The following is a 115,343-nucleotide window of genomic DNA, read 5'->3' as shown; positions in this document are numbered from 1 at the left end:
CACGCAGATACCGTCGACCGGGATCGGGCTCTTGAAGCGACCGAGAATCTTGTTGGTCTCGGCCTGGGCCTTCCACTCTTCGCGGCTCTGACCGTTTGGCAGTTCCTTGTCGATCCACGGGATCAGACTGCCGGCCAGCGGAACGCCGAAGTTTTCGGTCGGGTACGCTTCGCTGCGCATCGCGTCAGCCACGCGACGGTCGATATCGAGGATCGCGCTGGCCGGGTCGGCCAGTTGATCGGCGACAGCGGCGTGGGTCGCGCCCATCTGCTTGATCAGTTCACGCATGTTCTGCGCGCCGGCCCCGGAGGCCGCCTGATAAGTCATGGCGCTCATCCACTCGACCAGACCGGCCTCGAACAGACCGCCCAGGCCCATCAGCATCAGGCTGACCGTGCAGTTGCCACCGATGTAGTTCTTGGTGCCGGCATCGAGCTGCTGATCGATGACCTTGCGGTTGACCGGATCGAGAATGATCACCGCGTCATCGTTCATCCGCAGGCTTGAGGCCGCGTCGATCCAGTAACCCTGCCAGCCGGCTTCGCGCAGCTTGGGGAATACTTCGCTGGTGTAGTCGCCGCCCTGGCAGGTCAGGATCACGTCGAGGGTCTTCAGCTCGTCAATGCTGTAAGCATCCTTGAGCGGAGCAATGTCCTTGCCCACGGACGGGCCTTGGCCACCGACATTGGACGTGGTGAAAAACACCGGCTCGATTAGATCGAAATCCTGCTCTTCCAGCATCCGCTGCATGAGCACGGAACCGACCATCCCGCGCCAACCGATCAGACCTACACGTTTCATCGCAACTACACCTTCTTGAAAAGTGGGCCGCTGCTTTGTATTGAATTTCGCAGCGGGCCCGAGAGATTACAGATTCCGCAGCGCGGCGACTACTGCGTCGCCCATTTGCTGCGTACCGACTTTGGTACAACCGGCCGAATGGATGTCGCCGGTGCGCAAGCCCTGATCGAGCACGACGCTGACGGCTTTCTCGATGGCATCAGCGGCATCGTGCAGATTGAAGCTGTAACGCAGCATCATCGATACCGACAGGATGGTCGCCAGCGGGTTGGCAATGCCCTGGCCGGCGATGTCCGGTGCGGAACCGTGGCAAGGCTCGTACATGCCCTTGTTGTTGGAGTCCAGCGAGGCCGACGGCAGCATGCCGATGGAGCCGGTGAGCATCGACGCTTCGTCAGAGAGAATGTCGCCGAACATGTTGTCGGTGACGATCACGTCGAACTGCTTCGGCGCGCGCACCAGTTGCATGGCGGCGTTGTCGACGTACATGTGGCTCAGCTCGACTTCTGGATAGTCTTTGGCCACTTGCTCGACCACTTCACGCCACAGTTGGCTGGACGCCAGCACGTTGGCCTTGTCCACCGAGCAAAGCTTCTTGCCACGGACCATGGCCATGTCGAAACCGACACGGGCAATGCGGCGGATTTCGCTTTCGCTGTATGGCAGGGTGTCGTAGGACTGACGCTCGCCGTTGTCCAGCGTACGGGTGCCGCGCGGCGCGCCGAAGTAGATGCCACCGGTCAGTTCGCGAACGATCAGGATGTCCAGACCGGCGACGATTTCCGGCTTCAGGCTCGAAGCATCAGCCAGTTGCGGGTACAGAATCGCCGGGCGCAGGTTGCCGAACAGGCCCAGTTGCGCACGGATTTTCAGCAGACCACGCTCAGGGCGGATGTCACGCTCGATGGTGTCCCATTTCGGGCCACCGACGGCGCCCAGCAGTACGGCATCGGCAGCGCGGGCGCGGTCGAGAGTTTCGTCGGCCAATGGCACGCCGTGCTTGTCGATGGCCGCGCCACCGATCACGTCGTGACTCAGTTCGAAACCCAGGCTGTACTTGTCGTTGGCCAATTCCAGCACCTTGACCGCTTCGGCCATGATTTCCGGACCAATACCGTCACCTGGGAGAATCAGAATCTGCTTGCTCATGCTTTCCTCGTGTCTTCAATCGGTGCGCCTTCACCGGCGCGCCCGGAAAAATGCTTATCGCTCGGCCATCAACACAATCACATCGGTACTGAAGGAGCCGTCGGCCTCAATCTCGAAATATTCGCGCACTTCGTTGCCCATCGATTGCTGCAACTGAACAATCGCGGCGCGCATCACCGCGGGGGTGCGCATGCGCTCAACCCAGCTGTTGTACTCCAGCCGCAGGCGCTGACGCGTGGTGCTGCGCACATGCAGCCCGGCCTCGCTGACCTGGCGCAGCCACTCGGCGCCAGAGTAATCGCGCACGTGGCCGGTGTCGCGCAGCACTTCGACACTTTGCAGGTAAGTGTCGAACAGCGGACTGCCCGGTGACAACACGTCCACGAACGCCGCAACACCACCGGGCTTCAACACCCGACGCACCTCGCGCAAGGCCACGCCGAGGTCGCTCCAGTGATGCGCCGAATAACGGCTGAACACAAAATCGAACTCGCCATCGGCGAACGGCAAACGCTCGGCGGCGCCGTTAACCGTGGAAATATTGCCCATCCCGCGTTCGGCCGCAGCGGCGGCGACCACGTCGAGCATCTGCTGCGAAAGATCGTACGCCACCACTTCGCTGACCAGCGGCGCGACATGAAAACTCACATGACCGGCGCCGCAACCCAGGTCCAGCACCCGCGCCGCGCCCTGCCCTGCCAGCTCGGCTTGCAGCAGGGCAAATTCACTGCCCTGCGCGTGAACGGCGCTGCTCAGGTAAGCAGCGGCCTGTTCACCGAATTGCTTCTGAACGACCTGGGTGTGTTGGGCGGTGCTGTTCATGGTCACATCCTGTATCTGTGTTGTTTGAGCTACCGTCTTCGCGAGCAGGTCGAATCGTCGCACCGTCGCTCCCACATTTGAAATGCATTCCCCTGTGGGAGCGAGCCTGCTCGCGAAGGGGCCCACCCTGACTACATCAATCTCGAATCCTGCTTAGGCGTCGCGAAACAACCACGGCTGACTCACCCGATGCTTCGCTTCGAACGTGGCAATCGCTTCGCCGTCCTGCAAGGTCAGGCCGATATCATCAAGCCCGTTCAGCAGGCAGTGCTTGCGAAACGCATCGATCTCAAAACGGTACACCTTGCCATCAGGGCGGGTCACGGTTTGAGCTTGCAGGTCGACCTGCAATTGATAACCCGGCTCGGCCTCAACCTGCTTAAACAATTCATCGACTTCGGCATCGCTGAGGATGATCGGCAGCAAGCCATTCTTGAAGCTGTTGTTGAAGAAGATGTCGGCGTAGCTCGGCGCGATGATGCTGCGGAAACCGTATTCTTCCAGCGCCCACGGCGCGTGCTCGCGGCTGGAGCCGCAACCGAAATTCTCACGCGCGAGCAATACGCTGGCGCCCTGATAACGCTCGGCGTTGAGCACGAAATCCTGATTCAGCGGGCGCTTGGAGTTGTCCTGGTACGGCTGGCCAACGTCCAGATAACGCCACTCGTCGAACAGGTTCGGACCGAAGCCGGTGCGCTTGATCGACTTGAGGAACTGCTTGGGAATGATCTGATCGGTGTCGACGTTGGCACGATCCAGAGGCGCGACAAGACCAGTGTGCTGGGTGAAAGCTTTCATGCTGCGCTCCTTTTAGATCAATTCACGAACGTCGACGAAACGACCGTTCACCGCTGCCGCCGCGGCCATGGCCGGGCTGACCAGGTGGGTACGGCCACCGGCACCCTGACGGCCTTCAAAGTTGCGGTTGGAAGTCGAGGCGCAATGCTCGCCGGACTCCAAACGGTCCGGGTTCATCGCCAGGCACATCGAGCAACCCGGCTCACGCCATTCGAAACCGGCTTCGAGGAAAATCTTGTCCAGACCTTCGGCTTCGGCCTGCGCCTTGACCAGACCCGAGCCCGGCACGACGATCGCTTGCTTGATGGTCGACGCCACCTTGCGGCCCTTGGCGATCACCGCCGCGGCGCGCAAGTCTTCGATCCGCGAGTTGGTGCAGGAACCGATGAACACGCGGTCGAGCTGAATGTCGGTAATCGCCTGATTGGCGGTCAGACCCATGTATTTCAGGGCGCGGACGATCGAGTCGCGCTTGACCAGATCCATCTCTTTGGCCGGGTCGGGCACGTTCTGATCAACGGCCAGAACCATTTCCGGCGAAGTGCCCCAGCTGACTTGCGGCTTGATCTGCGTGGCGTCGAGCTCAACCACGGTGTCGAACTGCGCATCGGCGTCGGAAACCAGATCTTTCCACGCTTCGACGGCCATGTCCCACTGCGCGCCTTTCGGTGCGAATGGACGACCCTTCACGTAGTCGATGGTTTTCTGATCCGCCGCCACCAGCCCCACGCGGGCGCCGGCTTCGATGGACATGTTGCAAATGGTCATGCGGCCTTCGACGGACAGATCGCGAATCGCGCTGCCGGCAAATTCGATCGCATGGCCATTACCGCCGGCAGTGCCGATCTTGCCGATCACCGCGAGGACGATGTCCTTGGCGGTGACGCCAAACGGCAATTGCCCTTCGACGCGCACCAGCATGTTTTTCATTTTCTTGGCGACCAGGCACTGAGTGGCGAGCACATGCTCGACCTCGGAAGTGCCGATGCCGTGAGCCAAGGCGCCGAATGCGCCGTGGGTCGAGGTGTGCGAGTCGCCGCAGACCACGGTCATGCCCGGCAAGGTCGCGCCCTGCTCCGGACTGATGACGTGGACGATGCCCTGGCGCACGTCGTTCATCTTGAACTCGACGATGCCGTATTCATCACAGTTGTCATCGAGGGTCTGCACCTGCAAACGCGAGACCTGGTCGGCAATGGCTTCGATACCACCCTTGCGCTCTGGCGTGGTCGGTACGTTGTGGTCCGGGGTCGCGATGTTGGCATCGATGCGCCACGGCTTGCGCCCGGCCAGACGCAGGCCTTCAAAGGCTTGCGGCGAGGTCACTTCGTGAATGATGTGACGATCGATGTAGATCAGCGCAGAGCCATCGTCGCGCTGCTTGACCAAATGCGAATCCCAGAGCTTGTCGTACAGCGTTTTGCCGGCCATCAGACGGTTCCTCATCAGCTTGTTTCTATGCCCTGGGCTTATCAATAACCCTTTGGCTTGTGAGGCCGATCCTATGGGGTTAGATTAAATAACTCAAATTCATATTTTTTATGCTTTGGATAACCGACTGGAATAGTGAATGGATCTGGCCAACCTGAATGCTTTTATTGCCATCGCCGAGACCGGCAGCTTCTCCGGCGCTGGCGAGCGTCTGCACTTGACCCAACCGGCCATCAGCAAGCGCATCGCCGGGCTGGAGCAGCAATTGAAGGTGCGCCTGTTCGACCGTTTGGGCCGTGAAGTCGGCCTGACCGAGGCCGGCCGCGCCCTGCTGCCCCGGGCTTATCAGATTCTTAACGTGCTCGACGACACCCGCCGCGCCCTGACCAATCTGACCGGCGAAGTCAGCGGCCGCCTGACGCTGGCCACCAGTCACCACATCGGCCTGCACCGTTTGCCGCCCTTATTAAGGGAGTTTACTCGCCGCTACCCACAGGTCGCGCTGGATATTCAGTTCCTCGATTCGGAAGTGGCCTACGAAGAGATTCTCCACGGTCGCGCTGAACTGGCCGTCATCACCCTCGCGCCGGAGCCGCATGCACTGGTAAAGGCGACGCCAGTCTGGGACGACCCGCTGGATTTCGTGGTCGCCCCGGAGCACTCGCTGATCAATAACGGCGCCGTCAGTCTGATCGACATTGCCGGCCATCCGGCGGTTTTCCCCGGCGGCAATACTTTTACCCACCACATCGTCCAGCGGCTATTCGAGGCCCAGGGCCTGACGCCAAATATCGCCATGAGCACCAACTATCTGGAAACCATCAAAATGATGGTCTCGATCGGCCTGGCCTGGAGCGTGTTGCCGCGCACCATGCTGGATGAGCAAGTGGCAAGCATCGCATTGCCGGGCATACAGCTCAGTCGCCAGCTAGGCTATATCCTGCACACCGAACGGACGCTCTCGAACGCGGCAAGAGCCTTCATGGCCTTGCTGGATGCACAAATCGATCTGCCAGGGACTTGAGGCCGACTTGTGCTACTCCTGTAGAGCCGCGATTGCTGTGCCTAACGCCACCATCCGCTCAAGGCCTGTCCACAATGCCGAAATCTGTTGACCGAACTCCGCCGATGCCGCGTATCCAGGCGATTGACCCGCGCCACTCCGAGCAGAGCTGGGAAAGCGCGCCGCAATTGCTGGCGGCGCTCAACGGCGCCCGGCTCGGCGCCTGGTACTGGGACATCGAGCGCGGGCAGATCAGCTGGTCGCGCGGCACCCAGGCCTTGTTCGGCTTCGATCCGCGGCAACCGTTGCCCGAAGACCTGGAATATCTCGACCTACTGCCACCGGAGGACCGGGCAAAAACCGTTCGGGCCTTCCACGCGGTGATTGCCGGCGCGCCGCTGGAGCAGGCGATGCACCACCGCATCCGCTGGCCTGACGGCAGCCTGCACTGGCTGGAGATCAATGGCAGCCTGCTGCCGGACAAAAACGGCCGCCCCCGAATGATCGGGGTGATTCGCGAAATCACCCACCAGCGCCAACGTGAACAGGCGCTGAGCAGCTCGGAGAAACGTTTCGCCACACTTTTCCACCTGTGCCCCAACATGGTGCTGCTGACCCGCCAGGAAGACGGTTTGATCAGCGAAGCCAACCAGTATTTTGAAAGCCTGTTCGGCTGGCCGGTACAGAACGCTATTGGCCGCACCACCCTCGAACTTGGCCTGTGGGTGCATCCCGAACAGCGTGCCGAACTGGTGAAAAAGACCAAGGCCAAAGGCGAACTGATCAGTATGGAAGTGCAGTTTCGCGCCAGCAATGGCCAGGTGCATGACGGCATTCTCAGTGCACAGAAAGTCGAACTCGAAGGCCAGCCGTACCTGCTCAGCACTTTCCTCGATACCACCGAACGTAAAGCCGCCGAGCTGGCTCTGAAAGACAGCCAGGAACGCCTCGATCTGGCGCTCGATTCGGCGCAGCTCGGCACTTGGGACTGGCACATCCCCAGCGGCATGCTCTACGGCTCGGCACGGGCCGCGCAATTGCACGGGCTCGACCCGATTCCATTTCATGAGTCATTCGAGGCGTTTTTCGAAGGTGTGCCCGGCGAAGAGCGCGACAGCATGCGCGACGCCTACCGCAGCCTGCGCGAAGGCCCGGCGGGAAATTATCAACTGACGTATCGAGTACAACTGCCAGACGGCAGCTCGCGCTATCTGGAAAGCCGCGCGCGCCTGTATCGGGATGACAACGGCGCGCCGCTGCGCATGGCCGGGACGCTGCTGGATATCACCGACCAGGTCGAACGCGAGCAGCGCCTGGTGGCCTCGGAAGAAAAATTTGCCACGCTGTTTCAGGTCAGCCCGGACCCGATCTGCGTCACCCGCCAGGAAACCGGCCAGTTCATCGAGATCAACTCCAGTTTCACCCAGACGTTCGGCTGGAGCGCCGCCGACGTGATCGGTCACACCGCCGAAGAAATCGGCCTGTGGGACGCCTCGGCGAAAAGCCTGCAACGTATTGAACGGGTGATCCGCGAGCAGGGCTTGAGCAACGTCGCGATCATCGTCCAGCACAAGGACGGCCAGTCGCTGACCTGTGTGATTTCCAGTCGGCAGATCAGTGTTGGCAATCAGCCGTGCATCGTCACTACGTTGCGCGATATCACTCAGCAACAGCGCTCCGAAGCGGCGCTGAAGGCCAGCGAAGAGAAATTTGCCAAGGCGTTTCATTCCAGCCCGGACGCCATCACCATCACCGAACGCGACACCGGGCGTTATCTGGAGGTTAACGACGGTTTTTGCCGCCTGACCGGTTATCGCGCCGACGAAGTGGTGGGTAAAACCGTGTATCAGGTCGGCATATGGGCCGAGGAAAAGCAGCGTTCGGCGCTATTGGCTGAATTGCAGATCAAAGGCCGCGTGCACCATCAGGAAATGCTTGGGCGCAACAAGCGCGGGGAGATACTGACTGTCGAGGTCTCGGTCGAGCCCATCACTCTCAACGAAACCGCGTGCCTGCTGCTGACCGCGCGGGACGTCAGCTTGCTGAAAAACGCCGAAGCGCAGATCCGCCATCTGGCCTATCACGACCCTCTGACCAACCTGCCTAATCGCGCTTTACTGATGGATCGCCTGAGCCAGCAGATCGCCCTGCTCAAGCGTCACAACCTGCGCGGCGCCCTGCTGTTTCTCGATCTTGACCACTTCAAGCACATCAACGATTCGCTGGGGCATCCGGTGGGCGACACCGTGCTGAAAATCATCACCGCGCGGCTCGAAGCCAGCGTGCGCATGGAGGACACCGTGGCGCGCCTGGGTGGCGACGAGTTTGTCGTGCTGCTCAGCGGCCTCGAAGGCTCACGCAGTGACGTCAGCGAACAGGTGCGCGCGCTGGCTGACACCATTCGCGAATTGCTCTCGGAGCCGATGTTTCTTGATGGCCAACGCTTGCAAGTGACGCCGAGTATCGGTGTAGCGCTGATTCCCGATCACGGCTCGACGCCGACCGACCTGCTCAAACGCGCCGACATTGCCCTGTACCGCGCCAAGGACTCCGGGCGCAACACCACGCAGATGTACCACAACACCATGCAGAAAGCCGCGAGCGAGCGGCTGCGCATGGAGACCGACTTGCGCCTGGCGCTGTCACGCGGCGAATTCAATGTGCATTTTCAGCCGCAGGTCGATGCTCGCGACAACCGCATCATTGGCGCCGAAGCGCTGGTGCGCTGGAACCACCCGCAGTTGGGCGCGCAATCGCCCACCGAGTTCATCAAGGTGTTGGAGGACAGCGGGCTGATCCTCGAAGTCGGCACCTGGATCCTCGACGAAGCCTGCAATGCCTTCAAACAACTGATCGCGCTGCGGCTGGTCGATCCCCTCGATTTCAGCCTGTGCGTGAACATCAGTCCACGACAGTTCCGCCAGAACGATTTTGTCGAACGCATCGAACACAGCATGACCAGCCACGGCCTGCCCTGCTCGCTGCTGAAACTGGAAATCACCGAAGGCATCGTCATTCAGAACCTGGAAGACACCATCGGCAAGATGCGCCGCTTGAAAAAGCTCGGCGTCAGTTTTGCCATGGACGATTTCGGCACCGGTTATTCATCGCTCACTTACCTGAAACGCTTGCCGGTGGACACGCTGAAAATCGATCAGTCATTCATCCGCGACGCGACCACCGATCCGAACGATGCCGAGATCATTCGGGCGATCGTCGCCATGGCACGCAGTCTGGAGCTGGAGGTGATTGCCGAAGGTGTGGAAACGCCGGAGCAGCTGGCGTTTTTGCAGGGGCTGGGCTGTCATTTGTATCAGGGGTATCTGCACAGTCGGCCGGTGGCGTTAGAGGATCTGAAAAAACTGCTGCCCTGAATCGGCGGCCGCACAGCCTGGCAACAGAGCAATAATTGCCACGGTTTGCGTCAGCCTGTAGGGTCGCGTTTTTTGCGCCGCTTCGAGATCAACCATGCAGGATGCATCCCTTCCCCGCCCGGCCCTGCTGGGCATCGACCTTGGCACCACCAACAGCCTGATCGCCGTCTGGCGTGAAGGCCGCGCCGAACTGATCCCCAACGCCCTCGGCGATGTGCTGACACCGTCGGTGGTCAGCCTTGATGAAGACGAGACGATTCTGGTTGGCAAAGCCGCCCGCGCCCGCCTGACCACGCACCCGGAACGCACTGCCGCCGCGTTCAAGCGCTTCATGGGCAGCGACAGGCAAATCCAGCTCGGCTCTCGCCTCTTCAGCCCCGAAGAGTTGTCGGCGCTGGTGCTCGGCTCGCTCAAGCAAGACGCTGAAGCTTTCCTCGGCCACGCGGTCTCGGAAGCGGTCATTTCGGTCCCGGCGTATTTCAGCGACGAGCAGCGCAAGCGCACCTTGTTTGCCGCCGAACTGGCCGGACTGTCTGTGGCCCGCCTGATCAATGAACCGACCGCTGCCGCCATGGCGTACGGGCTGCACGAGCAGAAGTTCGAACGCACGCTGATTTTCGATCTGGGTGGCGGCACCTTCGACGTCACGGTACTGGAATATGCGTTGCCGCTGATCGAAGTGCACGCCTCCACCGGCGACAATTTTCTCGGCGGCGAAGACTTCACTGCCGCCCTGTTGCAGGCCTGCCTCAAGCACTGGCAACTGGACGCGACGCAGATCGATGCGCAAGCCATGGCCAGCCTCGGTGATACGCTGGAACAGCTCAAGCGCAAGCTCGGCGAAGGCACCCAACAGTTGAGCTGGCGCCAGGCCGAGCAGACGTTCGAATGGGCGCTGGACGAAGCCACCGCCGTAAAGATCTGGGAACCACTGCTCGCCCGCTTGCGCGCACCGATCGAACAGGCCCTGCGCGATGCCCGGTTAAAACCGCGCGACCTCGACAGCCTGGTCCTGGTCGGCGGTGCAACGCGCATGCCGGCGGTGCAGCAAATGGTCGCCACGCTGTTCGGGCGCCTGCCTTACCGGCATCTCGATCCGGACACCATCGTCGCACTGGGCGCGGCGACGCAGGCAGCGTGCAAGGCGCGCGACGGTGCGGTCGAGGAGCTGATTCTGACGGATGTCTGTCCTTATACGCTGGGGATCTCGACCATGCGGGGCGAAGATATCAAAGGCGCCTTCTCGCCGATCATCGAGCGCAACACGGTCATTCCCACCTCACGTGTCGAGCGTTTTCACACAACCTCTGCGCAGCAGGAATTCATTCGTATCGCGGTTTATCAGGGCGAACGCCCCTGGGTACGCGACAATATTTTCATCGATGCCTTCGATGTCACGCTGACGCCCAGCGATCATATTCAGGCGCTGGACGTTCGGTTCAGTTATGACATCAATGGTTTGCTCGAAGTCGACGTCACCCTGCTTGAAACAGGGGAACGTCATAGCCACATTATCGATCGCAGCCCAACGGGGCTCGATGCGATATCGCGTCAAGCCAGCCATGAGCGCTTGAACTCATTGAAAATTCATCCTCGCGACACCTTGGCCAATCGAACCCTGCTGGCTCGACTGGAGCGGGCTTGGGCGCAAAGTCTCGGCGATGATCGCCAACGCATCGCAGACTGGATGGACAGTTTCACAACAACGTTGAGTGGTCAGCGACTGGAAGAAATCGCCGGCCAGCGCTCACAACTCAACAAGGCTCTGGACGAATTACGCTTTTAGCCGTTAAGTCGCCGCAAGGTAGTCTGCAGTCCACCGGACAGTATGTCTTCATCGCCACTGTCCGGTGGCACACCGTAGCGATTGGGCAGTCTCTCTCCCGGAAAACCAAACAGTATCAACGGTAAAAATGGCAGGACAGGCGACAGCACCACGAGCGTCAGTAACATCGGAATGCCTCGGCCGATATCATGCAAGCGCCGTAATACTGCACTCAGCAAAAATGCCGCGCCGAGAAGCGTCACGACAATTCCGGACAGCGGCGTGCCGCTGAGCAACGCTGCCACTGGCGTCACCAACAGCGCGCCGATGACCTGCCAGATAAAAGCCCCTCGCCCAAGCCGGGAACCCAGGCGCCAGAACGCGGTTGCAGGGGTTGGAAGAGTTTTTGCCTTGGCCAGCAATAATCGCTCTGCCCACGACAGCAACGCACTGAACGCGAACCGCAGACCGAGGCCATTTTGCGTAGCATCCTTGGCCCGCTGCATGCGTAACAGGATTTTCTGCCGGGGCACGCCGAGACTTTCAAAACGCACCAGATCCTTGAGCACATCCAACGCGAGATAAAAGTCCTCGCTCACGCCCTCATCGGCAAGAGCCTCACGCGGCGGGTGGACAGGTTCGCCCTTGATCAGGCTGTGACGGAAACCGTCGAACCAGTCTTGTGGGTTGACGACCTCAGTTATGCTTTCAAGCAAATATTTGCGCTGTTGTCCCGTGAGTGAAGGATCGTGATACAGGACGCCTGCCAAAAGCATTCGCCCGAGCAAATCATCATTGAAACGGCCAATGTCGCTGCGCATGCACTCAAACAATCGGTCATTGCTCAACAGCCGGGTGCTGTCTAGCGCTTCCTGAACACTGAACAGCTTGCGCGCGAGCATCGCATGCACCGGATCGGTCGCTTGCAGCCAACCCAGCAGGCCGCTGGCAGTACCCTGCTCGCGATTCAAGCGACAGAGCAGCGGCTGCAAACGTGCCAGTGGGTGTTCACGCGCAATATCCATCGAATCCACACAATGCGCCGACTGCGCACCTAACCAGCGTGTCGGTTCGTTGAGCGTGGCCAGCAGGTACAGCGCTTGACGGTGCCACTCCCAGACATCGCAAAAGCTATCGATGGCCGGGAGCAACATGCCTTGCCTGGCCAACTGAACCTGCAGTTTCAGCCCGTCCAGCACCGCGTCTCGCTTGTTCAGACTGAACGCCTCGTCAAGCCGTGCCAGCCCCCCGGCGTCGTAAGCCCGCAGACGCCGCATCCATAGCAGACAGAGCTCCAGCGGTTCACCCTTCTGCAGTTCCTGCGGCAACGCGGTGGCCGGGTCGGCCGCCAGAAACGCCTCAATTGCCAGCGGAATTGGCGCCTGGGTCAACCAGCAGAGTTGTTGCTCAGCCTGATATTTGAAGCCTTCCAGTACCAGTTGATCGAGAATATCCGACGGTTCTGCCGCCCCCGTGACACATCGCAACAAGGCCACATCGCCGCGATGCAAAGCCCACGCGTGCTGATAAAGTGTTTGCAGCGTCGGTTCATCGCTGTCGATGATCAGCCATGCCAGCAGCGGCAACTCATCGCCGCTGATACGCCATTCGACGAACGCATCGGCAATGCCTTGCAAACCCAGCTGTCGAGCGTGAAACCAACGGCCAAGGGTTTCCGGCCGTTGGGACGGACTGCCGTATGCCTGAGTGTTATCGCTCAGATCATCAGTCCAGTCGCGGAAATTCTCGAGACGGTCAAAAGCCTGGATCAGCAACGGCAACCGCTGGGGCTGGTGGCGCGCGCACAAATCCAGTAGCCAGGAGGCTGCTTTCGGGTGTTGATGCTCGCGCCAGAGCTGCCCCCATGCCTGCAGCGCCAACTCCTCCATTCCCAGCGCACTGCGCTGACAAGCCAACAAATACAGCCAGTCAATGTTTCGGGGCTCAAGCCGATGCAGCTCACTGACGATGCCGAGAAACTCTTTGCTGGCGATGCCGGCCTGACTGAACTGCACGGCCAGACGCTGCAACAAATCGCCATCGTCAGGCAGGGGCAAACAGGTGTGCAGCCCGGCGAAATGGCGGTAGTCGTCCAGCGAGCCATTGCGGTGCAAGTGGCTCAGTGTGCGTAGGTACCAGAGCGTTTCGAGCTGCGCGACAGCGGGCCAATGGCTCATCAATGCCGTGTCGAACGGGTCCGGCGCGTCGATACGCTGTAAAAACTCATCGACATGTCGGGCATTGTCGAAATCCAGGTCCAGCATGCGGCTGGCCCAACCGATGCGCTGCGCCAGCAAGCGTACGCAAACGTGAGAAATCGGCCCGGCGTCGATAAGCTCGCGCAACAAAGGCCAGCAAATTTCGTCCAGTACGTCCAGCGGGAGCTTGTCCAGCTCAAGGTTGAACGCTTGCCAATCTGCTGGGTGAAACCGCCGCGCAGGATCAAGCAACAGGTTTTCAAATTCCGCCATCATCTGCTCAGCGGGACTTACCTTGTTGACAGTCGGCTCATGCGGTTCGGTGGCTTTTTCGCGAGCGAACTGCAACGCCAGCTCATAGGCTTCGCGCAGCATCTGGAACCCCTCCGGATCGGTTTCCGGATGGTGCTGCGGCAGGCGCGCGCGATAAGCGCCACGAATAGCATCATTGTCTTTGGTGGGCTCGATACCCAAGCGAATCCAGCAGCTCATGACCAGTCGAACTCCCCTAGCGAATCAGGTCGCTCAGGTAGGTGCAAAGGCATGTCCCAAGGCAATTGCGCAAACAGCTCGCGGGCATCGCGGTCCAGGTTATGGATGACCACAGTGGTGCCTATGTAGTCACCTTGACGATCATATTCATGAGCAAGGTCCTCATCTTTATTACCCAAGCAATGCCAGAAAGCTTTACCGAAGACAAAGCCATTGAGGTAACTCGTCCAGCTGTCGTAGTAGTAACGCGCACGCGCCGCCATGCGACCGTGCAGCCAGAGACTTTCGGTGAGGTCGATCCAGCCGTGCAACACTGCCGAGCGCAGCAGGAACCCCATGCGGCCAATGTCCCAGGCACGGATGCCACCGGAACCACACTCTGCGAAAGTGCTACTTGCCAGTTCGTAAAACGCGCGCTGACGCGTATCCAGACTATCGAGCAACGTTTGCCATTCCGACGGCAGGCAACGCTCCCATTGGCGATAGGCTTCATTCAGACTCGTTGCGTGGCCGGTGTCGGCCGTCCTGAGCATCTTCAATAGCTGTGGGCGTGTGGTGATACCCCAACCACCCTCGACATCGACATGCTTGAGATCGAAGCAATAGGTCGGAGCGGTGTAATCGGCATCGGGATTGAGGGCGACCAAAGGCGCAGAAAGCGCATACAGCCAGCGCTGTTGCAATTCGTCCATGAACAAAGGCTCCAGGGCCAGCGGAAATGAGGGAGTGCCGGCTTAGTGGGCGCAGATTGTAAAGAGCCCCGACAACAGCAGCAAACGCCGCGTCAGTTTTCCTTCGCTCACAAAAAAGGCCCCGACGTATCGGGGCCTTTCGTTCAGCGGCTTATCGCCGTTTCGGACGATTGTGTGTCAGCACATGAATCAATGCTGCAGCGCCGGCTGCTGCGCACCATTGATTGGAATGCGCTTGGCTTTCGCCTCTTCAGGGACCACACGCAGCAGGTCGATGCTCAGCAGGCCGTTGCTCAGGTCCGCGGCCTTGATCTCGATGTGATCGGCCAGACGGAACGACAGCTTGAACGCACGCTGGGCGATGCCTTGATGCAGGAAGGTCACACCTTCGTTGGCGTCACGCTTGCCACCACTGATGGTCAGCACACCTTTCTCGACCTGGAGCTCCAGGTCTTCTTCCCGGAAACCGGCAGCGGCAACGACGATACGGTATTGGTCATCACCGTGTTTTTCGACGTTGTAAGGTGGGTAGCTGCTGCCAGGCTCATTGCGCAGGGCGGTTTCGAACAGGTCGTTGAAACGGTCGAAACCTACCGAGGAACGGAACAGTGGCGCGAGAGAAAATGCAGTACTCATGATTCAAATCTCCTGAAAACAATCAGCAAGTTTTTGTGTCTCCGCGACCCGAATTCGGCATCGCGTACCCCTTAGATAGGGACCGCTGTTTGCTTTTCAAGAGATTATTTTCAGATTTTTCAGGCGGCCTCGACGAACGGCAGACCGAGCAGACGCGAGACCTGATCAGGCTCGGTTTCGCGGCGCAAAACCGTGAACAGCTCGGTCGCCTGCGGATAATTTCGCGTGAGCATTGCCAGCCATTGCTTCAGGCGACCCGGCGATTGACGCGCGGTCATCTGCGCTTTGGCTTGCAGCCAGAAATCCTGAATCAGCGGCATCAGCTCGGCCCAGGACATCTCGACGACCTCTTCGCCGGCTCGGGCTGCAGCGATCTGCCGGGCCAGATCCGGACGCGACACCAGTCCACGACCGAGCATGATGTCTTCGACGCCGCTGATCTCGCGGCAACGCCGCCAGTCTTCGACGCTCCAGATATCGCCATTGGCGAACACCGGCACTTTGACCACGTCCTGCACTCGCGGGATCCACTCCCAGTGCGCCGGCGGTTTATAGCCGTCCATTTTGGTCCGCGCGTGAACCACGATGTGCTCGGCGCCGCCCTCGGCCAGCGCCGTGGCGCAGACCAGCGAGCCGTCGGGGCTGTCGAAACCGAGGCGCATTTTTGCGGTCACGGGAATGTGTGCAGGCACCGCGCGGCGGACATGCTCGACGATCTGGTTGAGCAGTTCCGGCTCCTTGAGCAGCACCGCACCGCCACGGGACTTGTTGACGGTCTTGGCCGGGCAACCAAAGTTGAGGTCGATCACCTCGGAGCCAAGTTCGCAGGCCAGCGCTGCGTTTTCCGCCAGGCACACCGGATCGGAACCGAGCAGTTGCACGCGCAACGGCACACCGGCTGCGGTGCGCGCGCCATTGAGCAGCTCAGGGCCGAACTTGTGGAAATAGGCCGGCGTGAGCAACTGATCGTTGACTCGAATGAATTCGGTCACGCACCAGTCGATGCCGCCAACGCGGGTCAGCACGTCACGCAGGATGTCGTCGACCAACCCCTCCATGGGCGCCAGAGCAATTTGCATGGGAAAACACTACTCGAAGAAAAACGTGCGGCAGTTTACTGGATTACGCCCTGTGGGAGCGAGCCTGCTCGCGAAGGCGTCGGGTCAGTTATGCCTATATCAACTGACCGACCGCTTTCGCGAGCAGGCTCGCTCCCACAGGTTCAGATTTGAGTGGTTGCCGGCAGCTGGATCGCCGAGCCATAGCCTTCGATGAATTCCGCCGGCATGCGCTTGGGCTTGCCCGTCGACAATTCGATGCAGACAAACGTGGTCTGCGCACGCAACAGCGTGGCGTTGTCGCTTGGGCGCTTGAGCTGGAAATGCCGGGTCATTCTCAGGCGCTGGTCCCAATCGACGATCCAGGTCGCCAATTGCAGTTCGTCGCCCTCATAGGCAGCGGCGAGATAATCGATTTCGTGGCGCACCACGGCCATTGCTCTGTCCAGTCGGCGATACTCGACCAGATCCAGGCCCAGACGCTGCGAGTGGCGCCAGGCGCAGCGTTCGAGCCAGGTCACGTATACCGCGTTGTTCGCGTGGCCCAACCCGTCAATGTCCTCGGCGCCTACTTGCAGATCAATGGTAAACGGCGTTGCCCGATCCCAGCCCATGCCCCACTCCCGGTCGATGTATTGAACCGGGGCAGTGTAACGGATGCTTATGCCGATTGGCGCGCCTGAAGGCTGCGCCCGGCGAGCAGTGATAACACGCCATCAATGACCCGAGTGTCGGCCAGCACGCGCTGATGCCCGCCGCTTTCGAGGCGCAGCAAACGGCTGTCGAACCAGGCTTCGTGAATCAACTGCGATTCTTTCACCGAAACAAAATTGTCGTCCTCGGCATGCACGATCAGGCCGGGCATATCCAGTTGATAGCGCGCCACATCAAGGCTCGCGGCGCGCATGCCGACGTCCCGTTCGACCTGACGAATGAACGCCGAGCGCGCTCGCGGCGGCATGCCGACCATGCGCGCAAAACCGCGCAGCACACCGAGAATGCGTGCCGGCGCGGCGATGCTGACGAGGGTTTCGGTGCGCAAGCCCATCTGTACTGCGAGCATTGCACTGGCGCCGCCCATGGAGTGCCCGATAACAGCTTGCAGCGGCGGCAACTCAGCCGCTGCTTCGAGCATGGCCCGGGCAAACAACACGACATTCGCCTCGCGCCCCGGTGAACGACCATGGGCCGGGCCGTCCAGAGCAACGACCGTGTAACCGGCATCGACCAGCGCCGTGATCAACGCGGCGAACTGGGTTGGCCGCCCTTCCCAACCATGCATCAGCAGCACCGCCGGGCCCTGGCCCCAACGCAACGCTGACAGGCCGAAGCGCAAGGTGATGCGCTCGGCACTGGCCAGCATCGGCAGTTCCCAATCACGCAATGGAAGCGCGCGTGGCGTCATGAACACCAGACGCATTTTGCTCGCCACCCGTTTCGGTGCAATCCAGCCCAAGGTGCCGTTAACGCCACGAACCCACTTCAACGCGTTCATCGCTCTCTCCTCAGGCAGGATGCCTTCAGGTCAACGCACCGCCGACTTGGCGGCGCGCAGCAATCGATCGGATAAATCTCCAGGGCCGAGCGCGCGTGCCAGCGCCAGGCCGCCCACCATCAACGCCACGTCAGCCAAGGCCTTGTCGGTGTCTTCGGGGCTGGCCGCCAGTTGCGCGACCATCAACTCCAGATGCTCGTTCAGCGCGAGGCGGAACGACTCCGGCAAACGACCCAGTTCACCGATCGAAGCGGGAATCGGGCACGCCGCCTCGCTGGAGTCGCGGTGTTTGCGCGACAGATAAAATGCGGCAACCAAAGCGCGACGCTCTTCACCGGTCAGTTCGGCATCCATGTCGGCAATCAGGTCGCGACGCCGACCCAGCAATTGCTTGAACGCTTCGAGCATCATCGCGTCCTTGCTTTCGAAGTGCGCGTAGAAGCCGCCGACGGTCAGGCCGGCCGCGCCCATCACTTCGCCAACGCTAGGGTCTGCCGGGCCACGCTGGATGAGCGCGGCGCTGGCAGCCTTGAGGATGCGTTCGCGGGTTTGAGCTTTTTTATCGTTCATCGTTGCCTCCGAATATTACGACTAGAATATTATTCGCATAATAATATTCCGCAAGTCAAGGATATGACCGCTGGTCTGAAGCACAGTGTAAGGAAAAAGGAGAGTTGGCCAAACGCCAGACAAACAAAAGGGCCATTCAATAATTGAATGACCCTTATAAAATCCCGCAGAGCGGGTAATCGTGGCGTCCCCTAGGGGACTCGAACCCCTGTTACCGCCGTGAAAGGGCGGTGTCCTAGGCCACTAGACGAAGGGGACACAAACCCTTCTATACAATTGATCAGTGCTGAGTGCTGATCGATTCAAGGCCGGTGTGGCCAGACCTTGAACTGTAAAATTGGTGGAGCTAAGCGGGATCGAACCGCTGACCTCCTGCATGCCATGCAGGCGCTCTCCCAGCTGAGCTATAGCCCCGGATTTTTCGCCTCGCGGCGGAGCGACATTTTGCAACATCACTTCTGTAAAACTGGCGTCCCCTAGGGGACTCGAACCCCTGTTACCGCCGTGAAAGGGCGGTGTCCTAGGCCACTAGACGAAGGGGACGCAAACCCTTCTGCACAACTGATCAACGCTGAGTGTTGATCGCTTCAAGGCCGGTGTGGCCAGGCCTTGAAGTGTAAATTGGTGGAGCTAGACGGGATCGAACCGTCGACCTCTTGCATGCCATGCAAGCGCTCTCCCAGCTGAGCTATAGCCCCTCATCGTTGATGTCATCGCTGAGGACGGGGCGAATCTTAAGGGCGTATCGAAACCCTGTCAAACTTATTTTTGAAAAATTTCAAAATTTTTCGTCGGGATAACAATCACTTACCGCCCTCCCCCCGTAAATCAGGGAGAAGCGCCGAAGCCCGGATCAAAAGATCGCGGCCTTCGGCTGCCGTCATACTGGCTCAGACCTGCTTAAGCGATGGCGCCCAGCAGCTTTTCCCACTCCTTGTTTTCTTTCTTCGACACGCCGCCCAGCAGGTCGATCGCCTGGCGCAGGCGGAAACGGGTCAGGTCCGGTCCGAGGATCTCCATCGCATCAAGCACCGACACCGAACTGGCCTGGCCGGTGATCGCGGCGAACATCAGCGGCATCGCATCGCGCAGTTTCAACTCCAGCGACTCGACCACCGCCTGAATTGTCGCGGTGATGCTGTCCTTTTCCCACTGGCGCAGGCTTTCCAGCTTCCACAGAATCAACTGCATCAACTGGCGCACCTGATCACCAGAGAGCTTTTTCGACTCGAACAATTTGGCGTCCGGATTGACCCCACCGGCAAAGAAGAACCCGGCCAATGGCGCCACTTGGCTGAAGGTCTCGACGCGACCCTGGACGTGCGGCGCGATCTTCATCATGTACTCGGAATTGAACGCCCACTTCTGCACGCGTGCGGCAAACTCTTCCACCGGCAGATCGCGCAGCCACTGGCCGTTGAGCCACGACAGCTTCTCAATGTCGAAAATCGGCCCGCCGAGTGACACGCGCTTGAGGTCGAAGTTGTCGACCATTTCCTGCAGCGAGAACTTTTCGCGCTCGTCCGGCATCGACCAGCCCATGCGACCGAGGTAGTTGAGCATCGCCTCAGGCATGAAGCCCATGCGTTCGTAGAAAGTCACCGAAGTCGGGTTCTTGCGCTTGGACAGCTTGCTCTTGTCCGGGTTACGCAGCAGCGGCATGTAGCACAGCTCTGGCTGTTCCCAGCCGAAGTACTCGTAAAGCAGGATCAGTTTCGGCGCCGACGGCAGCCATTCTTCACCACGCAGCACGTGGGTGATGCCCATCAGGTGATCGTCGACCACGTTGGCGAGGAAGTACGTCGGCAGGCCGTCGGTCTTCATCAGCACTTGCATGTCCATGCGGTCCCACGGGATCTCGACGTCGCCACGCAGCATGTCCGGCACCACGCAGACGCCTTCGCTCGGCACTTTCATGCGGATCACGTGAGGTTCGCCAGCGGCCAGACGCGCCGCGACTTCTTCCTTCGACAGCAGCAGTGCGCGGCCGTCATAGCGTGGGGTTTCACCGCGAGCCATTTGTTCGGCGCGCATCTGGTCGAGTTCTTCAGCGGTGCAGAAGCACGGGAAGGCATGACCCATGTCGACCAGTTGCTGGCAATATTTCTGATAGATATCGCCGCGCTCGCTCTGCCGGTACGGGCCGTGCGGGCCGCCGACGTCCGGGCCTTCGCTCCAGTCGATCCCCAACCAGCGCAGGGCGTCGAAGATCTGCTGTTCGGACTCGCGGGTCGAACGCAACTGGTCGGTGTCTTCGATGCGCAGGATGAACTCACCGCCATGCTGCTTGGCAAAGCAGTAGTTGAACAATGCGATGTAAGCGGTACCTACGTGGGGGTCCCCGGTAGGCGATGGCGCGATGCGAGTGCGGACGGTGGTCATGGCATGTCTCGAAAAGAATGAAAAGCAGAACAATCAAGCGGCGAATGGTAACAGGCGACACCCGCCCGGCTCCAGCGGGCAGGGTATTAAAGCCAGACATGGGGGGGGGCTCACTGAAACCGAGTTGCCCCAATCGCTAGCAGGGCTAGCCCACAGGGTTTTGTGGCGGGCACATTGATCGTTCCCACGCTCTGCGTGGGAACGATCCCCTTACACCGTAAGCAATCGCTCACGCAATTTGGCAATCTCATCGCGCATCTGCGCCGCCGCTTCAAATTCCAGATCGCGCGCCAGCTGATACATCTTCTCTTCCAGCGCGCGGATGCGTTTGGTGATTTCGCTTGGCGAGCGCAGTTCGGCCTCGTACTTGGCGTTTTCCTCGGCAGCCTTGGCCATGCCTTTGCGCTTCTTGCTGCGCGAGCCCGGCACGGTGGCGCCTTCCATGATGTCGGCGACATCCTTGATCACGCCCTTCGGCGTGATGCCGTGCTCAAGGTTGAAAGCGATCTGTTTCTCACGGCGGCGTTCGGTTTCGCCAATCGCCCGCTCCATCGAACCGGTCATGCGATCGGCATACAGGATGGCTCGGCCATTGAGGTTACGTGCCGCACGGCCGATGGTCTGAATCAGCGAACGCTCGGAACGCAGGAACCCCTCCTTGTCAGCGTCGAGAATCGCCACCAGCGATACTTCCGGCATGTCCAGGCCTTCGCGCAACAGGTTGATGCCAACCAGCACGTCAAACACGCCAAGGCGCAAGTCGCGGATGATCTCGACGCGTTCGACGGTGTCGATGTCCGAGTGCAGATAACGCACGCGCACGCCGTGGTCGGCGAGGTAATCGGTGAGGTCTTCGGCCATGCGTTTGGTCAGCGTGGTAACCAGCACCCGCTCTTCCACCGCTACGCGCTTGGTGATTTCCGAGAGCAGGTCATCGACCTGGGTCAGCGCCGGGCGCACTTCGACCTGCGGGTCGACCAGACCCGTCGGGCGCACCACTTGTTCGACCACGCGCCCGGCATGTTCGGCTTCGTAATTACCCGGCGTCGCCGAAACGAAAATGGTCTGCGGGCTGACCCCTTCCCATTCGTCGAAACGCATCGGTCGATTATCCAGCGCCGAAGGCAGACGGAAGCCGTATTCAACCAGCGTCTCTTTACGCGAGCGGTCGCCTTTATACATTGCACCGACTTGCGGCACGCTGACGTGGGATTCGTCGATGACCAGCAAGGCATCCGCCGGCAGGTAATCGTAAAGCGTCGGCGGCGCGGCACCGGCCGGGCGCCCGGACAGGTAGCGCGAGTAGTTTTCGATGCCGTTGCAGTAACCCAGCTCGAGAATCATCTCCAGGTCGAAGCGGGTGCGCTGCTCCAGACGCTGGGCTTCGACCAGTTTGTTGCTGCTGCGCAGGTATTCGAGGCGCTCCTGCAATTCGACCTTGATCCCTTCGATGGCGTCGAGCAGGGTTTCGCGCGGCGTCACGTAGTGGCTCTTGGGGTAAAAAGTGAACCGCGGCATCTTGCGAATGACTTCACCGGTCAGCGGGTCGAACGCGGAAATGCTTTCGACCTCGTCATCGAACAGCTCGATGCGGATCGCCTCCAGATCGGATTCCGCCGGGAAAATATCGATCACATCGCCGCGCACGCGGAACGTCGCACGGGCAAAGTCCATGTCGTTGCGGGTGTATTGCAGGTCCGCCAGACGGCGCAGCAGCGCACGTTGATCGAGCTTGTCGCCGCGATCGACATGCAACACCATCTTCAGATAGGTTTCCGGGCTACCCAGACCGTAGATGCACGACACCGTAGTGACGATGATTGCATCCTTGCGCTCCAGCAGCGCTTTGGTTGCGGACAGACGCATCTGCTCGATGTGGTCGTTGATCGATGCGTCCTTCTCGATGAAGGTGTCGGACGACGGCACATAGGCTTCCGGCTGGTAATAATCGTAGTAAGAGACGAAATACTCCACGGCATTGTTCGGGAAGAACGCCTTGAATTCGCCGTACAGCTGCGCGGCCAGGGTCTTGTTCGGCGCCAGCACCAGCGTCGGGCGCTGAACCTGGGCGATGACGTTGGCGATACTGAAAGTCTTGCCCGAGCCGGTCACACCGAGCAGCGTCTGGTGCGCCAGCCCGGCCTCGATGCCTTCAACCATCTGGCGAATCGCTTCCGGCTGATCGCCGGCGGGCTCGAAGCGGGTGACTAGCTGGAATTCCGACATACACACCTCTGGAATCGCGGTGTCCCGAGTCAGACGGAGCACCACGGTGACGACCGCAAACGACCGATGTCGCGCAAGAAAAAACCTGGATTGTGCTGAATGTGGTGGCGATTACCTGCTCTTTCAAGGCAAACGTCCTACATCTGTTAAAGACTCTGACACGGGCAGGCGACTAACGGTCAAGAAATAATCGGAAAAACTTCGCGCAAATGCCGATTCGCCTGTCGCCATTGCGCGCTGATGGCCTCTATACTAGCTCCCCGTTTGTGCACCGCTCTAGTGCATCCGGCTGGAGCGCGACACGTCCCTCCACATCCCATTCAGAGCCGCCGCAATAATGAGCCTGTTCTCCGCTGTCGAAATGGCACCCCGCGATCCAATCCTGGGCCTCAACGAAGCATTCAACGCCGATACCCGGACCACCAAGGTCAACCTGGGCGTGGGTGTGTACTGCAACGAAGAGGGGCGAATTCCACTGCTGCGCGCGGTGATCGAAGCCGAGTCGATTCGCGTCGCGCAACACGCTTCGCGCGGTTACCTGCCGATCGACGGTATCGCCGCTTACGACCAGGCTGTGCAAAAGCTGCTGTTCGGTAACGACTCGCCGCTGATCAACGCTGGCCGCGTCCTCACCACCCAGGCCGTCGGCGGTACCGGCGCACTGAAAATCGGCGCTGACTTCCTCAAGCAACTGCTGCCGAACGCCGTCGTGGCAATCAGCGATCCGAGCTGGGAAAACCACCGCGCGCTGTTCGAAACCGCCGGTTTCCCGGTGCAGAACTACCGTTACTACGACGCCGCCACTCACGACGTGAACCGTGCCGGCATGCTCGAAGACCTCAACGCCTTGCCGAACGGCTCGATCGTTGTCCTCCACGCTTGCTGCCATAACCCGACCGGCGTCGACCTGAGCCCGGCGGACTGGAACAACGTGCTGCAAGCGGTCAAGGCCAAGGGCCACGTGCCGTTCCTTGACATGGCCTACCAGGGTTTTGGCGACGGCATCGACGAAGACGCCGCTGCGGTGCGTCTATTCGCCGAGTCCGGCCTGACCTTCTTCGTTTCCAGTTCGTTCTCCAAATCGTTCTCGCTGTACGGCGAGCGCGTTGGCGCCCTGTCGATCATCAGCGAATCGAAAGAAGAAAGCGCGCGCGTGCTGTCGCAAGTCAAACGCGTGATCCGCACCAACTACTCCAACCCGCCGACTCATGGCGCGAGCATCGTCGCCGCCGTGCTGAACAGTCCTGAGCTGCGCGCGCAGTGGGAAGCCGAACTGGCCGAGATGCGCCTGCGTATTCGTGGCATGCGTACGCAGATGGTCGATCTGCTGGCAGAAAAAGCGCCGGGCCGCGATTTCAGCTTCGTCGGCCGGCAGCGCGGCATGTTCTCCTACTCGGGTCTGACCACTGAACAGGTTCATCGCCTGCGCAACGAGTTCGGCATCTACGCCCTGGACACCGGCCGTATCTGCGTAGCGGCGTTGAATCAGAGCAACATCAAGGCTGTGACGGATGCGATTGTTCAGGTCATCTGATCACGCAGCTTGATGAAAAACGGGAAGCCCTGGGGCTTCCCGTTTTTTATTTGCCCGAGGAAATGTCGCATTCCTCTAAACTGCACAGCAGATCGAACCTGTGGGAGCGAGCCTGCTCGCGAAAGCATCCTGTCAGTCGACCATTGCGTGACTGACAGACCGTATTCGCGAGCAGGCTCGCTCCCACAGGTGATGAATACATTCCAGAGTCTTGTGAGATCAGCTATGAAAAACGACAACCTGCGCGCCGACCGTGACGATCTGGATGATTTCATCCCGCGCGCCTCGGCCAAACGCGAAAAAAGTCTGGTGCTGCAAGTCGCCACCGGGGTCTTCCTCGGCGGTCTGGCACTCTGGCTGGTGCAACTGGCAATCACAGCGGCCTATGCCAAGCTGATGCTCGGCACGATTACTTTCGGCAGTTAAGCCAGTTCAGCCGAGCGCTGAGTGGCGGCATCGTCGTAAATCACATACAGCGATTCGGCCACTTGGCTCTTGATGGTCTTGCTGCTTTCAAGCCCGAGGACGAACCCTTCGGCCTTGCCGCCGGCGCGGTTCAATTCTTCGGCAGTACTGGCCCCGGCGATTGCATCGAAGAGTTTTTCCGCATGCGGGCCGATCCCTTTGGGCAAGCTGATCTGTGCAGTGCTCATGCGAGCACCTCGGTGTTGCGAATGATTTGATGCATGGCGCGTACCTCTGCGGCGAATGGCCGGTAGCGCGTGTGACCACTTCCGGGCGGCCATGGTAGACCTTGGGGGCTTTTCTGGTAACCGCCAATCGCTGACAAATCACCGTCCGTCCCGAAGATTCCTCCAATTTTGCATCAGGCGCTTGACTAGTCTTTTTAAATCAGTAACATACGCACCAATTCCGCAATAGCTCAGTTGGTAGAGCAAATGACTGTTAATCATTGGGTCCCTGGTTCGAGTCCAGGTTGTGGAGCCAAATAGCAAAGCCCCTGAATCGAAAAATTCAGGGGCTTTTTTGTGGGCGCTCGAAAAGCGCCAATGAAAAGGGCCGATCTGCGCATGACAGATCGGCCCTTTTCTATTCAGTCGCAGCCGTCAAACGTGTTCGCTGCTCTTGAGATGGACTTTCGCTGCACCGTGCCCATGGTCGTGTTCATCAGGCTCGATCACCGGCACTTCCTTGCCATCGCAGTCGTGCAGCTTGCCGTCGCTGAAGTAGTCGCCTTCACGCAGCGCGGCCAGATCGCGATAGCGCAGGGTGCGCTCTTCGGCTGCGGCGAACACTGATTGCTGATCCGAGTTACCCGCGGTGAAATGGTTGAACGCCAGGTTGAGCAGGATCGCCATGATCGCTGACGAACTGATCCCCGAATGGAAAATCGTCGCGAACCAGCTCGGGAACTGGTCATAGAAACTCGGGGCGGCAATCGGAATCATGCCGAAACCAATGGAGGTTGCGACGATGATCAGGTTGACGTTGTTGCGGTAATCCACCTTGGACAAGGTGCGAATGCCACTTGCGGCCACCGTACCGAACAGCACGATACCGGCACCGCCAAGCACCGAAGTCGGCACCGCGGCAATGACCCTTCCCATGAACGGCAGCAGGCCGAGGATTACCAGAAACAGACCGCCCGTGGCCACCACGTAACGACTCTTGATCCCGGTCACTGCTACGAGACCGACGTTCTGCGCGAAGGCACTCTGGGTGAACGAACCGAAGATCGGCGCAAACATGCTCGACAGCATGTCCGCGCGTAAGCCATTGCCTAGGCGCTTGGAATCCACCTTGGTGCCGATGATCTCACCCACCGCCAGAATGTCCGCCGAGGTTTCCACCAACGTCACCATGACCACGATGCACATCGACAGAATGGCGGCGAAGTGGAAGGTCGGCATGCCGAAGTGAAACGGCGTCGGGAAGCCGAACATCGGCCCGGTGGTGACGCTGGAGAAATCGGCCATGCCGAGGAACACCGCCAGCACCGTGCCGATCACCATGGCGAGCAGAATCGACAGGCGCGAAATGGTCGCGCTGCCGACCTTGCTCAGCAGCAATACGAGTACCAGCGTGACGGCCGCCAGACCGATGTTCTGCATGCTGCCGAAGTCCGGCGCATGGCTGTTGCCGCCCATGGCCCAGCGTGCGGCCACCGGCATCAGCGTCAGGCCGATGGTGGTGATCACGATGCCGGTGACCAGCGGCGGAAAGAACTTGGTGATGCGCGAGAACACCGGGGTGATCAACAGCCCTATCAGTGAGGCCGCAATCACCGCGCCCAGCACCGACTGGAAGCCGCCCTCCCCGCCACTGCTGACGATCGCAACCATGGTCGCCACGCCGGAAAACGACACGCCCTGCACCAGCGGCAACTGACAACCAAAAAACGGCAGACCCAGGGTTTGCAGCAGCGTCGCCAGCCCCCCCGCAAACAATGAAGCAGCAATCAACAAACCGATGTCCGCCGGCGACAGGCCGGCCGCCTGGCCGATGATCAGTGGCACCGCAACGATACCGCCGTACATGGTCAGCACATGTTGCAGGCCGTAAGCCATATTCGCGCCGACCCCGAGATTTTCGTCCTCGGGCCGTGGGTGTGAAACATGGGGCGTTTTCATGGTGGGGGGTTCCCTGGTTTTTGTTATGCGCACACTGTATTCAATACCCGTGACAAATGTCCATAGAGTTGTATACAACTTGTTGGTCACATAATGGTTAGCTAGCCACCCAACCTTCTAGCCTGCGGCTTCCGCCCTCACAAATCCGGCAACAAAACCTCCACCGCGTCCATGCCCATGCCCACTAGGGTGAAGTGTTCATGGCGACCAGCGGTGCGGTCGCGCTCTTTTTTATACATATAAAGTATGCATAATGAAGTCATTCAAAATTCAGTACGACAAAAGCAAGAACGCAGCCAACAAACTCAAGCACAAAGGCATCAGCCTCGCCGAGGCCGAACCGGTCTTTCACGACGAACGCGCACTGACGCTTGAAGACAACAATCATGACGAACAACGCTGGATCAGCCTTGGGCTCGACGCAAAGGGGCGCGTGCTGGTCGTTGCATACGGCTACCGAGAAGCAAATGTCGTTCGAATCATTTCCGCACGCCTCGCCACACCGAGCGAACGACGTGTCTATTTTCAGGAGGCTTGAGCCATGCAAGACGAATATGACTTTTCCACTGGCAAACGCGGTGCCGTGGCGCCCAATAAAGGCAAGACGCGCATCACCATCATGCTGGATGACGCAGTGATCGAAGCGGCGCGTGCGGCCGCGGAGAATGAGGGGTTCGGCTATCAGACGGTCATCAACAATACGCTGCGCCACGCCCTGCTCGAAACCACCCGCCTGCAGCCTGATGATTCGGGCCTGAGCGGGCAATTCAAAAAAGGCATCACGGCCACCGACCTTAAAAGCCTGGAAAGGAAGCTCTCGGCGGCTATCGGCGAAATCCGCCGCGTGCTCGAGCCGGACGCCAAGCCCTAGGCAGAGACAGGCGCTATCACCCGTGCCAGCGCCTGGCGGATACCCGGCAACTCAGAGACGTGTAGACCAAATTCACATCGCAGCACGTCGAGCAACTCATCGATCTCGGTCACCTCGCGCCGCTCACTCTCCGCGCCCATGTGATGAATAGCGAAGGAGCCATTGTTCAGCGTCTTGCGCCAGCCATCGCCAGTACGGGCGACCATCAGCCGCTGAGTGAACGGTGATTCCGGATGCGTCGAGACGTACCAGTTGCCGACGGTGTAATCGACGTCCTCCTGACGTTGCAGGTCGAACAGGTACATTGGCCGCCACTCGCCGGCCACGTTGGCACGCAGCATGTAGCCATCGGCCTGTTGTTCGAGACGATAGTGTTCGTGCGGGGTCGCTTGTTCGGCTTCGGTATCGAGCAACAACGGTGCGGTGGGCACCATGCCGCCGAACCCCACATCGGTGATGAAGCGCACCTTATCCATCGTGATCAGGCTCAAGCGATGAGTGCGCGCCGTCCAGCTGCCCTCCGGCTGATTCATCACCACACGCCCGCTGATTGCCCGTGCGTCGAAGCCCAATTGCAACAGCAGCGCGAAGAACAAGTGATTGAGTTCGTAGCAATAACCACCGCGACCACCGAGCAGGATTTTCTCTTCAATGGACGGCAGATCGATCAACACCGGCGCGCCGGTGATGGTCGCCAGATTCTCGAAAGGAAAAACCCCGGTATGGCGTAGCTGCAACTGACGCAGCGTATCCAGCGTCGCGGGTGGCGGCGCAGCGAAACCCAGGCGTCGCAGGTAAAGCTTCAGATTGTTCAGGCGTGGCGCGCTCATTGCTCGATCCTTAGGCAGGGAGGCCGCAGTTCACTGCGTTGCTGCTCGCCATGTATACGGATCGAACGCACTTTTCGACAATTGATTTCGCCAATCGCCATCAGCGTTTCTTGCGCGAGCCAATACGAATCCACGTGGGCGCATGGTCGCTGGCGTGCGGCTCGTTACGCACCCAGGCGTCTACCCCGGCGTCATGCAGATACGGACTCAGCGCCGGGTTGAGCAGCAGATGATCGATGCGCAGGCCCGAGTTGGTTTGCCAATGCTGGCGAAAGTAATCCCAGAACGTATAAATGCGTTCCTCGGGATACTGATGACGCAGCGAATCGGTCCAGCCTTGATCAAGCAGGCGTTGATAACACGCGCGGCTCTCGGGTTGCAGCAAGGCATCCTTGAGCCATGAGCGGGTGTTGTAGATGTCCATGTCGGTGGGCACGACGTTGTAATCGCCGGCCAGCACCACCGGGTGATCGCTGCTTTGCAGATCCTTCGCGTAAGTGATCAGCCGTTCGAACCATGCCAGCTTGTAATCGAATTTCGGCCCCGGTTGCGGGTTGCCGTTGGGCAGATACAGGCAGCCGACCAGCACGCCATGCACCGCCGCCTCAATGTAGCGGCTGTGGGTATCATCGGGGTCGCCCGGCAGCCCGCGCCGACTCTCCAGCGGTTGCGCATCGCGCGCCAGAATCGCCACACCGTTCCACGACGCCTGACCCTGCCAGATCGCGCCGTAACCGGCCGCTTCCAGCTCGGCGGCAGGAAATGCGCTGTCCACCGATTTCAGCTCTTGCAGGCAGACGATGTCCGGTTGCTCGCGCTTGAGCCATTCCAGCAGATTCGGCAGCCGCGCGCGCATGCCGTTGACGTTGAAGGTGGCGATCCGCAGGTTTTTCATCGTCTGCAACTCCGGCCAATGGGTATGCCAATAGTGACCCCTTGAGCGGCGCGCAGGTTGCATTCGATAAGGCGAGTGACCTCAGGCGCGATTGCGCAGCCATTGCAAAAAACCGCGTTTGGGCGCGACCACCGGCGTCTCCTCGGTCAGCGCTTGCGCCTTGTGCAGGCGGTAATCGAGCAAGGCCTGCATCGCGTCATGAATATCGTGGCGCGCGTCCAGACACGGTTTCAGATAAGACTTTTCGATGCGGTACAAGGCGCAGAACGTCTTCGCCGAGAAGTCTGCCGGCAGCGCAGTGTCAGACAGGATCCCCGCTTCGCCGATCACCTCGCCCGGGCCCATGCGCCCCGACTCGAACGTGCTGCCGTTGCGCTTCAAGGTCACCGAGACCACGCCGGACTCGATAATGAACAAATGATCGCTGACCTCCCCGCCCGCCAGAATGATCTCGCCGGCGCGGAAGGTCTGCAGGCTCATGTTCTGGCTGAAGGTGTCCTTTTCTTCCTCGCGCAGGGTCGAGAAGATCGGCGAACTGTCGAGCAACGCCCGCTGCCGCGACAAGTGCGGCGCGATGCTGGTTTCATTACTCGACAGCAGATTGACCCCAGACGCCTGCAAATGCCGGTATGCCAGGTCGAACAGTTGATTGCGCACGACACGCTTCTCGCCCATCGACGCGACGAAACCGCTGATCTCGTACTCCGCGCCGGCGCTGGCAGAACTTTTCAGTGCGACGCTCGGCGCTGGCGTGTCGAGCAATTGCCGACAGCCCTGCATCGCCCGCTCCAGCGCCTCGATCACCGCACTGGGCCGCGCATGCGGGCTGACCTGCACGCTGACCGCGACGCCAAACATATTGCTCGGCCGGCTGAAGTTGATGATCTTGGCCTTGGCCGCCAGCGAGTTGGGAATCACCGCCATGCTGCCCTGACTGGTTTGCAGACGCGTGGCGCGCCAATCGATATCGGTCACCCGGCCCTCGGTGCCGTCGATGGAAATCCAGTCATCCAGTTGATAAGGCTTGGTGGTGTTGAGAACGATCCCGGAGAACACGTCGCTGAGCGTGCTTTGCAACGCCAGGCCGACAATGATCGCCAACGCACCAGAGGTCGCCAGCACGCCTTTGACGGGCAGATCGAGCACATAGGCCAGCGCCGCAATGATCGCGACCAGAAAAATCACCGCCCCGAGCAGATCCTGCAACAGCCGCCCGGTATGCCCGACCCGCTGCATCATCAACGCACCGATCAACACCGTCAGCGTCCGCGCGCCAAACAGCCACCAACCGATCTGCAACCCGGTCGCCGCCAGATGCAACGGCACATTCTCGGCCCACGGCGCCGGCTCCATTGGATTGAGCCCCTCGTTGAACAGCAACACGCTGAACAAGGCAAAAATCAGCACCCGCACCAATAGCTTCCATTCACTGCCACGGGAACTGATCAAACGCCACAGACCGAGATCGAGCAGGATCAGGATAAACGCGCTAAACAGCGGATGTTCGGTCAGCAGAGACAGCATCAAACAACTCCGACGAAGGCCAATCGCGAGAAGATCGCACAGATTGGCACAGTGTAGGAGCAAATGATTTCGACGCTGTTTTGATCCTGGTCCAGCGGCGACGTCGGGAGGCTGAGTGAGGCTTGAAGTCGCCTGAAAATCAAAAGCCCCTCACCCTAGCCCTATCCCGGAGGGAGAGGGGACTGACCGTGGTGTTTGGGCGAGGTGCGCCGGCCTGAAATACCGAGTTGTACGCAAGTTTCGAAACCAACCAAAATCGGCTCCCTCTCTAAGGGGAGAGGGCTGGGGTGAGGGGCGAATCCACCACAAATCCAAAGCCAACCACCCGCTTCTAACCACTCAACAATGAGCGTTAGCTCGAGTGCCCTTGATCTTGATCTTGCGTCACCGGCGACATCGGAAGGCTGAGCGCAGGGATTGATCCGGGCGTGGGAGCGCAGCGACCGTCTGGCGCAGCCAGACACAGCGGACGTAGGTGCAGCGAAGCAAACCGTAGCCGCTGCGCCCGGATCGATCCCGGAGCGAAGGAACCCGAGCCTGCGAGGGCCGTACGTAGGAGCAAGCCTTTTCGGTTACCTTTTTGGCGTTTGAAAAAGGTGACCCGCCGTAAGGGCGGAACCCTAAGCCGCCGTTACCGCAGCAACGGATATACACCCACAACAAAAAACCAGCGCCTGAAAGAAAGCCTTCGCGAGCAGGCTCGCTCCCACAGAGCTTCAGCGCCGCCTCAACCCTGCATCCGCCCAAACCGCCCCGACTGAAAATCAGCAAACGCCTGATGAATCTCCGCCTCGGAATTCATCACAAACGGCCCATGCCCGACAATCGGCTCATCAATCGGCTCGCCACTGAGCAACAACACCACCGCATCCTCACCCGCTTCAAGCGACACCGCCCGCCCCGCCCGCTCGAACAACACCAACTGCCCGACAGTCGCCGACTCTCCAGCGTTGACCCGCACCGAGCCTTTCAACACCACCAACGCGGTATTGCGACCCTCATGCAGGTCAAGCGTCAGCAACCGGCCTGCGTTCAAGCGCAAATCCCACACATCAATCGGCGTAAAAGTACGCGACGGCCCTTTGTGGCCCTCAAACTCGCCGGCAATCAAACGCAGGCTGCCAGCATTGTCCTTGAGCGCGATGCGTGGAATATCACTGTCGAGAATCGTCTGATACCCCGGCGCGGCCATCTTGTCCTTGGCCGGCAGATTGACCCAGAGCTGGACCATCTCCAGTTTGCCGCCGGTTCTGGCGAAGTTTTCCGAGTGAAACTCCTCATGCAAAATCCCCGACGCAGCGGTCATCCACTGCACATCGCCGGGGCCGATCACCCCGCCACTGCCGGTCGAATCGCGGTGCTGCACTTCGCCGTCGTAAACGATCGTCACGGTCTCGAAACCACGATGCGGATGCTGCCCCACGCCGCGCTGTTCAGTGGTCGGCGTGAACTCAGCCGGGCCGGCATGATCAAGCAGCAAAAACGGGCTGATGTGTTGGCCCAGGTTGTCGTAGGAAAACAGCGTACGCACCGGAAACCCGTCGCCGACCCAATGGCCGCGCGGGCTGGTGTAGATACCGATAAGGTTTTTCATGGGGTCTCCGATCTGGATAAAAGCATTGGATTGATCCTAAACGCATAACCAATATCGGACTAGATGGCAAAAACCGGCTTCAGCGTTCTACCTGAGGAACAATCATCGCCAGCTGCAACCCGCAGTGCTGTTACCGCCAGTCGGCTGGTGCTCACGAAATCGCAGCGCCGCTATCAGGCTGTAATCGTTGCGCAAGTCCGTCCATGGCCTCGCGCAACGCGTCGGCCACCCTCGACAGCGGCGTTTGTTCGTCGGCACAGGCACGCTCCAGATCGACACAGGCCGCCACTACCCGCGCCGCGCCGACCATTTGCGCACCGCCCTTGATGTGATGCGCCAGCTCGCGCAACCCGGCGCGGTCCCGATCATGCTGCAACACCACCAGACGTTGTCGATCCACGCACAAGCTGTTCAACACTTCCTCGCGCAGGCGCTTGATCAAATCGCGGTCATTGCCGGCCATTTGCTCAAGCGTACTCAAGTCGATCTCTACCAGCGCCGTCGTTGCGAGGTAATTCGCCGGCATCTCGCAGTGGCTGGCCGCAGCCAAGGCCTGTGCCAGATCGTCCAGGCGAATCGGTTTGAACAGGCATTCGTCCATACCGGCGGCCAGACAGCGCGCGCGTTCCTCGGCCTGTGCGTTGGCGGTAAAGCCCAGCAGCAGACACGGTGTACGCTCGGCCGACATTTCTTCCTCACGAATCGCCCGCGCCAGTTGATAGCCGTTGCGCCGCGGCATATTACAATCGGTAATCACCACGTCGAATGCCTGTGTGCGCCAGCGCTGCAGTGCGTCGTCACCGTTATCGGTGTCGACCGTGCGATGGCCCAGCTCACTCAGCTGCCAGCACAGCAGCAAACGGTTCACCGGATGATCATCGACTACCAGCACATCCAGCGAATGTGCAACCGCGATATGCGCTACGGGGGCTGACGAAACTTGAGCCAGCGTCGCCAACAAGGGCAAGTCGAGGCTGACCTCAACCTGAGTGCCTTCACCGGGCACGCTGTCGAGCTGCAACGTGCCACCCATCATCTCGCACAGGCTGCGGCTGATCACCAGGCCCAGCCCGGAACCACTGCGCGCCGCTTGCGAATGATTGCTCGCCTGTACGAACGGGCTGAACAACCGTCGACGATCCTCCGTGCTGATCCCGACGCCGCTGTCCTCGATCAGCACCTTTACCGATAACGTGTCGGCCGTCGCGGCGCTGATCACCAGACGCAGGCTGACTTCGCCTTCTGCGGTGAACTTGATGGCGTTGTTCAGCAGATTCGACAACACCTGTTTGAAGCGCGTCGGGTCGATCAGCACGTCGACATCGCTGCCGGTATCGAGTTGCAGCTGCCAAAGCAAGTGTTTCTGGCGTGCCAGCCCTTCGAAGACTCGAGACACCGAGACCACCAGTTCACGCAGGTTGGCGCGTTCGGGCGCAAGCGACAGATGCCCGGTCTCGATCCGCGCAATATCGAGAATGTCGCCGATCAGCGCCAGCAATTGTTGCCCGGCGTTGGACGCCACCTGAATCGCCAGACGGTCAGTCACGCCCTCCTCCGCGCGTTTCAGGGCCAGTTCGAGCATGCCGATCAAGGCGTTCATCGGCGTGCGGATTTCATGGCTCATGGTCGCCAGAAACGTGGTTTTGGCGCGATTGGCATCATCGGCGGCGTCCTTGGCGTCCTGCAGCTGCTGCAGCCATTGCTGGCGGCGGCGCAACTGGCGGCGCTGCCAGACGATCCAGCCCAGCGCCAGCGCCAGCAGGAGTGCCGCCACGGCAAAGCCGAGGAGAATCTCGTGACGATGGCGCAACCAGTAACTGTCATCGACGACCACATCGTGGCTCCAGCGCTCGACCAGTTCGTCCATCTGTTGCGGAGCGATGCTCAACAGCGCCTTGTTCATGATCGAATGCAACGCCGTCATCTGCGGCGCAGTCGCCATTGCAATACGCGCTGGCTGATCCCCTACCGTACCGCTGATGCGCAGACGGTCACGGTAGTGCCGTGCAATCAGGAATCGCGCCACCACCAACGAGCTCACCGTGATGTCGACCTGCCCCTTGGCGATCATCGCCATGCCTTCGGCCGGGCTCGCGGTTTCGACCAGCCGTAGCTGCGGGGCGCGGGCCGACAGATAACTGCGTAACGGGTGACCGCGATAAATCGCCAGGCGTTTGCCCGCCAGGTCATCCAGATTCAGCGGCACCTGTGTGCTGCTCGCAGCGACCAGCACGAAGGGATTGTTCAAATAGGCCCGGGTAAATTGCAGCTCGGCTTCGCGCTCGCTGCTCGGCGTCACTACCGGCAACAGGTCCAGCTCGCCGGCCTTGAGCTGTTCGATCTGACGGTCCAGCGACGTTCCGCGCACGATCTGAAAGTTGAGCCCGGTGCGCTGACTGATCAGGCTCAGCAACTGCGCCGACAACCCGCTGAGACGGCCTGCGGCATCGAAAAACGTCAGCGGCGCGAAATCCTCGATGGCACCGACTCGCACGACCGGGTGCTGGTCCAGCCAAGCCTGCTCGCTGGCACTGAGTTGCACCCGCGACTGCTCCGCCATTTCAGCCAGGCCGGCACTCCAACGCTGTTCGATGCGTTGCCGGCGCTCCATGGGAATGGCCGCCAGCGCCTGGTCGACGATGCGTTTGAGACGCGCATCGCTGCGCAGCATGGCGAAACCGAAAGTATTGGCGTCCAGCCCCGACGGCCCGGCCAGTTGCAGGTCATTGCGATAATTGGTGTTGATCAGGTAGTTGGCGCTGATGAAATCGCCCAGATACACATCATCCGCGCCGAATGCTACCGCACCGAGCGCATCCATCGCCGACGGGTAACGCTGCACACGGGCCTGCGGATAAAAGCTTTGTACGGTCGCCAGTGGCAGATAGTCTTCGACCATCGCCAGGCGTTTACCGGCCAGATCCGTCGGCATTTGCTCATCGAGCCGGGTGATCAGCATCGGCTGATCTTCGGCGTAGGGCCGAGACAAGACGAAGGCTGGATCGGCGACCTCAAAGCTGTTGGAGGTACCAAGCAGATCGAGCTCGCCGCGCTTGAGCGCGGCCATCACCGCGTCGCGGTCGGCGAACCGGCGAACCTCGATACGCACGCCCAGTAATTGAGCCAGCAGGTCCGCGTAATCAGCCGTCAGCCCTTCAAGTTCGTGCTGGTTGCGGGTGAGTTCGAACGGTGGGTAATCCGGCCCGGAAATGCCCATGCGCAACAGCGGATGCTGACGCAGCCATTGCCGGTCCTGCGCATCGAGGCGCAGCTGGACATTTTCCACGCCGGTACGGGTCAGCACTTCCAGCACCTGGGGCGTTTCACTCGCCGCGCACAGCGTTGTCAGGCTCAGCCACAGCCCGACGATCCAGCCTCCCTGGCGCATGGTCGCGTGCTCAGATGACGTGATTGCGCTTGGCGAATTCGCGCAAGTGCACCGCTGATTTGACTCCGAGTTTCTTCATCAGACGGGTTTTATAGGTGCTGATGGTCTTGTGGCTCAGGTGCATGTCCTCGGCAATCGACTTGTTGGACTTGCCCTGCCCCAATTGCTCGAGAATGCTGAGCTCACGGTTGGAGAGCTTGTCGATCATTTCCTTTTCGGTGGTTTGCACCGCGTTCAGCACACTGGCGCAATCCGGGAGCGCGGCAAAATAGGTATACCCCGACATCAGTGCCTGAATGGCTTTGTGCAGCTGCTGCAACTGGTTGGTTTTGGTCACATACGCCATTGCCCCGGCGCGCAGACAGCGCTCCTGATAGAACATCGGATCATGGGTACTGAAAACCAGCACGCGGCAAGGCAGGTCATTGGCCCTGATCCGGGCCAGCACCTCCAGCCCGCCAAGTCCTGGCAAGTTTATGTCGAGGACCACCAGTTGCGGTCGATGTTGACGAATGAGGCTCAGTACCTCGTTGCCCTGAGAGGCCTCGAAAATCACTTTGAATCCCTCAGCTTGCAACACGATCGCGATGGCGGCGCGTACCACCGGATGATCGTCGACGATCAGCGCTGACCTTTCGGGCTTCATCGCCACTCCCAATGCAAAGTCTGACGAACAGGCCAACGGTTTGGGCGGATCCTGACTCAATGGCTGCGCAGCGACTGTTGCATGAAACGACGACCGAATCACCTGTCAGGTCTGACAGTTGTGCATATCGTGTTTTTATGCATGGGCTGCCCTGTACACTGCCGCGAACGGCTGCCGGACCAACGCCTCGCGCCGGTTGACGGGCGGATCGATCAGCGCCATCAACTGCCTGATCGACTGCAGGCCTGGCAGGGCCTGCGGACTTATCTGCACATTGTCCTGAGCGAAACCGGCAACCGATTGCAAGGGCGCCGTGCGCTCGTTGTAGATCAGCGCCTGACGCACCTGCGGGTTATCGAGGAAAAACCCCAGCAGGTCGAACGAACCCGCCGCGAGATCGGCATTGATGACCACCGCATCGAACGGCTCGCAGCCGTAATCGACCAGCGTCAACAGCTCGGCGAGACTTTGCGCCGGGGCCACACGGTAATAATCGAGGCTGTTGAACAGGCGCTCGATTTTCATCCGGTGAAAATGTTGTGCATCGGCGATCAGGATTCGCAGGGCTTTGTTGATCATGGTCATTCTCCCGCTGTCAGGGTTTCTGGGTGGGGCAAGACTACGCAAAAGCCCATGGAACACTCTGTAGGACTTTTCCTAAAAAACCGGTCATTCATCCGGGGCTGGCCGGGTCTGGCGTTGTCGCAGCCACGTCAGCAAATCCGCGCCGGCCATGGGTCGCGCGTACCAGTAGCCCTGACCCTGTGTGCAGCCCAGTGCCAGCAGCTCGCGGCGTTGTGCGTCGGTTTCGATGCCTTCGATGACCACACTCATGCCCAGGGTTTCGCCCAGTGCCAGGGTGCTGCTGATGGCGGCCCGGCAACGCGGTTCATGGGCCAGGTTGCGGACGAAATCGGCATCGAGCTTGATTTCGTTGAAGGGCAACTGACACAAGCGCTGCAAGGAAGAAAACCCGGCACCGAAGTCGTCAATCGATAATCGACAGCCCATCATGCGCAGGCGCACCAGGCTCTCGAGACTGGTGGCCGGGGCCTCGAGCAGGCCGCTTTCGGTCAGTTCGAAGGTCAGGCCCGCGCCGCAGGCACCCTGCCCGGCCAGCAGGGTTTTCAGGCTGGACGTCAACTCGGCATTGGCCAGTTGCACCGCCTGCAGATTGAACGCCATGTTCAACACGAAGCCTTGCTCCCGGGCCCTGCGCTGCACCGCCAAGGCCTGTTCAACCTGAGCGAACAGCAACTCGTCGAGCAAGCCGCAGCGCTCAAGCACCGGCATGAACAGCGCCGGCGACAGGATTCCGCGGGACGGGTGCGACCAGCGACACAACACTTCAACGCCACAGATCTCACCACTGCGCAGGTTGAACTTGGGTTGATACCAGGCCTGCAACTGCTGATTGGCCAGAGCCTGGCGCACTGCGGATTCGCTCGCCAGCGTCGGCTCAGCCGCAACGGGCGCAGGCGCGACAGGCCGGTCGAGCAATGTGTGCAAGAGGTCCGCGAGCACCTGCTGATGCAGCGGTTTACCGACATCGCCGAGCAGATCCAGGCCGAGCAGCGCCACCATCTGCTGCACGGCCCGGCGCAGGTCCACCGACAACGAACTGCTGATGATCACCGATCTGACCTGACCGGAAGCGCCGACCCGTTGCAGAAACTCCAGACCGTCCATGCCCTCCATCTGCAAATCGCACACGGCGACATCGACGGTGCCGACCGTGTCGAGCACCGTCAGCGCCTGGGCGCCGTCACTCGCCTCGAAAACCTCGCGGCAGCCTAGCCCGCGCAGCATGTTGACCGCGACGGAACGCTGGAACGGATGATCTTCGAGCACCAGAACCCGCAGTGGCAATTCGGGCACGGCCGCCATCGGCTTGTCAGTGAACATCTCGGACACCTCGGGAAATCGCTTGACCATTGAGCTGCTCCAGCAGAGGTACGAGGGTTTGGCGATCCGGTGTATGGATCAGGCTCAACTGGCGTCGCTGATTGGCGTAAATCGATTCGGCGCAAGGCTGACCGCGTCGCGCGTCGTAGATCACGCCGTGGCGGATCTGCGAATTGCTGACAAAAAAACGCACCGGATCGATACCCGCGGCCGCCAGCAGTTCGCCATTGATCAGCAGCAGATCGAAATGCTCGAAGGGCTCGTACGAGTAATGGGTCATGCCGAGCAGTTCGCGGAACGAGCGCACCGGCGTCGGCGCACGGTAGCCCAGCTCTTTGAGACATTGGCCGACTCTGAACTGCAGCGCGGGCTGCTCTTCAGCAATCAGGATTCGCCAGCGTTTGTAGGTCATTGAGATCAGCTGTCAGAGGAAAATTACCGCGCTAGCGCGAGAACTCCACACTAGGCAAAAGTGTCGCCGGAACATGTAGGACGAATCTGAAAAGACACCGGGAATACTCCGAGGGCCTTTCAGCCATCCGCTACATCGGCAGCGACCGATGTGGTTGCCGTGCCGCTACCAGAGGTAGCGATAACCCACACTCACGCCGAACGGCTGTTCGATGCCATCACCCTTGGCGTACTCGGCATCCAGCGAGAGCTTGCTGCGCTCACTGAGCTGCAACACGGCGCCGAAACCCAGCTCCACACGGTTACCGGGCAGTTCCGCATCGAAACGGTTGCCATTGACGCTGACCTTGCTGCGGCCTTTGTGCTCGGTGATGTACGACGCTTTTGCGTACGGCTGGGCCTGCATGCCGTTGCCCAGCGTGAGGCTGCGGCCGAACATCGCGCCGACGCGGCTCTGCAGCGAGTCGAGGTCGTCGGTCTTGACGCGCAACCCGTTGCTGGCGGTGTAGCTCGCGCCCTCGGTGCGGGTCGCCGTCAGTTGCGCTTGCGGCTCGACGAACCAGCCATCGGGCAATTTGATGCGCTTGCCGACTTCAACATTCACGCCGATGCCGTTGCTGTTGTAAGAACCTTTCACCGCCTGACCGAGATTGCTCGGCGTCTTGATCTCGTTGTCGAAACGGCTGTACTTCAACACGCTGTCGACATACACACCGTTGTCGTTGAGCCAAGTGGCATAGACGCCGAGCATGCGGCTCTCGATGTTGCCGCTGGCGCCTTCGCCAAAGTCCAGGTCGGCGCGGGCAGTGCCGAACATGCCACCGACATACAGCTTGCCGCCGTCCACCGCGAACGCCTTGTCAGCGCCGATTTCCACGCCGCTGATGTCCTGGGCGTAGGCACGGCTGGAGTGTTCGCTGACTTCCAGGCGTTTGCCGATGGCCCGGCTCCAGATTCCGCCGTCATCCTCGCCCATGCGCAATTCGCCGAGGCGTTTGACCAGTGCGTTCATTTGCGCGCCCCACAAGCTGGCGCCGGCGGTGTGCGCGGCGATGGCCGCGTTGGCGCCCTTGGACAAGTGCGCCGGTGCCGGATCGAGCGGCCTTGATGGGGTGACCGGGTCCAGCGGTTTCAGCGGTTCGGCGGGAGTCACCGGATTTACCGGCGTGACCGGCACTACCGGAGTGCCCGAATCAACAGGTGCTTGCGGATCTGGCGGTGTAACAGGCGCTACTGGCACTACCGGCGTCACCGACTCTGGCGGGACCGCCCCGGCGCTGGCCAGCACCCAGTCATCTCCTTGCTGCTGCAAGGTGTAACGGAACGCACCGGCATCGACATGCCCACCGTACAGGCCGAACTTCGCGCTGCCGCCCTGAGTGTCGACCAGCAGCAAACGCCCGTCCGCATTGGCCGGTTCATGCCCGGAGTCAGCGACGATCAAGGTGTGATCACCGTTGGCCTGACCGGCGCCCTGCACCACCAGCAGATCGTGCTGCTGACTGGCGATGTCGGTGTTCATCAACACGCTGCCGCTGCCGGACAGCGCATTGACCGTAAACGTCTTGAAGCTGCCATCCAGGCTCGGCGCGAAGGCCAGACGACCGCCGTCAAGGCGCAATGAATCCACGGTTTTCACGCCGTTCTCCATGACGTTGACGGTGCCGCCCGCCTCGGCTACCAGGCCATTGGCCTGTGCCCCCGTGTACAAATCGACACGGCCGCCCTGGCTGACGGTACTGTTGTTGGCCGTGCCAAGGTCGTAGACGCTTTGCACACCGCCCTCGATAAGGGTATCGGAGGCAACTGCAGCGCCGAACCGGGTCGCCGTCAAACGCTGTTCACCACCGCTGAGCACCCGGGTATTTTCGGCGATACCCAGATCGGTCAACACTTGCACGCCACCGTCATTGATCAATGTGTCCACAGCGCGGCCGGACAATTGCACGGTCTGCACCGCATCGCGATTGATCACCGTGCGGTTGGCGACGCTCTTGGTGGTCTGCACCGTTTGCGTACCACCGTTCAACACCGTGTCGTTGGCCGTGCCATTGATCGACACCAGTTGCGAGCCACCGGCATTGACGATCGAGCGATTCGACGTGCCGCTTTGCAACGCTTGGCGGCCCATGACCCTCGCATCGTTCGACACGCCGCCCAAAAATACTGCCTGAGTACCGCTGATTTCGATCAAGGTGTGGTTGGCGGTGCCTTGTGCGCCAATGCTCTGCACGCCGCCAGAAACGCTTTCGCTATCGACCACCGCGCCCCTTTCGACCACAGGGGTGAAGGCCTGCGCCTGTACTGACAGACACATGACGATCGCCAGTGCCAGGGGCGACAGGGTCAGTGCTGGATGGCGTTTGGCAGAGACAGTTTTCATGGGGCGTACCTCAGTAATGAGGTAGCGAATTTAGAGATCGGGGAGGAAAAAAAGAGCAGGAAATTTCCTTATCTTTGTAGGAAATTTCCTGCTCAAAACACACTCACTGCATTACACGCGTGCTGTCTCAGCGACGCAGGCCCACCGCCTCGGCACCGTTCGAGACGATCACCTCGACCCGGCGATTGTGCCGGCGCCCGGCCGCGCTGCCGTTGTCGGCAACGGCATATTCTTCGCCATAACCCTGGGTCAGGATGCGCTGGCGATCGACGCCCAGTTGCGTCAAAGCCGTCGCCACCGCCGCCGCGCGACGCTCGGACAGCAGCTGATTGGCCTGTTCGCTGCCCACGTCATCGGTGAAGCCTTCGACCCGCACCTTACGCTCGAGGTTGTTGTTGAGGAAGTCGGCCAGTTGCTGGAACTGCCGCTGGCTGCCGTACTTCAAGTCGGCTTTACCGGTGTCGAACAGCACGTCGCCAAACGTCACGACCTGGCCGCGTTCGGTCGGTTTGGCTTTCATTGCTTGCAGCGCTTTCAACTGCTGGGTGCGTACATCGAGTTGCACCTGGGTGCGCTCGGCATCGATTTTCTTCAGCCCGGCTTCCGCCTGGCGACCAGCGATGGTCTGTTCGGCGAGGGCAATCTTCTGGCTGGCCAGGTACGCCAGTTGATCGATCTGCGGCGCTTTGCGGTCTTGCTGCGAGGCCTGATCGGCGGCGTTCAGCGCGGTGAACGCCGACTGGGTTTCAATCGCCGCCAGGGTGTTGGATTCCGGCTTGTTCTGCAGCGCGGAAAATTGCGCGCGCGCCTGCAACAACTGCGGATTTTCTGGCGGGGTGGCGCAACCGGCGAGCATCAGGGCGAACAGGCCGGCGACGGGCAACAGTTTGTAATTCGACATGGACATGTCCTTATTGAGCGGTGGCGGGCGGATTGAAACCGGTGACCGGGTCTTGCAGCATTTCCTGCTTGAGCACCTGGATGCCGCTGCGGGCGTCGGTCAATTGTTTCTGCCATTTCACCGCGCGGGATTTGCGCTCGGCGAGGTTGGCATCGGCCTCGATCTGCTCGGCCAGCAGCCTGGCCTGCGGGTACTGTTTCTCGCCGAGGGCGCGTTCCATCTGGAACATCTTGTCCTGAGCCGATTTCATTTCCAGCGGCGCGTATTGCGTCGCCTCGGCCGAGACTGCGCGGTTGACCGCATCCTTGGCCAGTGTGATCTGCTGCTCCGGGATCGGCGCGCTGGCACAGGCGCTCAACGCCGCCGCGACGGCCAGTCCACTGACGGCCAGGCGTACACGGGAAGACATACGGGGAAGGGTCATCAACAACTCCAAACGTTAACTGAACAAGTGAGCCCGGCGTGACGCCGGGACACCTGCACGTTAGCGATAGAGCGTAAGTGGCGAATGTAGGAAAATTCGCAAGATCGAAGGCAAACGGGCAAAAAATTCGTTTACGCCAGACGCTCGTCCAACTGCTCGGACAAATGCTCCATCGCCTGCTGCAAGGTATCGACAGCCTCGGTCAGCACTTGCGTGTCCAAACCTTCACTGGCGCGCTCCAGCGCCTCACACGCCTGAATCAACGATTGCGCCTTGATGATCCGCGCGCCGCCCTTGACCCGATGCGCGAGGTCGGAGAGCCCAGCCACGTCATGCTCGCTGAACAGCCGCAGCAGTTTGGCCATGTCCTGCGCGTTGCTGGTGGCCAGATCGCTCAACAGGCTCTTGATCGATTCCTCGTCACCGCGCGTCAACTGCTCGAGGCTGCCCAGATCAAGGTCATCCGGGGCCGGCTCGCTGTCCGCCGTCACAGTCGCTGGCGGCTGCTGTGCAACGATACCGACCAGACGCAGATTGAGGTCCTTGAGACTGATCGGTTTGAACAGACAATCGTCCATCCCGGCTTCGGCACAACGTTGCTTTTCCTCGGGCAGCGCGTTGGCGGTAAAGCCCAGCACCAGACTGCGTGGCAGGCCGCGCGCCGTTTCTTCATCACGGATCGCGCGCGCCAGTTGGTAGCCGTTCATGATCGGCATGTTGCAATCGGTGATGACCACGTCAAACAGCTGGTTGCGCCAGGCGCGCAAGCCGTGCGCACCGTCCTCCGCGTCGACGACCCGATGGCCCAGATAATTCAGTTGCTGCGTAAGCAACAAGCGGTTGGCCGGGTAATCGTCGATCACCAGAATGTTCAGACTGTGCTGGCTGTTCACTGGTTCGAGTTCTTCGACCGGCGCAGCCACCAACGGCTCAAGGGTCGGTAGATTCAGGCGTACTTCGATCTGTGTGCCCTGCCCCAGTTCGCTGGACAAGGCCAGGCTGCCGCCCATCATTTCGCACAAGGTACGGCTGATCACCAGGCCCAGCCCGGAACCGCTGCGCGCCGACTGGCCATGGTTGCCGGCCTGGGCGAACGGGCTGAACAACAGCGCCTGGTCCTCAGCGGAAATGCCGCGACCGCTGTCCTTGACCCGCAGGCACAGGCTCAGGCGTTCGTCGCTGTCGATATCGACCTGCAGGCTCAACTGCACCTGGCCGGCGTCGGTGAACTTGATCGCATTGCTCAGCAGGTTCGACAGCACTTGCTTGAAACGCAGCGGATCGATCAGTACGTCGACATTGCTCAAAGCGTCCACATCCAGTTGCAGACGCAGCTGTTTCTGCCGCGCCAGCCCTTCGAAAATCCGCACCACCGATTCGACCAGCTCGCGCAGGTTGGCCCGTTGCGGCGCCAGCGACAGGCGCCCGGATTCGATGCGGGCGATGTCGAGAATGTCGCCGATCAAGTCCAGCAAGCCGCGCGCGGCGCCCGAGGCCACTTCGATGGCAAAACGATCGGTCACGCCTTGATCGGCCTTTTTCATGGCCAGCTCAAGCATGCCGATGATGGCGTTCATCGGCGTGCGGATTTCGTGGCTCATTGAAGCGAGGAACGTGGTCTTGGCGCGGTTGGCGTCGTCGGCGCTGTCCTTGGCGATCTGCAGTTCCTGCAATAAATGCTGGCGTTCGCTGACGTCGATCCAGCCGGCAATCATGCCGTTGACCACACCATCGCTGCCGCGGTACGGCAGCATCCAGTGATAGATCGTCAGCTGTCTGCCGTCGGCCAGGGTCAGGCTGCGGTCCTGGATGCTCGGCTGCCCGTCGGCCATCACGCGCAGGTAATCGTCGTGATAGGCCTGAGCCTGCGGTGCATCGCTCAGTACGCCCTGGATCACGGTTTTGCCGATCACCGCGTCACGCTCGGTGCCAAACACTTGCAGGTAACCGCTGTTGCAAATCACCAGGCGGCCTTCACGGTCGCGCACATAAATCGGGTGCGGCGTGCCGTCGATCAGCACACGCATGAATTCCATCTGGTCGTTCAAGGCCATTTCCGCCTGACGACGTTTGCGCATCAGCAGGCGCAGATAGGCGATCCAGCCAAACGCCACCAGCAGCAACACACCGGCAATCACGAAGCCTTGAATGATCATGCCGCGGTTGCGCAGCCAATAACTGTCGTCGACCACCACTTCGCTGCGCCAGCGGTTGGTCAGTTCGTCCATTTCCTCGGGGCTGATGCTCAGCAGTGCCTTGTCGAGAATCGAGTACAACTCGAGCGCGCCGCGATTGGTCGCCAGGGCGATACGTGCCGGTTGGGTGCCGACCGTACTGGATATCTGCAAGGTCTCGCGGTACTGGCGCGAAATCATGTAACGCGCGCTGATCAGCGAGTTGATCGCACCGTCGACCTTGCCTTGGGCGACCATTTCCATGGCATCCGCGGCATTGTTGGCCGGCACCAATTGAATATTCGGAAACTGCTCGACCAGGTATTCACGCAAAACGTTGCCGGTGATCAGCGCCAGACGCTCGCCGGCCATCTGATCGAGCGTTTGCGGTTCGCCATCGCGGCGGCTGACCAGCACGAACGGGTTGATCAGGTACGGGCGGGTAAAACGCAGCTCGCCTTCGCGCTCGCTGCTCGGCGTGAACGCCGCGAGCATGTCGGCCTTGCCGCTGCTGACTTGCCTGATCAGATCGGCCACCGAATCGACGCGCTGCATGTCGAATTGCAGACCGGTGCGCAGGCTGATCTTGGCCAGTACATCGGCACTGATGCCGCGAAACTTGCCGGCCTCGTCGACGAAGGTCAGCGGCAGGAAATTCTCGTTGATCGCCACTTTGATCCGCGGATGGCGGTCCAGCCACTGCTGCTCCTTGATACTGAAATGCAGCACATGCTGCCCCGGAATCGCCACGCCGCCAACGCTCCAGCGCCGGCGAATGCTCATGCGCTCCTCGACGGGAATGACCGTCAGCGCGGCATCGACCACGCGCAACAACTGTTCGTTGTCACGCTTGACCGCAAAGCTGAACGGCTGAGTCTCCATGCGCGAAAAATCGCTGAGCTGGACGTTGTTGAGGTAATTCTTCTTGATCAGGTAATTGGAACTGAGCAAATCGCCGAGATAGACGTCCGCCTGACCGAACGCCACCGCACCGATAGCGGCCAGTGTCGACGGATACAGCTGCACATCGGCCTTGGGATAAAACGCCTTGACCGTCGCCGGTGGCAGATAGTGATAGAGCATCGCCACGCGTTTGCCGGCGAGGTCTTGCGGCAGGTTGTGGCTTTCGTCGATGCGCGTGACCAGACTCGGATTGTCGTCGGCGTACGGCAAGGAGATTGCCAGCTCCGGATCGGCGGCCTCGAAACCGTTGGCGGTGCCGATCAGATCGATTTCGCCGTTCTTCAAGGCTGCCAACAGATCGCCACGCGACGCATAGCGCCGCACCTCGACGTTGACCCGCAGCAGTTGCCCGATCAACTGTGCATAATCGGCGCTCATGCCCTCATATTCGTTGCCGTTACCGGTAATCGCGAACGGCGAATAGTCCGGGCTGCTGTCGCCGAGCAACAGCGTGCCCTTGCGGCGCAGCCAGCGCCAGTCCGGTTCGTCCAGCGACACCGCGTATTCGCCGACGTCGGAGCGGCCGAGCACTTTCAGCGTGTCCGGGGCCACCGCCGGGGCCGCGTGTGCCACCCCCACCACGCTGAACAGCAGCACAGCGGCCACCCAGCTTCTGAAGAAAGTCATCATCTAGAGCAGGTTGTTGCGCTTGGCAAAATCAGCGAGGTACACCACCGACTTGACGTTGAGTTTCTCGATCAGCCGCGTCTTGTAGGTGCTGACGGTCTTGTTGCTCAACAGCATCGCTTCACCGATTTCCTTGTTGCTCAGGCCTTTGGCCAACTGCTGGAGGATGGTCAGTTCACGGTCGGACAGGCTCTGGATCAGTTCCAGATCGGTGGCCTGGGCATCGCTGCGACGCACCGAACTGCTGGCCAGGTTGGGAAAAAAGGTATAGCCGTCGATGACCACCTTGATCGCCTTGACCAGTTCGTCCAGGTCGTTGGTCTTGGAGATGTACCCCGCCGCCCCTGCTTTCATGCAGCGCATCGAATAGAACTGCGCCGACTGCGAGGTCAGCACGAGGATCTTGCAATGCAGGTTCAGTGCGCTGATTCGCGAGATCACTTCGAGGCCATCGAGCTTGGGCATGGCGATGTCGAGAATGATCAGGTCTGGATTGTGCTCGCGGGCCTGCTGGACCGCGTCGGCACCGTTATCCGCCTCGGCGACGACTTCGAAGTTTTCCTGCTTCAACAGCATTTTGACGGCAGAGCGGATGAACGGATGGTCGTCCACGATGATCGCTTTAAGCATAAAAACTCCTGTAAGACACGTCGATGTGCAGCATCGGCAACACCAGGCACAGCGATTGAACAGCAACCCAGACGATCCGCGTGTCGAAAATACACGAGCGCCACTGGAGTGTAGGAAATTTCTTGGACAACACTTAAAAAATGTACAAGATCAGCACAACGCCTAGGGCGCTTCGAGCCATTTGAGCAGGTCATGCCCGTTCATCGGCCGCGCCAGGTAATACCCCTGACCCATCTCGCATTCCAGCTCCAGCAAACGCTCGAGTACCTTCGGCCCGCTGACGCCTTCGATCACCAGGTCCATGCCCAGCGAACGGGCCATGACCCGCGTACTGGCGACCATTGCGCGGTTACGCTGACGGTCGAGGTTCTGCACAAAACGTCCGTCGAGTTTGATCTGGGTAAACGGCAACTGGCACAGCAGTTTCAGTGAAGAAAAACCCACGCCGAAATCGTCAACTGCCAAGCCGCAGCCCAGCAGGCGCAAGCGCAACAGGTTTTCCTGAAGCCCGCAGGGGCAATCGAGCAGACCGTTTTCCGCGACTTCGAACATCAGCACCGAGCCCTTGAAACCATGCTGCTCAAGCGACTGCTTGATGTGCTCGACCAAGGCGTTGTCGTTGAGTTGCGAAGCGTGCAGGTTGAATGACAGTTCCAGCACAATGCCGCGACGGCGCAGAATGCCGAGCAGACTCAAGCCCTGCTCGAGCAGGTGCTTGAACATCTGGTCGATCAGGTCGTAAGCCAGCACCGCCGCGAGGAAATCGCAGGGCAACAAGGTGCCACGGGCCGGATGCTCCCAACGGACCAAGGCTTCAACGCCGCTGACCACACCACTGTGCAGTTGAAACTGCGGCTGAAACCAGGCGCGAAATTCACCCAGCGCGAGACCGCGACGAACCTCATCTTCGCTGGGCAACGACGCGTTCAACGGCTCCAGCGTCGGCACTGAACGGGCGCGACTGTAACGCTGCAACAGACGGTACAAGGCACGCAATTGGATCGGTCGGTTGAGCACGCCGAGCAATTGCAAACCTGCGAGCGATGCCATCTGCCCCAGGGTGCGACTCAATTCCGGCGGCAATTCGCTGCACAGCACCACGGCGCGCACCATGCCACTGTCGCTGGCCAGACGCAGGAACTCCAGGCAATCGAGGCCGCGGTCGGTCAGATCACACAGTACGATATCGACCCCGCCCTGCAGGTGCATCTGCACCATCGCCTGTTCGGCGTCTGGCGCATACAGCACATCGGGCACACTCAGGCGGTGCAGCATCCTGACCAGCACGTTGCGGGTAAACTCATGATTTTCCAGCACCAGAATTCGTGGAGAGGCCATTGTCCTGTCATCACTCAATCGACCCGGGGAACGGGATAGTGGCCTGCAACGGCCGAGATGAACGAAGGACTTATCCTGCGTCCGTGTAGGAAATTTCCCAGCTAGAGCCGCCGTCAGTAGTACACGATCTGCACCACCATGATCGCCTCGAACCGACCGACCTCGGGATCGCCGAGCGATACCAGCGAAGCGCTGAACGGTACGTCGATATGGCTGACGTCTGCGGGAAAATTCGCCAGCGCAAACGGCTCGTTGACCTGCACCAGGTTATTGCGCGCATCGCGTACCTGAATGCCGAACTGGCTGTCCGCTGCGGGCAGAATGTTGTACAGCCCCTGCTGATTGGCGGTGACCAGCGTCGCGCCAATATTGATGGCGCTGCTGCACTTTTTCTCCAGTGCAAGGCTGAAGGGTTTGCTCGGGTTGGGCGGGGAAAACCCGGTGGGGGTTTTCTGCACCACGCCGAAATCGACGATGCCCGGCTCAGGCGTGACCGTGACGTCGACCGTACAGGCGGTGCCGACGATGTTCTGCAAGCCGCTCAAGCGAAAGCGAAAGTTGCCGTCCGGGTTGCTCGGCCCGCCGTTGAGGCCGTAGAGGCCGTCGAACTGGAACACGTCGTAAGTGTCTTGGGACGGGCGCTGCAGCGGCAGCAAACCGCGTTTGCGGATCACCACCTGGAAGGCAATCGTCGGGGTGACTTTCGAACAGGCGAGCATGTCGGCTTCGCTATTTGCATCCGGGCAACCGGGCGACGTAAAACCGCTGTTCACGCCCTGCGTCGGGTTGGAACTCCAGTCGCCGTCCCACGCCGTCACACCGCGATAGACCAGGCCGAATTCGATGCCCCACGGCGTCGCATTGAGCCCGGCCGGGTTGCCGTAGAAGTAGATCGGATCGTCCTCGGCACTGTGCAGGTCGAGCTTCTTCCAGCACTCGGCCGGGACCACATGGGTTTTCGAGCGCCAGATGATCGTGCCGTCCGGCACCGTATCGGGCACCGACACCGGGCCGATGTACTCGCTCAGACTATCGCTGCCGTCCATGGCTTTGCAGACCATCGCCGAAGCGAACTGCGACACTGTCAGCAGGCTCGCCGCGAGGACGAGGCGGCTCAGAGCGTGCCACGGCCTCATGGTTTGACGCCTTGGCACAGGTTCGCCGCGCAAGTGAACAAGGTATCGGTCTGGCCACCAAAATCATTCATGTTCGACACCCGCAACGTGGTGAATGCGGTGTTGCTCAAGGCGATCCGGGCGCTGTTACGCGGTGCGATCATCACCGTGTCGATCGGCATTTTGGTTTTTTCCGGGCCGGTGAGCAGACCGACCACGGTGATGTGAAATGGCGTCGGGTTATCGACGATCAGCTGTTTTGTTGCCGGGTCGATTTTCAACTTCAAACCCAGGGCAAAGTCCTCGCCGCGTTCGCGTTTCACCGCGGCCGGGCGGTAGAACAATTTGATTTTCGACTGCAAGGCAATCTGCATCGAGTTGACCGCCTGGGTTTTCGGCGGGATCTCGCGAATATTCAGGTAGAACACCGATTCGCGATCGGTCGGAAGCGCCAGCTCGGGCAATTTGACGATGCGCAGCACGCTGCTTTCATTCGGTTCGATGCGCTGCAACGGCGGCAAGACCATGAATGGCGAGGTGACTTTCACGCCGCTCTCGTTTTCGATCCACGACTGCACAATGAACGGCAACTGCGGGTTCTTGTTGCTGACCGTGACGCTGACCGAGGGTGCGCTCTCTTCGAACACCACGCGGGTGCGATCCGGCACCACGGCGGCGCTGGCCAGGAGGGGCAGGCACAGGCTGCCTGCGAGTAACAGACGTTGAGCAACAGACAAAGTTGAAGGGGACATGCTGACTCCGGATTCGAGGAATGAGGCGATTACAGACACTGAGCGGGCGTGGCGACGTTGGTCAGCACGTCCTGCTCAGGGAGTTTGGCCAGACTGCATTGGCCGGCGTCATCCCAACGCGCTACCAGTTCAGCCCCTGCCTTGATGCCCAACAGATAAGTGACGCCCGCCTCGCCGACGATGCCCACCTCCTTGTTGGTGTTCTTGTCTTGCACCGAGGCGCCGAACGGCACCGGTTTACCGTCGCGGCGGCTCAACACGACGAACGCGTTGTGGCCCTGCCCCGTGGAAAAATTCACATAACCGATCGCGCCCTCGGTCAGCGCCAGGCGCTGGATAGGGTTGGAGACTTCGGTGTTGAGCGGCAGCTTTTCGACATTGACCCGCGCTTCGTACGCCTGAAACGACGGCAAGCCATCCATCACTGCGTAACCGTCGCGGTTGGTGCGGGTCTGGCCGCTGAAGGCCACGTCCGGCACGCCGTCGGTAGACACCAGCAGGCGCGTGTCACCGTTGCTGCCATTGCCGTGGGCCGAGACGCCATAGCGGGTGGCGACCAGCGAGCTGTCGAGTTCACCGGTCAGCGAGCGGTAAGTGCTGCCATCGGTGGACGCCGAGGCGTTGGCGCGGTAGCTCGAGGCGCGTTTACCGACATAGGCGTTGACGTAGCGGTTGTCACCGACGCCGCCATACACCTGATAATTCATGCCTTCGCCATCGTCATGGCTGTAACCGACACTGCCCGACGAGCCGCCCGAGCCCGAGCGCTGCATGTTGCTTGAGAGCATCGAGTTGCCGCCCAGCGGCACGGTGACGCCGAGGTAGATCTGCGAGTCGTTCTGCCGGCTGTTCTGGGTCTGGTAGGCAGATACATTGACGTTGATGCTCTTGACGTTGCCCAGCGAAAAGCTGCGCGCCACGGTCAGGCCGAAACGATCGGCCGCCGGCGCGTCCCAATAGGTTGAATGGTCATAGGAGAAACTCGTCGACAACCAGGAGAAATGCTTGGCCACCGTCACCGAATAGCGTTGCTTGCCCGAGTTCAGCGCGTAGGAATCGGCGTCACCGGCAAACTGCGAAAAGTTCGTGAAGGTCTTGTCGGAAAAGCGATAGCCCAAAAAGCGCAGGTCGGTGCCAATCGCATCGAAGCGCTTGGAATAGTTGATCCGGTAGGAATTGCCGACCACGGTTTTATCGCTCCAGCGCAATTTGGCGCGGGAGGTGGTGACGTCGCCCGAGAGCGCGCCGAACACGCCGAGGTCCTTGCCGATACCGAACGCATTCGACTGGTAACCCGAGGCGGCGAGCAGACCACCGTACAGCGTCCAGTCACGGGCCAGACCGTAAGCGGCTTCCGAAGCGATGAACTGCGGCTGGGTGCCGCCATTGCCGGTCAGGCGCGGCTGACCGGCGGAGACTTTGTAGCGCAGCTCGCCCTCACGCGACAGGAACGGCACGGCGGCGGTGGCGACGGTGAAGGTTTGCTCGGTGCCGTCCTCTTCGCGCACGGTCACGTCCAGCGTGCCCTGCACGCTGCTGTTGAGATCCTGCAGGCTGAACGCGCCCGGCGTCACCGTGGTCGAGTACAACACACGGCCCTGCTGCGACACGGTGACCGTGGCGTTGGTGCGCGCCACACCGCTGATCAGCGGCGCGTAACCGCGCAGGTTCGGCGGCAACATGCGGTCATCGCTGCTCAGGGTCGCGCCGCGCAAAGCGAACGTATCGAACACGTCGGAGTTCAGGTAATCCTCGCCAACCGACAGCTTCGAGCGGATCGAAGGCAATGCGCGGTAGGCATACAAGCGGTTCAACTGGAACGCCTCGCCGTGCAGATTCTGGCTCTGGCTGCCCGACTCCTGACGCGCCTGATAATCGGCGCGGATGCGCCAGGCATCGAGGTTGACGCCGGCCGTGCCGTAACTTTGCAGCGAGCGCGAATCACCGGAGGGGCCGTTGGTTTCGCGGCTGTTGGCGATCATCCGATAATCGAGCAACGCACCATTGAGCCCGTCGCTCCAGGCGGCAGACGGAATATAGTTGGGGTCGTCGTATTCGAACGTCGCCTGCGGCAGGCTGATCGACAAGCGCCCGAGGTTTTTCAGGTATTTGATCGCGGCGTTGTCGATGCCACGCAGATCCACGCATTTCCCGTCCGCCAGGCGCGGCAGGCTTTTCATCAATGGCGGTTTGAGACCGAAGGTGGCCACCAGCTCTTCGGGCAGGCAGGCAAAACTCTCGTCAACCTTGTCGCCGGCCATGAACTCAATCGTGCGCGAACCGAAATAACGCTGATTCACGCTGATATCGAGCAAGTAACGGCCCGGCACGGTGTATTGCGCATGGGCAAACTGTCCGAGGCTGATATCGTCGTTTTTATCGATATTCAGAAACTCCGAATTGAACTCCACAGCGCTTGAATAGCGCGCACAGGAGATCAACACGCAGGACACGAAAAGTGTTCGGCCGTACACGGGAATGAGCCTTTATCAGAACTTTGACGGAAAAGAAAAAAGGGGCTTTCACCCCTTTTCCTTACAACCCGCGAGGGCGGCGGATCAGTTGTAGGCCACGGTGAAGTTGGCCACGCTGTCGGCTTCGCCCGTGGTGACGGTGGCCGCGGTAGCTTCGTACATGGCGGCGAAGGTCACGGTGTTGTTGCCGTCCTGCAGCACAACCGGGGCGACTTGCTCCTTGCCGTTGTCGAGCATTTCACCGGCGCTGGCCTGCAGACGGATGCCAACGTTCTGCGCCAGACCGGTGGTGGCGAACAACGCTGGAACGGCTGGATCCTGCACGCCGCTGAAGGTGAAACGGGCGTTCTTCTGGGTAGTGGTGTCACAGTCGGTCAGGACGATGTCGAACTTGACTGGAGTCGAACGGCTGCCGATGGCGGTGAACTGGTTCGACGGCACCTGACCCAGGGAAACGGTCTGGTCCAGCGAGTTGGCGTCGATACCGCAGGCGCCGGAAACGATTTCACCGATGAAACGCACGGTGCCCGGGTTGCCGGTAGCCGGCGTCGCCGCGTTGGCGAAAGAAGCAAGACCCATGACAACGGTAGCGGCGGTAACAGCGACGAGCTTTTTCATGTTTTACATCTCTTGGGATAGTTATGTGTTCGGCCCAGCGGCCGGGCTTTCCCGAGCATTGATGCGCTTGACGGTGCAACGGCTGGCTTCCCCGTTTTCAGGCGGTTCCTTGCCGGACTGGCCAGTTGCCGGTTGCTTCGTCGTGTTCGCGCATCGAATGATCGGGACGCCGGGCATCTCTGCTCCGGAACGCATAGTGGTCGAGCCCCAAGGGGGAAAATGTAAGTTCTTTCTTGTCGCTGTGTAGGACAATTCTCAGCGCCATATCCCCTTTCTTTGTGCGAGCGGGTCTGCTCGCGAAAGCTTTCTATCAGGTGCTGATTCTTTGGTTTTTGTGTACATATCCGTTGCTGCGGTAACGGCTACTTAGGGTTCCGCCCTTACGGCGGGTCACCTTTTTCAAACGCCAAAAAGGTAACCCAAAAGGCTTGCTCCTGCGTCCGGCCCTCGCAAGCTCGGGTCCCTTCGCTGCGGGATCGCTCCGGGCGCAGCGGCTACGGTTTGCTGCGCTGCACCTCCTTGCGCTGTGTACGACTTCGTCGTACGGTCGCTGCGCTCCCACGCCCGGATCAATCCCTCCACTCAGCCTCCCGACGTCGCCGGTGAGGCAAGATCAAAAGCAGGCGAGCTGATACTCGGCCTGGTGATTGCACCGCTCTTGTGTGGATCTGCTCGCGATGGCTTTGTTTCAGGCGATGTTTTTTAGTACATGTTCGACACTGCAGTAACTGCCGCTTGGGGTTGCGCCTTCACGGAGGACTGAAAATCAAAAGCAACATCAAAAGCCCCTCACCCTAGCCCTCTCCCGGAGGGAGAGGGAACTGTCTGCGGTGGATGCGAGAGATACGCCAACCTGCGATACCGAGTCGAACGACAGGTTTGAACGGCCCACAAATCGGCTCCCTCTCCTCTGGGAAAGGGCTGGGGTGAGGGGCAGCCACACCACAAATCCCAAACCAACCAGCCGCTCCTGACCACTTTCGCAAGATGAACGCGGTACTAATGTAGGAGCCAGCCTGCTGGCGATGGCTTTGTTTCAGGCGTTGTTTTTTATTACATGTTCGGCGTTGCAATAACTGCCGCTTGGGGTTGCGCCGTGGCGGAGGACTGAAAATCAAAAGCAACGTCAAAAGCCCTTCACCCTAGCCCTCTCCCGGAGGGAGAGGGGACTGACCGGGGTGGTTTGGTAGAGATATGCCGACCGAGATACCGAGTCGAACACATATTCTGAAAAGCCCAAAAATCGGCTCCCTCTCCCTCGGGAGAGGGCTGGGGTGAGGGGCGAATCCACCGCAAATCCAAAGCCAACCACCGCTTCTAACCACTCAACAATGAGCGTTAGCTCGAGTGCCCTTGATCTTGATCTTGCCTAACCAGCGACATCGGAAGGCTGAGTGGAGGGATTGATCCGGGCGTGGGAGCGCAGCGACCGTCTGGCGTAGCCAGACACAGCGGACGTAGGTGCAGCGCAGCAAACCGTAGCCGCTGCGCCCGGATCGATCCCGGAGCGAAGGGACCCGAGCCTGCGAGGGCCGGACGCAGGAGCAAGCCTTTTGGTTCCTTTTTGGCGTCTGAAAAAGGGACTCGCCGTAAGGGCGAAACCGCCAGCAGCAACACCCGAAGCAACGGATATGTACCCAAAAAATCAACACAGCAAAGAACAATCACTGCCAGCCAAACCGCCGAACATAAAACCCCTTCACCGCCTGAGTCAGCCCCATATACGCCAACAGAATCACCGGCAAAAACACAAAATACAGCGACGGCAATGCCTGCAACTTGAAGTAATGCGCCAACGGCCCCATCGGCAAGAAAATTCCGACCGCCATGATCATCCCGGTCATCACCAGCAGCGGCATCGCAGCCCGGCTTTGCAGAAACGGAATTTTAGGCGTGCGAATCATGTGCACGATCAACGTCTGGGTCAGCAGCCCGACCACAAACCAGCCAGACTGAAACAGGGTCTGGTGATCCGGCGTATTGGCATCGAACACGTACCACATCAAGGCGAACGTGGTGATGTCGAAAATCGAACTGATCGGACCAAAAAACAGCATGAAACGCCCAACGTCGCCCGGCTGCCAGCGCTGCGGTTGTTTGAGCATCTCCTCATCGACGTTATCGAACGGAATGGCAATCTGCGAAATGTCGTAAAGCAGGTTCTGCACCAGCAGGTGCATCGGCAGCATCGGCAGAAACGGAATGAACGCACTGGCCACCAGCACCGAGAACACGTTGCCGAAATTGGAGCTGGCGGTCATCTTGATGTACTTGAGCATGTTGGCGAAGGTGCGCCGCCCTTCGAGCACGCCCTCCTCCAGCACCATCAGGCTTTTTTCCAGAAGAATGATGTCGGCTGCTTCCTTGGCGATGTCCACCGCGCTGTCGACGGAAATCCCGATATCGGCCGTGCGCAGCGCCGGCGCATCGTTGATGCCGTCGCCCATGAAGCCGACCACATGGCCGTTGCCTTTGAGGCTGCGCACGATGCGTTCCTTGTGCGACGGCGTCAGTCTGGCGAAGACGTTGGTCTGCTCCACCGCCACGGCCAGTTCGGCATCGCTCATGCACTCGATAGCGTTGCCCATCAGCAAGCCTTGCTGAGCGAGACCGACTTCGCGGCAGATCTTTGCCGTCACCAGTTCGTTGTCGCCGGTCAGCACTTTCACCGCCACGCCATGTGCGGCCAGCGCCTTGAGCGCTGGCGCGGTGCTTTCCTTGGGTGGATCGAGGAAGGCCACGTAACCGATCAACGTCAGCTCCTGTTCATCGGCAAGGCTGTAGACATCGCGTCCATGCGGCATCGAGCGAGCCGCCACCGCCACCACGCGCAAGCCTTCAGCGTTGAACGCTGCAGTGACCTGACGAATCCGGCTCAGCAGCTCATCGCTCAAGGCTTCGTCGACTTCGCCATGGCGAACCCGGCTGCACACCGCTAACACTTCCTCCACCGCACCTTTGCAGATCAGTTGATGCGCCTGGCCACGGCCTTCGACCACCACCGACATGCGCCGGCGATTGAAGTCGAACGGGATTTCATCGACCTTGCGAAACGCCGTGCCGACTTTCAGTTCGCGGTGGATTTCCACGTGTTCCAGCACCGCAACGTCGAGCAGGTTTTTCAGGCCGGTCTGGTAGTAGCTGTTGAGGTAGGCCATTTCCAGTACGTCGTCGGAATCTTCGCCCCACACGTCGACATTGCGCGCGAGGAAGATCTTGTCCTGGGTCAGGGTGCCGGTCTTGTCGGTGCACAGCACGTCCATGGCGCCGAAGTTCTGGATCGCGTCGAGGCGCTTGACGATGACTTTCTTGCGCGACAGAAACACCGCGCCTTTGGCCAGGGTCGAGGTGACGATCATCGGCAGCATTTCCGGGGTCAGGCCGACCGCGATCGACAGCGCGAACAGCAGCGCTTCGGTCCAGTCGCCCTTGGTGAAACCGTTGATGAACAGCACCAGCGGCGCCATGACGAACATGAAACGGATCAACAGCCAGCTGACCTTGTTGACCCCTTGCTGGAACGAGGTCACCGCCCGATCAGTCGCCCCGACCCGCTGCGCCAGCGCGCCGAAACAGGTGTGATTGCCGGTGGTGAGGATCACCGCCACGGCAGTGCCGGACACGACGTTGGTGCCCATGAACAGAATGTTGTCCAGCTCCAGCGGATTGTGCGTATCGCGATCGGCCTGGCGGGGGAATTTCTCCACCGGCATCGATTCACCGGTCATCGCCGCCTGGCTGACGAACAGATCCTTGGCACTGAGCACCCGGCAATCGGCGGGAATCATGTCGCCGGCCGAGAGCACGATCAGGTCACCCGGCACCAGTTGCTTGATCGGCAATTCGCAGCGCGGCGCGTCACGGCGCAGCACCGTGGCGGTGTTGCTGACCATGGCCTTGAGTGCATCGGCGGCCTGGTTGGATTTGCTTTCCTGCCAGAAGCGCAGCAGCGTCGACAGCACCACCATGGAGAAAATCACCACGGCGGCCTTCAAGTCTTCGGTCAGCCACGAAATCAGCGCCAACAAGGTCAGCAGCAGGTTGAACGGTTTTTTGTAGCAGTGCCACAAGTGCGTCCACCCTGGCAACGGTTGCTCGTGCTCGACCTCGTTGAAGCCGTGTTGCGCGCGCAGCGCCTCGGCTTCGATATCGCGCAGACCTTCGCAATGGCTGCCAAGGGATGCCAGCAATTCGCTGCTGTCGCTATGCGCGGCATCCACCAGCGTGTTGGCCAGGGTTAGCGGGACTTCACGGCTGACCGTAGTGTCATTGAGCGATTCCAGCAGCGCCAGACGACGGAAGTGCCGGGCGATGTGGCGGTTGCGCAGGAAGCCTGCGAATAATTCCTTGAGCGTAAGTTTCATGGCTGTTGCCCCTGTGGTCAGCCGGGAAACCGTCAAGCAGGTACGACCGCACCGCTGCCGCCGGAAAAACCGGCACGGCAAGGCGTGGCGCGCCGGTCAACAAGACAGGCGTGTCGATAGGGCTGCGATCACGACGGTACGGTCGTATTCGCGCTCTGTTCAGCGTCGATGAGAAGGACGTCGAGGCATGCCCGGAACGGGCCATGCACGGGATGCCGCTGCTCGCTGTTACGGCGAGACAACGGCAGAGAAAAGACTGCGCGTTATCTTGCCGAGCATCTGCCGGTTACCGAGACCGGCCGACAACTGTCACTCGAACAAGTACCCACTGTGGGTCTCCGCTATTGATGAAAACGCGTGGAGCTTACGCCCCGAATGTCGGGCGAGTAAACGGCAAAAGAACGGCATGTGCGGGATGTTCAGGAAGGGTTCAGGAAGCCCCGCAGATCGTTCCCACGCTCTGCGTGGGAATGCCTCAACGGACGCTCCGCGTTCGGCTTTGAATGGGACGCAGAGCGTCCCGGGCTGCATTCCCACGCAGAGCGTGGGAACGATCAAATTCCCACGCAGAGCGTGGGAACGATCTGCTTCAGGCGCAGCAGAACTCAGCTGGCCGTTGCCAGCAGCAGATCCGCCACCGTGCGCTGCCCACGATGCCTGCCATGCTCATACAGCGAACCGGCAATCTCGTCCGCGCGGATCGGCAGCACCGACAGCAAGGTGTCGCTCAGGCCATGGCTGGCCTGGCAGAAGCCCTGCATGTAGATGCCCGCCTTGCAGCGCTCATCGGTGATCAGCTTGTAATGGCGATCAACCTCGAACTCGCCCAGATACTCTTCCAGCGGCGCCAGCAGTTTGCGGTGCATCTGCCGTTCATAACCGGTCGCCAGCACCACCGCATCGTAATGGCGTACGGTGACTTCTCCGGTGGCGTTGTTGCGTACCGCCAGTTCGACACCGTTGTCAGTCGCGGTGGCGCTCTCGACGGTGGTCAGGGTGCGGAAGGCATGCCGGGCGATCCCGGAAACCTTCTGGCGATAGAAGATGCCGTAGATGCGCTCGATCAGGTCGATATCGACCACCGAGTAATTGGTGTTGTGATACTCGTTGACCAGACGCTCGCGCTCGGCGCTGTTCTGCTGGAACACCAGATCGGTGAATTCCGGCGAAAACACTTCGTTGACGAACGGGCTGTCGTCCGCCGGCTTCAGCGCCGAACCACGCAGGATCATGTCGACCTGCACCGACGGGAAAGAATCGTTGAGATCGATGAACGCTTCTGCCGCGCTCTGCCCGCCCCCAATGATCGCGATGCTCATTGGCTGATTGTTCACGCACGGCTGTTTGGCCATCTGCGACAGGTATTGCGAGTGGTGGAAAACCCGGCGATCGCCCTTCAGCGCCTTGAACGCTTCGGGAATACGCGGTGTACCGCCGGCACTGACCACCACCGAACGCGTGGTGCGCACGAATTGCTGGCCGTCGCTGCCACGGGAAATCACCCGCAATGCCTCGACCTGCTGGTTGTGCAGGACCGGTTCGATGGTCAGCACCTCTTCGCCGTAACGGCTCTGCGCAGTGAACTGCCCGGCGACCCAGCGCAGGTAGTCGTTGTACTCCATGCGGCACGGGTAGAAGGTGCCCAGGTTGATGAAGTCGACCAGACGACCGTGATATTTCAGGTAGTTGACGAACGAGTAGGGGCTGGTCGGATTGCGCAGGGTCACCAGATCCTTGAGGAAGGAAATCTGCAATTCGCTCTGGGTCGACAGAGTGTTGCCGTGCCAGCTGTAATCGGCCTGCTTGTCGAGGAACAGCACATCCAGCTCGCCGTGGGTCGGACCGCGCTCTTGCAGAGCGATGGCCAGCGCCAGGTTCGAAGGGCCGAAACCGACGCCGATCAGGTCGTGAACGATGGGCGATGCAATTGCCTGAGTCATTTCCAGTGTCCTCTGGATGAACCCCTCAACAAGGGGCAAGGAGAGCCTAAGTGACCCGACTGGCCTTGAGCAGGACAGCAGATCGTCTGTTGAGTAGGAACGAGGACAGTGAAATAAAATTTAACGAAGACGCCTCATTGGGCATCCCATTGCTTGATCCGCTGGCGGCAATGTTTCATCGCGTTGACGATGTGTTTTTCCACCAGCGCCTTGGAAATGCCCAGTTGCTCGGCAATTTCCGGGTGCGACAGTCCTTCGATCTTGCGCAGCAGAAAACTGTCGCGGCACAGCGGCGACAGCTCGGCCAGCGCGCGCTGCAGCATGCCCAGGCGCTGGCCGTGATCGAGCGTGCTGTGCGGGGACGGGGTGAAATAGCGCTCTTCGTTGTCGAGCACTTCCAGCGACTCGACCTGGCGCAGGGCGTTGCGCCGATGGTCGTCAATGACCAGGTTCAGCGCGGTGCGGTAGAGAAACGCGCGGGGTTGTTCGATGGGGGTTTCGCTGGAGCGTTCGAGCACCCGCAGATAGGCGTCATGCACCACATCTTCGGCGACCTGACGGTTGCCGAGCTTGGCGTTCAGGAAACACACCAGCTCTCGATAGTAGTTTTCCAACATGACTCCCGGCCGCAAACCTGCGGTTTCTGTCCTTGAGCGCACTGATCGGCGACGCCGCAAACGGCAGTAGCAAGATAGTGGCAACTTGAGGAGCGTAATTTATAGTAATTCTCATATAGATTTAAAGTAGTGTTTGGCCTTGACCGACAAATAGTGCGGTTCTATAGCTGTAACTTTGTATGTCCGCAGTTAAATTCCCCTGCCTCCGCCACGTTTACAGGACAGCTTCCCGTGTCTGTCGCGCCCCGTGACAGCGTTCGATGCGGCCCCAACCTGTGTGCCAGCCGAACGACGGGCCGAATTCAACTGGTCGGAACCCTGCATGAAACGTCCCCGCCCTGCCCGACGCGCCCTGCTCGTAGTCCTTTGTCTGATACCTGTTGTCGGTTATGCCGCGTGGCAAATGCTGCCACCGGGCCGAGATGAATTTGCCACCGTGCAAGTGTCGCGCGGCGATATAGAGAGCAGCGTCACCGCCCTCGGCACGCTGCAACCGCGCCGCTATGTCGACGTCGGTGCGCAGGCATCCGGGCAGATTCAGAAGATCCATGTCGAAGTCGGTGACGTGGTCAAGGAAGGCCAGTTGCTGGTGGAGATCGACCCTTCAACGCAAAAGGCCAAGCTCGACGCCGGACGCTTCTCGATCGAAAACCTCAAGGCGCAATGGCAGGAGCAGCGCGCGCAGCACGAACTGGCGCAGCAGAAATACCAGCGTCAGCAGAACCTCGCTGCTGGCGGTGCGACCCGCGAAGAAGACGTACAGACCGCCCGCGCCGAACTGAAAGCCACGCAAGCGCGCATCGACATGTTCCAGGCACAGATCCGTCAGGCCGAGGCCAGTCTGCGCAGCGATCAGGCCGAACTCGGCTACACGCAGATTTACGCGCCGATGGCTGGCACCGTGGTTGCCCTTGATGCGCGTGAAGGCCAGACCCTCAACGCCCAGCAACAGACGCCACTGATTTTGCGCATCGCCAAGCTGTCGCCGATGACCGTGTGGGCCGAGGTGTCGGAAGCGGACATCGGTCACGTCAAACCGGGCATGAGCGCGTACTTCACCACGCTCAGCGGCGGTAACCGGCGCTGGAGCAGTACGGTCCGACAAATCCTGCCGGTACCGCCCAAGCCGCTGGACCAGGCCAGTCAGGGCGGCGGCAGCCCGGCGAGCAGCAGCAAAAGCGGCAGCGCTCGGGTGGTGCTCTACACCGTGCTGCTGGATGTCGATAACCCTGACAATGCCCTGATGGCCGAGATGACCACACAGGTTTTCTTCGTCGCCGATCAGGCCAAAGACGTCCTCACCGCGCCGGTGGCCGCCCTGCAAGGCAGCACCAAAGCTGATCGGCAGACTGCGCAAGTGGTCGCCGCCAACGGCAAGATCGAATCCCGTGAAGTACGCACCGGCATCAGTGACAGGCTCAAAGTACAGATCATCGATGGCCTCAACGAAGGCGATCATCTGTTGATCGGCCCGGCTGTCGGCGGCGGTGGTTGAATGCAAACGCCCCTGATCGACCTGCACGACATCCGCAAATCCTACGGCGGCGGCGACGCGCCTGAAGTTCACGTACTGCGCGGCATTGATCTGTCGATCCATGCCGGCGAATTCGTGGCGATTGTCGGCGCGTCCGGCTCCGGCAAATCGACGCTGATGAACATCCTCGGCTGCCTCGACCGGCCGACTTCAGGCCAATACCGCTTCGCCGGGGAGAACGTCGCTGGCCTGGACAGCGACGAGCTGGCCTGGCTGCGTCGGGAAGCCTTCGGTTTCGTGTTTCAGGGCTACCACCTGATTCCGTCCGGCTCGGCCCAGGAGAACGTCGAGATGCCGGCGATCTATGCCGGCACCCCGGCCGCCGCACGCCATGCCCGTGCTGCCGCGCTGCTCGACCGATTGGGTCTGGCCTCGCGCACCGGCAACCGTCCGCATCAGCTTTCCGGTGGACAGCAGCAACGGGTGTCGATTGCGCGCGCCTTGATGAACGGCGGCCACATCATTCTCGCCGACGAACCGACCGGCGCCCTCGACAGCCACAGCGGCAAAGAAGTCATGGCGTTGCTCGACGAGCTGGCGAGCCAGGGTCATGTGGTGATCCTCATCACCCACGACCGCGAAGTGGCGGCGCGGGCCAAACGCATCATCGAGATCAGTGACGGCCTGATCATCAGCGACAGCGCAAAGGACAACCCCCAAGCCCAGACCAGCACCAACCCCGGCGCCTTGCAAGCGGTCGACCTGCGCAAGCGCCTGAGCGAAGGCGCCGAAGCCACCGGCGCGTGGAAAGGCGAACTGGTCGACGCCTTGCAGGCTGCGTGGCGGGTGATGTGGATCAACCGTTTCCGCACCGCACTGACCCTGCTCGGGATCATCATTGGCGTGGCCTCGGTGGTGGTGATGCTCGCCGTCGGCGAAGGCAGCAAGCGCCAGGTCATGGCGCAGATGGGTGCGTTCGGCTCGAACATCATTTACCTCAGCGGCTCGGCGCCCAATCCGCGCACGCCGCCGGGAATCGTCACCCTCGATGATGTGCATGCGCTGGCGAGCCTGCCGCAAGTGCAACGGATCATGCCGGTCAACGGCGCCGAGGCTGGCGTGCGCTTCGGCAATGCCGACCATTTGAGCTACGTCGGCGGCAACGACACCCACTTCCCGGCGATTTTCAACTGGCCGGTGGTGCAAGGCAGCTACTTCACCGAGGCCGACGAAGCCAACGCAGCCGCCGTCGCGGTGATCGGCCATAAGGTACGAACCAAACTGCTCAAGGACATCGCCAACCCGATCGGCCAGTACATCCTGATCGAGAACGTACCGTTTCAGGTGGTCGGCGTGCTCGCGGAAAAAGGCGCGAGTTCCGGTGACTCCGACAGCGACAACCGCATTGCCATCCCCTACTCCGCCGCGAGCGTGCGGCTGTTCGGCACGCGTGACCCGGAATATGTCGCCATCGCCGCCACCGACGCAGGCAAGGTCAAGGACGCCGAACAGGCCATTGAGCAATTGATGCTGCGCCTGCACAACGGCAAGAAGGATTTCGAACTCACGAACAACGCCGCGATGATCCAGGCCGAGGCGCGCACGCAAAATACCCTGTCGCTGATGCTCGGTTCGATTGCGGCGATTTCCCTGCTGGTCGGCGGCATCGGAGTAATGAACATCATGCTGATGACTGTTCGCGAACGCACCCGCGAGATCGGTATTCGCATGGCCACTGGCGCGCGTCAACGCGACATTCTGCGCCAGTTCCTCACCGAGGCGGTGATGCTTTCGGTGGTCGGCGGCATCGCCGGAATCGCCTTGGCGCTGATCGTTGGCGGTGTGCTGATGCTCAGTGAAGTCGCCGTCGCCTTTTCGTTGCTGGCGGTGCTCGGCGCGTTTGCCTGCGCCGTGGTGACCGGCGTCGTCTTCGGCTTCATGCCGGCCCGCAAAGCTGCCCGGCTCGACCCGGTCACGGCCCTTACCAGTGAATGATCGATCTATGAAACCGCGTCTCAGTGTGTTGACCGTGTGCCTGATTCTCAGCGCGTGCGGCAGTCCCGTTCAGCGCCCGGACAGTGGCGTGCAGGCACCCGCGGCCTGGCAAGCACCGCACGCCGCCAGTGTCGCCCGTGGCGATCGGCAATGGTGGACACAGTTTCACAGCGCCGAACTGGATCGGCTGATAGAACAGGCCCGCCTCGGCAGTTTCGATCTCGCCGCTGCGGTTGCCCGCGTGCGGCAGGCCCAGGCCGGCACGGTGATCGCCGGAGGCTCGCAGTTGCCCGAGGTCAAGGCCGGGCTCAACGGCAAACGGCAAAAACTGCTGCGCGGCAATGGCTACAGCCAGCTCGATGCGGACAGCAGCAACAAGGCCGTGGACTATTTCGATGCCAGTCTGAGCGCTACCTATGAAGTCGATTTCTGGGGCGGTAAGCGTGCTTCACGCGACAGCGCGCAATTCACCTTGCAGGCCAGCGAGTTCGATCGCGCGACGGTCGAACTGACCCTGCTCAGCAGCGTCGCCACGACGTATGCGCAGACCCTGGCACTGCGCGAGCAAAGCCGCATCGCCGAACTGAACCTGGCCAACGCGCAACGGGTGTTGAAACTGGTGCAGACACGCTTCGATTCAGGCTCGGCCACAGCGCTGGAACTGGCGCAACAGAAGAGTCTGGTCGCCGCCCAGCAATGGCAATTACCGCGCGTGCAACAGGAGGCTCAGGCCGCGTTGATCAGCCTCGCGGCCCTGCTCGGTCAACCGGTGCAACAACTGGCGCCAACCGGTTCGTTCCAAGACCTGCAATGGCCCGAGATTGCGGCCGGTATTCCCAGCGAACTACTCAGCCGGCGCCCGGACATCGCCCGCGCCGAAGCACAACTGGCCGCCGCCGAGGCCGACGTCAAGGTCGCCCGTGCGGCGATGCTGCCGACGCTGACGTTGACGGCGCAACTGGGCTCTGGTGCCGATAAGTTCGATGATGTGTTGCGTAGCCCTTTTTACAATCTCACCGCCGGCCTGGTTGCGCCGATCTTCAACAACGGTCGCCTCGGCGCCGAACGTGACAAGGCCACGGCGCGGCAACAGGAATTGCTGGAAACCTACCGCGGCGCGATCGTCAATGGCTTCGCCGATGTGGAAAAGGCCCTGAACAGTATTCGTCGTCTGGATGAGCAGCGGCAGTGGCAATCCGAGGAGTTGAGTCAGGCGCAGAGCGCTTTCAACATTGCCCAGAGCCGCTATGAAGCGGGAGCCGAGGATTTGCTCACGGTGCTGGAGACTCAACGTACGCTGTATGCCGCGCAGGATCAGCAGGTGCAGCTGCGACTGGCGCGGGTGCAGGCGAGTATTGCGTTGTACAAGGCGTTGGGGGGTGGGTGGCGGGCGCTATGATTGGGGATTTTTTGGGTACATATCCGTTGCTGCGGTAACGGCTTCTTATGGTTTCGCCCTTACGGCGAGTCCCTTTTTCAAACGCCAAAAAGGAACCAAAAGGCTTTGCTCCTACGTACGGCCTTCGCAGGCTCGGGTCCCTTCGCTGCGGGATCGATCCCTCCACTCAGCCTTCCGATGTCGCTGGTCAGGCAAGATCAAGATCAAGGGCACTCGAGCTAACGCTCATTGTTGAGTAGTGAGAAGCGCCACATGGCTTGAGATTTTCGGTGGATTCGCCCCTCACCCCAGCCCTCTCCCCCTGGAGAGGGAGCAGATTTGTGAGCCGTTCACAACTTGAGTTCGACTCGAAATCTCAGTCGGCGTATCTCTATCAAACCACTCGGTCAGTCCCCTCTCCCTCTGGGAGAGGGCTAGGGTGAGGGGCTTTTGATTTTGCTTATGCTCTGGCTCTCGATTCTGACGCCATTGCGCTCGCTTCATTTCTGAGAGCGAGCCTGCTCGCGAATGAACGATAACCCAGCCCTCAAGCCGGGCTGGTTTTAGCCTTCAGGTTGCGTGCATACCAAGGTCGTTGCGGCACGCGGCGGAACAAACCTTCAAGTTTTTCTTCGTCGGTGAGGAAGGTGATGCGCAGTGCCAGCTTCATGGTTTCGGGGTCCATTTCGACTGTTTTGCCTGTCTGCAGGCCGGGCGTGGTGCTGCAGCCGTGGGTGATCGGGCCCAGCCATGGGTCGTCGATTTCGACCCAGCGCCCGGGGGCGAACCATGGCACGCCATTGACTTGCAGGCGCTTGACTTCGCCCGGATGAAAACGCTCGTGGGCGCGAAACCAGTCTTCGATGCGGTCATCGATCCAGCCGTGGAAATACCAGAACGCCGGATTGACGTGCGAGGAAAACGGATCGCCGAGGAAGTCGTTTTCCGGGCGGTACCAGCGCGCGGCGAAGTCGGCCGGATCGCGTGCGAACGGCACCGGCTGGCCATTCGCCGGATCGCGCGGCACCGAGGCCCAGCGCATGTGCAGCCAGTCGTGCAGGCCCAGCTCGACCTCGGAGCCGAACTGGCCGAGGGTCAGTCTGGCCAGGTACGCCGGATCCCGGTACTGCGACTCCCATACCTGGAAGTTGCTCTCATAGGTTTCGGCGGTTTTGATGTCGCTGACCCACTGGCTGAATTCATCGTCGCCGGCGGCGGTCCAGGTCGGCGGTAACGCGGTGCCGTCGTGGTTATCGAAATAGCGGGCAAAACCGAGCCGGTCGCGGATCAGTTCCGGCTGCGGCAGCGGGAAATACTCCCACGACGGCAGGTCCTGCATCGAACGCGCGGTGCCCAGCATGTGCCGGTGCATGAAAAAGAAGTCAACGCCGGAACCGTTGCGATCCTTGCGCGGGCCACGGGCATCGCGCTCGTGGTCGCGGGGGCCAGGTTGCCAGCCGATGCCGCGCAGCGCCTCGCGCTTGTCTTCGGGAAGTTTGTGCCACTTGTCACGGGTCGCATGCCACAACTGGTGGAACAGGCGATGCTCGGGAGAAATCAGCCACGCCAGCAACGTTTCGTTCAGCGGTGTGCGTTCGCGGGCTTCGGGAAACGTTTGCTTGACCGCAACGAAACGGTTGTCCTGCACGGGCCAACTCAATGGTCGGTCAAGACGCAGCGCTTTGCCGCTGAGGGTGCCGCTGCCGGCATTGCCGAAGTCGGCCCAGACTTCATCGAGGATCATTTCCAGCTCGTAGCCGATCTGGCCGTCGGCGCCGATCAGCCGCCAACTGAGTTTCGCGGCATCGGCCTTGGCCAGATCGCCGAGAATCCGGTAACGCGGTGCGTCATCAGAGCGCAGACGCTGCGGCGTGTCGAGGAACCCACAGACGCCGCGGCCCTTCTGGCCGATATCGAGGAACACTTGCAGACCGGTTGGCGGCAAGCCTTCAAGGCCGGCATCGGCGCCTTCGAAACGGATATCCCAGACCCCGCGCAAGGCGTTCGCCAGGCGCTGGCCGGCCACGTCTGCCACATCGAAAGAGGCTTCGCCCGGGGTGATCGTCGGGTCCGGTTTTGTCCATTCGCGATGCCCGAAATAAGCCGCTGGCACGGCCGCGCCGGTCAGCGCCAGACCGGCCATGAACCATCGTCGAGAAATCTTCATTGCCCTACCTGTGTCAGCCATGAAGCAGGCTTTATCCAAGCTAGAACGTTTGTTGCTCCGGCAAATTTAAGCGGCATGTTCGCCAGCACGCGGCCAGCCTAAATTTCCCCGCCGATCGCTCGTTCTTCCCAGATAGCAAAGGCCACCGCGCCTGCACCTCACTGGCGAACCCGACTGAGATGGCAATGACAAAACCACGTTCGAAAAAGGCTCTATTCATCGGCCTGCCGTTAGCCCTGGCGATCAGCGCCGGCGCCGGCTTTGCCGTGTGGCACCACTGGTTCAAGGACGAGCTCGGCTACCCGGTCAAAGTGATGCAACAGGCGGATGAACTGCACGAACGCATGCTGTCCTTCGACAGTCACGTCAGCCTGACGCAGAACTTTGGCACCGACGGCCATGAAGCCGACAAGGACGGCGACGGTCAGTTCGACCTGGCCAAGGCCAATCGCGGGCGACTGTCCGGTGCGGCGCTGACCATCTTCGGCTGGCCGGAAATGTGGAACGGCCCGAACGCCCCGCACAAACCGACGCCCGGCTTCGTCGACGAGGCGCGCAACCAGCAGGAAATCCGCTTCAAAATCATCACCGGCATGGTTCGCGACTATCCCAATCAAGTCGCCATCGCCTACACGCCGGACGATTTCCGTCGCCTGCACGGCGAGGGTAAATTCGCGATTTTCATCAGCATGCTCAACGCCTACCCGCTGGGCCACGACCTGAACCTGCTGGATCTGTGGACGGCGCGTGGCATGCGCATGTTTGGTTTCAGCTACATCGGCAACAACGACTGGGCCGATTCGTCGCGGCCGCTGCCGTTTCTCAACGATTCACCGGACGCCCTCGACGGCCTCTCGGATCTGGGCAAGCAAGCGGTCAAGCGTCTCAACGATCTGGGGGTGATCATCGATGTGTCGCAAATGTCGAGCAAAGCCCTCGAGCAGGTCGCGCAACTCAGCCGTACCCCGCTGATCGCCTCGCATTCGGCGCCGCGGGCGATGGTCGATATTCCGCGCAACCTCAGCGACAAGGAAATGCAACTGATCAAGAACAGCGGCGGCGTGGTGCAGATCGTCGCGTTTTCGCAGTACCTGCGCCCGCTGACCCAGGCCACGCAGGACAAACTCAACGAGATGCGCAAGGACTTCGACCTGCCACCCCTGCCCAACCTGGCCATGGCCCTGATGCCCGGCGACCCGATCATCGCGGCATGGTCCGAGCAGAAATTCGGCCAGTACGCCAGCCGCCTCTACGGCATCCTCGAGGAGGAGCCCAAAGCCAGCCTCAAGGACTTCGGCAACGCCATCGATTACGCCGTCCGCAAGATTGGCATCGACCACGTTGGCATCAGCTCCGACTTCAACGAGGGCGGCGGCGTCAAAGGTTTCGAGAATGTGGGCGAGATTCGCAACGTCACCGCCGAGCTGATCTCGCGCGGCTACTCCGAAGCGGACATTGCCAAGCTGTGGGGCGGCAACTTCCTGCGCGTCTGGGATCAAGTCGAGAAAGCCGCAAAACCGGTACTGGCCACCGCGCCGGGAACCGCCACGCCATGAGCAATCGTCGTGACTTTCTCAAGCAGGCCGGGATTCTGGCCGCCGCGCTGCCACTGGGGGCGAGCCTGCCGAATGTCGCCCGTGCGGCAAGCAATGCACCGCTGCGGCGCAACCAGTGGGCGCAATTGCAGCAACTGTTCGAGCAGGATCCGGACTATCTGCACTTCTCCAACTTCCTCATCACTTCGCACCCCAGACCGGTGCGCGAGGCGATTGCCCGGCATCGCGCCGCCCTCGATAAAAATCCCGGCCTGGCCATGGATTGGGATCTGGGGGTGATCGAACAGCGTGAAGAAAACGTGCGGGTCTGGGCCGGCCGTTACCTTGAGGCCAGCCCGAAACAGATCGCGCTGACCGGCAGCACCACCGAAGGCCTGGCGACGATTTATGGCGGCGTGCATGTACGCGCCGACCAGGAAATCCTCACCACTGTTCATGAACATTACGCCACCCACACCACCCTTGCGCTGCGCAGCGAACGCGACGGCACGCGGGTGCGCAAAATCGCGCTGTTCAAGGACGTGTTCAGCGCCAGCCAAGCCGAAATCCTTGCCAGCATCGACAATGCGATCCGCCCGGAAACCCGCGTACTGGGCATGTGTTGGGTGCATTCCGGCAGTGGCCTGAAGCTGCCGATCGGCGAAATCGGTGCAATCGTCGACAAGCACAATCGCGGCCGCAGCGATGCCGACCGCATCGTCTACGTGGTCGATGGCGTACACGGCTTCGGCGTCGACAACCTGAATTTCGCGCAGATGAACTGCGACTTCTTTATCGCTGGCACACACAAATGGATGTTCGGCCCACGCGGCACCGGGATCATTTGCAGCCGCTTCGAAGAGGTGAAATACGTCACCCCGGTGATTCCCACCTTCTCCGAGGCCACCGCGTTCTCCACCACGATGACGCCCGGCGGTTATCACGCTTTCGAGCACCGCTGGGCGCTGGACGAAGCCTTCAAGTTGCATCTGCAACTGGGCAAGGCTGAGGTCGAAGCGCGCATTCATGCGCTCAACAGCTACCTCAAGCGACGCCTGCAACAACGTCCGCAGATCGAGATGGTGACGCCGCTGAGCCCGCAATTGTCGGCCGGTTTCACCTTCTTCCGGGTCAAGGGCAAGGACAGCGACAAGGTCGCTGCGCATCTGATGGCCAACCGCGTGATTGCCGATGCCGTGCACCGCGACGTAGGCCCGGTGATCCGCACCGCCCCCGGTCTGCTCAACGACGAAGCGCAGATCGACCGCCTGCTGGCCGTGCTCGATCAGGCCCTGTGAGCACCCTTCTTCTTTTAGTGAGAGCCGCCATGAAATCCGTACCACGTCGTTTTCTTCTGCAGCCTTTGCCGGTGCTGATGCTCGGCACCCTCGCTGTCCTGTTGTCGCCGGCTGCCGTCCAGGCCAGCACCCCGCTGGCACCCGGCAAGGTGTTCAAGGACTGCAAGGACTGCCCGGAAATGGTCGTGCTGCCGACCGGCACGTTCACCATGGGCACCCCGGACGACGAAGTCGGGCGCGAGCCTGACGAAGGTCCGATGCATCCGGTGACGTTCGCCAAGCCGCTGGCGATCAGCCGTTTCCAGATTCTCAAAGGTCAGTGGGACGCCTACCTCAAGGACACCGGCTACCAAATGCCCGATGGCGACACGCGCCCCGGCCGGGCGTGCAAGGCCGGGATTCCCGACTATCAGGGCAGCGACCCACGCAAGCAGTACACCGACAGGCATCCGGCGGTGTGCATGGACTTTGCGGAAATCGAGGCCTACGTGGCGTGGCTGTCGAAAAAGACCGGCAAGGCTTATCGACTGGTCAGCGAATCCCTGCGCGAATACGCCGCCCGTGGCGGCAGCAGCGGCCCGTTTCCCTTCCCATTCGATGAAGGCAAGGAATACAGCATCGCCCGACACGCCAATACTTATGGCGCCGCCGATGGCTACAACTTCACCGCGCCGGCCGGCAGTTTTCCGGCCAACGCCTTCGGCGTCTACGACATGCACGGCAACATCTATGAATGGACTGCCGATTGCTACAACGAGAACTACATCGGCGCGCCGAGTGATGGCAGCGCCTGGCTGAGCGGCAAGTGCGAAGTACGGCGCATCCGGGGCAATGACTGGGGCGAAGCGCCGGTGTTCTCGCGCTCGGGCAATCGCAACGCCACCTATACCGATACCCGCGGCGACTGGATCGGCTTTCGCGTCGCCCGCGATCTGTGACGCCAGTACCCGGCTAAATTCGCCGTCCTGCCAGTCGTTTTACAGGTGGGCACGAACCGCCACGGCGCGCCACCGCCCTCTACGTCATCCAGGCGAACCCCGCGCTCCGGCATGCCGGGCTTCGCCGCTCTTTCAAGCAGGGAACCTCCATGAGCAAACCAACACGCGGGGTGATCAACGAATTGTTCGCCCTGCTCAAACCCTTTCGGTTGATCGTCATCGTCTCGACCCTGCTCGGCATGCTCGGCGGTCTGAGCGTCACCGCATTGCTGGCGACCATCAATAGCGTGCTGCACAGCGAAGGCGCCGTCAGCAACAGCATGGTCGCGGTATTTGCCGGGTTGTGCCTGCTGGCTCTGACCAGTTCGATTTGTTCCGACATCGGCACCAACCATGTCGGCCAGCACATCATTGCCAGATTGCGCAAAGAGCTGGGGGAGAAAGTCCTGTCGGCGCCCATCGAGCAGATCGAACGCTACCGCAGCCACCGGCTGATCCCGGTGTTGACCCACGACGTCGACACCATCAGCGACTTCGCGTTTGCCTTTGCCCCGCTGGCGATTTCCATGACCGTCACGCTCGGCTGCATGGGCTATCTGGCCCTGTTGTCGTGGCCGATGTTCCTGATGGTGGTGGTGGCGATTGCGCTGAGCACGGTCATCCAGTACATCGCCCGCGGTCGTGGCATGCAGGGCTTCATGAAGGCCCGCGACTACGAAGACGAGTTGCAAAAGAATTATCACGCGGTGGCTGAAGGCGCGAAAGAACTGCGCATCCACCGCCCGCGCCGCCATCGCATGTTCGTCTCGGGCATCGAAGGCACGGCGAAGAAGATCTGCGACACCCAGGTGCGGTCGGTGAATATCTTCGTCATCGCCAAGACGCTCGGCTCGATGCTGTTTTTCGTGGTGATTGGTCTGGCGCTGGTCCTGCAATCGTTCTGGCCGAGTGCGGACAAAGCGGTGATCAGCGGTTTCGTACTGGTGCTTCTGTACATGAAAGGTCCGCTGGAACACTTGATCAGTACGCTGCCGATTGTCAGCCGCGCGCAAATCGCCTTCCGCCGCATCGCTGATCTGTCAGAGCAATTCTCCTCGCCCGAACCGCACCTGCTGCTCAGCGACCAGGCGCCGAAAAACAATGTTGTACACAGCCTTGAACTGGACAATGTGACTTACAGTTTCCCGACTGTTGAAGGCGCAGCGCCCTTCCGTCTCGGGCCGGTGAATCTGAAGATCGAACAGGGCGATATCGTGTTCATCGTCGGCGAAAACGGCTGCGGCAAGACCACCCTGATCAAACTGCTGCTGGGCCTGTACGCGCCGCAGCAAGGTGAGATCCGCCTCAACGAGCAGTTGATCGACGCCGCGAACCGCGATGATTACCGCCAGTTGTTCACGACGATCTTCGCCGATTATTACCTGTTCGACGACGTGGTCCAGGGCGACACGCATATCCCCGAGGACGCCAACAGATACCTGCAACGGCTGGAGATTGCGCACAAGGTCAGCGTGCGTGACGGCGCCTTCACCACCACCGACCTGTCGACCGGGCAGCGCAAGCGTCTGGCGCTGGTCAACGCGTGGCTGGAGGAACGCCCGGTGCTGGTGTTCGACGAGTGGGCCGCCGACCAGGACCCGACGTTCCGACGCATCTTCTATACCGAGCTGCTGCCTGACCTCAAGCGTCTGGGCAAAACCATCATCGTCATTTCTCACGACGATCGTTACTTCGACGTGGCCGACCAACTGGTGCGGATGAACGCCGGCAAAGTGCTGACCGAGCTGCAACCGGCCTGATTGTGAAAAATGTGTAAAAAAACTGTGGCGTGCCTTTCCGGTTTTCGACGGGCTCAACGTCTTATCTACAGTTAATAGAAATAGTTCTCAGTCAACACTTTGAAGAGTAGAAGAATAATGCCCGCACCGCACGGACTCCACCCGCTCGCCAAGGCTCTGCTGATCCGCCGCTCCTTCCGTTCCACCTTGCCGGCACTGTGCGCCATGGCACTGACCCTGCCGATCATCGGCCAGGCGCAGGCTGCGGCCGTGGCGATCAATATTCCTGCACAGTCGCTGGGGAGCGCTTTGCAGGAATTCGGTCGCCAGACCAACCTGCAAGTGCTGTACAGCCCGGATGAAGTCAGTGGTCTGCGCAGCAGCGCGGTCAGCGGCACCCTCGAACCGACGGCCGCGATCGCGCAGTTGCTCAAAGGCACCGACATTGCCTACAGCGTCGACGGCAACAACGTCGCCCTGCGCTCGCGCAGCAGCAGCGGCGCCAGCCTCGACCTCGCCCCGACGAACATTTCCGCCACCGCCGAATCGGCCTGGGGCCCGGTCGACGGCATCGTCGCCAAACGCAGCGCCACCGGCTCGAAGACCGACACCGCAATCAAAGTCATCCCGCAGACCATCAACGTCGTCACCCAGGACGAAATCAAGATGCGCGGCTCGCAATCGGTCACCGAAGCCCTGCGCTACACCCCAGGCATGACCGGCGGCGGCTTCGCTGACCGGGTGAAGATCTTCGACGAACCGACCTCGCGCGGCTTCTCGCCGACCCCGTTGTACCTCGACGGCCTGCACATGCCGTATGGCGGCGGCAGCACCGGCGGTTCGCTGCAAATCGACCCGTACACGCTGGAGCGCATCGAAGTGCTCAAGGGCCCGGCCTCGGTGCTGTACGGCCAGAACCAGCCCGGCGGTATCGTCAATATGGTCAGCAAGCGCCCGACCGCCACCCCTTTGCATGAAGTGAAGATTGGCGGCGGCAGCTATGACCGTAAATACGGCGCCTTCGACCTCGGCGGCCCGATCGACGACCAGGGCGAATTCCTTTATCGCCTGACCGGTGTGGTCAACGACAGCGGCTCGGCGATCGACTACGCCAGCCAGAACCGCATGCTGCTCGCACCGAGCCTGACCTGGCTGCCAAACGACCGCACCACCATCACCGTATTCGGCCAGTACCAGAAAGACCACGACGTACCGGAAGCCCAAGGCTTGCCGGCCTTCGGTACGGTCAAGAGCACTTCCAACGGGCGCATCGGCCGCAGCCTGTTCATCGGCGAGCCGGACGTGAACAAGTACCACCGCGAACAGTTCGTGGTCGGTTACGAGATCGCGCACGAACTCAACGATGTCTGGACCTTCAAGCAGAACGCACGCTACGCCGACGTCAACGACCAGTACGTCGCGCCGCTGCACGGTTATTCGTTCCCGACCAACCCGGTGACCGGCCTCGACGACAACAGCTTCCAGAGCCGCTACGCGGTGGACTGGTCGCAGCACAACAAGGTCTACGGCATCGATAACATCGCCCAGGCCAAGTTCAACACCGGCGAACTCGAGCACACCGTACTGTTGGGCGTGGACTATTACCATTCCAACTCGAAATTCCTCGGTCTGTACGACCGCACCGCGCCGGGCATCGATCTGTACAACCCGGTGTATGGCAGCGCGATCAACTTCCGCCAGCCCTACAAGTGGGACAACACCATCACCCAGACCGGCCTGTACGCCCAGGACCAACTGCGCTGGAACCAGTGGTTCCTGACGCTCGGCGGTCGTTATGACTTCGCCGAAACCGATAACAAGCAACCCCTGACCGGTGGCCACAGCAACCAGAAGGACGAGAAATTCACCGGCCGCGCCGGGCTGGGCTACGAGTTCGAGAACGGCATCACGCCCTACGTCAGCTACGCCGAATCGTTCCTGCCGCAAACCGGTACCGACCTGAGCGGCAGCGCCTTCGAACCGACCACTGGCAAGCAGTACGAAGTGGGTATCAAGTACGAACCGACCTTCGTCGACGGTTTCATTCAACTGTCGGCTTACCAGATCGACCAGGACAACATGCTGACCACCGACCTCGACAACCCGGGGTTCAGCGTGCAGAGCGGTACCGTTCGTTCACGTGGCGTGGAGCTGGAAGGCAAGGTCAACGTTACCCAGAACCTGCGCGTACTCGCCGCTGTGTCGCGTAACCAGACCAAATGGCACAGCGCCAACGATGGCCGCGAAGGTCGCACCGTGGCCATGGCTCCACCGTTGACCGCGTCGGCGTGGATCAACTACGACTTCGATATTTCCACGGCGCTGGCCGGTTTCGGCATGGGTCTGGGTGCGCGCTATGTGCAGCAGAGTTACGGTTCGGACTACGAGTCGGATTCTTTCCAGGTGCCGTCTTACACCGTGTATGACGCGATGGTTTCCTACGATCTGGAAAAATCGCCACTGCATGTCAAGGGTGTGAAGTTGCAGGCCAACCTGCAGAACCTGACCAACGAGAAGTATGTGGCTGCGTGTAATGGCACGCTTGACTGCTACTACGGTGAGAGCCGGACGATGACGGCTGATGTGACTTACAACTGGTAAGGTTTTCAGCACATTGAGTTTGAGAAAAAACGCCGGCGATTGCTGGCGTTTTTTTTGGTTATTTTTTTGCGCGTGGCGGCCTTTGGGCCGGCCATGCTCTTGGGTTTTGGGTGAATATCCGTTTTTTTGGGTGTTGCGGCTGGCGGTTTCGCTTTTACAGCGAGTCCCTTTGGCAAACGCCCCAAAGGAACCAAAGGTCTGGGCCCCGGCGTACGGCCCTCGCAGGCTCGGGTTCCTTCGCTCCGGGACCGATCCGGGCGCAGCGGCTACGGTTTGCTTCGCTGCACCTCCTTCCGCTGTGTCTGGCTGCGCCAGACGGTCGCTACGCTCCCACCCCCGGATCGATCCCTCCACTCAGCCTGCCGAAGGGGCCGGCACGGCAAGATCAAGAGCACTCGAGCTGGCGCTCATTGTAATGAGTGGTGGGAGCGGGAGTCTGGGTTGGGGTTGGTTTGGTTCGTTGTAGAAAATTACAGTTGATGGTTATGAATGCGGATTACCGATTCGTGCGTGCAGACCCTGCAGATCAAAAGCCCCTCACCCTAGCCCTCTCCCGGAGGGAGAGGGGACTGACCGGGGTGGTTGCGAAAGATCTGCCGACGTGAAATACCGAGTCAAACACAAGTTTTGAACGACACACAAATCGGCTCCCTCTCCTCGGGGAGAGGGCTGGGGTGAGGGGCGAATCCACTGAAGATCTCAAGCCATACGGCGCTTCTAACCACTCAACAATGAGCGTTAGCTCGCGTGCCCTTGATCTTGCGTCACCGGCGACGTCGGAAGGCTGAGCGCAGGGATTGATCCGGGCGTGGGAGCGCAGCGACCGTCTGGCGCAGCCAGACACAGCGGAAGTAGGTGCAGCGAAGCAAACCGTAGCCGCTGCGCCCGGATCAGTCCCGGAGCGAAGGGACCCGAGCCTGCGAGGGCCGAACGCAGGAGCAAGCGTTTTGGGTTACCTTTTTGGCGTTTGAAAAAGGTGACTCGCCGTAAGGGCGAAACCGCCAGCCGCCACACCGAAAAAAACGGATATTCACACAACCAAACCACAGCCTGGTCGGCCCAAAGGCCGCCAAGGCCGCCAAGGCCAAAACAAAATCACCCCCGAGCAAACGCCTGAGCCAAACGCCGGGCAATAAACGACTGCGCCTCTTCAGCCTCATCGACAATCGCGCCCATGCGCAGAAAGTCGTGCGTCATCCCCGCATACACCTTGAGCTCGACAGCGACCCCCGCCGCCTGCAAATGACGCGCATACGCCACCCCCTCATCATGCAGCGGATCACACTCGGCCAACACCAGCAGCACCGGTGCAACATCAGCCGAGACTTCCCCGAGCAACGGCGAAAACCGCGGATCGAGACGATCACCCGGCTCACGCTGATAGTGGCTGTAAAACCACTCCAGCGACGCCTTCTCCAACAGATGACCTTCAGCAAACCGCTCGATAGACGATGTGCTACGACTGGCATCGGTAACCGGATAGATCAGCACCTGCAAACGCGGTCGAGCCGCAGCATCTGCCAGTTGCGCCGCCAACACCGTAGCAAGACTGCCGCCCACGCTGTCACCGGCAACCGCCAGACGCGAGGCATCCACGCCGAGATCCGCGGCACCGGCCACCAACCAGTCCCAGGCATCATGGGCATCATCCGCTGCAGTGGGAAAGCGAAACTCCGGCGCCAGCCGATACGCCACCGACAGCACCACGCAGTCAGCCATCACGGCCAGCGCCCGGCACAGCGAATCATGGGAATCGAGGCTACCAACCACGTAACCACCGCCATGGAAATACAACAGCGCCGGTCGGCCAGCACCCGCGCTCAAGGGCTGGTTACTGTAGATCCGTGCATTGAGCAGCGCGCCATCGCGCACCGGCAATTGCAGGTCATCCACCCCGTGCAGTTCCTCACCGCCAGCGTCCATCAACAGTGAAGACTGATCGAATTGCTCACGCGCCTCGGTCGGACTCAGTTGGTGCATGCCCACGCGTTTACCACTCGCCCGGCCGTTGCCGACCAGTTGCAAAAACGCGGCGATATCAGGGTTCAACGACATTCAATAATCTCCAGCGCGGTCGAGCGCCACAGGCGCCCCACCGCTGTTCAGTTCAGGACATGGCTACAGGTTCAACGATCTCGCCGAGCATTTCTTCAGCCTCGGACAGGAACGTTGCATCGCGCGGAATCTGGAAGTGCCCGCAATCGAGCCATTCACCGCCCATGCCCGGCTGCGCCAGTTGCGCCGCCAATTGCACGGCTTCCTCTTCACGGCCCAGGGTCCACCAGCACATTGGCGTGATCGCCAACGGTGTGCAGCGGTCCAGTTGCAGCGACAGCTGTTTGAGGCGGCGGGCGACGCCAAACACATGGGCCAGTTCATCGGCGCCCAGCGCCACGTAGGTCGAAGTCCCGCGTTCGCTGCTCATGGCCCGGGTGAACAGTGCGCGAAGGTTCTGCGGGGTTTCTTCGCCGTCGATACTCAAACCCGGCGCGGCATCCGGCAGCGTCACTTGCAGGAAGTCACGCAAGTCGGCTTGCCAGTCATCAACCGCGCCTTGGTCGACCTTGGCCGACGGCACGAAGCTGTCCACCAGACCGACAAATTTCACCGTCTGCCCGGCTTGCTCCAGTTGCGCCGCCATCAGCATCGCCAGGGTTCCGCCCAGTGACCAGCCCAACAAGTGGTACGGCCCGTGTGCCTGTTTGGCGCGAATCTGCGCAACGTAGTCGCTGGCCATGCTCTGCAGCGAGACGTCGTGGAACGTCGGATCGAGGAGCATCCGCGACTGGATCGCCAACACCTGGCGGCGGCCGCTCAGGCGACGCGCCAACGGCTCGTAATCAAACACCGTGCCAAAGCCCGCGTGGACGCAGAACAACGGCGCTACGCCGTCGACGTGAGCATTCATCGCTAACAGCCCGGAGGCTTTTTCGGCGCTGCCCTGCACGCTGGCCACCAACTCGGCGATGCTCGGTTTCTGCATCAGGTCGCGCAGTTTCAAACTCAGGCCCTGTGCCTTGAGCACACGGCTACGGGCGATCACTTGCAGGCTGAGAATCGAGTCGCCGCCCAGTTCGAAGAAGTTGTCGGTGAGGCCGACGCGTTCGATCTTCAGCACGTCCTGCCAGATCTTCGCCAGCGCCTTTTCCAGCTCGGTGCGCGGCGCCAGATAAGCCTGCCGCTGTTCGGCATCCGGGTTCGGCAAGGCCTTGCGGTCGAGCTTGCCGTTCGGCGTCAGCGGCATACGCTCGAGCAGCATCAAGTGCGCAGGCACCATATAGTCCGGCAGGCTAGCCTTGAGCTGTTTGCGCAGGGATTCGCAGAAACCGTCCACCGGCACATCCGCCGTGGCGAGAACATACCCGAGCAATTGCTTGCCGCTGACGCCTTCGCGAGCCACGACGGCGGCATCGCGCACGCCGGGTTGCTGCTTGAGACGCGCCTCGATTTCGCCCAGCTCGATGCGGAAACCGCGGATCTTCACTTGCTGATCAATGCGTCCGAGATAGTCGACGGTGCCGTCTTCGCGCTGGCGCACCAGGTCGCCGGTGCGGTACAGACGGCTGCCGTCGGCGCTGAACGGGTTGGCGACGAAGCGTTCGGCGCTGCCGCCTGCGCGGCCAAGATAACCACGGGCCAGTGCCCCCCCCAGGTACAGCTCACCGGCAAGGCCCAGCGGCAGCGGATTGAGGTCGGCGTCGAGCACGTAACCGTTACGCTCGCCGACCACCGTGCCAATCGGTGCGTAGGCCGCACCGCACACATCGTCAGCGCCGGCCTTCCAGATCAGCGGCGTGACCACGGTTTCCGTCGGGCCATAACCATTGATGATGTACGTCGGCTTGAGCGCGCGTTTGGCCAACTCGAAACTTGCCACCGGCACCGCATCGCCACCGAAGCAATAGATACGCACCGCAGGCGGGTTGCCGTGCTGCTCGGCGTGCTCGGCCAATTGTTGCAGGTACACCGGCGGAAACGCCGCCACGGTCACACCGTATTCATGCAGCGCTTCGTAAGTCTGCTCGGCGGTCCACAGGCTGTCGTCACGGATCAGCAGACGCGCGCCGTGGGTCAACGTGGTCAACCAGCGCTCATGCGCACCGTCGAAGGCGAACGACATGAAGTGCAATTCGCAATCGGCCGCGGTCATTTCGTAACGCTGACCGATCGCCTCGCAGTGCATCGCCAACGGCCCGTGGGCGACGCCGACGCCTTTCGGCAGGCCGGTAGAGCCAGAGGTGTAGATGACGTAAGCGAGGTTGTCCGCATGCACGGCGACCTGCGGTGCGATGTCGGGCTGACCACTCAGATCGAGTTGATCCAGCTCCAGCACAGGCAGACCCGCCTGCGCCGGCATGACCTCACGCAGACTGGAATCGCTGAGCAACAGGGCGATGCCGGAATCCCCCATCAGGTAACTCAGACGCTCGCGTGGATAAGTCGCATCGAGCGGCACGTAAGCGCCGCCGGCCTTGAGCACCGCGAGCAAGGCCACGATCAGGTTTTCGCTGCGCGGCAGCGCGACACCGACGCGCACTTCCGGCCCTACGCCTTCAGCGATCAACGCATGGGCCAGACGGTTGGCGCGAGCATCGATTTGCGCATAGTTGAACGCCTGGCCGTTGCAGATCACCGCCGTCTGCCCGCCCTGCTCCAGTGCCCGTTGCGCAATACGCTGATGCACCGCCAGCGCCGGCGAAGCGGCTGGCAGACTGTGCGCAACTGCCAGCCGGCCGCTCGGCAAGCCAATCCGCCCCAGCGGTTGCGCAGCATCGTCGGCCAATGCAACGAGCAGGCCTTCCATGTTGGCGCGAATGCCTTCCACGGTTGCGAGATCGAAATGCTCACGCAGGAACATGTATTCGATCACCAGCCCCTCTTCGAGCGTGACCATCAAGTCCATCGGAAAGTTGGTCAGGCCGGCGTTGCTGATCTCGCCGAATTTAAGCGAGTCGTCGCGCCATTCGCGCAGCGCCTGATCGATCGGGTGGTTTTCGAAGACGATGATGCTGTCGAACAACGCCTGCCCCGCCCGCCCGGCCCAACGCTGCACGTCGGTCAGCGGGGTGTATTCGCGCTCGCGCAGTTCGAGGTTGAAGTCCTGCAGGTCACGCAGCCAGTCGCCGACCGCTTGCTCGGCCGGCACGTCCTTGATCACCGGCAAGGTGTTGATGAACAGGCCAAGAATCGACTCCGACGCCGGCAGGCTCGCCGGGCGCCCCGCCACCGTCGCACCGAACGCCACGCAGCGCTGGCCGCTGTAACGGCTGAGCAGCATCAGCCACGCGCCCTGCACCAGGGTGTTGAGGGTGACTTGCTGCGCTTGCGCAAAAACCTTGAGCTGTTCAGTGCGTGCGGCGCCCAAGCGACTGTACAGCGCCTCGTGACCGCGACCGCTGCCAGTACGCGCCACGGCGTCGGCAAGGTAAGTCGGCTCGTCGAGCTGGCTCAATTGCTCGCGCCAGAAACCTTCGCTGGCCGCGTCGTCCTGCTGCTGCAGCCAGTTGATGTAATGACGGTACGGCACCGCATCGGCCAGCGGTGTGCCGGAGTACTGGCTCAACACCTCGCCGATCAACTGCGAACTGCTCCAGCCGTCGATCAGGATGTGGTGATAGGTCCAGATCAGTTGATAACTGTCCGCGCCAACCTGCACCAGCGTCAGGCGTTGCAGCGGTGGTTGATCGAGATCGAAACCTTTGGCTCGCTCGGCATCCGCCAATGCTTGCAGCGCTTCGGCCGAGTGATCCTGGTCACGCCAGTCGAGCAGGCAGAACGGCAGTTGCGGATCGGCGAGAACAAACTGCAGCGGCTCGGCCATGTCCTGCCAGAGGAAACCCGTGCGCAGGATGTCGTGACGACGGCTGACGCTGGCCCAGGCCGCGTGCAAACGCGCCGGCTCAAGGCCTTGCACGGCAATGCTCAACTGGTTGATGTAGAGGTCCGATTCCGGCGAATTCAAGCCGAGGAACAGCATGCCCTGCTGCATCGGTGACAGACGATAAAGCCCGGCCAACTGATCCTGCGCCAGCGGTAAATCGGCGACTTGCGCGTCACTCAGGCCATGCAGCGGCATCTCGATCAGCGCCGTCGGCGCAGCGTTGCTGGCGCTACCGACGCGCTGGGCCAATTGCTCGATGGTCGGATGCTGGAACAGGTCTTTTGGGCTCAGTTCCAGGCCTTGCTGACGGGCGCGGCTGACCACCTGAATGGAGACGATCGAATCGCCGCCCAAGGCGAAGAAGCTGTCGTGGGTGCTGACCTGCGCCAGACCCAGCACGTCCTTCCAGATATCCACCAGCGTCTGCTCGGTGGCGTTGACCGGTTCGACGTGTTGTTGCACCGCGTTCAATTCCGGCGCCGGCAAGCGCTTGCGATCGATCTTGCCGTTGGGGGTCAGCGGCAGTCGCGCCAGCCACAGGCGATGGCTGGGCACCATGTAGTCCGGCAGGGTTGCGCCCAGCCAGGTGCTGAGGCGGTCGTACAGATCCGCTTGCAACTCGGCACCGGCCTCAATCACTGTCGGATCGACCGGTACCAGATAGGCGATCAGTTGCTGGCTGCCCGTCACTTCACCGGCAATCACCACCGCTTCGCGCACGTCGGCATGCGCAACCAGGCGTGCTTCGATCTCGCCCAGTTCGATACGCAAGCCGCGAATCTTCACTTGGTGATCGATGCGGCCCAGGTATTCGAGGTTGCCCTGTTCACGCTGGCGAATCAGGTCACCGGTGCGGTACAGGCGTTCGCCGTTGCCGCTGAATGGATTGGGCACGAAACGTTCGGCGGTCATCGCCGCACGGCCGAGGTAACCGCGGGTGATGCCAGCGCCGGACAGGTACAACTCCGCCGCAACGCCCTGCGGTACAAGATGCAGATCGGCATCCAGCAAATGACTGGCGCTGTGATCGAGTGCACGACCGATGCGCGGCTGGCCACCGGCAATGCGGCGGGTCCAGGTCGAATAGGTGGTGTCTTCCGACGGGCCGTACAGGTCGTAGACGTGTTCAATGTTCGGTTGTTGATACAGCACGTCGACCAGGCCTTGCTTGAGCGGTTCGCCGGCCAGGTTGATGATCCGAACGCTTTGCGGAATCTGCCCGGCACGTTGCAGCGCGGCGATGGCCGACGGTACGGTGTTGATCAGGCGCACCTGATCACGCGCCGGCAATTGCGCCAGCTCCAACGCGTTGCGCGCGATGATCAGCGAGCCGCCGTTGGCCAGCGTTACGAACAGCTCCCACACCGACAAATCGAAGCACACCGACGTCGACGCCAGCACACCCTGAATATCATCGCGGCTGTAGACCCTGGCCGACCAGTCGATCAGCGCCATGACGTTGCGATGGGCAATCGCCACGCCTTTTGGTTGGCCGGTGGAGCCGGAGGTGTAGATCACATAGGCGAGGTTGCCCGGCTGCACGTTCGTTTGCGGCGCAACGGTTGCGTAGTCGCTCAGGTCAACCTGATCCATCAACAGCACTTGGGTTTCGGCCGGAACGCTCAACGTCACCGCGACCACTTGCTCGGTGAGCAGCACTCGCGCGCAGCTGTCCTCGAGCATGTAAGCGACGCGATCGGCCGGGTAATCCGGGTCCAGCGGCACATAGGCGCCACCAGCCTTGAGCACTGCCAATAGCGCGATGAGCAATTGCTCGGAACGCGGCATCGCCACGCCCACCCGCACTTCCGGGCCGACGCCCATTTCGATCAGTTTGTGCGCCAGACGATTGGCCTGTGCGTCCAGTTCGGCGTAAGTCAGTTGACGGTCGCTGAACATCACTGCCAGCGCATCCGGCGTCGCCGCTACCTGCTCGGCAATAGCCTGATGAATGCATTGTTCAGTGACGAACGAGGTGTCAACGCACGGAGCGTCTTCGATCAGTTGCAACTCGCCAAGCGTACGTTCGCTCGATTCGCTCATCTGCCCGAGCAAACGCTGCAGGAATTCGCCCAATTGCGCCACGCTGTGCGCGGCGAAGCTGTCACGCTGGTAGCTGAAGTGCATGGACAATTCATCGCTCAGGTGCACCAGCAGAGTCAGCGGGTAGTTGGTCTGTTCATGGTTGGCGATCTCGCCGAAACGCAGTTCTTGCGGCGCGCCCTGCGCCAGCGCTTCGGACACCGGGTAGTTCTCGAACACCAGAATATTGTCGAACAGCGCTTCACCGTTGCGCGCCGCCCAACGCTGAATGTCGAACAACGGCGTGTGCTCATGCTCGCGCAGCGTCAGGTTCTGTGCCTGTACGCTTTGCAGCCACTCGCCAACACTGAGTTGCGCACGCGGGCTGGCGATCACCGGCAGGGTGTTGATGAACAGGCCGATCTGCTGTTCGACGCCTTTGAGTTCGCTCGGGCGCCCCGCCACCGTAGCGCCGAACGCCACGCTCGCGTGCCCGGTCAGACGCTGCAACAGCAGCAGCCACGCCGCTTGAATCAACGTGTTGAGGGTGACTTTCTGCTGTCGGGCGAACTCGCCCAACTGCCGGGTTTGCAAAGCATCGAGCACACAGAAATGCTCGCCATGGCCCTGTTGCTGTGCGTCGTCACGCTGTGCCTGAAGTGCCGGCGCCAACAAGGTCGGCGCCTCCAGGTCAACCAATTGCGCGGTCCAGTAGTGTTCGCTGGCCTGGGCATCCTGACCTTGCAGCCATTCGATGTAATCGCGATACCGCCCGGCCAGCGCCGGCTGAGCGATTCCGCTGTAACGCTGCAAGACTTCGCCAAGCAACTGCGAGTTGCTCCAGCCGTCCATCAGGATGTGATGGTTGGTGTAGATCAAATGGCAGCGCTGCTCATCGAGGCGCACCACCACCATCCGCAGCAACGGCCCCTGACTCAGGTCGAAACCCTGCGCCTGCTCGGCCGCGGCCAGTGCATTGAGTTCATTCGGGCAAGCGCCGCGCTCGCGCCAGTCGAGCACGCTGAACGGCATCGCCAGCTGTTTGTGCACCACTTGCAGCGGACGCGTCAGCTCGCCTTGCCAGACAAAACCGGTACGCAGGATATCGTGGTGGTCCACCGCCGCTTGCCAAGCCTGCTGGAAGCGCTGCGGGTCGAGGCCTTCGACGTCGAGGCGAACCTGGTTGAGGTAATCACCGCTAGCCTGCTCGTAGAGACTGTGGAACAACATGCCCTGCTGCATCGCCGACAACGGATAGACATCGGCGATCTGCTGCACCGGCACCGGCAAGCCGTCGAGTTGCGCCTGAGTCAGCCCGGCCAGCGGGAAGTCCGAGGGGGTCAAACCTTCAATGCCCGGGGTCAGACAATGCTCGATCAGCGCGGTCAGCTCGTCAGCGTATTGCGCCGCGAGTGCTTCGATGACCGCCGTGTCGAAACGCTCGGTGCTGAAGGTCCAGCCGACGCGTAATTCACCGCCATACACCTGGCCATTAAGGGTCAACCAGTTACCCAGCGGCGCGTCCGGGCTCTGGTCGAGGCCGGCGTTGTCCGGCGCGGGGGCAAACAGCGCCGCCTCGTCAGCGGCGAAACTGCCGTCGAACTGGCCGAGGTAGTTGAAGGTGATACGCGGCGTCGGCAAGGCGCGCAGGCTTTGCTGTGCGTCGGCATTGCCGAGATGGCGCAATGCACCGAAACCGATGCCCTTGTTGGGGATCGCGCGCAGTTGTTCCTTGATCTGTTTGATCGACTCGCCCGTCTCGGCGGCGGGAGTCAGACGCACCGGGAACAGGCTGGTGAACCAGCCCACCGTGCGAGTCAGGTCGACGCCGCCGAACAAATCTTCACGGCCGTGGCCTTCGAGCTGAATCAGCGTCGACGGTTGCCCGCTCCAACGGCCGATCACCCGCGCCAGCGCGGTCAGCAGCAGGTCGTTGACCTGGGTGCGATAGGCCGCCGGCGCTTCTTGTAGCAGCTGTCGGGTCAGCTCCGTGCCCAGCCTGGTCTGCACGGTCTGCGCCAGTCGATTGTGCTGCCCGGCATCCATGCGTTTGCAGGGCAAGTCGGTGCTGACATCACGCAGACAGGCCTGCCAGTACGCCAGCTCCAGCTGCAACGCCGCGCTGTTGGCGTAGCGCTGCACGTGTTCGCTCCAGTCCTTGAAGGCGCTGGTTTTCGCCGGCAGGCGCAGCGGCTGGCCATCGAGCAATTGCTGATACGCGTTCTGCAAATCTTCGAGCAGAATCCGCCACGAGACACCGTCAACCGCCAGGTGATGGATCACCAGTTGCAAACGCTGCGTGCCGTCAGGCAGTTGCGCCAGCACCGCGCGCAGCAGCGGCCCGTTTTGCAAATCAAGGCTGCGCTGGGCGCGGTTGCCCAAGGCTTCCAGTGCCGCGGCATCGGCGACCTGCTCCTGCCACAGCAGATTATCCGGCAGGTTTTCGACGGCACGGTGCTCGGCCTGCCACACGCCATCGCGCTGAGTGAAGCTCAGGCGCAGGGCATCGTGATGGGCAACCAGCGCCCGCAGCACTTGCTCGATCTTGTCCGCATCCAGTGGCTGACGCGGCTTGAGCAGCACCGACTGGTTCCAGTGATGGCGCTCAGGAATGTCGTCCTCAAAGAATTGCTGCTGAATCGGCAGCAGCACCGCTGCCCCGCTCACCGCTTGTTGATTGATCGATGAGGGTTCAGCGCCCCATTGCGCGACCAGCGCCAGGCGCGCAATGGTCTGGTGCTGGAACAGGTCTTTCGGGTTCAAGCCAATCCCGGCCTGACGCGCGCGGCTGACCACTTGAATCGAGATGATCGAGTCGCCGCCCAATTCGAAGAAATTATCGTTAAGGCCGACTTGCGGCAGCTTCAGCACGTCTTGCCAGATCGCCGCCAGACGCTGTTCCAGCTCGCTTTGCGGTGCCTGAAAAGCCTGCTGGGCCTGACTCGCATCCGGTGCTGGCAGCGCATTGCGGTTGAGTTTGCCGTTGGCGGTCAACGGCAATTGCGCGAGTAGCAGCAGGTGCGCCGGGATCATGTGATCCGGCAGGTTTGCCTTGAGCTCGGCACGCACGCTGTCGCGCCACTGCGCCTGCTCGGCCGCACTGGCCTCAAGCAACGCAGGGTTCTGCGGCACCAGCCACGCGACCAGTTGCTGGCCGCTGAGGCCCGATTGCGCGAGCACCACGGCCTGGCGCACGGTTTTTTGAGCCTGCAGTTGCGCTTCGATCTCGCCCAGTTCGATACGGAAACCACGGATTTTCACCTGATGGTCGATCCGCCCGATGTACTCGATGACGCCGTCGGCGCGATAGCGGGCGAGATCGCCGGTGCGATACAGGCGACCGCCGTCAGCGGCAAACGGGTCGGGGATGAATCGCAGTGACGTCAGATCGGCACGGTTCAGATAACCGCGCGCCAGACCGGCACGCCCGACATACAGCTCACCGATGCAACCCTTGGCCACCGGAATCAGATCAGCGTCGAGCAGGTACCACGACAGATCAGCGATCGGCACGCCGATCGGGCTGCTGGCGTCGCCCTGCAAATCGGCCATCGACAGCGGCCGGTAAGTGACGTGCACAGTGGTTTCGGTGATGCCGTACATGTTGATCAGTTGCGGCGCCTGAGCGCCAAAACGCTCGAACCACGGCCGCAGGCTCTTGACCTCCAGCGCCTCGCCGCCGAACACCACGTAACGCAGCGCCGACTGTTGCGCGGCATGCTCCGGCGCGCAGGCCACTTGCATCAGTTGCTTGAACGCCGACGGCGTCTGATTGAGCACGGTGACGCCTTCGCGGCAGAGCAAGGCAAAGAAGTCTTCTGGCGAGCGGCTGACCTCGTAAGGCACCACCAGCAGTTTGCCGCCGTACAGCAGCGCACCGAAAATCTCCCACACGGAGAAGTCGAACGCGTAGGAATGGAACAGGCTCCAGACATCGTCCGCGCCGAAATCGAACCAGGCATCGGTGGCCTCGAACAGGCGCAGCACATTGCGATGGGCGAGCAAGGTGCCCTTCGGCTGACCGGTCGAACCGGAGGTGTAAATCACATAGGCCAGGTTGTCGGCGCTCATGCTCACCTGGGGATTGCTGTCGCTGACACCCTCAAGGGCTTCGCGACCCTGATCGAGCATCAGGCTGAGCACGCAATCTGGAACGGGCAACTGCGCAAGCAGATGGCTTTGGGTCAGCAGCAAACCGATGCCACTGTCGCCGATCATGTAGCTCAGGCGTTCTTGCGGATAGCTCGGATCCAGCGGCACATAAGCGCCGCCGGCCTTGAGAATCGCCAACAGACCCACCAGCATGTCGAGGCTGCGCTCCACCGCCAGGCCGACGCGCACATCCGGGCCGACACCCTGCGCAATCAGTTGGTGGGCCCATTGGTTGGCCCGGCGGTTGAGCGCGGCATAACTCAGCGTCTCACCGACGCAGCTCACGGCGACGGCGTTTGGTGCGCGGGCGGCCTGGGCTTCGATCAGATGATGCAGGCACTGTTCGCTGGGGAAATCGACGACCGTCGGGTTCCATTGCAGCAGGGTCGCCGCACGCTCGGCGGCATCGTGCAGCGGCAGATCAGCGATGCGTTGAGTACTGTCGGCCACGATCCCGTGCAGCAGATTGAGCCAATGCTGCGCCAAGCGCTCGATGGTCGCCAGGTCAAACAAGTCGGTGGCGTAGGTCAGTTCGGCCCAGACGTTGTCAGCCGACTCGAAAGTGTTCAGCGTCAGGTCGAACTGCGCGGTGTTCGAGGCCCATGGCAGGCCTTCGATCTGAAGTTGCGGCAGGCGCGTTGCTCCCTGTCCCTGGCGGGCCTGGCTCTGGTGATTGTGCATTACCTGGAACAGCGGGCTGTGGCTGAGGCTGCGTTCCGGTTGCAGCGCATCGACCAGTTGCTCGAACGGCAGGTCCTGATGGGCCTGTGCGCCGAGCACGCTGTTTTTCACTTGTTGCAGCAGACTGAGGAAGGTCTGCTGACTGTCGAATTCGGCTTTGAGCACCTGGGTGTTGACGAAGAACCCGATCAGGCCTTCGGTCTCGACCCGATTGCGGTTGGCCACCGGTACGCCGACGCGGATATCAGCCTGACCGCTGTAGCGATGCAGCAGGGTCTGGAATGACGCCAGCAGCAGCACAAACAGGGTGACGTTTTCACGCTGCGCGACCCGTTTGAGCGCCGTCGCCAGTTCAAGGTTCAGCGGGACATCCTGACGGGCACCGCGATAGCTTTGCTCGGCGGGGCGTGAACGGTCACTCGGCAGTTCCAGCAAGGGCTGCTCACCGTCGCCAAGTTGTGCCGTCCAGTAATCCAATTGACGCTCGCGCTCACCGGCGTCCATCCACTGTTTTTGCCACACCGCGTAATCGGCGTATTGCACGGGCAATGCCGGCAAATGCGCGATCTGGCCCTGGCTGTAAGCGGCGTATAACGCCACCAGCTCATCGACCATGACATTCATCGACCAGCCATCGGAGACGATGTGGTGCAAGGTAATGACCAGCGCATGATCGTCCGCGGCCAGACGCAGCAATTTAACCCGCAGCAGCGGGCCTTGCTGGAGATCGAACAAGTGCAGGGTTTCTGCCGCGACCAGCGCTTGCAGTGCCGCGTCATCCAGCCCGGTAACCTCCTGCACTTGCAGATCCAGCGCGCCGTGAGCCTGAATCACTTGCAGGGTGGTGCCCTGCTGTTCGACGAAGCAGGTGCGCAGGGATTCGTGGCGTTCGATCAGCGCATCAAAGCTGCGCTGCAACGCTTGCAGGTCCAGCTCGCCGCGCAGACGCAGCGCCGCCGGGACGTGATAAGCCGTGCTGGTCGGCTCCAGTTGCCAGAGGAACCACTGACGTTCCTGCGCATAGGAAAGCGCCAACGGTTGCAGACGCGGCAAGGCAACAATCGGTGGTTCCTGGGTTGCCTGATTGACGCCCAGCGCGGCAACGAAATCTTCCAGCGTGCTGTGTTCGAACAGGCTACGCAGCGGCACTTGCACATTCAGCGTCTGACGCACGCGCGACACCACTTGGGTCACCAGCAACGAGTGGCCACCCAGTTCGAAAAAATTGTCGCTGAGGCCTACTCGGTCCAGCTGCAACACCGCTTGCCAGATCTCGGCGACGGCGTGCTGGGTGGCGGTTTGTGGCGCAACGTAAGTTGACTGCAACTGGCTGGCGTCTGGCGCCGGCAAGGCTTTGCGGTCGACTTTGCCATTCGGGGTCAGCGGCAGTTGGGCGAGAAACAGCAAGTGCGCCGGCACCATGTAATCCGGCAGCTCGGCCTTGAGGCTGGCCTTGAGTGCGGCGCGCAGTTCGCCTTCATCGACCCCGCTGGCAGATGGCACCACATAGCCGACCAGTTGCGCGCCGGTCGGGCCGTCCTGCGCAATCACCACGGTTTCGCGCACGCTGTCGAGCGCGAGCAAGCGGGCTTCGATCTCGCCCAGCTCGATACGGAAACCGCGAATTTTCACCTGATGGTCGATACGCCCGATGTATTCGATCACACCTTCGGCACGATAACGGGTCAGGTCGCCGGTGCGGTACAGACGCGCACCGGTTGTGGAAAACGGGTCCGGTACAAAACGCTCGGCGGTCAGGTCTGGACGCTGGAAATAGCCGCGCGCCAGGCCCTCGCCACCGATCAGCAATTCACCCGGCGCGCCGAGCGGATTCAGCTCAAGGTCACTGCCGAGGATGTACAACGCGGTATTGTCGATCGGCGTGCCGAGGAATGGTCGGCTGTTGTCGGCACTCAGGGCATGTTGCGCCGACCAGATCGTGGTTTCGGTCGGGCCGTACAGGTTCCACACGTTCGGCGTCAGCGCCAACATGCGCGTGGCCAGTTCCTGCGGCAGCGCTTCACCGCCACAGAGGAACGTGCGACCTTTTAGAATCGCTACGTGTTCGTGATCGAACAGCATGCGCCAGGTCGAGGGCGTGGCTTGCAGCACGCTGACGGCGTGGCGCTCAATCAGATCGAGTACCGCGTACGGGTCCTGCTGCACATCCTTGCCGGTCAGTACCACGCAGGCACCAGCCAGCAGCGGACCGTAGATTTCCAGGCCGAAAATATCGAAGGAGAACGTGGTCAGCGACAGCATGCGATCAGCGGCGGCAATCCCCGGCTGTTTGATCATGCTCGCGACAAAATTGCTCAGCGCTGCGTGGCGCACCATCACGCCTTTGGGTTTACCGGTGGAACCCGAGGTGTAGATCGTATAGGCCAGGTGTTCGCCAGTGACGGCAACCTGCGGCGCAGTCTGTGGGTAAGTCGCCAGCCAGTCTGCTGGCTGATCAAGCAGCAGCGTTTGCACGCCCGCCGGGATCGACAACTGCGCCTGCACATGCGCCTGGGTCAGCAGCCATTGCAGGCCGCTGTCCTCGATCATGTAGGCCAGCCGATCCTGTGGGTAGGCCGGGTCCAGCGGCACATAGGCACCGCCGGCCTTGAGGATCGCCAGCAGGCCAACGAGCATGTCGGCACTGCGCTCAAGCGCAATCCCCACCAGCCGATCCGGTCCCACGCCGGCCTCGATCAGCTTGTGCGCTAGCTGGTTGGCGCGGGCATCGAGCTCGCCGTAGGTCAGCACTTCATCATCGATGATCAGCGCCGTGGCATGCGGATTCTGGTGCGCCTGCAAGGCGAAGTCCTGCTGCACGCAGTCGCCATGCGCGCTGTGATCCGCCACGCGCAACCAGTCCTGCAGCAGCACGCCATGCTCGGCCTGTTCCAGCAGCGGCAGTTCGCCGACACGTTGCGTTGGAGCGGTGACGATGCCTTGCAACAGGTTTTGCCAATGACGGGCCAGACGCTCGACAGTTTCAGGCTTGAACAGATCGGTGGCGTAGGTCAATTCGGCGGCAAAACCGTCGCTGGATTCATACGTATTGAGGGTCAGGTCGAACTGCGCGGTGCGCCCTTCCCACTGCACGTCCTCGACGCTCAATTGCGGCAGTTGGGCCGCGCTGCGCCCTGAGTCACGGCTGGTCTGGTGGTTGAACATCACCTGGAACAGCGGGCTGTGGCTCAGGCTGCGCTGCGGTTGCAGGGCTTCGATCAGTTGCTCGAACGGCAGGTCCTGGTGCGCCTGCGCCGCCAGCGCCGCTTGCTTGACCTGAGCCAGCAACTGGTTGAACGGCAGTTGCCCATTGATCTCGGCGTGCAACACCTGAGTGTTGACGAAGAAGCCGATCAGGCCTTCGGTCTCGACGCGGTTACGGTTGGCGGTCGGCACGCCAACGCGAATCTGCGCCTGGCCACTGTAGCGATGCAGCAATGCCTGAAACGATGCCAGCAAGACCATGAACAGGCTCGCGCCTTCGCGCTGCGCCAGTTGCTTGAGCGCATCGCCGAGTGCCGCCGGCAGGTTCAGCTCCAGGCGTGCCCCGCGCAGGCTTTGCATGGCCGGACGCGGGAAGTCGATCGGCAGTTCAAGTACCGGCTGCTCGCCGTCCAGGGTCTTGATCCAGTACGCCAGTTGCCGCTCGCGTTCGCCCGCCTCCAGCCAGTGTCGCTGCCAGATCGCGTAATCGGCGTATTGCACTTCCAGCGTCGGCAGGCTCAGCGGCTGTCCGCCGGTGTCGGCGGCGTAATGCTGGATCAGTTCATTGACCAGCACTTTGATCGACCAGCCATCGGAAATGATGTGGTGCTGGATCAACACCAGCACATGGTCATCTGCGCCAATTTCGAGCAGAGCCACGCGCAGCAGCGGGCCGTGTTGCAGATCGAACGGGCGCGCCGTCTCGCTTTCAACGAACGCCTTGATCGCCGCCTCGCTGCCGGCTGCATCGAGCCCTGCGGGCAGCGCGGCCACGGCGATGTTCAATGGCAACTGCGGGTGAATCACCTGGCAAAAGCTGTCGCCGTGCTCAGTGAAGGTGGTGCGCAAACTTTCGTGGCGCGCCGCCACGGCATCGAAGCTGCGTTGCAGCGCCGCGACGTCCAGTTGCCCCTTGAGGCGCAAGGCGCTGGGGATGTGATAAGCGCTGCTGTGCGGGTCCATTTGCCAGAGGAACAACTGGCGTTCCTGCGCATACGACAGAGGAATTGCCGCGAACCCGGAACGCGTCTCCGGGATCGGCAGATTGGCCGGCGAGACGCCCTCTTCGAGCATCTTCTCCAGGTACAGCTTGCGTTTGTCCAGCGGCAGAGTGATAAAGCGCTTGGCTACCCTCAAAGCAACACTCTTGTCCATCAGACTTCCTCCATATCGTCAAGCAGGGCTTCCAGCTTGCTCAGTTTCTGTTCGTTGATTGCCCCGCCTCCTGTATCGAGTCGAGCGACAAAATCGCTCAGGACGGGGTGCTGGAATAACAGTTGCGGGGTCAGCGTCAGACCCAGTTCAAGGGCCATGCGCGACACCACGTTGACCGCCAGCAGCGAGTGCCCGCCCAGTTCGAAGAAGTGATCGTGCAAACCGATGCGTTCAACCTCGAGCACTTGCTGCCAGATCGCCGCGACCTGCTGCTCAAGCTCGCTCTGCGGCGCCACCCAGGCGGCCTGCATCTGGCTGGCATCCACCGCCGGCAAGGCCTTGCGGTCGAGCTTGCCGTTGGGGGTCAGTGGCAACTGCTCAAGGAACAGCAGGTGCGCGGGAATCATGTAGTCAGGTAACGAAGACTTGAGGCCAGTCTTTAGTCCGTCGCGCAGTTGCCGCCGCGCTTGACCGTCCTGCATGTCCAGTTGCGGAGCGACCACGTAGGCCACCAGTTGCGCGCCGTTATCGCTGTCGACCGCCAGAACCGCCGCTTGCGTAACCTCGGCTTGAGCGAGCAATCGCGCCTCGATCTCACCCAGTTCGATACGGAATCCTCGAATTTTCACTTGATGGTCGATACGCCCCAGGTACTCCAGTTCGGCGTTTTCGCGCTGGCGAATCAGGTCGCCGGTGCGGTACAGGCGCTCGCCGGTGCCGGCAAAAGGATTGGGTACGAAACGCTCGGCGGTCATCGCCGCGCGGCCAAGATAACCGCGAGTGATGCCAGCGCCGGACAGGTACAGCTCCGCCGCAACGCCCTGCGGCACCCGATGCAGATCGGCGTCCAGCAGATGACTGGCGCTGTGCTCCAGCGCGCGACCGATGCGCGGCTGGCCGCCGGTGACGCGGCGGGTCCAGGTCGAGTACGTGGTGTCTTCCGACGGGCCGTACAGGTCGTAGACTTGTTCGACGTTCGGCTGTTGATACAGCACGTCGACCAGGCCTTGCTTGAGCGGTTCGCCGGCCAGGTTGATGATCCGAACGCTTTGCGGAATCTGCCCGACACGTTGCAGCGCGGCGATAGCTGACGGCACGGTATTGATCAGGCGCACCTGCTCCCGCGCCGGCAGTTGCGCCAGTTCCAGCGCGTTGCGCGCGATGATCAGCGAACCGCCATTGGCGAGGGTCACAAACAGCTCCCACACCGACAAATCGAAGCACACCGACGTCGACGCCAGCACACCCTGAATATCATCGCGGCTGTAGACCCTGGCCGACCAGTCGATCAGCGCCATGACATTGCGATGGGCAATCGCCACGCCTTTTGGTTGGCCGGTGGATCCGGAGGTGTAAATCACATAGGCGAGGTTGTCGGGCTCTACGTTCGTTTGCGGGGCAGCGGTTGCGTAGCTGCTCAGGTTAACTTGATCCAGCAATACCACTTGAGTCGAGGCAGGCACGCTCAACGTCGCGGCAACCGCTTGCTCGGTGAGCAACACTCGCGCGCGGCTATCTTCGAGCATATAAGCGACGCGATCGGCCGGGTAGTCCGGGTCCAGCGGCACATAGGCGCCACCAGCCTTGAGCACTGCCAATAGCGCGATGAGCAATTGCTCGGAACGCGGCATCGCCACGCCCACCCGCACTTCCGGACCGACGCCCATTTCGATCAGTTTGTGCGCCAGACGATTGGCCTGTGCGTCCAGGTCGCCATAGCTCAATTGTCTATCGTTGAAGGTCACCGCCAGCGCATTCGGCGTCGCCGCTACGCGATCAGCAATTGCCTGATGAACGCACTGTTCAGTGACGAACGAGGTGTCAACGCACGGAGCGTTTTCGATCAGTTGCAACTCGCCAAGCGTGCGCTCGCCCGCCTCGCTCATCTGCATCAGCAGACGCTGCAGATGCGCGCCCAACTGTGCCACGCTGGCCGGGGCGAAGCAGTCACGCTGATAGCTGAAATGCACCGACAGCTGGGCGCCCAGGCTCACCAGCAGGGTCAACGGATAGTTGGTCTGCTCCTGATTGACCACCGCACCAAAGCGCAGGCCTTGCGGCGCGCCACGTTCCAGCGCCTCGGCGATCGGGTAGTTCTCGAACACCATCAGGCTGTCGAACAGCGCATCGCCGCCCTGCCCGGCCCAACGCTGAATGTCGGCCAGCGGCGTGTGTTCGAATTCGCGCGAGGCGAGATTTTGCCCCTGCACAGCTTGCAGCCATTCGACCAGACTCTGCTGCGCGTGCGGCGCGGCGACCACCGGCAAAGTGTTGATGAACAGACCGATCTGCGCCTCGACGCCCGGCACATCGGCCGGCCGCCCGGCCACGGTGGCGCCGAACGCCACGCAGGCTTTGCCGGTGTAACGCTGCAACAGCAACAGCCACGCCGCTTGCACCACCGTGTTGACGGTGACTTTCGCCGCCCGGGCAAAGTCGCTCAGGCGCCGGGTCAGGTCGGCGTCCAGCACCTGATAATGATCGCCGTAACCGACGCTCGGTAAAGCGTCGTTCGGCCGCGCGATGGCCTGGGCCAGACGTGTCGGCTCGTGCAGTTCGCGCAACGTTGCCAGCCAGTAATTTTCGGCCGCTGCCGCGTCCTGACGCTGCAACCAGCCGATGTAATCACGATAGCGCCCCGCTGGCCGCGCGACCGCTTCGCCGCGGTAGTGCTGCAGGACTTCGCCAAGCAACTGCGCGCTGCTCCAGCCGTCCATCAGGATGTGGTGATTGGTATAGATCAGGTGATGCCGATCAGTCGCCGTGCGCACCAGCACCAGACGCAACAACGGCGCACTGTTCAGGTCCAGGCCCAGCGCGCGCTCTTCGTCGGCGAGGGTCTGCAACGCTGCATTGAGGTCGCTCTTGTCGCGCCAGTCAATGACGCTGAACGGCACCTCGACCTGACGCTGCACCACTTGCAACGGTTGCGGCAGATCGCCCTGCCAGAAGAAGCCACTGCGCAAAATGTCATGGGCATCCACCGCCGCCTGCCAGGCCGCGCGGAAACGCTGAGGGTCGACACCGTCGACGTCGAGGCGCATCTGGTTGATGTAGTCGCCATTGCCGTGTTCGAGCAGGGTGTGGAACAGCATGCCCTGCTGCATCGGCGACAACGGGTAGATGTCATCGATGCTCTGCGGCGCCAGCACCAAGCCATCGAGCTGCGCTTGCGACAATTGCGCCAGCGGGAAGTCCGACGGCGTCACGCCACGGTTGCCGCTGGCGCAGCAATGGCCGATCAGGGCCGTCAGTTCCTGATGATAATCATCGGCCACACGCTGAATGGTCGCCGCGTCGAACAGGCCGCTGCTGAAAGTCCAGCTCAGGTCCAGCTCACCGCCGAAAACCTTGCCGTTCAGCGCCAGCGCATTGCCCAGCGGGCCTTGCAGGTTGACTTCGGTACCGGCGAATTCGCCGGTCGGTACGAACAAGGCCTGATCGGCCTCAGCGAAACTGCCGTCGAACTGGCCCAGATAGTTGAAGGTCAGGCACGGTACTGGCAAGGCTTGCAGGGTCTGGCGTGCCTGTTCATCGCCCAGGTACGCCAGCGCGCCGAAGCCGATGCCCTTGTGCGGAATCGCCCGCAATTGTTCTTTGATTTGCTTGAGCGAGGCGCCCAGCTCGACGGCTGGCGTCAGGCAGGCCGGGTAGACGCTGGTGAACCAGCCGACGCTGCGGGTCAGGTCGATGTGCTCGAACAGGTCTTCGCGACCGTGGCCCTCAAGCAGCACCAGCGCCCTGTCGGCACCGGTCCAGCGCACCAGCACCCGCGCCAGCGCGGTCAGCAGCAGGTCGTTGACCTGCGTGCGATAGGCCTGGGGTGCGTCCTGCAACAGCTGGCGAGTCAGGGCCCTGTCCAGTTTGCTGCGGATAGTCAGCGCCTGATCGTGTCGTTGCCCACCGTCCGGACGGTCGTACGGCAACGCCGCCGAGGCGCCGTGCAACTGCTGCTGCCAGAAGCCCGGTTCGGCTTGCAAGGCAGGGCTGGCAGCGTAGTCCTGCAACGCCGTTGCCCAGTGCTTGACCGCGCTGGTCTTGGCCGGGAGCAGCACAGCCTGACCGGCGCTGATCTGCCGATAAGCGTTTTGCAGGTCTTCGAACAGGATCCGCCACGACACGCCATCGACGACCAAATGATGAACGATCAGCAACAGCCGTTGCGTACCGTCAGCCAGGTTTGCCAGCACCGCGCGGATCAGCGAACCGCCACTGAGTTGCAGACTGCGCTGCGCCTTTTCGCTCAGCGCTTGCAAAGCTTCCAGGTCAGCGACCTCAACCTGCCAGAGAACGGTTTTGCCCCCCTGCGTGGCGATGTCGCGGTAATGCGCGGCCCAGCCGTCAGCCTGCTCGACAAATTGCAGACGCAAGCTGTCGTGATGCACGACCAGCGCATCCAGCGCTTGCTCCAGGACCTGCGCGTCCAGCGTCTGCGTCGGTTTGAGCATCACCGACTGGTTCCAGTGATGCCGCTCGGGAATCGCCTCGGCGAAGAATGCCTGGTGAATCGGCAGCAGCGCGCTGTTGCCAGTCACCGCTTGCTGATCGATCAGGCGCAGCGCTTCACCGGTCTGCGCAACCATGGCCAGCGCGGCAACGGTCTGGTGCTGAAACAGATCTTTGGGGGTGAAGCGTATCCCGGCCTGCCGCGCGCGGCTGACCACTTGAATCGAGATGATCGAGTCGCCGCCCAGCTCGAAGAAATTGTCGCTGATGCCGACCTGCTCAAGCTTGAGCACGTCCTGCCAGATCGAAGCCAGTTGCTGCTCCAGCGCGGTTTGCGGCGCCACATAAGCCTGTTGCAGTTGGCTGATATCCGGCTTCGGCAGGTTCTTGCGATCGAGTTTGCCATTCGGGGTCAGCGGCAGGCGCTCAAGACGCAAAACGTACGCCGGAACCATGTGTGCGGGCAGACTGGCCTCGAGTTGCGCGCGCAGCGCGTCAGTGAAATCGGCACGGTTCGAATCACTGACCACGTGCGCCACCAGACGCTTGCCGCTGCCGGCAGTGCCTTCCTGCGCCACCACTACCGCTTCGCGCACGCCGGCAAGGGCTTGCAGGGCGGCTTCGACCTCGCCGAGTTCGATGCGGAAACCGCGAATTTTCACCTGATTGTCGATGCGATCGAGATAGTCGAACGTACCGTCGGCGCGCTGACGCACCAGATCCCCGGTGCGATAGAGCAAGCCACCGGTGGTGCTGAACGGGTCAGCAACAAAGCGTTCGGCGGTCAACCCCGGACGGTTCAGGTAACCGCGCGCCAGACCGCTGCCACCGAGGTACAACTCACCAGCCATGCCTTGCGGCAGCAGGTTCAGCGCAGCGTCGAGGACATAGGCGCTGCGGTCGCCGATACGGCTGCCGATCGGCGCGTACGCCGCGCCGCACGGTTCTTCGCGGCCGGCCTTCCAGATCAGCGGCGTGACCACGGTTTCGGTCGGGCCGTAACCGTTGATGATGTAATCCGGATCCAGCGCCCGCTTCACTCGCTCGAAACTGGCGCTCGGTACGGCATCGCCGCCGAAGCAGTAAATCCGCACTTTCGGCGGTTGGCCAACGCGCTCGGCGTGCTCGGCCAGTTGCTGCAGATACACCGGCGGGAATGCCACCACGGTCACACCGTGCTCAATCATCGCGTTGTAGGTCTGCTCCGGCGTCCACAAGGTGTCGTCGCGAATCAGCAGCGAGGCGCCGTGGGTCAGGCTGGTCAGCCAGCGCTCGTGGGCGCCGTCGAAGGCAAACGACATGAAGTGGAATTCGCAGTCGCTGTCGCGCATTTCATAGCGCTGACCGATGGCCTGACAATGCATCGCCAACGGACCGTGGGCGACGCTGACGCCTTTCGGATTGCCGGTGGAACCGGAGGTGTAAATCACATAGGCAAGATTGTCAGGATCAAGTTGCACCTGCGGTGCAGCGACCGGCCATTCGCTCACCTCCAGACGATCCAGCTCCAGCAGCGGCACCGCTGCGGCGACTGGCAGTTGCGCCGACACCGACGAATCGCTGATCAGTAGCGCCAGCCCGGAATCCTCGATCAGGTAGGCCAGACGCTCACGCGGGTAGCTGGTATCCAGCGGCACATAGGCGCCGCCCGCCTTGAGCACCGCCAGCAGTGCAACAATCACCGCCTCACTGCGCGGCAAGGCCACGCCGACGCGGGTTTCCGCACCGACGCCTCGGGCGATCAGCGCATGGGCCAGTTGATTGGCGTGCTGCTCAATTTCGCCGTAGCTGAAATGCCGCCCATTGAAGATCACCGCTGTGCGCTGCGGACGCTCGGCGGCCAGTGCGGCGATGCGCTGATGCACACTGATATTCAGCGGGTACGGCTGCGGCTGGTTTTCGGCTTGCTGACGAGCCTGTTCGTGAGCATCCGCGAGGGCGATTTCACCGAGGTTACGCGTCGCTGACAGCGCGAATTGTTCGAGTAGTTGCAGCAGATGCGCACTGATGCCTTCGATCACCTCGCGAGCGAACTGGCCGCGGTCGAAGCTGTAGTGCAGCGCCAGTTGCTCGCCGAGGGTGACGGCGACGCTCAGCGCATAGTGGGTCTGCTCAAGGTTGCCGACCTCGCCGAACTGCAGACCCTGCCCGGCCTGACTCAGCGCCTGGGCAATCGGGTAGTTTTCGAACACCAGAATGTTGTCGAACAGCGCTTCGCCGCCCTGCCCGGCCCAGCGCTGGATGTCCGCCAGCGGCGTGTGCTCGAAATCGCGCAGGCTGAGGTTCTGCGCCTGTACCGCTTGCAGCCAGTCGCCAACACTTTGATCCGGACGCGGCGCGCCGACCACCGGCAAGGTATTGATGAACAGACCGACCTGTTGCTCGATGCCCGGCAACTCGGCCGGACGCCCGGCCACCGTCGCCCCGAACGCCACTGCGTCAAGGCCGGTGTAGCGTTGCAACAACAGCAGCCACGCGGCTTGCACCAGCGTGTTGACGGTGACTTTCTGCTGACGGGCGAACGCTTCAAGACGTTGCGTGCGTTGCGCGTCCAGGGTCAGGTAAAGATCGCCATGACCGCTGTGCTGCTCGCCAACAGTGGCCGCGCGCGCCAGTCGGGTCGGCTCGTGCAGCGCAGCCAGTTGCTCGGTCCAGAAGGCCTCGCTCAACTGGCCGTCCTGGCGCTTTAGCCAGGCGATGTAATCGCGATAACGCCCGCCATTGTTTACCGGCGCGCGACCGCTGTAGCGCTGCAACACCTCGCCGAGCAGCTGCGCATTGCTCCAGCCGTCCATCAGAATGTGATGATGGGTGTAAATCAAATGCCATTGCTCGGCACCCGTCTGTACCAGCAGCAGTCGCAACAGTGGCGCATGCGTCAGATCAAATCCCTGTTGCCGCTCGGCATCGGCCAGTGTCGCGAGCGCCGTCGGTTGATCGTCGCGGTCGCGCCAGTCGAGCGTGGTGAAGGGCAATTGCATCTTTTTGTGAACGACCTGCAGCGGCTGCGCCAACTCGCCCTGCCAGACAAAACCACTGCGCAAAATATCCTGCGCATCGACCGTGGCCTGCCACGCGGCACGGAAGCGCTCGGGGTCGAGGCCTTGCACATCGACACGCAACTGGTTGATGTACTCACCCGCCGCCTGTTCGTACAACGTGTGGAACAGCAAGCCCTGCTGCATCGGCGACAGCGGATAAACATCGTCAAGCTGACCTGCCGGCAGCGGCAGCGCATCGAGTTGCGCCTGGCTGATGCGCGCCAGCGGGAAGTCCGATGGCGTCGCCTGCGCAACGGGCAATGCACAGCAATGCTCGATCAGCGCGTGCAGCTCGATGGCGTACTGATCGACCAGCGCCTGCACCGTTGCACTGTCGAACATCTCACGACTGAAGCCCCAGCTCATCGACAGTTCACCGCCGTAGACCTGACCTTCCACGGTCAGCCAGTTGGCGAGCGGTGCCGCCGGATCCTGGGCGACGCCGCTGGTTTCGGCGGACGGCACGAACAGCGCCGCCTCGTCGAACTGGCGATCAAACTGGCCGAGGTAGTTGAACGTGATGCGCGGTGGCGCCAGCCCGGCCAGTTCGGCGCGCACCGCTGGCGCCGCCAGATAACGCAGCACGCCGTAGCCCAGACCTTTGTTCGGCACCGCGCGCAGTTGCTCCTTGATCATTTTGATCGAAGCGTCGAGGTCTTCGGCCGCCGTCAGCTTGACCGCGAACAGACTGGTCAACCAACCGACGGTGCGGTTCAGGTCGATGTCATCGAACAGGTCTTCGCGGCCATGCCCTTCCAGTTCGATCAGCGTGCCCGGCTGCTGGCTCCAGCGGCTGACGGTGCATGCCAGCGCCGTGAGCAACAGATCATTGACCTGAGTGCGATACGCCGCCGGCGCCTGTTGCAGCAACTGGCGGGTGCGCTCGGCGTCGAGGCGCCATTCGATTTTCTCGCCGTGGCGATTTTCCAGACTGCCCTGCGGGCGGTCGCACGGCAGATCCCGAGCGTCCTGATGCTGGGCTTTCCAGTAAGCCAGTTGCTCATCGAAACGCGAAGCCTCGCCAGCAAGGCGCGCGGTCCAACTCTGGAACGCGTGGGTTTTCGCCGGCAACTGAATGCCGCCACCGGCCGCCCGTTGCTCGTACGCCTGCTGCAGATCTTCCAGCAGTAGGCGCCAGGAAACCCCGTCGACGACCAAGTGATGAATGATCAGCGCCAGACGCTGGCTACCGTCCGCCATGTTCACCAGCACTGCGCGCAGCAACGGCCCTTGTTGCAGATCGAGGCTGCGCTGGGCCTGGTTGCACAGCGTCTGCAATTCTTCGGCGGATTGAGCATCGCGCACCCACAGCTCAGCACTGTCGATCAGCGGACCATGGCTTTGCTGCCAGCCTTCAGCGGCTGCGATAAAACGCAGGCGCAAGGCGTCGTGATGATTGATCAGTTGCGTCAGCGCCCCGTCGAGCCACCGCGCGTTCATGGTTTGGCGCGGGGTCAGCAGCAGCGACTGATTCCAGTGTTCACGCACCGGCATCGCCTGGCTGAAAAAATGCTGCTGGATCGGCCCGAGCACTGCGGCGCCGGTTACAGCAGCCTGATCCACGCTGGTCTGTTGATCGAGACTTGCCACCCGCGCCAGGCTGCGCACGGTCTGGTACTGGAACAGATCACGCGGGCTGAGGCGAATGCCGGCCTGTCGCGCGCGACTGACCACTTGAATCGAGATGATCGAATCGCCGCCCAGTTCGAAGAAGTTGTCTTCCAGGCCCACGCGCTCACGGCCGAGCACGTCTTCCCAGATCGCCGCGAGGGCTTTTTGCAGCGCATCCTGCGGTGCGACGAACGCTTGCTGTGGCGCGGCATCCGCTGGCGGCAAGGCCTTGCGATCAAGTTTGCCGTTGGCGGTGACCGGCAATTTCTCCAGCGTGATCAGGCAGGTTGGCACCATGAACTCGGGCAGACTACCGAGCAACCAGGCTTTGACGTCTTGCTGCCAGTCGGCGGCCGGTTGCGGATTTTCCAGCACCAGCCAGGCGACCAGCTGTTTGCTGTCTGGCACCAGCACTACCGCTTCGCGCACCAGCGGGTGCTGCATCAGGCGGGTTTCGATTTCGCCCAGTTCGATGCGCAAGCCGCGCAGCTTGACCTGATGGTCGAGACGACCGAGGTATTCGATCACCCCATCGCCACGCTGGCGCACCCGGTCGCCGGTGCGATACAGGCGCGCGCCGGGATGGAACGGGCACGGCACGAAACGCTCGGCGGTCAGCCCCGGGCGCTGGTGATAACTGCGCGCCAGCCCGGCGCCGCCCAGGTACAGCTCGCCGGCCACACCACTGGGCACCGGCAGCAATTCGGCGTCGAGCACGTGGGTGCGCAGGTTGGCGATCGGCCGACCGATCGGCACGCTGTCGGCGCCCTCATCGACGCACGTCCAGTGGGTCACGTCGATGGCCGCTTCGGTGGGGCCGTAGAGGTTGTAGAGACCGGTAGCTGGCAGCTTGGTGAAGACTTGCACTTGCGCGTCCAGCGGCAGTGCTTCACCGCTGCAAACGATGCGTTTGAGGCCGACGCAGCTTGCCACGCCGGGCTCGTGAATGAACGCCTGCAACATCGACGGCACGAAGTGCAGCGTGCTGATGCCGTAGTGGTTGATGGTGTCGATCAGTTGCAAAGGATCGCGGTGCGCGCCCGGCGCGGCGACCACCAGCCGCGCACCGGTCAGCAACGGCCAGAAGAATTCCCAGACCGAGACGTCGAAACTGAACGGGGTTTTCTGCAACACCGCATCGCTGGCCTCCAGCCCGTAGGCCTCCTGCATCCAGCACAAGCGGTTTACCAGCGCTGCGTGGCTGTTGCCGGCGCCTTTCGGTTTACCGGTGGAGCCCGAGGTGTAAATCACGTACGCCAGGTTCAACGGATCGACACTGACGTCGGGACGCTGGTCGCTATAGCCTTCGAGCAGATCGGGCTGGTCCAGCGTGATCACCTGCACCGCATCGGTCGGCAGCGCTGAGCGCAGCGCAGCCTGAGTCAACAGCAAAGTGATGCAGCTGTCCTCGATCATGTAGGCCAAGCGTTCCTGCGGGTATTCCGGATCGAGCGGTACGTAAGCGCCGCCGGACTTGAGGACTGCCAGCAGCGCGACGACCATCTCCACCGACCGCAACGCGCAGACGCCGACCAGACTGTCGGCGCGCACACCGTGTTGGCGCAGCAGATGCGCCAGACGGTTGGCCCGGGCATCCAGCTCGGCGTAGCTCAGCGACTGTTCGGCGAACAACAGCGCCGGCGCATCCGGTGTGCGCGCAACCTGCGCTTCGATCAGTTGATGAATCGGCGTGCTGCTCGGGTAGTCCGCGTGAACACTGTTCCACTCATGTACCAGAGTGTGTTGCTCGTCGGCGTCGAGCAGCGGCAATTCGCCGATGCGTTGCGACGGATCGGCGACCATCGCCGCAAGCAGGCGCAACCAGTGCTGCGCCATGCGCTCGATGGTCGGTGCCTCGAACAGATCGCTGGCGTAGGTCAATGCGGCATGCAGCTTGCCCCCCTGCTCGTAGGTGTCCAGCGTCAGGTCAAACTGAGTGGTGCGACTCTGCCAGTCGAGGCTGTCGAGCACCAGGCCCGAGGCGGTGCTGAGGCTGGCGATATCGGCCACCTGCGGCTGGTGGTTGTACATCACCTGAAACAGCGGCGTGTGGCTGAGGCTGCGTTCCAGTTTCAGTGCTTCGACCAGTTGCTCGAACGGCAGATCCTGATGGGCCTGAGCGCCGAGCGCCGTTTCCTTGACCGCGCGCAACAGAGCGTCAACCCGCGTCTGCCCCTCCAGTTGCGTGCGCAGCACCTGGGTGTTGACGAAGAAGCCGATCAGCCCTTCGGTTTCGCCCCGGTTGCGGTTGGCAATCGGCACGCCGACGCGGATATCGTTCTGCCCGGTGTAACGGTGCAGCAAGGCGTTGAACGCCGCGAGCAACAGCATGAACAAGGTGACCTGATGCTGCTGGGCGGTATGGCGCAGCTGCCCGGCCAAGACTTCATCGATGGCGAATTCGTAGCGCGTACCGCGATAGCTCGGCATCGCCGGGCGCGAATGGTCCAGCGGCAGCTCCAGCACCGGATGCTCGTCGCCCAGTTGCGCCTGCCAGTACTCGAGTTGCCGCGCCTGCTCGCCCGCCTCCAGCCAGCGCCGCTGCCACAGGGCGTAGTCGCTGTACTGGATCGGCAACGCGGCCAGTTGCGGCGCGAGACCGGCGTCGAACGCGTCATAGCAACGGATGAACTCGTCGATCAGCACGTTCATCGACCAGCCATCGGAGACAATGTGGTGCAGGGTCAGCAGTAGCACGTGTTCCTGCTCGGCGAGCTTGAGCAGGGTCACGCGCAGCAGCGGGCCGACCGCCAGATCGAACGGCAACAGCGATTGCTGTTCGGCGGCACTGACCACGGCCTGCTCCCGTTCGCTGGTCGGCAACGCGCTGAAATCCTCGTGCTTGATCAGCAAAGGCGCAGTGGCTGGTACTTGCAGCAAGCTGTCGTCAGCCTGACGCTGGAACACCGTGCGCAGGGTTTCGTGGCGCTCGAGCAGACTGGCAAACGCCTGCTCCAGCGCGAGCAGATTCAACCGACCGCTCAGGCGCACCGCGCCGGGCAGGTTATAGGCGCCGCTTTGCGGATCGAGCTGCCAGAGAAACCACATGCGCCGTTGCGCGTAGGACAATGCCTGACGGTCCTCGGCCTCGATGCCGGCGGGAATCGGGAACCGGGCGAAATCGACGCCCTCCTTGTGCAGGGCCGCGAGGAACATCTGGCGCTTTTCCAGGGGCAACCCGATAAACCGGCGAGCAAGTTTCAAGGAGTCTTCAGCATTCATTTTTCAGCATCCGGATCAGTAGGCAGGAAGCACAAAGGCACGTCATCCCTGTAAAACGAATGCAGACCGGAAAAATTAGCGAATGAAAACAACTGTCAGACGAGACAACGAGGGCTTTTGCGGACACACACAAAACCCCCTGTGGGAGCGAGCCTGCTCGCGAACGCGTCCGGTCAGTCGATGCATGAGTGACTGACCCATTGCTTTCGCGAGCAGGCTCGCTCCCACAGGGATTCGGGGATGGATCGGATTTTTTGGCCTGCCAAATAAACCAATGTGGGGGTTTGGTGTTGATCAGGCGGTTGCGGCGATGGCGTGGCGGCGGTGATGCCCTTCCAACTGATCCTTGATCAGCTTGAGCACTTTGGCTTCGTGCTCGTGGATGAAGAAGTGCCCGCCGGCCAGCATGTCCACCGAGAAGCTGCCGTGGGTTTCCCGGCTCCAGCCGATCAACTGCTCGGTGGTGGCGCGGTCGGCCTTGCCGCCGAGCACGTGCACCGGGCAATTGAGCAACGGTCGTTGCTGCGGCTCGAATTTGCCGCATAACTGGAAATCGGCACGCAGGATCGGCAGGGTCAAGCTCATCAGTTCTTTATTGGCGAGCACTTCTTCGCGGGTGCCGTTGAGCGTGCGCAGTTGCTCGATCAGTTCGGCGTCGGTCTTCGGTTCAGCAAAGCCGCGATCGTAATCGGCACGCAGGGTCGGCGCTGCCGTGCCTGAAGCGAACAGCGCCACCGGTTCCGCGCAGCCTAGCGCGCGCAAGGCATGGGCCATTTCACAGGCCAGCAAGGCGCCAAGGCTGTGGCCGAACAGCGCATAGGGTGCATGCAGGGTCGGCCGCAGTTCCTTGGCCAGTTGCATCGCCAGCACGCGCATATCGGTGTGCAGCGGTTCGCTAAAACGCGCACCGCGCCCCGGCAGCTCGACCGGTTGCAAGCGCAGCCACTGCGGCAGCTTCGGCCGCCAGCGGCTGTAGACCATGGCACTGGCGCCGGAATACGGCAGGCACAGCAGGGTCAACTGAGTCACCACACTTCCCTCGAAAAATTCATCTGTTGAGAGAAACGGATGCGCAAGCAGGCAAATTAGTCGCCGGCCGGTAAATTCCGCAAACGGCTGCTCGTTAACTGTTCAGGCCAAAACCAATAACGAGGGATCACCGTGGACCTGCAGAGCATTCTCGGCAAACTGTTCGCCAATGCCAGCGCTGTCGGCATCGAAGGCGTGTTTCAATTCGTCTTCGGTCCGCAGCAGGCCTACTGGTCCGAGGTCAAGGCCGACAGCCGCACGCTGCCGGGACGTCACGCCAGCCCGGACGTGACCATCGAAGTCGCGGAAAAGGATTTTCTCGGGATCATGGCCGGCATGGCGAACGTCGAAGAGCTGTTTGCCAGCGGCCGCCTGAAGATCGGCGGCAACATGGGCCTGGCAACGCTGCTGCCGCAAATCATCGAACACGCGATGCACGGCGGCGCGGTCGTGGAAAAGGTCGACATGAACAAGCGCTACCCGACGCCGCCACGCTTCAGCGAACAACTCACCGCCGGCCTGCCGACGCAACGTAGCGTCGAACGCGTTGCGCGCAACGATCTGTCGGTTGCCGAATTCAAAAGTCGTTACCTGCCCAACGGCATTCCGCTGGTCATCAGCAACGCCCTGCACGACTGGCCGTTGTTCAAGCTCAGCCGCGAAGAATCGCTGGTGCATTTCGCCGAGCTGCAGGGCATCACTCGCCACGGCGATTATGTGAAGAAGACCTTTTCCACCGAGCGGGATTTTCGCTCGACCTCAATGGCCGAGTTCATCGCCTCGCTGGACCAACCGGCGGCCAAACGCGCGGATGGCGAGCCGCCCGCCTACATGGGCAATAACATTCTCCCGGCGCAACTGCTGCAGCAGATCAAGTACCCGCCCTACTTCGATGCCGCGCAGTTCATTCCGCCACGCATCTGGATCGGCCCGAAAGGCACGCTGACCCCGCTGCACCGCGACGATACCGATAATCTGTTCGCGCAGGTCTGGGGGCAAAAAACCTTCACCCTCGCCGCGCCGCATCATCGCCAGGCGCTGGGCACCTGGTCGACGGCACCGAAGGGCGGACTGGATGGTTGCGATTTCAATCCCGACGCCCCGGATTACCAGCGCTTCCCGGCCGCGCGCGACGTGCCGTTTCTGCGGGTGACGCTGGAGGCCGGGGACCTGCTGTTTCTGCCGGAGGGCTGGTTCCACCAGGTAGAGTCGGTGTCGACTTCGCTGTCGGTGAATTTCTGGGTGAATTCGGGCCGGGGCTGGTAACAAGCCCCCTGTAGGAAGCGATCTATTTCAAATGGCGGAAGCTCTGCACCGCAGCGCCGAGTACCACTGCCCCTGCGGCAATCGCCAGCCAGAAACCGCTGCGCGCACCGAACGCATCGACCAAGGCGCCGGAGCCCGCCGCGCCGATCGCCACGCCTATGCTCAAACCCGTCACCAGCCAGGTCAGGCCTTCGGTCAATTTGGCCGGCGGCACGATGCGCTCGATCAAGGCCATGGCCACAATCAGCGTTGGCGAAAAGAACAACCCGGCAACGAACATTGCCACCGACAAGCCGACAATATTGCTCGCCAGCAACAACGGTAACGTGGTCACCGCCGTCGCCACCCCGCCGTACAAGAACAAGCGCGGCAATGGCAGTTTCGAACGCATCGCGCCGAAGGCGATGCCCGCCAGACACGAGCCGATCGCATACACCGACAAGACGATGCTCGCCGCCGCCGGTTGCCCCTGGTGTTGCGCGAACGCGACGCTGACCACATCGACCACGCCGACGATCACCCCCATGGCGATCATCAGGGCCAGCAGCAGTTGCACGTCGGTCGAGGCGATGATCGAGCCGTGATGTTCAGACGTATGCGGATGCACCGGCGGCTCGGTGCTGCGCTGGGCGACAAACGCAGTCACGCCAATTGCCAGCGCCAGCAGCGCCGCCAACGGTCCGGCCTCGGGGAACACCGCCACACACAAGCCCACCGACAACGGCGGGCCGACGATAAAACACACCTCGTCGAGCACCGACTCCAGCGCGTAGGCGGTCTGCAATTGCGGCTGACCGCGATAGATTTCGGTCCAGCGCGCCCGCACCATCGCCGACATGCTCGGCATGCAGCCGGCCAGCGCGGCAAACACGAATAACGTCCAGCTCGGTGCCTGTAACCGCGTACACAGCAACAACAGCAACAGCGCCCCGCCGCCGATCAGCGCCGACAACGGCAGAATCCGCCCCTGACCGAAACGGTCGACCAGCCGCGATACCTGCGGTGCACAAAACGCCGTGGCCAGGGCAAACGTCGCCGCCACGCCGCCGGCCAGCGCATAGCCGCCCTTGAGTTGCGAAAGCATGGTGATCACGCCGATACCGGTCATGGAGATCGGCATGCGCGCGATCATTCCGGCCAGCACGAAATTTCGCGCGCCGGAAGCGTTGAACAATTCGCGGTAAGGATTCGCCATCGGTTGCAGCCTCATCAAGGGCCGACACGTTGCCATAGGCTCGCGGCGCGGGGGAAGCGGGGAATTGTTGGTGGAATGTGAAAGGCCGCTCTCACCTTGGACTTGCGGTGTACACCAACCCTGTGGGAGCGAGCCTGCTCGCGAAGACGCCAGCAAAACCACCTCAACATTTGCGCCAAATGAACTCTGGCGCCACACCACCAGTCAGCTAGGTAAGCCCTCACTCAAGGCGCAACGTTCCATGCAGATTTCCCTCGCCCGACAAGTCGCGATTGTCACCGGTGCCAGCTCCGGCATCGGCCACGCCTGTGCCAAAGCCCTCGCCGAAGCCGGCGCCGCGGTGGTCATCAACTACAACAGCAACGCCGAGCCCGCTGAAGAACTGGCCCGGCAGATCATCGCCGACGGCGGCCAGGCGCTGGCCATCCGCGCCGATGTGTCGAAGGAGGACGAGGTCGAACGGCTGTTCAGCGAAACCCTCGATGCCTTCGGCACGCTGGACATTCTGCTGGCCAATTCCGGCCTGCAAAAGGATGCGCCAGCGGTAGACATGACCCTTGATGACTGGAATAAAGTGATCGGGGTCAACCTCACCGGCCAGTTCCTCTGTGCCCGCGCTGCCCTGCGAATTTTCAATCGCCAGGGCATTCGCGAAGGCGTGTCGCGCGCCGCCGGCAAGATCATTCACATGAGCTCGGTGCATCAACGCATTCCCTGGGCCGGGCACGTCAATTACGCCGCCTCCAAGGGTGGCGTCGACCAGTTGATGCAGACCCTGGCTCAGGAAGTCAGCCATCAGCGCATTCGCATCAACGGTATCGCGCCGGGGGCGATTCGCACGGCGATCAACGCCAAAGCCACCGCCGACGACGCCGCGCAAAAGCTTCTCGAACTGATTCCCTACGGCCGGATTGGCGATGTCGAAGACGTCGCCAACGCCGTGGTGTTTCTCGCCTCGGATGCCTCCGATTACATCGTTGGCACCACCCTGTTCATCGACGGCGGCATGAGCCTCTATCCGGAGTTTCGCGGCAATGGCTGAGCATCTTGCGGAACGACAAAGCGCCATCGATGCCCACGGCATCATCGGCGACATGCGCAGCGCCGCGCTGATCAACGACCGTGGCAGCGTGGATTTTTTCTGCTGGCCGGAGTTCGACAGCCCGTCGATTTTCTGTTCATTACTGGACACCCCCGAAGCCGGCATCTTCCAGCTCGCGCCGGACTTGCCGGACGCGCGCCGTGAACAGATTTACCTGCCCGACACCAACGTCCTGCAAACCCGCTGGCTGAGCGAACGCGCCGTGGTGGAAATCACCGATCTGCTGCCGGTGGCCGACAACCCGGACGACTTGTCCGTGTTGCTGCGCCGGGTGCGGGTGGTCAGCGGTGAGGCGACGTTTCATATGCGCTGCGCCGTGCGCCACGACTATGCCCGTGCCGACACTCGTGCGCATATGGACGGACAAACCGTGGTGTTCAGCGCCGAGGGCCAGCCCTCACTGCGCCTGGCCGCCGATCAGCCACTGAGCATCGACACTGAAGCGGCGGTCGCCACCTTCACCCTGACCCACCAGCAAAGCGCCGAATTCATTCTCGGCGCCGAGGACGATCCGCGCTTTCAGGAGGGCGCGGCGCAGTTGTGCCTGCAACGCACCTTGCAGTTCTGGCGCGGCTGGATCGGCCAGTCCAACTACCGCGGGCGCTGGCGTGAAATGGTCAATCGCTCGGCCCTCGCGCTCAAGCTGCTGACTTCCCGTCGCCACGGCGCAATCCTCGCCGCCGCGACGTTCGGCCTGCCGGAATCACGCGGCGGCGAGCGCAACTGGGACTACCGCTATACGTGGATCCGCGACGCCTCGTTCACCGTGTATGCGTTCATGCGCCTGGGCTTCGTCGACGAAGCCAACCACTACATGCAATGGCTACGCGGACGCGTCAGTGATTGCTGCGGCAAGCCGATGAAGCTGAACATCCTCTACGCCATCGACGGCCAACAGGAGTTACCCGAGACCGAACTTTCGCACCTGTCCGGGCATGGCGGTGCGCAACCGGTGCGCATCGGCAATCAGGCTTACGATCAGATCCAGCTCGACATCTTTGGCGAGCTGATGGACGCCGTGTATCTGGTCAACAAATACGGCGATGCGATTTCTCACGAGGGCTGGAAGCACGTCTGCGAAGTCGTCGATCAGGTTTGTGAGACCTGGCAGACCAAAGACGTCGGCATCTGGGAAATGCGCGGTGAGCAGCATCACTTTCTGCACTCGCGGCTGATGTGTTGGGTTGCGCTGGACCGGGCCATCCGCCTGGCGTCGAAACGCTCGCTGCCCGCCCCGTTCACTCAATGGGACCAGACCCGACAGGCGATCTACGCCGACATCTGGGACAACTTCTGGGACGAACAACGCGGGCATTTCGTGCAGTACAAGGGCGGCACCGCCCTCGACGGCTCGATGCTGCTGATGCCGCTGGTGCGCTTTGTCAGCGCCAAGGACCCGCGCTGGCTATCGACCCTCGAAGCGATCGAAAAGAGTCTGGTGCGCGACGGCATGGTCTATCGCTATCGCAACGACGCCGACAACATCGATGGTTTGACCGGCACCGAAGGCGCCTTCGCGGCGTGCTCGTTCTGGTACGTCGAATGTCTGGCCCGCGCCGGCCAGGTGGAAAAAGCCCATCTGGAGTTTGAACAACTGTTGCGTTACGCCAACCCGCTGGGCCTGTATGCCGAAGAATTCGACAGCCACGGCCGACATCTGGGCAACACGCCACAAGCGCTGACCCACCTGGCGTTGATCAGTGCGGCGAGCTTTCTTGATCGCAAACTGAGCGGAGAAAAGAGTAGCTGGCAGCCGTAACCCGCCGATTATTCGCCAGAGTCCGTCAGACGAATCGCAGGTTAAACGCGTTTTGTCGAAGTCCGTCCTACACTCGATCAACATCTGCAAGCGCCACCAGTCACCGCTGCCGCCCGCAGCGGTGACTTCCAGCGACAGTTTGTGTAACACCACGGCGTATGAAAACCGACAAATCGCTGCCAATGCTGTCTCGGTAACTTGCACTTACACCCCGAAATACCTTGTTGCCAGCCGAAACATCCGCCCCTAAGATCCAGCGCAACGGGCACAGCGGAGCTGTCCAACAAAACCCGAATTCAAGGAAGCAGAATGCCTCGACACATCCAGCGCAGCATCGACTCCCCTCTTCGCACGGGCCTGACCCGCCGCCAGCTCTGGGAAGACTCTGACCAGGGCCTGATCAAATGCTGGGAAGTCGGCCGCCAGCGCGCCGCACGCTTTCCCGAACTGGCTCAACGCTGCATGGCCGGCGAATTGCCGGTCCTCGGCTGGAAAGGTGGCGTCAGTCGCAGCCTGAAGAAAAACGAAAAATACGGCTCGCTGAAATATCTCGCGCAGTGGCAAGGGCTGCGCGGCGAGGATCTGGATATTGATCTGGCCGAGGAGCGTTCGCTGACGTGCACACGGACGAAAATGAAGGTGACGTTTACCCCGGAGCGGGCGAAGTATTTCAATCAGGTGGCGGAAGTCGAGGCTTAGCGCCTGGCGTCTCGTCGGTTGAGTTGAGCCGGCCCGGCTGATCGCGAGTCCAGAGTTTTTGAATGCGATTCAAACGGAGTGGTTGATCATGATCGAGACCGTGCTTACCCCAACCCTGACCATCGCCTACGAACAGCATGGCCCGGAAAACGGCGACCCGGTGATTCTGCTCCACGGCTTTCCGTATTCGCCGCGCGCCTTCGACGAAGTCGCCCCGGCGCTTGCCGCTCAAGGCTACCGCGTCATCGTGCCGTACTTGCGCGGCTATGGGCCGACCCGCTTCAACAGTGAGCAGACGCTGCGCTCAGGCCAGCAAGCCGCGATCGCGCAGGACTTGCTCGATCTGATGGACGCGCTGGGCATCGATCAGGCAACGCTTGGCGGCTATGACTGGGGCGGTCGGGCGGCGTGCATCGTCGCGGCACTTTTCCCCGCACGCGTGCGCGGGCTGGTCAGCGGCGATGGCTACCTCGTGCAGGACATCGCTCACTCCAATCAGCCGCTGGATCCCGAAGACGAACATCGGCTCTGGTATCAGTACTACTTCCACACACCGCGTGGCGCCGAGGGGCTGAGGCAAAACCGTCGGCAGTTGTGCCACTTGCTCTGGCGGCTGTGGTCGCCGACGTGGTCGCGAAGGGAGGAGCGCTATCCGCTGACCGCTGCGGCTTTTGATAATCCTGATTTCATCGAAGTGGTGATTCATTCCTACCGGCATCGCTTCGGCTATGCTTCGGGCGACCCGGCACTGGAGTGGATGGAGGAGGCGCTTGCGAAACAACCGGTGATCAGCGTTCCGACCGTTTCACTGTGCGGTGCCGACGATGGCGTCGGCCCGCCTGCGGTTATTGATGAAGATGCCGAACATTTCGGCGGCTTTTATGAGCGGCGGATTTTGGCCGGGGTCGGCCACAACATCCCCGAGGAAGCGCCGCAGCAAATCCTCAAGGCATTGCTGGATCTGCTGCAGCGCTGAGCGAAAACCGCTCGCGATAAGCCTGCGGCGTGACGCCAATGGCGCGCAGGAAACTGCGCCGCAGCGTCTCCTCACTGCCAAACCCGCAATGGGCGGCGATGCGTTTAACCGGCAAACCGCTGTCGCTGAGCAGCCGTCGCGCGGTTTCGACGCGGATCAGTTCGATGGCGCGGGCCGGGGTCTGGCCAGTGTCGGCGCGGTAGTGGCGCACGAAGCTGCGTTCGCTCATGCCGGCCTGTTCGGCGAGGGTCGGGATGCCGAGGTCGCAGGTCAGGTTCTCGGCGATCCAGGCGTGCAGTTCGTCGAAACGGTTGCCCTGATTCTGCAACGACAACGTCACGCTGAATTGTGATTGCCCGCCGGGACGCTTGAGGAACACCACCAGATGCCGTGCGACGTCGAGGGCGATGTCTCGGCCGAGGTCTTCCTCGACCATCGCCAAGGCCAGATCGATGCCGGCGGTGACGCCCGCCGAGGTCCAGACCGGGCCGTCATTGATGAAGATCGGGTTGGCTTCGACGTGCAGATTCGGGTGCTGCTGCGCCAGTTGCTCGCAGCGTGTCCAGTGGGTCACCACGCGGCGACCGTCGAGCCAGCCGCTGGCCGCCAGTAGAAACGCACCGGTACACACCGAGGCCACGCGCCGGCACTGATTGCCGTGCTGGCGCACCCAGTCGACCAGTTGCAGATCTTCAGCGGCCGGATAAATCCCCCAGCCACCGGCAATGATCAAAGTATCGCTGGGCTCGCTCGGCAAGGGTTCGGCCAACACCGCCAACCCCGCCGACGACATCACCGCCCCGCCGCCGCTGGCAATCACCGTCGGCGCATAGGGCTCCGGCAACCCACGCTGGCGGGCTAAATCGTTGGCCGAGGCGAACACCTGCAACGGCCCGGTGACGTCGAGGATCTGCATGTTGGCAAACGCGAGGACGTGAATGGCTTTAGGCATATTGGCGTAATTCGTGGGGTGATTGGCGTATGCGCCAGAAACTACGCGCCTACAGTGAAGCCGTCCAGCCCTTTGATGAGAATAAGCACGATGACTTTGCAGATCGGTTTTTTGTTGTTTCCACAGGTTCAGCAACTCGACCTGACTGGCCCTTACGACGTGCTCGCCTCGCTGCCCGGCGTGCAGGTGCATCTGGTCTGGAAGGACCTGATGCCGGTCACCGCCAGCACCGGCCTGCGGCTGAAACCCACCACCACGTTCGAGGATTGCCCGGATCTGGATGTGATCTGCGTGCCCGGCGGTGGCGGCGTCGGGCCGCTGATGGAAGATGAGCAAACCCTGAGTTTCATCAAACGCCAGGCAGCGCAGGCGCGTTACGTGACCTCCGTTTGCACCGGTTCGCTGGTGCTCGGCGCGGCGGGTCTGCTGCAAGGCAAACGTGCGACCACGCACTGGGCGTATCACGATTTGCTGCCGACGCTGGGCGCGATTGCGGTGAAGGATCGGGTAGTGCGCGACGGCAATCTGTTTACCGGTGGCGGTATTACTGCCGGGATCGATTTTGCCTTGGTATTGGCTGAAGAGTTGGTAGGTGCCGACGCGGCGCAACTGATCCAGTTGCAATTGGAATACGCCCCGGCGCCGCCGTTCAACGCGGGCAGCCCGGACAGTGCGCCGAGTGCGATCGTCGATGAAGCCCGTTTGCGCGCCGCGCCTTCGTTGAAATTGCGTACGGAAATCACCGAGCGCGCAGCGGCCAGGCTCAACGTGCACTAGATTCCGTGGCCACAAAACCTGTGGGAGCTGGCTTGCCAGCGATGGCGATGGTCCAGTCGATGAAATGTCGGCTGGACGGGCTTCATCGCTGGCAAGCCAGCTCCCACAGGGAAGCCGGGCATTCTCAGGTTTGCCATCTGTCCCGGTTTACGGCCACACCTTCACTTGTCCCCTCACCCCCCGCCCGTGTAGAAAGCCCTTCGACAAAACTCGCACAAGGATTTTTCGATGAAGGCTTTGCCATGGCTCTATCTGGCGCTGCTCAGCCTCGGTTATGGATGGGCGCTGAGCCACGGTCAGCTCGGCTGGCTGGCACTGATCTCCGTAGGGCTGCTGGTGTTCGCCGGGTACGCGGTTCGCCAGCAACAGGTGCCGGTCGCACGTTTTCTCGGGCATGGCGTGTTTATCGTATTGGCGCTCGCGCTGGCGCTGCACTGGTTGCCGGGCTTCGCCAACGGACGGGTCATAGACCCGCAGCGTTTCACCGATAACGCCGTGCCCTTCTCGATGTACCTGAATCTGGACAAACCGCTGGTGGGCTTCTGGCTATTGCTGGTGTGTCCATGGATTGTCGTGCGACGTTCGTTGCGCCTCAGCCTGTACGCCAC

At 61.4% G+C, this 115,343-nt stretch carries 67 protein-coding genes and 5 tRNA genes (2 of these 72 cut by a window edge); 23 read left to right on the top strand and 49 right to left on the bottom strand.

Annotated elements, in window-relative coordinates:
- From asd to leuC, 5 genes are all read right to left on the bottom strand, one after another.
- A protein-coding gene (gene asd / locus ACGSLL_RS20255; RefSeq protein ID WP_039762046.1) for an aspartate-semialdehyde dehydrogenase crosses the window boundary here: on the bottom strand, positions 1–801 show its 5' portion. It extends 312 nt beyond the left edge of the window; 801 of the gene's 1,113 nt are visible here — the first part of the coding sequence; it begins with the start codon at positions 799–801; its stop codon lies beyond the left edge, outside the window.
- A 66-nt stretch (positions 802–867) separates the two neighbouring features.
- A complete protein-coding gene (gene leuB, locus ACGSLL_RS20250) occupies positions 868–1,950 on the bottom strand; it encodes a 3-isopropylmalate dehydrogenase (RefSeq protein ID WP_090282646.1) in 1,083 nt (360 codons plus the stop codon).
- 54 nt (positions 1,951–2,004) lie between these two features.
- Positions 2,005–2,772, bottom strand: a complete 768-nt coding sequence (locus ACGSLL_RS20245) for a class I SAM-dependent methyltransferase (protein ID WP_394507694.1) — start codon at positions 2,770–2,772, stop codon at positions 2,005–2,007.
- Between the two features lie 153 nt (positions 2,773–2,925).
- Positions 2,926–3,570 carry a 3-isopropylmalate dehydratase small subunit gene (leuD, locus tag ACGSLL_RS20240; RefSeq protein ID WP_394507693.1) on the bottom strand — a complete coding sequence of 215 codons (645 nt, stop codon included), beginning with the start codon at positions 3,568–3,570 and terminating at the stop codon, positions 2,926–2,928.
- A gap of 12 nt (positions 3,571–3,582) precedes the next feature.
- On the bottom strand, positions 3,583–5,001 hold the full coding sequence (gene leuC / locus ACGSLL_RS20235) for a 3-isopropylmalate dehydratase large subunit (RefSeq protein WP_258449794.1): 1,419 nt from the start codon (positions 4,999–5,001) through the stop codon (positions 3,583–3,585).
- Positions 5,002–5,140: 139 nt separating this feature from the next.
- On the opposite strand from leuC, the gene ACGSLL_RS20230 reads away from it, so the two are divergent.
- The 3 genes from ACGSLL_RS20230 (at position 5,141) to ACGSLL_RS20220 (ending at position 11,164) form a co-directional block, all read left to right on the top strand.
- A complete protein-coding gene (locus ACGSLL_RS20230; protein ID WP_090282642.1) occupies positions 5,141–6,025 on the top strand; it encodes a LysR family transcriptional regulator in 885 nt (294 codons plus the stop codon).
- A gap of 74 nt (positions 6,026–6,099) precedes the next feature.
- A complete protein-coding gene (locus ACGSLL_RS20225) occupies positions 6,100–9,378 on the top strand; it encodes a PAS domain S-box protein (protein ID WP_394507692.1) in 3,279 nt (1,092 codons plus the stop codon).
- A gap of 94 nt (positions 9,379–9,472) precedes the next feature.
- Positions 9,473–11,164: an Hsp70 family protein gene (locus ACGSLL_RS20220; RefSeq protein WP_394507691.1), complete on the top strand. Its 1,692-nt coding sequence runs from the start codon at positions 9,473–9,475 to the stop codon at positions 11,162–11,164.
- Here the strand turns inward: ACGSLL_RS20220 and ACGSLL_RS20215 are convergent.
- The 13 genes from ACGSLL_RS20215 to uvrB form a co-directional block, all read right to left on the bottom strand.
- Positions 11,161–13,833 carry a DUF805 domain-containing protein gene (locus ACGSLL_RS20215; protein WP_394507690.1) on the bottom strand — a complete coding sequence of 891 codons (2,673 nt, stop codon included), beginning with the start codon at positions 13,831–13,833 and terminating at the stop codon, positions 11,161–11,163. The genes ACGSLL_RS20220 and ACGSLL_RS20215 overlap by 4 nt on opposite strands.
- The gene (locus ACGSLL_RS20210; RefSeq protein ID WP_394507689.1) at positions 13,830–14,525 is read right to left on the bottom strand and encodes a DUF1266 domain-containing protein; all 696 of its coding nucleotides are present in this window, start codon (positions 14,523–14,525) and stop codon (positions 13,830–13,832) included. Before ACGSLL_RS20210 ends, ACGSLL_RS20215 begins: the two co-directional genes overlap by 4 nt.
- Before the next feature lie 189 nt (positions 14,526–14,714).
- Positions 14,715–15,161 (bottom strand): Hsp20 family protein, encoded by a 447-nt coding sequence (locus tag ACGSLL_RS20205; protein WP_258449800.1) that lies wholly within the window; start codon positions 15,159–15,161, stop codon positions 14,715–14,717.
- Between the two features lie 119 nt (positions 15,162–15,280).
- Positions 15,281–16,240, bottom strand: coding sequence for a tRNA dihydrouridine synthase (locus tag ACGSLL_RS20200; protein ID WP_394507688.1), 960 nt, complete (start codon positions 16,238–16,240; stop codon positions 15,281–15,283).
- Positions 16,241–16,383: 143 nt separating this feature from the next.
- Positions 16,384–16,833, bottom strand: a complete 450-nt coding sequence (locus tag ACGSLL_RS20195) for an acyl-CoA thioesterase (protein ID WP_394507687.1) — start codon at positions 16,831–16,833, stop codon at positions 16,384–16,386.
- A 47-nt stretch (positions 16,834–16,880) separates the two neighbouring features.
- Positions 16,881–17,714 (bottom strand): alpha/beta fold hydrolase, encoded by an 834-nt coding sequence (locus tag ACGSLL_RS20190; protein ID WP_394507686.1) that lies wholly within the window; start codon positions 17,712–17,714, stop codon positions 16,881–16,883.
- 30 nt (positions 17,715–17,744) lie between these two features.
- Positions 17,745–18,284, bottom strand: coding sequence for a TetR/AcrR family transcriptional regulator (locus ACGSLL_RS20185; RefSeq protein WP_093102857.1), 540 nt, complete (start codon positions 18,282–18,284; stop codon positions 17,745–17,747).
- A 182-nt stretch (positions 18,285–18,466) separates the two neighbouring features.
- A tRNA-Glu gene (locus tag ACGSLL_RS20180) sits at positions 18,467–18,542 on the bottom strand.
- A gap of 80 nt (positions 18,543–18,622) precedes the next feature.
- A tRNA-Ala gene (locus tag ACGSLL_RS20175) sits at positions 18,623–18,698 on the bottom strand.
- Positions 18,699–18,751: 53 nt separating this feature from the next.
- A tRNA-Glu gene (locus ACGSLL_RS20170) sits at positions 18,752–18,827 on the bottom strand.
- 79 nt (positions 18,828–18,906) lie between these two features.
- Positions 18,907–18,982: transfer RNA gene (locus ACGSLL_RS20165), tRNA-Ala, on the bottom strand.
- A gap of 202 nt (positions 18,983–19,184) precedes the next feature.
- A complete protein-coding gene (gene gltX, locus ACGSLL_RS20160) occupies positions 19,185–20,666 on the bottom strand; it encodes a glutamate--tRNA ligase (protein ID WP_016773920.1) in 1,482 nt (493 codons plus the stop codon).
- Between the two features lie 210 nt (positions 20,667–20,876).
- Positions 20,877–22,892 (bottom strand): excinuclease ABC subunit UvrB, encoded by a 2,016-nt coding sequence (gene uvrB / locus ACGSLL_RS20155; protein WP_394507685.1) that lies wholly within the window; start codon positions 22,890–22,892, stop codon positions 20,877–20,879.
- A 337-nt stretch (positions 22,893–23,229) separates the two neighbouring features.
- Here uvrB and ACGSLL_RS20150 point away from each other — a divergent pair, with 337 nt between their 5' ends.
- A complete protein-coding gene (locus tag ACGSLL_RS20150) occupies positions 23,230–24,426 on the top strand; it encodes an amino acid aminotransferase (RefSeq protein WP_394507684.1) in 1,197 nt (398 codons plus the stop codon).
- Between the two features lie 225 nt (positions 24,427–24,651).
- On the top strand, positions 24,652–24,852 hold the full coding sequence (locus ACGSLL_RS20145) for a hypothetical protein (RefSeq protein ID WP_394507683.1): 201 nt from the start codon (positions 24,652–24,654) through the stop codon (positions 24,850–24,852).
- Here ACGSLL_RS20145 and ACGSLL_RS20140 read toward each other — a convergent pair.
- Complete coding sequence (locus ACGSLL_RS20140) at positions 24,849–25,079, bottom strand: hypothetical protein (protein WP_394507682.1); 231 nt, start codon at positions 25,077–25,079, stop codon at positions 24,849–24,851. The genes ACGSLL_RS20145 and ACGSLL_RS20140 overlap by 4 nt on opposite strands.
- Positions 25,080–25,298: 219 nt before the next feature.
- Between ACGSLL_RS20140 and ACGSLL_RS20135 the strand changes: the two genes are divergently transcribed.
- Positions 25,299–25,374: transfer RNA gene (locus tag ACGSLL_RS20135), tRNA-Asn, on the top strand.
- Positions 25,375–25,493: 119 nt separating this feature from the next.
- On the opposite strand, the gene ACGSLL_RS20130 is transcribed toward ACGSLL_RS20135, so the two are convergent.
- Positions 25,494–27,017 carry a nucleobase:cation symporter-2 family protein gene (locus ACGSLL_RS20130; RefSeq protein WP_394507681.1) on the bottom strand — a complete coding sequence of 508 codons (1,524 nt, stop codon included), beginning with the start codon at positions 27,015–27,017 and terminating at the stop codon, positions 25,494–25,496.
- Positions 27,018–27,270: 253 nt separating this feature from the next.
- On the opposite strand from ACGSLL_RS20130, the gene ACGSLL_RS20125 reads away from it, so the two are divergent.
- Together ACGSLL_RS20125 and ACGSLL_RS20120 are read left to right on the top strand one after the other, a co-directional pair.
- Positions 27,271–27,555 carry a BrnT family toxin gene (locus ACGSLL_RS20125; RefSeq protein ID WP_394507680.1) on the top strand — a complete coding sequence of 95 codons (285 nt, stop codon included), beginning with the start codon at positions 27,271–27,273 and terminating at the stop codon, positions 27,553–27,555.
- Between the two features lie 3 nt (positions 27,556–27,558).
- The gene (locus ACGSLL_RS20120) at positions 27,559–27,888 is read left to right on the top strand and encodes a BrnA antitoxin family protein (RefSeq protein WP_394507679.1); all 330 of its coding nucleotides are present in this window, start codon (positions 27,559–27,561) and stop codon (positions 27,886–27,888) included.
- Here the strand turns inward: ACGSLL_RS20120 and ACGSLL_RS20115 are convergent.
- The 22 genes from ACGSLL_RS20115 to ACGSLL_RS20010 form a co-directional block, all read right to left on the bottom strand.
- Positions 27,885–28,718 (bottom strand): arylamine N-acetyltransferase family protein, encoded by an 834-nt coding sequence (locus ACGSLL_RS20115; RefSeq protein WP_394507678.1) that lies wholly within the window; start codon positions 28,716–28,718, stop codon positions 27,885–27,887. The two genes, ACGSLL_RS20120 and ACGSLL_RS20115, sit on opposite strands and share 4 nt — an antisense overlap.
- Before the next feature lie 100 nt (positions 28,719–28,818).
- A complete protein-coding gene (gene xth, locus ACGSLL_RS20110) occupies positions 28,819–29,613 on the bottom strand; it encodes an exodeoxyribonuclease III (protein ID WP_394507677.1) in 795 nt (264 codons plus the stop codon).
- Positions 29,614–29,694: 81 nt separating this feature from the next.
- Complete coding sequence (locus ACGSLL_RS20105; RefSeq protein WP_394507676.1) at positions 29,695–31,137, bottom strand: mechanosensitive ion channel domain-containing protein; 1,443 nt, start codon at positions 31,135–31,137, stop codon at positions 29,695–29,697.
- A gap of 727 nt (positions 31,138–31,864) precedes the next feature.
- A complete protein-coding gene (locus ACGSLL_RS20100) occupies positions 31,865–32,731 on the bottom strand; it encodes a pirin family protein (protein WP_394507675.1) in 867 nt (288 codons plus the stop codon).
- Positions 32,732–32,882: 151 nt separating this feature from the next.
- Positions 32,883–36,119 carry a transporter substrate-binding domain-containing protein gene (locus ACGSLL_RS20095; protein ID WP_394507674.1) on the bottom strand — a complete coding sequence of 1,079 codons (3,237 nt, stop codon included), beginning with the start codon at positions 36,117–36,119 and terminating at the stop codon, positions 32,883–32,885.
- 10 nt (positions 36,120–36,129) lie between these two features.
- On the bottom strand, positions 36,130–36,765 hold the full coding sequence (locus tag ACGSLL_RS20090; protein WP_394507673.1) for a response regulator: 636 nt from the start codon (positions 36,763–36,765) through the stop codon (positions 36,130–36,132).
- A gap of 135 nt (positions 36,766–36,900) precedes the next feature.
- On the bottom strand, positions 36,901–37,344 hold the full coding sequence (locus tag ACGSLL_RS20085) for a chemotaxis protein CheY (RefSeq protein WP_394507672.1): 444 nt from the start codon (positions 37,342–37,344) through the stop codon (positions 36,901–36,903).
- Positions 37,345–37,434: 90 nt separating this feature from the next.
- On the bottom strand, positions 37,435–38,700 hold the full coding sequence (locus ACGSLL_RS20080; protein WP_394507671.1) for an EAL domain-containing response regulator: 1,266 nt from the start codon (positions 38,698–38,700) through the stop codon (positions 37,435–37,437).
- Positions 38,660–39,082, bottom strand: coding sequence for a hypothetical protein (locus ACGSLL_RS20075; protein ID WP_394507670.1), 423 nt, complete (start codon positions 39,080–39,082; stop codon positions 38,660–38,662). The genes ACGSLL_RS20080 and ACGSLL_RS20075 overlap by 41 nt, the downstream gene beginning before the upstream one ends.
- A gap of 165 nt (positions 39,083–39,247) precedes the next feature.
- Positions 39,248–41,464 (bottom strand): autotransporter outer membrane beta-barrel domain-containing protein, encoded by a 2,217-nt coding sequence (locus ACGSLL_RS20070; protein WP_394507669.1) that lies wholly within the window; start codon positions 41,462–41,464, stop codon positions 39,248–39,250.
- A 127-nt stretch (positions 41,465–41,591) separates the two neighbouring features.
- Positions 41,592–42,365: an OmpA family protein gene (locus ACGSLL_RS20065; RefSeq protein ID WP_394507668.1), complete on the bottom strand. Its 774-nt coding sequence runs from the start codon at positions 42,363–42,365 to the stop codon at positions 41,592–41,594.
- 10 nt (positions 42,366–42,375) lie between these two features.
- Positions 42,376–42,789, bottom strand: a complete 414-nt coding sequence (locus ACGSLL_RS20060; RefSeq protein WP_332761545.1) for a DUF4398 domain-containing protein — start codon at positions 42,787–42,789, stop codon at positions 42,376–42,378.
- Positions 42,790–42,920: 131 nt separating this feature from the next.
- Positions 42,921–46,556, bottom strand: coding sequence for a transporter substrate-binding domain-containing protein (locus ACGSLL_RS20055; RefSeq protein WP_394507667.1), 3,636 nt, complete (start codon positions 46,554–46,556; stop codon positions 42,921–42,923).
- Complete coding sequence (locus ACGSLL_RS20050) at positions 46,557–47,183, bottom strand: response regulator transcription factor (protein WP_258449821.1); 627 nt, start codon at positions 47,181–47,183, stop codon at positions 46,557–46,559. It lies immediately after the preceding gene.
- A gap of 162 nt (positions 47,184–47,345) precedes the next feature.
- Positions 47,346–48,521, bottom strand: a complete 1,176-nt coding sequence (locus tag ACGSLL_RS20045) for an EAL domain-containing response regulator (protein ID WP_394507666.1) — start codon at positions 48,519–48,521, stop codon at positions 47,346–47,348.
- A 113-nt stretch (positions 48,522–48,634) separates the two neighbouring features.
- On the bottom strand, positions 48,635–49,657 hold the full coding sequence (locus ACGSLL_RS20040) for a fimbrial protein (RefSeq protein WP_394507665.1): 1,023 nt from the start codon (positions 49,655–49,657) through the stop codon (positions 48,635–48,637).
- Positions 49,654–50,388, bottom strand: coding sequence for a fimbrial biogenesis chaperone (locus ACGSLL_RS20035; protein ID WP_394507664.1), 735 nt, complete (start codon positions 50,386–50,388; stop codon positions 49,654–49,656). Before ACGSLL_RS20035 ends, ACGSLL_RS20040 begins: the two co-directional genes overlap by 4 nt.
- Positions 50,389–50,417: 29 nt before the next feature.
- Positions 50,418–52,841: a fimbria/pilus outer membrane usher protein gene (locus ACGSLL_RS20030; RefSeq protein WP_394507663.1), complete on the bottom strand. Its 2,424-nt coding sequence runs from the start codon at positions 52,839–52,841 to the stop codon at positions 50,418–50,420.
- Positions 52,842–52,946: 105 nt separating this feature from the next.
- Complete coding sequence (locus ACGSLL_RS20025; protein WP_258449827.1) at positions 52,947–53,480, bottom strand: fimbrial protein; 534 nt, start codon at positions 53,478–53,480, stop codon at positions 52,947–52,949.
- A gap of 1,664 nt (positions 53,481–55,144) precedes the next feature.
- Positions 55,145–57,844, bottom strand: coding sequence for a magnesium-translocating P-type ATPase (gene mgtA / locus ACGSLL_RS20020; protein WP_394507662.1), 2,700 nt, complete (start codon positions 57,842–57,844; stop codon positions 55,145–55,147).
- 605 nt (positions 57,845–58,449) lie between these two features.
- The gene (locus tag ACGSLL_RS20015) at positions 58,450–59,784 is read right to left on the bottom strand and encodes a lysine N(6)-hydroxylase/L-ornithine N(5)-oxygenase family protein (RefSeq protein ID WP_394507661.1); all 1,335 of its coding nucleotides are present in this window, start codon (positions 59,782–59,784) and stop codon (positions 58,450–58,452) included.
- Between the two features lie 134 nt (positions 59,785–59,918).
- Positions 59,919–60,401 carry a sigma-70 family RNA polymerase sigma factor gene (locus ACGSLL_RS20010; protein ID WP_394507660.1) on the bottom strand — a complete coding sequence of 161 codons (483 nt, stop codon included), beginning with the start codon at positions 60,399–60,401 and terminating at the stop codon, positions 59,919–59,921.
- A gap of 322 nt (positions 60,402–60,723) precedes the next feature.
- Here ACGSLL_RS20010 and ACGSLL_RS20005 point away from each other — a divergent pair, with 322 nt between their 5' ends.
- From ACGSLL_RS20005 to ACGSLL_RS19995, 3 genes are read left to right on the top strand one after another with little or no spacing between them, the layout of a single operon-like run.
- Positions 60,724–61,896, top strand: a complete 1,173-nt coding sequence (locus ACGSLL_RS20005; RefSeq protein ID WP_394507659.1) for an efflux RND transporter periplasmic adaptor subunit — start codon at positions 60,724–60,726, stop codon at positions 61,894–61,896.
- A complete protein-coding gene (locus tag ACGSLL_RS20000; protein WP_394507658.1) occupies positions 61,897–63,870 on the top strand; it encodes a MacB family efflux pump subunit in 1,974 nt (657 codons plus the stop codon).
- A 7-nt stretch (positions 63,871–63,877) separates the two neighbouring features.
- On the top strand, positions 63,878–65,269 hold the full coding sequence (locus ACGSLL_RS19995; RefSeq protein WP_394507657.1) for an efflux transporter outer membrane subunit: 1,392 nt from the start codon (positions 63,878–63,880) through the stop codon (positions 65,267–65,269).
- 526 nt (positions 65,270–65,795) lie between these two features.
- Here ACGSLL_RS19995 and pvdP read toward each other — a convergent pair.
- Positions 65,796–67,415: a pyoverdine maturation tyrosinase PvdP gene (gene pvdP, locus ACGSLL_RS19990; protein WP_394507656.1), complete on the bottom strand. Its 1,620-nt coding sequence runs from the start codon at positions 67,413–67,415 to the stop codon at positions 65,796–65,798.
- 185 nt (positions 67,416–67,600) lie between these two features.
- Here pvdP and pvdM point away from each other — a divergent pair, with 185 nt between their 5' ends.
- The 5 genes from pvdM to ACGSLL_RS19965 all read left to right on the top strand — a co-directional run bounded on the left by pvdM (position 67,601) and on the right by ACGSLL_RS19965 (position 75,565).
- On the top strand, positions 67,601–68,971 hold the full coding sequence (pvdM, locus tag ACGSLL_RS19985; protein ID WP_394507655.1) for a pyoverdine-tailoring dipeptidase-like protein PvdM: 1,371 nt from the start codon (positions 67,601–67,603) through the stop codon (positions 68,969–68,971).
- On the top strand, positions 68,968–70,248 hold the full coding sequence (gene pvdN, locus ACGSLL_RS19980; RefSeq protein ID WP_394507654.1) for a pyoverdine-tailoring periplasmic protein PvdN: 1,281 nt from the start codon (positions 68,968–68,970) through the stop codon (positions 70,246–70,248). Before pvdM ends, pvdN begins: the two co-directional genes overlap by 4 nt.
- A 29-nt stretch (positions 70,249–70,277) precedes the next feature.
- Positions 70,278–71,186 (top strand): dihydropyoverdine dehydrogenase, encoded by a 909-nt coding sequence (gene pvdO, locus ACGSLL_RS19975; protein ID WP_394507653.1) that lies wholly within the window; start codon positions 70,278–70,280, stop codon positions 71,184–71,186.
- Between the two features lie 149 nt (positions 71,187–71,335).
- Entirely contained in the window at positions 71,336–72,985 is a 1,650-nt protein-coding gene (locus tag ACGSLL_RS19970) for a cyclic peptide export ABC transporter (RefSeq protein WP_394507652.1), read from the top strand.
- 117 nt (positions 72,986–73,102) lie between these two features.
- Positions 73,103–75,565, top strand: a complete 2,463-nt coding sequence (locus ACGSLL_RS19965) for a TonB-dependent siderophore receptor (protein WP_394507651.1) — start codon at positions 73,103–73,105, stop codon at positions 75,563–75,565.
- A gap of 1,095 nt (positions 75,566–76,660) precedes the next feature.
- On the opposite strand, the gene ACGSLL_RS19960 is transcribed toward ACGSLL_RS19965, so the two are convergent.
- The 4 genes from ACGSLL_RS19960 to ACGSLL_RS19945 all read right to left on the bottom strand — a co-directional run bounded on the left by ACGSLL_RS19960 (position 76,661) and on the right by ACGSLL_RS19945 (position 106,012).
- Positions 76,661–77,620 carry an alpha/beta hydrolase gene (locus tag ACGSLL_RS19960; RefSeq protein WP_394507650.1) on the bottom strand — a complete coding sequence of 320 codons (960 nt, stop codon included), beginning with the start codon at positions 77,618–77,620 and terminating at the stop codon, positions 76,661–76,663.
- Between the two features lie 52 nt (positions 77,621–77,672).
- Positions 77,673–92,660, bottom strand: a complete 14,988-nt coding sequence (locus tag ACGSLL_RS19955; RefSeq protein WP_394507649.1) for a non-ribosomal peptide synthase/polyketide synthase — start codon at positions 92,658–92,660, stop codon at positions 77,673–77,675.
- The gene (locus tag ACGSLL_RS19950; protein ID WP_394507648.1) at positions 92,660–104,980 is read right to left on the bottom strand and encodes a non-ribosomal peptide synthetase; all 12,321 of its coding nucleotides are present in this window, start codon (positions 104,978–104,980) and stop codon (positions 92,660–92,662) included. Before ACGSLL_RS19950 ends, ACGSLL_RS19955 begins: the two co-directional genes overlap by 1 nt.
- Positions 104,981–105,274: 294 nt before the next feature.
- The gene (locus tag ACGSLL_RS19945; RefSeq protein ID WP_394507647.1) at positions 105,275–106,012 is read right to left on the bottom strand and encodes a thioesterase II family protein; all 738 of its coding nucleotides are present in this window, start codon (positions 106,010–106,012) and stop codon (positions 105,275–105,277) included.
- A 129-nt stretch (positions 106,013–106,141) separates the two neighbouring features.
- Between ACGSLL_RS19945 and ACGSLL_RS19940 the strand changes: the two genes are divergently transcribed.
- Entirely contained in the window at positions 106,142–107,275 is a 1,134-nt protein-coding gene (locus ACGSLL_RS19940) for a cupin-like domain-containing protein (protein ID WP_394507646.1), read from the top strand.
- Positions 107,276–107,297: 22 nt separating this feature from the next.
- Here ACGSLL_RS19940 and ACGSLL_RS19935 read toward each other — a convergent pair whose 3' ends face one another.
- Positions 107,298–108,470, bottom strand: a complete 1,173-nt coding sequence (locus ACGSLL_RS19935; protein WP_394507645.1) for an MFS transporter — start codon at positions 108,468–108,470, stop codon at positions 107,298–107,300.
- Between the two features lie 241 nt (positions 108,471–108,711).
- On the opposite strand from ACGSLL_RS19935, the gene ACGSLL_RS19930 reads away from it, so the two are divergent.
- The 4 genes from ACGSLL_RS19930 to ACGSLL_RS19915 all read left to right on the top strand — a co-directional run bounded on the left by ACGSLL_RS19930 (position 108,712) and on the right by ACGSLL_RS19915 (position 113,006).
- Entirely contained in the window at positions 108,712–109,512 is an 801-nt protein-coding gene (locus tag ACGSLL_RS19930) for a glucose 1-dehydrogenase (protein WP_394507644.1), read from the top strand.
- A complete protein-coding gene (locus ACGSLL_RS19925) occupies positions 109,505–111,331 on the top strand; it encodes a glycoside hydrolase family 15 protein (protein ID WP_394507643.1) in 1,827 nt (608 codons plus the stop codon). The genes ACGSLL_RS19930 and ACGSLL_RS19925 overlap by 8 nt, the downstream gene beginning before the upstream one ends.
- Before the next feature lie 309 nt (positions 111,332–111,640).
- Positions 111,641–112,030: a hypothetical protein gene (locus ACGSLL_RS19920; protein ID WP_394507642.1), complete on the top strand. Its 390-nt coding sequence runs from the start codon at positions 111,641–111,643 to the stop codon at positions 112,028–112,030.
- A gap of 88 nt (positions 112,031–112,118) precedes the next feature.
- The gene (locus ACGSLL_RS19915; protein ID WP_394507641.1) at positions 112,119–113,006 is read left to right on the top strand and encodes an alpha/beta fold hydrolase; all 888 of its coding nucleotides are present in this window, start codon (positions 112,119–112,121) and stop codon (positions 113,004–113,006) included.
- On the opposite strand, the gene ACGSLL_RS19910 is transcribed toward ACGSLL_RS19915, so the two are convergent.
- Positions 112,975–113,958 carry a GlxA family transcriptional regulator gene (locus ACGSLL_RS19910; protein ID WP_394507640.1) on the bottom strand — a complete coding sequence of 328 codons (984 nt, stop codon included), beginning with the start codon at positions 113,956–113,958 and terminating at the stop codon, positions 112,975–112,977. The two genes, ACGSLL_RS19915 and ACGSLL_RS19910, sit on opposite strands and share 32 nt — an antisense overlap.
- 90 nt (positions 113,959–114,048) lie before the next feature.
- Between ACGSLL_RS19910 and inhA the strand changes: the two genes are divergently transcribed.
- Both inhA and ACGSLL_RS19900 read left to right on the top strand, forming a co-directional pair.
- Positions 114,049–114,735: an isonitrile hydratase gene (inhA, locus tag ACGSLL_RS19905; RefSeq protein WP_394507639.1), complete on the top strand. Its 687-nt coding sequence runs from the start codon at positions 114,049–114,051 to the stop codon at positions 114,733–114,735.
- Between the two features lie 228 nt (positions 114,736–114,963).
- Positions 114,964–115,343, top strand: the 5' end (the start) of a protein-coding gene (locus ACGSLL_RS19900; protein WP_394507638.1) for a CPBP family glutamic-type intramembrane protease. 412 nt of this gene lie beyond the right edge of the window; the window shows 380 of its 792 coding nt (coding positions 1–380); the start codon lies at positions 114,964–114,966; its stop codon lies beyond the right edge, outside the window.

It is taken from the genome of Pseudomonas retamae, assembly GCF_043496865.1.
Classification (GTDB): Bacteria; Pseudomonadota; Gammaproteobacteria; order Pseudomonadales; family Pseudomonadaceae; genus Aquipseudomonas; species Aquipseudomonas retamae.
The sequence above is the reverse complement of the archived record's forward strand: the minus strand, read 5'-3'. Positions and strand labels throughout refer to the sequence as shown.

Coding starts and splice junctions, on each gene's coding strand:
- ACGSLL_RS20130 (WP_394507681.1), bottom strand. CDS start 27,017: ATGAAAACGCCCCATGTTTCACACCCACGGCCCGAGGACGAAAATCTC.
- ACGSLL_RS20220 (WP_394507691.1), top strand. CDS start 9,473: ATGCAGGATGCATCCCTTCCCCGCCCGGCCCTGCTGGGCATCGACCTT.
- ACGSLL_RS20075 (WP_394507670.1), bottom strand. CDS start 39,082: ATGACCTACAAACGCTGGCGAATCCTGATTGCTGAAGAGCAGCCCGCG.
- ACGSLL_RS20205 (WP_258449800.1), bottom strand. CDS start 15,161: ATGAGTACTGCATTTTCTCTCGCGCCACTGTTCCGTTCCTCGGTAGGT.
- ACGSLL_RS19960 (WP_394507650.1), bottom strand. CDS start 77,620: ATGTCGTTGAACCCTGATATCGCCGCGTTTTTGCAACTGGTCGGCAAC.
- xth (WP_394507677.1), bottom strand. CDS start 29,613: ATGAAAAACCTGCGGATCGCCACCTTCAACGTCAACGGCATGCGCGCG.
- ACGSLL_RS20140 (WP_394507682.1), bottom strand. CDS start 25,079: ATGAGCACTGCACAGATCAGCTTGCCCAAAGGGATCGGCCCGCATGCG.
- ACGSLL_RS19955 (WP_394507649.1), bottom strand. CDS start 92,660: ATGGACAAGAGTGTTGCTTTGAGGGTAGCCAAGCGCTTTATCACTCTG.
- ACGSLL_RS20095 (WP_394507674.1), bottom strand. CDS start 36,119: ATGCGCCAGGGAGGCTGGATCGTCGGGCTGTGGCTGAGCCTGACAACG.
- ACGSLL_RS19920 (WP_394507642.1), top strand. CDS start 111,641: ATGCCTCGACACATCCAGCGCAGCATCGACTCCCCTCTTCGCACGGGC.
- uvrB (WP_394507685.1), bottom strand. CDS start 22,892: ATGTCGGAATTCCAGCTAGTCACCCGCTTCGAGCCCGCCGGCGATCAG.
- ACGSLL_RS20025 (WP_258449827.1), bottom strand. CDS start 53,480: ATGAAAAAGCTCGTCGCTGTTACCGCCGCTACCGTTGTCATGGGTCTT.
- ACGSLL_RS20230 (WP_090282642.1), top strand. CDS start 5,141: ATGGATCTGGCCAACCTGAATGCTTTTATTGCCATCGCCGAGACCGGC.
- pvdN (WP_394507654.1), top strand. CDS start 68,968: ATGAGCAATCGTCGTGACTTTCTCAAGCAGGCCGGGATTCTGGCCGCC.
- ACGSLL_RS20120 (WP_394507679.1), top strand. CDS start 27,559: ATGCAAGACGAATATGACTTTTCCACTGGCAAACGCGGTGCCGTGGCG.
- ACGSLL_RS20055 (WP_394507667.1), bottom strand. CDS start 46,556: ATGATGACTTTCTTCAGAAGCTGGGTGGCCGCTGTGCTGCTGTTCAGC.
- ACGSLL_RS20040 (WP_394507665.1), bottom strand. CDS start 49,657: ATGAGGCCGTGGCACGCTCTGAGCCGCCTCGTCCTCGCGGCGAGCCTG.
- ACGSLL_RS20190 (WP_394507686.1), bottom strand. CDS start 17,714: ATGAACGCGTTGAAGTGGGTTCGTGGCGTTAACGGCACCTTGGGCTGG.
- pvdM (WP_394507655.1), top strand. CDS start 67,601: ATGACAAAACCACGTTCGAAAAAGGCTCTATTCATCGGCCTGCCGTTA.
- ACGSLL_RS19925 (WP_394507643.1), top strand. CDS start 109,505: ATGGCTGAGCATCTTGCGGAACGACAAAGCGCCATCGATGCCCACGGC.
- ACGSLL_RS20105 (WP_394507676.1), bottom strand. CDS start 31,137: ATGCTGTCTCTGCTGACCGAACATCCGCTGTTTAGCGCGTTTATCCTG.
- inhA (WP_394507639.1), top strand. CDS start 114,049: ATGACTTTGCAGATCGGTTTTTTGTTGTTTCCACAGGTTCAGCAACTC.
- ACGSLL_RS20050 (WP_258449821.1), bottom strand. CDS start 47,183: ATGCTTAAAGCGATCATCGTGGACGACCATCCGTTCATCCGCTCTGCC.
- leuD (WP_394507693.1), bottom strand. CDS start 3,570: ATGAAAGCTTTCACCCAGCACACTGGTCTTGTCGCGCCTCTGGATCGT.
- ACGSLL_RS20125 (WP_394507680.1), top strand. CDS start 27,271: ATGAAGTCATTCAAAATTCAGTACGACAAAAGCAAGAACGCAGCCAAC.
- gltX (WP_016773920.1), bottom strand. CDS start 20,666: ATGACCACCGTCCGCACTCGCATCGCGCCATCGCCTACCGGGGACCCC.
- ACGSLL_RS19915 (WP_394507641.1), top strand. CDS start 112,119: ATGATCGAGACCGTGCTTACCCCAACCCTGACCATCGCCTACGAACAG.
- leuB (WP_090282646.1), bottom strand. CDS start 1,950: ATGAGCAAGCAGATTCTGATTCTCCCAGGTGACGGTATTGGTCCGGAA.
- ACGSLL_RS19930 (WP_394507644.1), top strand. CDS start 108,712: ATGCAGATTTCCCTCGCCCGACAAGTCGCGATTGTCACCGGTGCCAGC.
- ACGSLL_RS20150 (WP_394507684.1), top strand. CDS start 23,230: ATGAGCCTGTTCTCCGCTGTCGAAATGGCACCCCGCGATCCAATCCTG.
- ACGSLL_RS20045 (WP_394507666.1), bottom strand. CDS start 48,521: ATGGCCTCTCCACGAATTCTGGTGCTGGAAAATCATGAGTTTACCCGC.
- ACGSLL_RS19935 (WP_394507645.1), bottom strand. CDS start 108,470: ATGGCGAATCCTTACCGCGAATTGTTCAACGCTTCCGGCGCGCGAAAT.
- ACGSLL_RS20010 (WP_394507660.1), bottom strand. CDS start 60,401: ATGTTGGAAAACTACTATCGAGAGCTGGTGTGTTTCCTGAACGCCAAG.
- ACGSLL_RS19970 (WP_394507652.1), top strand. CDS start 71,336: ATGAGCAAACCAACACGCGGGGTGATCAACGAATTGTTCGCCCTGCTC.
- pvdP (WP_394507656.1), bottom strand. CDS start 67,415: ATGAAGATTTCTCGACGATGGTTCATGGCCGGTCTGGCGCTGACCGGC.
- ACGSLL_RS20195 (WP_394507687.1), bottom strand. CDS start 16,833: ATGGGCTGGGATCGGGCAACGCCGTTTACCATTGATCTGCAAGTAGGC.
- ACGSLL_RS20100 (WP_394507675.1), bottom strand. CDS start 32,731: ATGAAAAACCTTATCGGTATCTACACCAGCCCGCGCGGCCATTGGGTC.
- ACGSLL_RS19965 (WP_394507651.1), top strand. CDS start 73,103: ATGCCCGCACCGCACGGACTCCACCCGCTCGCCAAGGCTCTGCTGATC.
- ACGSLL_RS20085 (WP_394507672.1), bottom strand. CDS start 37,344: ATGATCAACAAAGCCCTGCGAATCCTGATCGCCGATGCACAACATTTT.
- ACGSLL_RS20080 (WP_394507671.1), bottom strand. CDS start 38,700: ATGGTCAAGCGATTTCCCGAGGTGTCCGAGATGTTCACTGACAAGCCG.
- ACGSLL_RS20015 (WP_394507661.1), bottom strand. CDS start 59,784: ATGACTCAGGCAATTGCATCGCCCATCGTTCACGACCTGATCGGCGTC.
- ACGSLL_RS20200 (WP_394507688.1), bottom strand. CDS start 16,240: ATGCAAATTGCTCTGGCGCCCATGGAGGGGTTGGTCGACGACATCCTG.
- ACGSLL_RS20245 (WP_394507694.1), bottom strand. CDS start 2,772: ATGAACAGCACCGCCCAACACACCCAGGTCGTTCAGAAGCAATTCGGT.
- ACGSLL_RS19950 (WP_394507648.1), bottom strand. CDS start 104,980: ATGAATGCTGAAGACTCCTTGAAACTTGCTCGCCGGTTTATCGGGTTG.
- ACGSLL_RS20185 (WP_093102857.1), bottom strand. CDS start 18,284: ATGAACGATAAAAAAGCTCAAACCCGCGAACGCATCCTCAAGGCTGCC.
- ACGSLL_RS20060 (WP_332761545.1), bottom strand. CDS start 42,789: ATGACCCTTCCCCGTATGTCTTCCCGTGTACGCCTGGCCGTCAGTGGA.
- ACGSLL_RS20145 (WP_394507683.1), top strand. CDS start 24,652: ATGAAAAACGACAACCTGCGCGCCGACCGTGACGATCTGGATGATTTC.
- ACGSLL_RS20090 (WP_394507673.1), bottom strand. CDS start 36,765: ATGAAGCCCGAAAGGTCAGCGCTGATCGTCGACGATCATCCGGTGGTA.
- leuC (WP_258449794.1), bottom strand. CDS start 5,001: ATGGCCGGCAAAACGCTGTACGACAAGCTCTGGGATTCGCATTTGGTC.
- ACGSLL_RS20035 (WP_394507664.1), bottom strand. CDS start 50,388: ATGTCCCCTTCAACTTTGTCTGTTGCTCAACGTCTGTTACTCGCAGGC.
- ACGSLL_RS20225 (WP_394507692.1), top strand. CDS start 6,100: ATGCCGAAATCTGTTGACCGAACTCCGCCGATGCCGCGTATCCAGGCG.
- ACGSLL_RS20115 (WP_394507678.1), bottom strand. CDS start 28,718: ATGAGCGCGCCACGCCTGAACAATCTGAAGCTTTACCTGCGACGCCTG.
- ACGSLL_RS19995 (WP_394507657.1), top strand. CDS start 63,878: ATGAAACCGCGTCTCAGTGTGTTGACCGTGTGCCTGATTCTCAGCGCG.
- ACGSLL_RS20215 (WP_394507690.1), bottom strand. CDS start 13,833: ATGAGCTGCTGGATTCGCTTGGGTATCGAGCCCACCAAAGACAATGAT.
- ACGSLL_RS20065 (WP_394507668.1), bottom strand. CDS start 42,365: ATGTCGAATTACAAACTGTTGCCCGTCGCCGGCCTGTTCGCCCTGATG.
- ACGSLL_RS20000 (WP_394507658.1), top strand. CDS start 61,897: ATGCAAACGCCCCTGATCGACCTGCACGACATCCGCAAATCCTACGGC.
- ACGSLL_RS19910 (WP_394507640.1), bottom strand. CDS start 113,958: ATGCCTAAAGCCATTCACGTCCTCGCGTTTGCCAACATGCAGATCCTC.
- ACGSLL_RS20005 (WP_394507659.1), top strand. CDS start 60,724: ATGAAACGTCCCCGCCCTGCCCGACGCGCCCTGCTCGTAGTCCTTTGT.
- mgtA (WP_394507662.1), bottom strand. CDS start 57,844: ATGAAACTTACGCTCAAGGAATTATTCGCAGGCTTCCTGCGCAACCGC.
- ACGSLL_RS20070 (WP_394507669.1), bottom strand. CDS start 41,464: ATGAAAACTGTCTCTGCCAAACGCCATCCAGCACTGACCCTGTCGCCC.
- pvdO (WP_394507653.1), top strand. CDS start 70,278: ATGAAATCCGTACCACGTCGTTTTCTTCTGCAGCCTTTGCCGGTGCTG.
- ACGSLL_RS20210 (WP_394507689.1), bottom strand. CDS start 14,525: ATGGACGAATTGCAACAGCGCTGGCTGTATGCGCTTTCTGCGCCTTTG.